The sequence below is a fragment of the Chelatococcus sambhunathii genome (assembly GCF_001418005.1).
In the GTDB taxonomy this organism is placed as follows: Bacteria; Pseudomonadota; Alphaproteobacteria; order Rhizobiales; family Beijerinckiaceae; genus Chelatococcus_A; species Chelatococcus_A sambhunathii.
In genome coordinates this window covers 115,104-226,957 of the sequence record NZ_LIOL01000005.1, presented here as the reverse complement: position 1 = coordinate 226,957, position 111,854 = coordinate 115,104, and the positions used below count along the sequence as shown (strand labels likewise).

The 111,854-nt window shown below is 67.9% G+C and carries 107 protein-coding genes and 2 pseudogenes (2 of these 109 cut by a window edge); 43 read left to right on the top strand and 66 right to left on the bottom strand.

The window, feature by feature from the left end; translation table 11 throughout:
• On the bottom strand, positions 1-1,246 hold the 5' portion of the coding sequence (locus tag ASC46_RS12125; protein WP_055459556.1) for an ABC transporter substrate-binding protein. The gene continues 350 nt to the left of window position 1, outside the view; only the first 1,246 of its 1,596 coding nucleotides appear in the window; it begins with the start codon at positions 1,244-1,246; its stop codon lies beyond the left edge, outside the window.
• A 283-nt stretch (positions 1,247-1,529) separates the two neighbouring features.
• Between ASC46_RS12125 and ASC46_RS12120 the strand changes: the two genes are divergently transcribed.
• Complete coding sequence (locus tag ASC46_RS12120; protein ID WP_055459555.1) at positions 1,530-2,702, top strand: M20 aminoacylase family protein; 1,173 nt, start codon at positions 1,530-1,532, stop codon at positions 2,700-2,702.
• Positions 2,703-2,731: 29 nt separating this feature from the next.
• On the opposite strand, the gene ASC46_RS12115 is transcribed toward ASC46_RS12120, so the two are convergent.
• The 9 genes and pseudogenes from ASC46_RS12115 to ASC46_RS12075 all read right to left on the bottom strand — a co-directional run bounded on the left by ASC46_RS12115 (position 2,732) and on the right by ASC46_RS12075 (position 11,760).
• On the bottom strand, positions 2,732-3,163 hold the full coding sequence (locus ASC46_RS12115; RefSeq protein WP_055459554.1) for a potassium channel family protein: 432 nt from the start codon (positions 3,161-3,163) through the stop codon (positions 2,732-2,734).
• A gap of 283 nt (positions 3,164-3,446) precedes the next feature.
• A complete protein-coding gene (locus ASC46_RS12110) occupies positions 3,447-4,163 on the bottom strand; it encodes a DUF4198 domain-containing protein (protein WP_072249500.1) in 717 nt (238 codons plus the stop codon).
• Between the two features lie 29 nt (positions 4,164-4,192).
• A pseudogene (locus tag ASC46_RS12105) lies at positions 4,193-5,412 on the bottom strand (GTP-binding protein).
• Positions 5,413-5,487: 75 nt separating this feature from the next.
• On the bottom strand, positions 5,488-5,925 hold the full coding sequence (locus ASC46_RS12100) for a MerR family transcriptional regulator (protein ID WP_055459552.1): 438 nt from the start codon (positions 5,923-5,925) through the stop codon (positions 5,488-5,490).
• A gap of 57 nt (positions 5,926-5,982) precedes the next feature.
• Positions 5,983-7,077, bottom strand: coding sequence for a M48 family metallopeptidase (locus tag ASC46_RS12095; RefSeq protein ID WP_245280541.1), 1,095 nt, complete (start codon positions 7,075-7,077; stop codon positions 5,983-5,985).
• An 18-nt stretch (positions 7,078-7,095) separates the two neighbouring features.
• Positions 7,096-7,653 carry a LemA family protein gene (locus tag ASC46_RS12090; RefSeq protein ID WP_055459550.1) on the bottom strand — a complete coding sequence of 186 codons (558 nt, stop codon included), beginning with the start codon at positions 7,651-7,653 and terminating at the stop codon, positions 7,096-7,098.
• Positions 7,654-7,747: 94 nt separating this feature from the next.
• The gene (locus tag ASC46_RS20865) at positions 7,748-9,679 is read right to left on the bottom strand and encodes an adenylate/guanylate cyclase domain-containing protein (RefSeq protein WP_082464817.1); all 1,932 of its coding nucleotides are present in this window, start codon (positions 9,677-9,679) and stop codon (positions 7,748-7,750) included.
• Between the two features lie 111 nt (positions 9,680-9,790).
• Positions 9,791-10,345 (bottom strand): ActR/PrrA/RegA family redox response regulator transcription factor, encoded by a 555-nt coding sequence (locus ASC46_RS12080; RefSeq protein ID WP_055459549.1) that lies wholly within the window; start codon positions 10,343-10,345, stop codon positions 9,791-9,793.
• Positions 10,346-10,449: 104 nt separating this feature from the next.
• Positions 10,450-11,760 carry an ActS/PrrB/RegB family redox-sensitive histidine kinase gene (locus tag ASC46_RS12075; RefSeq protein WP_055459653.1) on the bottom strand — a complete coding sequence of 437 codons (1,311 nt, stop codon included), beginning with the start codon at positions 11,758-11,760 and terminating at the stop codon, positions 10,450-10,452.
• Positions 11,761-12,069: 309 nt separating this feature from the next.
• Here ASC46_RS12075 and ASC46_RS12070 point away from each other — a divergent pair, with 309 nt between their 5' ends.
• The 3 genes from ASC46_RS12070 (at position 12,070) to ASC46_RS12060 (ending at position 15,425) form a co-directional block, all read left to right on the top strand.
• Positions 12,070-13,344 (top strand): polyhydroxyalkanoate depolymerase, encoded by a 1,275-nt coding sequence (locus tag ASC46_RS12070; protein ID WP_055459548.1) that lies wholly within the window; start codon positions 12,070-12,072, stop codon positions 13,342-13,344.
• Positions 13,345-13,409: 65 nt separating this feature from the next.
• Positions 13,410-14,168: a M48 family metallopeptidase gene (locus tag ASC46_RS12065; protein WP_055459547.1), complete on the top strand. Its 759-nt coding sequence runs from the start codon at positions 13,410-13,412 to the stop codon at positions 14,166-14,168.
• Between the two features lie 90 nt (positions 14,169-14,258).
• Positions 14,259-15,425, top strand: a complete 1,167-nt coding sequence (locus ASC46_RS12060) for a multidrug effflux MFS transporter (protein ID WP_055459652.1) — start codon at positions 14,259-14,261, stop codon at positions 15,423-15,425.
• A 5-nt stretch (positions 15,426-15,430) separates the two neighbouring features.
• Here the strand turns inward: ASC46_RS12060 and ASC46_RS12055 are convergent, their stop codons facing one another.
• The gene (locus ASC46_RS12055; RefSeq protein WP_082464822.1) at positions 15,431-17,470 is read right to left on the bottom strand and encodes a transglycosylase domain-containing protein; all 2,040 of its coding nucleotides are present in this window, start codon (positions 17,468-17,470) and stop codon (positions 15,431-15,433) included.
• Between the two features lie 609 nt (positions 17,471-18,079).
• On the opposite strand from ASC46_RS12055, the gene ASC46_RS12050 reads away from it, so the two are divergent.
• A complete protein-coding gene (locus ASC46_RS12050) occupies positions 18,080-19,948 on the top strand; it encodes a potassium/proton antiporter (protein ID WP_055459545.1) in 1,869 nt (622 codons plus the stop codon).
• A gap of 63 nt (positions 19,949-20,011) precedes the next feature.
• On the opposite strand, the gene ASC46_RS12045 is transcribed toward ASC46_RS12050, so the two are convergent.
• Both ASC46_RS12045 and ASC46_RS12040 read right to left on the bottom strand, forming a co-directional pair.
• A complete protein-coding gene (locus ASC46_RS12045; protein ID WP_425349136.1) occupies positions 20,012-21,655 on the bottom strand; it encodes a phosphoenolpyruvate carboxykinase in 1,644 nt (547 codons plus the stop codon).
• A gap of 407 nt (positions 21,656-22,062) precedes the next feature.
• The gene (locus ASC46_RS12040; protein WP_055459543.1) at positions 22,063-22,794 is read right to left on the bottom strand and encodes a HugZ family pyridoxamine 5'-phosphate oxidase; all 732 of its coding nucleotides are present in this window, start codon (positions 22,792-22,794) and stop codon (positions 22,063-22,065) included.
• Between the two features lie 143 nt (positions 22,795-22,937).
• Between ASC46_RS12040 and ASC46_RS12035 the strand changes: the two genes are divergently transcribed.
• The 5 genes from ASC46_RS12035 (at position 22,938) to ASC46_RS12015 (ending at position 26,808) form a co-directional block, all read left to right on the top strand.
• Positions 22,938-23,636 carry a response regulator transcription factor gene (locus ASC46_RS12035; RefSeq protein WP_019403632.1) on the top strand — a complete coding sequence of 233 codons (699 nt, stop codon included), beginning with the start codon at positions 22,938-22,940 and terminating at the stop codon, positions 23,634-23,636.
• 59 nt (positions 23,637-23,695) lie between these two features.
• On the top strand, positions 23,696-25,489 hold the full coding sequence (locus ASC46_RS12030) for a sensor histidine kinase (RefSeq protein ID WP_055459542.1): 1,794 nt from the start codon (positions 23,696-23,698) through the stop codon (positions 25,487-25,489).
• Positions 25,486-25,977, top strand: coding sequence for an HPr kinase/phosphorylase (locus ASC46_RS12025; protein WP_055459541.1), 492 nt, complete (start codon positions 25,486-25,488; stop codon positions 25,975-25,977). Before ASC46_RS12030 ends, ASC46_RS12025 begins: the two co-directional genes overlap by 4 nt.
• A gap of 88 nt (positions 25,978-26,065) precedes the next feature.
• The gene (locus ASC46_RS12020) at positions 26,066-26,467 is read left to right on the top strand and encodes a PTS sugar transporter subunit IIA (RefSeq protein ID WP_026015389.1); all 402 of its coding nucleotides are present in this window, start codon (positions 26,066-26,068) and stop codon (positions 26,465-26,467) included.
• Between the two features lie 14 nt (positions 26,468-26,481).
• A complete protein-coding gene (locus ASC46_RS12015) occupies positions 26,482-26,808 on the top strand; it encodes an HPr family phosphocarrier protein (RefSeq protein WP_055459540.1) in 327 nt (108 codons plus the stop codon).
• A gap of 41 nt (positions 26,809-26,849) precedes the next feature.
• Here ASC46_RS12015 and ASC46_RS12010 read toward each other — a convergent pair whose 3' ends face one another.
• The 28 genes from ASC46_RS12010 to hslV form a co-directional block, all read right to left on the bottom strand.
• Positions 26,850-28,172: a bifunctional folylpolyglutamate synthase/dihydrofolate synthase gene (locus ASC46_RS12010; RefSeq protein WP_055459539.1), complete on the bottom strand. Its 1,323-nt coding sequence runs from the start codon at positions 28,170-28,172 to the stop codon at positions 26,850-26,852.
• Between the two features lie 29 nt (positions 28,173-28,201).
• Positions 28,202-29,107 (bottom strand): acetyl-CoA carboxylase, carboxyltransferase subunit beta, encoded by a 906-nt coding sequence (gene accD / locus ASC46_RS12005; protein ID WP_055459538.1) that lies wholly within the window; start codon positions 29,105-29,107, stop codon positions 28,202-28,204.
• Positions 29,108-29,292: 185 nt separating this feature from the next.
• Positions 29,293-30,129, bottom strand: coding sequence for a tryptophan synthase subunit alpha (trpA, locus tag ASC46_RS12000; protein ID WP_425349128.1), 837 nt, complete (start codon positions 30,127-30,129; stop codon positions 29,293-29,295).
• Entirely contained in the window at positions 30,129-31,304 is a 1,176-nt protein-coding gene (gene trpB, locus ASC46_RS11995; protein ID WP_425349135.1) for a tryptophan synthase subunit beta, read from the bottom strand. Before trpB ends, trpA begins: the two co-directional genes overlap by 1 nt.
• A 206-nt stretch (positions 31,305-31,510) precedes the next feature.
• Positions 31,511-32,161 carry a phosphoribosylanthranilate isomerase gene (locus ASC46_RS11990; RefSeq protein WP_055459536.1) on the bottom strand — a complete coding sequence of 217 codons (651 nt, stop codon included), beginning with the start codon at positions 32,159-32,161 and terminating at the stop codon, positions 31,511-31,513.
• An 89-nt stretch (positions 32,162-32,250) separates the two neighbouring features.
• Positions 32,251-32,580 (bottom strand): LapA family protein, encoded by a 330-nt coding sequence (locus ASC46_RS11985; protein WP_082464816.1) that lies wholly within the window; start codon positions 32,578-32,580, stop codon positions 32,251-32,253.
• Between the two features lie 13 nt (positions 32,581-32,593).
• Positions 32,594-32,923: an integration host factor subunit beta gene (gene ihfB, locus ASC46_RS11980; protein WP_055459534.1), complete on the bottom strand. Its 330-nt coding sequence runs from the start codon at positions 32,921-32,923 to the stop codon at positions 32,594-32,596.
• Between the two features lie 25 nt (positions 32,924-32,948).
• The gene (gene sppA, locus ASC46_RS11975; RefSeq protein ID WP_055459533.1) at positions 32,949-33,917 is read right to left on the bottom strand and encodes a signal peptide peptidase SppA; all 969 of its coding nucleotides are present in this window, start codon (positions 33,915-33,917) and stop codon (positions 32,949-32,951) included.
• A 197-nt stretch (positions 33,918-34,114) separates the two neighbouring features.
• Positions 34,115-35,818 (bottom strand): 30S ribosomal protein S1, encoded by a 1,704-nt coding sequence (rpsA, locus tag ASC46_RS11970; protein WP_055459532.1) that lies wholly within the window; start codon positions 35,816-35,818, stop codon positions 34,115-34,117.
• Between the two features lie 341 nt (positions 35,819-36,159).
• Positions 36,160-36,849 (bottom strand): tRNA (guanine(46)-N(7))-methyltransferase TrmB, encoded by a 690-nt coding sequence (gene trmB, locus ASC46_RS11965; RefSeq protein WP_082464815.1) that lies wholly within the window; start codon positions 36,847-36,849, stop codon positions 36,160-36,162.
• 22 nt (positions 36,850-36,871) lie between these two features.
• Positions 36,872-38,056 (bottom strand): methionine adenosyltransferase, encoded by a 1,185-nt coding sequence (gene metK / locus ASC46_RS11960; RefSeq protein ID WP_055459531.1) that lies wholly within the window; start codon positions 38,054-38,056, stop codon positions 36,872-36,874.
• 193 nt (positions 38,057-38,249) lie between these two features.
• Complete coding sequence (locus ASC46_RS11955) at positions 38,250-38,684, bottom strand: helix-turn-helix domain-containing protein (protein ID WP_055459530.1); 435 nt, start codon at positions 38,682-38,684, stop codon at positions 38,250-38,252.
• The gene (lnt, locus tag ASC46_RS11950; RefSeq protein WP_055459529.1) at positions 38,681-40,336 is read right to left on the bottom strand and encodes an apolipoprotein N-acyltransferase; all 1,656 of its coding nucleotides are present in this window, start codon (positions 40,334-40,336) and stop codon (positions 38,681-38,683) included. The genes ASC46_RS11955 and lnt overlap by 4 nt, the downstream gene beginning before the upstream one ends.
• Complete coding sequence (locus tag ASC46_RS11945) at positions 40,333-41,463, bottom strand: hemolysin family protein (RefSeq protein ID WP_055459528.1); 1,131 nt, start codon at positions 41,461-41,463, stop codon at positions 40,333-40,335. Before ASC46_RS11945 ends, lnt begins: the two co-directional genes overlap by 4 nt.
• Before the next feature lie 103 nt (positions 41,464-41,566).
• Positions 41,567-42,058: an rRNA maturation RNase YbeY gene (ybeY, locus tag ASC46_RS11940; protein WP_186438011.1), complete on the bottom strand. Its 492-nt coding sequence runs from the start codon at positions 42,056-42,058 to the stop codon at positions 41,567-41,569.
• A 2-nt stretch (positions 42,059-42,060) separates the two neighbouring features.
• The gene (locus tag ASC46_RS11935; protein WP_096335371.1) at positions 42,061-43,071 is read right to left on the bottom strand and encodes a PhoH family protein; all 1,011 of its coding nucleotides are present in this window, start codon (positions 43,069-43,071) and stop codon (positions 42,061-42,063) included.
• Positions 43,072-43,122: 51 nt separating this feature from the next.
• Complete coding sequence (gene miaB, locus ASC46_RS11930) at positions 43,123-44,493, bottom strand: tRNA (N6-isopentenyl adenosine(37)-C2)-methylthiotransferase MiaB (protein WP_055459526.1); 1,371 nt, start codon at positions 44,491-44,493, stop codon at positions 43,123-43,125.
• Between the two features lie 142 nt (positions 44,494-44,635).
• On the bottom strand, positions 44,636-45,433 hold the full coding sequence (olsA, locus tag ASC46_RS11925; RefSeq protein ID WP_055459525.1) for a lyso-ornithine lipid O-acyltransferase: 798 nt from the start codon (positions 45,431-45,433) through the stop codon (positions 44,636-44,638).
• A 7-nt stretch (positions 45,434-45,440) separates the two neighbouring features.
• A complete protein-coding gene (locus ASC46_RS11920) occupies positions 45,441-45,815 on the bottom strand; it encodes a Fur family transcriptional regulator (RefSeq protein WP_245280536.1) in 375 nt (124 codons plus the stop codon).
• 148 nt (positions 45,816-45,963) lie between these two features.
• Positions 45,964-46,464: a ribosomal protein S18-alanine N-acetyltransferase gene (gene rimI, locus ASC46_RS11915; RefSeq protein WP_055459524.1), complete on the bottom strand. Its 501-nt coding sequence runs from the start codon at positions 46,462-46,464 to the stop codon at positions 45,964-45,966.
• Between the two features lie 24 nt (positions 46,465-46,488).
• Complete coding sequence (tsaB, locus tag ASC46_RS11910; RefSeq protein ID WP_019403607.1) at positions 46,489-47,166, bottom strand: tRNA (adenosine(37)-N6)-threonylcarbamoyltransferase complex dimerization subunit type 1 TsaB; 678 nt, start codon at positions 47,164-47,166, stop codon at positions 46,489-46,491.
• 95 nt (positions 47,167-47,261) lie between these two features.
• Positions 47,262-47,822, bottom strand: a complete 561-nt coding sequence (locus tag ASC46_RS11905; protein ID WP_055459523.1) for a NifU family protein — start codon at positions 47,820-47,822, stop codon at positions 47,262-47,264.
• Positions 47,823-47,967: 145 nt separating this feature from the next.
• The gene (locus tag ASC46_RS11900) at positions 47,968-48,465 is read right to left on the bottom strand and encodes a universal stress protein (RefSeq protein WP_055459522.1); all 498 of its coding nucleotides are present in this window, start codon (positions 48,463-48,465) and stop codon (positions 47,968-47,970) included.
• Positions 48,466-48,524: 59 nt separating this feature from the next.
• Positions 48,525-49,574 carry a tryptophan--tRNA ligase gene (gene trpS, locus ASC46_RS11895; RefSeq protein WP_055459521.1) on the bottom strand — a complete coding sequence of 350 codons (1,050 nt, stop codon included), beginning with the start codon at positions 49,572-49,574 and terminating at the stop codon, positions 48,525-48,527.
• Positions 49,575-49,645: 71 nt separating this feature from the next.
• Positions 49,646-51,196, bottom strand: a complete 1,551-nt coding sequence (gene murJ, locus ASC46_RS11890; RefSeq protein WP_055459520.1) for a murein biosynthesis integral membrane protein MurJ — start codon at positions 51,194-51,196, stop codon at positions 49,646-49,648.
• A 39-nt stretch (positions 51,197-51,235) separates the two neighbouring features.
• Positions 51,236-52,543: an ATP-dependent protease ATPase subunit HslU gene (gene hslU / locus ASC46_RS11885; protein WP_019403602.1), complete on the bottom strand. Its 1,308-nt coding sequence runs from the start codon at positions 52,541-52,543 to the stop codon at positions 51,236-51,238.
• Positions 52,540-53,052 (bottom strand): GNAT family N-acetyltransferase, encoded by a 513-nt coding sequence (locus tag ASC46_RS11880; RefSeq protein WP_055459519.1) that lies wholly within the window; start codon positions 53,050-53,052, stop codon positions 52,540-52,542. The genes hslU and ASC46_RS11880 overlap by 4 nt, the downstream gene beginning before the upstream one ends.
• A 3-nt stretch (positions 53,053-53,055) precedes the next feature.
• Positions 53,056-53,622, bottom strand: coding sequence for an ATP-dependent protease subunit HslV (gene hslV, locus ASC46_RS11875; protein ID WP_019403600.1), 567 nt, complete (start codon positions 53,620-53,622; stop codon positions 53,056-53,058).
• 223 nt (positions 53,623-53,845) lie between these two features.
• Here hslV and hisB point away from each other — a divergent pair, with 223 nt between their 5' ends.
• Genes hisB through coaA form a run of 7 tightly spaced genes read left to right on the top strand, consistent with a single transcriptional unit; the run spans position 53,846 to position 58,456 of the window.
• Entirely contained in the window at positions 53,846-54,433 is a 588-nt protein-coding gene (hisB, locus tag ASC46_RS11870; RefSeq protein ID WP_055459518.1) for an imidazoleglycerol-phosphate dehydratase HisB, read from the top strand.
• Between the two features lie 8 nt (positions 54,434-54,441).
• On the top strand, positions 54,442-54,936 hold the full coding sequence (locus tag ASC46_RS11865; RefSeq protein WP_055459517.1) for a DUF2628 domain-containing protein: 495 nt from the start codon (positions 54,442-54,444) through the stop codon (positions 54,934-54,936).
• Positions 54,933-55,595, top strand: a complete 663-nt coding sequence (gene hisH / locus ASC46_RS11860) for an imidazole glycerol phosphate synthase subunit HisH (RefSeq protein ID WP_055459516.1) — start codon at positions 54,933-54,935, stop codon at positions 55,593-55,595. Before ASC46_RS11865 ends, hisH begins: the two co-directional genes overlap by 4 nt.
• On the top strand, positions 55,583-56,332 hold the full coding sequence (hisA, locus tag ASC46_RS11855) for a 1-(5-phosphoribosyl)-5-[(5-phosphoribosylamino)methylideneamino]imidazole-4-carboxamide isomerase (RefSeq protein ID WP_210165995.1): 750 nt from the start codon (positions 55,583-55,585) through the stop codon (positions 56,330-56,332). Before hisH ends, hisA begins: the two co-directional genes overlap by 13 nt.
• Positions 56,332-57,096 (top strand): imidazole glycerol phosphate synthase subunit HisF, encoded by a 765-nt coding sequence (gene hisF / locus ASC46_RS11850; protein ID WP_055459515.1) that lies wholly within the window; start codon positions 56,332-56,334, stop codon positions 57,094-57,096. The genes hisA and hisF overlap by 1 nt, the downstream gene beginning before the upstream one ends.
• Positions 57,097-57,110: 14 nt before the next feature.
• The gene (locus ASC46_RS11845) at positions 57,111-57,449 is read left to right on the top strand and encodes a phosphoribosyl-ATP diphosphatase (RefSeq protein WP_055459514.1); all 339 of its coding nucleotides are present in this window, start codon (positions 57,111-57,113) and stop codon (positions 57,447-57,449) included.
• A gap of 32 nt (positions 57,450-57,481) precedes the next feature.
• Positions 57,482-58,456, top strand: coding sequence for a type I pantothenate kinase (gene coaA, locus ASC46_RS11840; protein WP_055459646.1), 975 nt, complete (start codon positions 57,482-57,484; stop codon positions 58,454-58,456).
• Between the two features lie 120 nt (positions 58,457-58,576).
• Here the strand turns inward: coaA and ASC46_RS11835 are convergent, their stop codons facing one another.
• From ASC46_RS11835 to ASC46_RS11815, 5 genes are all read right to left on the bottom strand, one after another.
• Entirely contained in the window at positions 58,577-59,581 is a 1,005-nt protein-coding gene (locus tag ASC46_RS11835) for an adenosine kinase (protein WP_055459513.1), read from the bottom strand.
• Positions 59,582-59,640: 59 nt separating this feature from the next.
• The gene (locus ASC46_RS11830) at positions 59,641-60,021 is read right to left on the bottom strand and encodes a helix-turn-helix domain-containing protein (protein WP_055459512.1); all 381 of its coding nucleotides are present in this window, start codon (positions 60,019-60,021) and stop codon (positions 59,641-59,643) included.
• Complete coding sequence (locus tag ASC46_RS11825) at positions 60,018-60,608, bottom strand: Smr/MutS family protein (protein WP_055459511.1); 591 nt, start codon at positions 60,606-60,608, stop codon at positions 60,018-60,020. Before ASC46_RS11825 ends, ASC46_RS11830 begins: the two co-directional genes overlap by 4 nt.
• Positions 60,605-61,729 carry a murein transglycosylase A gene (gene mltA, locus ASC46_RS11820; protein ID WP_072249492.1) on the bottom strand — a complete coding sequence of 375 codons (1,125 nt, stop codon included), beginning with the start codon at positions 61,727-61,729 and terminating at the stop codon, positions 60,605-60,607. Before mltA ends, ASC46_RS11825 begins: the two co-directional genes overlap by 4 nt.
• 143 nt (positions 61,730-61,872) lie before the next feature.
• Positions 61,873-62,589 carry a Tim44/TimA family putative adaptor protein gene (locus ASC46_RS11815; protein ID WP_055459510.1) on the bottom strand — a complete coding sequence of 239 codons (717 nt, stop codon included), beginning with the start codon at positions 62,587-62,589 and terminating at the stop codon, positions 61,873-61,875.
• A 341-nt stretch (positions 62,590-62,930) separates the two neighbouring features.
• Between ASC46_RS11815 and secB the strand changes: the two genes are divergently transcribed.
• Positions 62,931-63,416, top strand: coding sequence for a protein-export chaperone SecB (secB, locus tag ASC46_RS11810; protein WP_055459509.1), 486 nt, complete (start codon positions 62,931-62,933; stop codon positions 63,414-63,416).
• A gap of 50 nt (positions 63,417-63,466) precedes the next feature.
• On the opposite strand, the gene dnaQ is transcribed toward secB, so the two are convergent.
• Genes dnaQ through ASC46_RS11785 form a run of 5 tightly spaced genes read right to left on the bottom strand, consistent with a single transcriptional unit; the run spans position 63,467 to position 67,153 of the window.
• On the bottom strand, positions 63,467-64,192 hold the full coding sequence (dnaQ, locus tag ASC46_RS11805; protein WP_055459508.1) for a DNA polymerase III subunit epsilon: 726 nt from the start codon (positions 64,190-64,192) through the stop codon (positions 63,467-63,469).
• Positions 64,186-64,821, bottom strand: coding sequence for a dephospho-CoA kinase (gene coaE / locus ASC46_RS11800; RefSeq protein ID WP_276199477.1), 636 nt, complete (start codon positions 64,819-64,821; stop codon positions 64,186-64,188). Before coaE ends, dnaQ begins: the two co-directional genes overlap by 7 nt.
• Positions 64,806-65,663 carry a shikimate dehydrogenase gene (locus ASC46_RS11795; RefSeq protein ID WP_055459507.1) on the bottom strand — a complete coding sequence of 286 codons (858 nt, stop codon included), beginning with the start codon at positions 65,661-65,663 and terminating at the stop codon, positions 64,806-64,808. Before ASC46_RS11795 ends, coaE begins: the two co-directional genes overlap by 16 nt.
• Positions 65,660-66,304: a Maf family protein gene (locus ASC46_RS11790; protein WP_055459506.1), complete on the bottom strand. Its 645-nt coding sequence runs from the start codon at positions 66,302-66,304 to the stop codon at positions 65,660-65,662. Before ASC46_RS11790 ends, ASC46_RS11795 begins: the two co-directional genes overlap by 4 nt.
• 18 nt (positions 66,305-66,322) lie before the next feature.
• Positions 66,323-67,153 (bottom strand): pyruvate, water dikinase regulatory protein, encoded by an 831-nt coding sequence (locus ASC46_RS11785; RefSeq protein ID WP_055459505.1) that lies wholly within the window; start codon positions 67,151-67,153, stop codon positions 66,323-66,325.
• A gap of 445 nt (positions 67,154-67,598) precedes the next feature.
• Between ASC46_RS11785 and hemE the strand changes: the two genes are divergently transcribed.
• The 3 genes from hemE to rho all read left to right on the top strand — a co-directional run bounded on the left by hemE (position 67,599) and on the right by rho (position 70,589).
• The gene (gene hemE / locus ASC46_RS11780; RefSeq protein WP_096335366.1) at positions 67,599-68,639 is read left to right on the top strand and encodes a uroporphyrinogen decarboxylase; all 1,041 of its coding nucleotides are present in this window, start codon (positions 67,599-67,601) and stop codon (positions 68,637-68,639) included.
• Positions 68,640-68,679: 40 nt separating this feature from the next.
• Complete coding sequence (gene hemJ / locus ASC46_RS11775; protein ID WP_055459503.1) at positions 68,680-69,108, top strand: protoporphyrinogen oxidase HemJ; 429 nt, start codon at positions 68,680-68,682, stop codon at positions 69,106-69,108.
• 215 nt (positions 69,109-69,323) lie between these two features.
• Positions 69,324-70,589, top strand: coding sequence for a transcription termination factor Rho (rho, locus tag ASC46_RS11770; RefSeq protein ID WP_055459502.1), 1,266 nt, complete (start codon positions 69,324-69,326; stop codon positions 70,587-70,589).
• A 34-nt stretch (positions 70,590-70,623) separates the two neighbouring features.
• On the opposite strand, the gene ASC46_RS11765 is transcribed toward rho, so the two are convergent.
• Positions 70,624-72,636, bottom strand: a complete 2,013-nt coding sequence (locus ASC46_RS11765) for a thioredoxin domain-containing protein (RefSeq protein ID WP_055459501.1) — start codon at positions 72,634-72,636, stop codon at positions 70,624-70,626.
• 131 nt (positions 72,637-72,767) lie between these two features.
• On the opposite strand from ASC46_RS11765, the gene mnmE reads away from it, so the two are divergent.
• From mnmE to ASC46_RS11740, 5 genes are all read left to right on the top strand, one after another.
• A complete protein-coding gene (gene mnmE, locus ASC46_RS11760) occupies positions 72,768-74,105 on the top strand; it encodes a tRNA uridine-5-carboxymethylaminomethyl(34) synthesis GTPase MnmE (protein WP_055459500.1) in 1,338 nt (445 codons plus the stop codon).
• A gap of 46 nt (positions 74,106-74,151) precedes the next feature.
• Entirely contained in the window at positions 74,152-76,020 is a 1,869-nt protein-coding gene (mnmG, locus tag ASC46_RS11755; RefSeq protein WP_055459499.1) for a tRNA uridine-5-carboxymethylaminomethyl(34) synthesis enzyme MnmG, read from the top strand.
• A gap of 18 nt (positions 76,021-76,038) precedes the next feature.
• The gene (gene rsmG / locus ASC46_RS11750) at positions 76,039-76,698 is read left to right on the top strand and encodes a 16S rRNA (guanine(527)-N(7))-methyltransferase RsmG (protein ID WP_055459498.1); all 660 of its coding nucleotides are present in this window, start codon (positions 76,039-76,041) and stop codon (positions 76,696-76,698) included.
• Positions 76,691-77,533 (top strand): ParA family protein, encoded by an 843-nt coding sequence (locus tag ASC46_RS11745; protein ID WP_055459497.1) that lies wholly within the window; start codon positions 76,691-76,693, stop codon positions 77,531-77,533. Before rsmG ends, ASC46_RS11745 begins: the two co-directional genes overlap by 8 nt.
• Positions 77,534-77,639: 106 nt before the next feature.
• Entirely contained in the window at positions 77,640-78,524 is an 885-nt protein-coding gene (locus tag ASC46_RS11740; RefSeq protein WP_055459496.1) for a ParB/RepB/Spo0J family partition protein, read from the top strand.
• A 6-nt stretch (positions 78,525-78,530) separates the two neighbouring features.
• Here ASC46_RS11740 and holA read toward each other — a convergent pair whose 3' ends face one another.
• From holA to leuS, 3 genes are read right to left on the bottom strand one after another with little or no spacing between them, the layout of a single operon-like run.
• On the bottom strand, positions 78,531-79,559 hold the full coding sequence (holA, locus tag ASC46_RS11735) for a DNA polymerase III subunit delta (protein ID WP_055459495.1): 1,029 nt from the start codon (positions 79,557-79,559) through the stop codon (positions 78,531-78,533).
• An 18-nt stretch (positions 79,560-79,577) separates the two neighbouring features.
• Positions 79,578-80,132: an LPS assembly lipoprotein LptE gene (gene lptE, locus ASC46_RS11730; protein WP_082464812.1), complete on the bottom strand. Its 555-nt coding sequence runs from the start codon at positions 80,130-80,132 to the stop codon at positions 79,578-79,580.
• A complete protein-coding gene (gene leuS, locus ASC46_RS11725) occupies positions 80,119-82,752 on the bottom strand; it encodes a leucine--tRNA ligase (RefSeq protein WP_055459642.1) in 2,634 nt (877 codons plus the stop codon). Before leuS ends, lptE begins: the two co-directional genes overlap by 14 nt.
• Before the next feature lie 232 nt (positions 82,753-82,984).
• Between leuS and ASC46_RS11720 the strand changes: the two genes are divergently transcribed.
• Complete coding sequence (locus ASC46_RS11720; protein ID WP_055459641.1) at positions 82,985-83,662, top strand: YggS family pyridoxal phosphate-dependent enzyme; 678 nt, start codon at positions 82,985-82,987, stop codon at positions 83,660-83,662.
• Between the two features lie 230 nt (positions 83,663-83,892).
• Here ASC46_RS11720 and ASC46_RS11715 read toward each other — a convergent pair whose 3' ends face one another.
• Complete coding sequence (locus tag ASC46_RS11715; RefSeq protein WP_055459494.1) at positions 83,893-84,564, bottom strand: HAD family hydrolase; 672 nt, start codon at positions 84,562-84,564, stop codon at positions 83,893-83,895.
• Complete coding sequence (locus ASC46_RS11710) at positions 84,561-85,133, bottom strand: L,D-transpeptidase family protein (RefSeq protein ID WP_055459493.1); 573 nt, start codon at positions 85,131-85,133, stop codon at positions 84,561-84,563. The genes ASC46_RS11715 and ASC46_RS11710 overlap by 4 nt, the downstream gene beginning before the upstream one ends.
• Positions 85,134-85,278: 145 nt before the next feature.
• Here ASC46_RS11710 and ASC46_RS11705 point away from each other — a divergent pair, with 145 nt between their 5' ends.
• From ASC46_RS11705 to ASC46_RS11680, 6 genes are all read left to right on the top strand, one after another.
• Positions 85,279-85,965 (top strand): response regulator transcription factor, encoded by a 687-nt coding sequence (locus tag ASC46_RS11705; protein WP_055459492.1) that lies wholly within the window; start codon positions 85,279-85,281, stop codon positions 85,963-85,965.
• 28 nt (positions 85,966-85,993) lie between these two features.
• Positions 85,994-86,455, top strand: coding sequence for a cyclic nucleotide-binding domain-containing protein (locus tag ASC46_RS11700; RefSeq protein WP_055459491.1), 462 nt, complete (start codon positions 85,994-85,996; stop codon positions 86,453-86,455).
• A 183-nt stretch (positions 86,456-86,638) separates the two neighbouring features.
• Complete coding sequence (locus tag ASC46_RS11695; protein WP_055459490.1) at positions 86,639-87,532, top strand: dihydrodipicolinate synthase family protein; 894 nt, start codon at positions 86,639-86,641, stop codon at positions 87,530-87,532.
• Between the two features lie 111 nt (positions 87,533-87,643).
• Positions 87,644-88,636: a sialic acid TRAP transporter substrate-binding protein SiaP gene (locus tag ASC46_RS11690; protein WP_055459489.1), complete on the top strand. Its 993-nt coding sequence runs from the start codon at positions 87,644-87,646 to the stop codon at positions 88,634-88,636.
• 67 nt (positions 88,637-88,703) lie between these two features.
• A complete protein-coding gene (locus tag ASC46_RS11685) occupies positions 88,704-89,201 on the top strand; it encodes a TRAP transporter small permease (RefSeq protein ID WP_055459488.1) in 498 nt (165 codons plus the stop codon).
• Complete coding sequence (locus ASC46_RS11680; RefSeq protein ID WP_055459487.1) at positions 89,198-90,484, top strand: TRAP transporter large permease; 1,287 nt, start codon at positions 89,198-89,200, stop codon at positions 90,482-90,484. The genes ASC46_RS11685 and ASC46_RS11680 overlap by 4 nt, the downstream gene beginning before the upstream one ends.
• Positions 90,485-90,496: 12 nt before the next feature.
• On the opposite strand, the gene ASC46_RS11675 is transcribed toward ASC46_RS11680, so the two are convergent.
• The gene (locus ASC46_RS11675) at positions 90,497-90,952 is read right to left on the bottom strand and encodes a cupin domain-containing protein (protein WP_055459486.1); all 456 of its coding nucleotides are present in this window, start codon (positions 90,950-90,952) and stop codon (positions 90,497-90,499) included.
• Positions 90,952-91,719, bottom strand: coding sequence for a hydroxyacylglutathione hydrolase (gene gloB, locus ASC46_RS11670; protein WP_096335365.1), 768 nt, complete (start codon positions 91,717-91,719; stop codon positions 90,952-90,954). Before gloB ends, ASC46_RS11675 begins: the two co-directional genes overlap by 1 nt.
• A 165-nt stretch (positions 91,720-91,884) precedes the next feature.
• Here gloB and ASC46_RS11665 point away from each other — a divergent pair, with 165 nt between their 5' ends.
• The 3 genes from ASC46_RS11665 to ASC46_RS11655 all read left to right on the top strand — a co-directional run bounded on the left by ASC46_RS11665 (position 91,885) and on the right by ASC46_RS11655 (position 95,359).
• A complete protein-coding gene (locus ASC46_RS11665; RefSeq protein WP_055459485.1) occupies positions 91,885-92,676 on the top strand; it encodes a class I SAM-dependent methyltransferase in 792 nt (263 codons plus the stop codon).
• A gap of 178 nt (positions 92,677-92,854) precedes the next feature.
• The gene (locus ASC46_RS11660) at positions 92,855-93,808 is read left to right on the top strand and encodes an acetyl-CoA carboxylase carboxyltransferase subunit alpha (protein ID WP_055459639.1); all 954 of its coding nucleotides are present in this window, start codon (positions 92,855-92,857) and stop codon (positions 93,806-93,808) included.
• A gap of 123 nt (positions 93,809-93,931) precedes the next feature.
• Positions 93,932-95,359 (top strand): L,D-transpeptidase family protein, encoded by a 1,428-nt coding sequence (locus ASC46_RS11655; protein WP_055459484.1) that lies wholly within the window; start codon positions 93,932-93,934, stop codon positions 95,357-95,359.
• A 66-nt stretch (positions 95,360-95,425) separates the two neighbouring features.
• On the opposite strand, the gene ASC46_RS11650 is transcribed toward ASC46_RS11655, so the two are convergent.
• From ASC46_RS11650 to secA, 3 genes are all read right to left on the bottom strand, one after another.
• A complete protein-coding gene (locus ASC46_RS11650; RefSeq protein ID WP_055459483.1) occupies positions 95,426-97,219 on the bottom strand; it encodes an SLC13 family permease in 1,794 nt (597 codons plus the stop codon).
• 98 nt (positions 97,220-97,317) lie between these two features.
• Positions 97,318-98,451 carry an AI-2E family transporter gene (locus ASC46_RS11645; RefSeq protein ID WP_055459482.1) on the bottom strand — a complete coding sequence of 378 codons (1,134 nt, stop codon included), beginning with the start codon at positions 98,449-98,451 and terminating at the stop codon, positions 97,318-97,320.
• A gap of 105 nt (positions 98,452-98,556) precedes the next feature.
• On the bottom strand, positions 98,557-101,334 hold the full coding sequence (secA, locus tag ASC46_RS11640) for a preprotein translocase subunit SecA (protein WP_055459481.1): 2,778 nt from the start codon (positions 101,332-101,334) through the stop codon (positions 98,557-98,559).
• A gap of 377 nt (positions 101,335-101,711) precedes the next feature.
• Here secA and ASC46_RS11635 point away from each other — a divergent pair, with 377 nt between their 5' ends.
• From ASC46_RS11635 to mutT, 3 genes are all read left to right on the top strand, one after another.
• Positions 101,712-102,635 (top strand): peptidylprolyl isomerase, encoded by a 924-nt coding sequence (locus ASC46_RS11635; RefSeq protein ID WP_245280535.1) that lies wholly within the window; start codon positions 101,712-101,714, stop codon positions 102,633-102,635.
• A gap of 103 nt (positions 102,636-102,738) precedes the next feature.
• Positions 102,739-103,980, top strand: coding sequence for a bifunctional glutamate N-acetyltransferase/amino-acid acetyltransferase ArgJ (gene argJ / locus ASC46_RS11630; RefSeq protein WP_055459480.1), 1,242 nt, complete (start codon positions 102,739-102,741; stop codon positions 103,978-103,980).
• A gap of 8 nt (positions 103,981-103,988) precedes the next feature.
• Positions 103,989-104,387: an 8-oxo-dGTP diphosphatase MutT gene (mutT, locus tag ASC46_RS11625; protein WP_055459479.1), complete on the top strand. Its 399-nt coding sequence runs from the start codon at positions 103,989-103,991 to the stop codon at positions 104,385-104,387.
• 721 nt (positions 104,388-105,108) lie between these two features.
• Here mutT and ASC46_RS11620 read toward each other — a convergent pair.
• The 3 genes from ASC46_RS11620 to ASC46_RS11610 all read right to left on the bottom strand — a co-directional run bounded on the left by ASC46_RS11620 (position 105,109) and on the right by ASC46_RS11610 (position 107,753).
• Positions 105,109-105,573: an acyl-CoA thioesterase gene (locus ASC46_RS11620; RefSeq protein WP_055459478.1), complete on the bottom strand. Its 465-nt coding sequence runs from the start codon at positions 105,571-105,573 to the stop codon at positions 105,109-105,111.
• Complete coding sequence (locus ASC46_RS11615) at positions 105,570-106,727, bottom strand: iron-containing alcohol dehydrogenase (RefSeq protein WP_055459477.1); 1,158 nt, start codon at positions 106,725-106,727, stop codon at positions 105,570-105,572. Before ASC46_RS11615 ends, ASC46_RS11620 begins: the two co-directional genes overlap by 4 nt.
• 120 nt (positions 106,728-106,847) lie before the next feature.
• Entirely contained in the window at positions 106,848-107,753 is a 906-nt protein-coding gene (locus ASC46_RS11610; protein WP_055459476.1) for a class I SAM-dependent methyltransferase, read from the bottom strand.
• 72 nt (positions 107,754-107,825) lie between these two features.
• Between ASC46_RS11610 and ASC46_RS11605 the strand changes: the two are divergent.
• The 4 genes and pseudogenes from ASC46_RS11605 to guaD all read left to right on the top strand — a co-directional run bounded on the left by ASC46_RS11605 (position 107,826) and on the right by guaD (position 110,811).
• A pseudogene (locus ASC46_RS11605) lies at positions 107,826-108,601 on the top strand (ComF family protein).
• Positions 108,602-108,658: 57 nt separating this feature from the next.
• The gene (grxC, locus tag ASC46_RS11600) at positions 108,659-108,916 is read left to right on the top strand and encodes a glutaredoxin 3 (RefSeq protein ID WP_055459475.1); all 258 of its coding nucleotides are present in this window, start codon (positions 108,659-108,661) and stop codon (positions 108,914-108,916) included.
• Positions 108,917-108,949: 33 nt separating this feature from the next.
• A complete protein-coding gene (locus tag ASC46_RS11595) occupies positions 108,950-109,417 on the top strand; it encodes a DUF1178 family protein (protein ID WP_055459474.1) in 468 nt (155 codons plus the stop codon).
• Positions 109,418-109,494: 77 nt separating this feature from the next.
• Positions 109,495-110,811 carry a guanine deaminase gene (gene guaD, locus ASC46_RS11590; protein WP_055459637.1) on the top strand — a complete coding sequence of 439 codons (1,317 nt, stop codon included), beginning with the start codon at positions 109,495-109,497 and terminating at the stop codon, positions 110,809-110,811.
• Here the strand turns inward: guaD and ASC46_RS11585 are convergent, their stop codons facing one another.
• Positions 110,812-111,854: the 3' portion of an NAD(P)H-dependent flavin oxidoreductase gene (locus ASC46_RS11585; protein WP_055459473.1), read on the bottom strand. 16 nt of this gene lie beyond the right edge of the window; the window shows 1,043 of its 1,059 coding nt (coding positions 17-1,059); the start codon falls outside the window, past its right edge — the gene reads right to left on this strand; the stop codon is at positions 110,812-110,814. It abuts the gene before it with no gap.

Genomic DNA, 111,854 nt, shown 5'->3' with positions numbered 1-111,854 from the left:
CGCCGGCGGCGAGCACCTTGGCGAAGTACTTGGCCTTGGGCTGGGCGTTGAGGTTCACCTTGATGCCGACGCGTGCCAGCATGCCGACCACCGCCTGGCAGATCCGCTCGTCGTTGACGTAGCGGTCGTTCGGGCAGTCCATACCGACCTCGAAGCCCTCGCCGTAGCCGGCCTCCGCAAGAAGCTTCTTGGCCCCTTCGGGATCGGCTGCAGGTCGCTTGAAGTCCTCCGACAGGTCGAACAGCAGCGGCGAGATCATCAGCGCGCTCGGCGTCGCGGCGCCGCGCATGACCTTGTCCTTGATGACCTCGATGTCGATGGCCTTGTACACGGCCTCGCGCACGCGCTTGTCCTTGAAGGGGTTCTTGCCCTTCACGTTGGAATAGAGGAGTTCGTCGCGATACTGGTCGAAGCCGAGGAAGATGGTGCGCAGTTCCGGCCCCTGCATGACCGAGGCGTTGGCGCTCGCATTGACACGGTCCACGTCCTGCAGCGGCACGGGGTCGATCCAGTCCACCTCGCCGGAGAGAAGGGCGGCGACGCGCGTCGCATCGGAGGCGATCGGCGTGAAGATGGCCTCGGTCAGATTGTGCTGCGGCTTGTCCCACCAGGCCGGGTTGGGTTTCCAGACGGTCTTGACCCCGGGCTGGTGGCTCTCGACCACGAAGGGACCGGTGCCGTTGGCGTTGAGCGCCGCATAGCTCGGCGTGGTCGCGGCAGCGGGGGTCGGCTTGCCGGCGTTGTTCGCCTCCGACCACTCCTTGTCCATGATGTACCAGGTATCCCACTCGTAGTGCAGGATCGGGTTGGGGGCCGGCAGTTCCACGTCGACCGTGTAGTCGTCCACCTTGACGAACTTGGCCTCGGGCGGGATGCGGGTCTTGAGGTCGGACCCGTCGGCACGCACGCGGTCGGCCGAGAACAGCACGTCGTCGGCATTGAAGGCGTTGCCGTTGTGGAATTTCACGCCCTGGCGCAGGTAGAAGCGCCAGCGCTTGCCATCGTCCAGGACCTCCCAGCGTTCGGCGAGGCCCGGAATGATCTTGAGCTCGGGATCGCGTTTGGTGAGGCCCTCGTAGGCCGCGGCATGCATGCCAAGGGTGAAGGTCTCGTTGAGCGTATAAGGATCGAGCGACTTGTAGTCGCCCTGAAAGGCGAAGCGCAGCGTCTTGGCCTGCAGCGGCGCACCGGCCAGCAACAGGCCGGCGAAGGACGCCACGGCAGCCCCCCTGACGAATTTCAGCATGATGGTCCTCTCTGGCACGACCCGTCTTGGCGCGGGTCAAGGCTCGATCTGGGTGGCGGACGCGCCGCCGGCCGTTTCATTCGGCTCTGATGCGAACAATAGACAGTGTCACCTGCAACGGTCTAGTGGCCATTCGGTGCCGTGTCGGACTGCGCATGCGCGCACCGGGCCCTGCGGCCCCGGCCCATGCGCGCTGCGCGGTTGACCTTGCCGGACGGCTTCGTTTTGCTGAGCAAAGCGCGCCCGACCGGGCGCGAGCCAGCCACGAGGGGCCGTTTTTCCCATGCCGAACACCGACCGCATCGCCGCGCTCAAGGACGAGATCACCGCCTGGCGCCGCGATTTTCACAGCAATCCCGAGCTGCTCTACGACGTGCACCGCACCGCCGGCATCGTCGCCGAGAAGCTTGCGTCCTTCGGCTGTGACGAGGTCGTGACCGGTATCGGCCGAACCGGTGTTGTCGGTGTCATCCGCGGGCGCAGGAGCGGCTCGGGCAAGGTCATCGGCCTCAGGGCCGACATGGACGCGTTGCCGATCGAGGAAGAGACGAACCTGCCCTATCGCTCGAAAGTGTCCGGCAAGATGCATGCCTGCGGCCACGACGGCCATACCGCCATGCTGCTCGGCGCGGCGCGCTATCTCGCCGAGACGCGCGACTTCGACGGCACCGTGGTCCTCCTCTTTCAGCCCGCCGAGGAAGGCGGCGGCGGCGCGCGGGCCATGATCGAGGACGGGGTGATGGACCGCTTCGGCGTGCAGGAGGTCTATGGCATGCACAACATGCCGGGACTTCCCGTGGGCTCCTTCGCGCTGCGACCCGGCCCGCTGATGGCGGCGGCGGACCGCTTCCGCATCCGCGTCGAGGGCAAGGGCGGCCATGCCGCCAAGCCCAACGAGACCATCGACACCCTCCTCGTTTCGACCCATATCGTCACGGCCCTGCAGTCGATCGTCTCGCGCAACGCCGACCCGCTCGAATCGGCGGTCGTCTCGGTCACCGCCTTCAAAGCGGGCGAGGCCTTCAACGTCATCCCGCAGACGGCCGAGCTCATGGGCACCGTGCGCACGCTGACGCCGGAGCTGCGCGACCTGTGCGAGACGCGGCTGAAGGAGATCGTCACCACCATCGCGCGGGCCTTCGGCGCCACGGCGACGATCGAGTACGAGCGGGGCTATCCGGTCACGCGCAACCATGCGGCGCAGACGCAATTCGCCGCGGGCATCGCCGCCAAAGTGGCCGCGGGTGCAGGCGCGGTGGACCTTGAGGTGCCGCCGACCATGGGCGCGGAGGACTTCTCCTTCATGCTCGAAGCGCGCCCCGGCGCCTTCATCTTCATGGGCAATGGCGATTCGGCGGGCCTGCACCACCCCGCCTACGACTTCAATGACGAGGCCATCCCCGTCGGCGTCGGCTACTGGGCGACGCTGGTCGAGACGGCAATGCCCGCAAACTGAAGAAACGGGCGCGGCACCTATGCCGCGCCCTAAGCCTTCTCCAGGCCGAGCCGGCGGGCTGCACGCTGCAGCGCGCCGAAGATGAGCGCTGTCGACCAGCCGAAGAGGAGCACGCCGTTCGCCGCCGCCATCGGGCCGAGAAGGCGCCATCCCTCGTCGGGCAGGAGGTCGCCGTAGCCGAGCGTCGTATAATTGACGAAGGCGAAGTAGAAATCATTGCCGCTCGCGGGAGCCGCCCCGATGAGGACATAGACGAGGGCCCACAGCGCCACCTCGGCCATGTGCGTCAGCGTCAGCAGGCCGCCGGTGGTACCCATGACGACGGCGAGCGTCAGCCGGCGATGGCGCCGGTGACCGAGACCGAGCCGGTCAAGCCAATGGACCAGCGCCACCGAGACGAGGGCGTGCAGGCCGACGTTGATCATGCTGACCGACAGGCCGACCGCGATATTCGCCATCATGCCGCTGTCCCCCGGGGATCCGACCGCCCGGTCAGGGCGGCCCGAACCGCTATAGCGGCCCGGATGCGGGACCGGAAGGGGGCGATCGACGCCCTGATCCTCCCCCGCACGGGGGCGGTGGCGCTGCGCAGCAGCGACGGAGGGGGCCGCGGCTCAGATTGTGAACACCATTCCCGTCTTGACCCCACCCGTCTCGCGCCTACGGCGCGATCCACCCTCCCCCAAAGGGGAGGGATCAATTCGCTCCTCATATGCGATTGACCTGATCGCCGCCCTGCCCGGCCTACTCGACGTGCGGCAGCATGAAAGACAGGGTGGCGAACAGGCCCTTGCGGTCGACGTCGGCATCGCCCGGCATCGGCTCGGAGGCGGAGACGGCGATGACGTTGAGGCCGTCGTTGCGCACCACGACGACCACCTTGCCCTCGGCGTCCGTCGTCATCGGCGCGCCGTGGCTCTCGTTGACGTAGTCGGCCATGACGCCCACGCCCGCCAGCGGCTTGCCGTCCTTCAGCACCTGAACGGGCAGGTCGTCGCCCGGCTTCAGCGTCATCGGATCGGCGAGCGGCACGATCTCGAGCGGCAGGCCCTGCGATGCGAGCGGGCCGCCGATGCCGGCGAGGACCGTCGTGTTGTATTTGAGCGAATGGCTGGCGCTCTCGGCATCCGGCACGTCGCGGCGCCCCTTGTTGACCCACTTGCCCTCCCTGGTCTTCGCCCAGAAGCCGCCGTCGAAGACGACGGTGACGACGGCCGCCTCCTCGGCCGGGGCGATGACGACGTTCCTCTCGCGCCGGGCGATCTTCACGGGTGCCGAGGCGCCCGCGGCCGTCCGGGCCGCGACCGCCCTGACCTTGGCAGGATCGTAGGCATCGTCGGAGCCGCCATGGCCGTAGACAATGGCGAGTTCGCCGGTCCGCTGGGCAATCCAGATGCCGTGCGCCTGGGCGAGCGAGGGAAGGGCGAGCGCAAGCGCCGCCGCGAGAGATAGAAGACGCATGAAATGCTCCCAAAAGAAGAAGAAGGGCGTCACGCCGCCATGGCGCGGCGCCAGGTGGGGAAGGGATCGGCCAGGCCGGCGAAATCGGCGGGGTTGAAGCGCAGGGCATCCGGGCTGCCGACGAGACATTCGTCGAGCGCGGCGCGGATGGTCGCCTCGTCGAGGCTGGCGCCGATGAAGACGAGCTCCTGCCGGCGGTCGCCCCACACGCGGTGCCAGTGGCGGGCGATGAGCCCCTTCCAGCTCTCGTGGTGCGGCCATTGCGCGCGCGGGACCGCGGCCCACCAGAAGCCGACCGCCTCCGTGCGGCAGATGGCGCCGGCGAGGCTCATCTCGCCCACCCAGTCCGGCCGCGTCGCCAGCCAGAAATGGCCCTTGGCACGGATGAGGCCCGGCCAGGTGCGGGCGAGAAAGGCGCTGAACTTTTCGGGATGGAACGGCCGTCGCGCCCGGTAGACGAAGCTCGTAATGCCGTATTCCTCGGTCTCCGGCACATGGTCGGCACGGCCGAAGAGCTCCTTGTACCAGAGCGGATGGCGGGCGGCCTCCTCCTCGTCGAAGAGGCCGGTGTCGAGGATGGCCTCCGGCTCGACGCGGCAGAAATGCGTCTCGATCAGCCGGGCCGTCGGATTGAGCGCCTTGACGATGGTGCGGGCGCTCTCGCGCTGCCCGGGCGTCGCATCGCCGACCTTGTTGAGGACGATCACGTCGGCGAACTCGATCTGGTCGACGAGCAGGTCAACGAGCGTGCGCTCGTCCTCCTCGCCGGCGGTCTCGCCGCGGTCGCTGAGAAAATCGCGGCTGCCGTAGTCCCGGGTCAGGTTCACCGCATCGACGACGGTGACCATGGTGTCGAGCCGGGCAACGTCCGACAGCGAGCGGTTCTCGCCATCGCGGAAGGAGAAGGTCGCCGCGATCGGCAGCGGCTCGGCAATGCCGGTGCCCTCGATGACCAGATAGTCGAAGCGCCCCGCCTCGGCGAGGCGGCGCACCTCCTCGAGCAGTCGTCGCGCAGCGTGCAGCAGATGCAGCCGTTGGGCATCTCCACGAGGCGCTCGCCCGTGCGCGCCAGGTCGGCGTCGCCGGCACGCACGAGGTCGGCATCGATGTTCACCTCGCTCATGTCGTTGACGATGACGGCCATGCGCCGCCCGTCGCGGTTGTTGAGCAGGTGATTGAGCAGCGTCGTCTTGCCGGCACCGAGGAAGCCCGAGAGGACGGTGACCGGAAGACGTCCGTCGACGGTCATGGCAATCTCCAGAATGTAACGTTGTAACGTTACATATCGAAGCTGCCGGACAATGGCAAGAGGGGCCGCAGCCCGTCAGGCCGGTGAGCGATGGTCCTCGTGCAGGCACTGGCCGTGGTCGGCCAGAATCTCGATGACGCGGCAATCGGCGATGGTGCCGTCGCCGCAATGGTCGAGCATGCGGGCGATCTCGTCGCGCAGGGCCACGAGCTGGGCGATGCGCCGCTCGACATCCTTGAGATGCGCACGGGCGATGGCGTCGGCGCCCGAACAGGAGGCTGCCGGGTCGGCCGCCATGGCGATGAGATCGCGGATCGCGTCGACGGAAAAGCCGAGGTCACGGGCGTGCCGGATGAAGCGCAGGCGCCGCACCGCCGTGCCGTCATAGCGCCGCTGCCGGCCCTCGGTGCGCGGCGGCGGCAGCAGGAGGCCGATCTTCTCGTAATAGCGGATGGTCTCGATATTGACGCCCGTCGCCTGCGACAGGGCACCGATCGACAGGTCCTCGGGCATCGTCGTCTCCATACCTGTAAACGCTACAGATATGGACGGACCAGGCGGCCCGCAAGCTCAGCCCCACGGGCCATGCGGCGGCGCCGTGCCGGAGGGAGATGGGTCGGCGTCTGGCCGCCCTGTGATGTGAGGTACTGTCTCGGCCGGCTCGGGCCGCCGGCCGCCGGCAAAGCGCACGAGGGCATCGATACGATCCTCGATGGAGGGATGCGTCGCGAAGAGGTCCGCAAAGCCCGAGCGCGGGTTGTCGACGCACATCTCCATGAGGCCGGACGGCACGTTCGCCAATTCCCCGCGGCCCGAGATCTTGAGCAGCGCCCCGATCATGGCATCCGGGTTCTTGGTGAGCTCCACCGCCCCCGCATCGGCGAGATATTCGCGCGAGCGCGACAGCGCAAAGCGGATGAGGATCGACAGGAACCACGAGAGGAGGATGAGGACGACGGCGATGAGGATGGCGATGGCCGCCGCCCCGCCGCCGCCCTTGCGGCCGCCCGACGATGAAGAGGAGGACGGCCGGGACGACCCGCCGCGCCACGAGCCGCGCCACGACATGCGCGTCAGGCCGCGGAACATGAGCTCCCCGAAGAAGGAGACGACCCCCGCGATGACGACGGCGATGACCATCAGGCGCACGTCGCCGTTGCGGATATGGGTGAGCTCGTGCGCGAGCACGGCCTCCATCTCGGCATCGGTCAGCGCGCCCATGAGCCCGCGCGTCACGGTGACGGCATATTGCTCCTCGTTGAGCCCGGTGGCGAAGGCGTTGAGCGCCTCGCTCTCCATGACGCTGAGGCGCGGCATGGGCAGGCCGCGCGAGATGCATAGGTTCTCGAGCAGGTTGTAGAGCTTCGGCTCCTCCTCGCGCGTCACCCTGTGCGAGCCGGTCAGAAGCGCGATCATGCCCTGGTGGAACTTCCAGGCGACGGCGAGCCACAGTCCCGTGCCGAGGGTGACCCACGGAAAGGCGGTGAGGAGACCGCCGAACGCACCGCGCAGATAGCCGTCGAGCGTGTCGTCCCGCGTCATCGCCTCGGCAATGAGCGCCCCGGCATAGGTCAGCACATAGACGAGCAGGAACAGCCCGGCGAGCAGCAATCCCGAGCGGATGCGGTTGTTGCGGATGTGGCTGTAGAGGCCGAAGGCGGGCAGCATGCCCGGCCCCCCTCGTCAGAACTTGACCTGCGGGGCGATGTCGAGCTGCTGGCGCGCCGTTTCGCCCACGTCGAAGAACTCGCGCTGGGTGAAGCCGAAGCTCGCGGCGAACAGCACGGCCGGGAAGGCCTGGATGGCAGCGTTGTATTCCGACACGGCATTGTTGAAGAAGCGCCGCGCCGCCGCGAGCTTGTTCTCGATGTCGGAGAGATCGACCTGCAGCTGCTGGAAATTGCTGTTGGCCTTGAGGTCGGGATAGGCCTCGGCGAGGGCGATGAGGCGCCCGAGTGCGCCGCTCAGGGCCTGCTCGGCCGCCGCCTGCTGGGCCGGGCCGTGCGCGCCGAGCGCGGCATTGCGGGCCTGCACGACGGCGTCGAGCGTGCCGCGCTCGTGGGCGGCATAGCCCTTCACGGTCTCGACGAGGTTGGGGATGAGATCGTGCCGCTGCTTCAGCTGGACGTCGATGTCGGCAAAGGCCTGGTTGACCCGCTGACGCAGCGACACGAGGCCGTTGTAGACCATGATCGCATAAAGCACCGCCACGACGACGATGCCGAGAATCGCCCATTCCATCGCAAGACCCTCCTCTGCGCCGCGGCCGGCCGCAGCGGGGCGACGATGCCACGCGCGCAGACGCGCGAAAAGACCGCGTGCGGCATGAGATCATTCAGTCCCGGGCGGCGGGCCGGCGGAAGGTCTCCACCTGCGAGCGGCTGCCGTCGGCGAAGACGAGTTGCACGGAAACGGTGCGCGTGTCGTCGGGGACGATGAGATAGGGCCGCACGTTCGCCGGCACCGCATAAGGATTGCTCTCGTCGCAGGGCGGCAATGGCAGCACGGTCTCCAGCGGACCGCCGTCGATGCCCATCACCGCCCTCTGCAGAGCGCAGCGGTAGCTGACGAGGTGGGTATAGTAGACGAGCGTCGGCCCGTCGGCGCGGAAGGCGATCCAGGCGCCCGGGGTCTGCCTGAGCGCGTCGCGCTGGCCGGCGACGAGCGCCGCATGCGGGTCGAAGTCGATGACGAAGGGCCCGACCGGCCGGCCGGCCGCATCGTCGTACATGACGTAGACGGAGGTCTTCTCCTGGTCGGCCGGCAGGGGAAAGCTCGTCAGCGGCGCCGGCTTGCCGGTGCGCGGGTCGAGGACCTGGCTCGTGCCCGTTACGCGGAATTCGCCCGTGTCGCCAATGCGGTAGCTGATGGCCGTCGCAGGCTCGGGCATGGACAGCGCGGCATGCCAGCCGGCGTTCGAGCGCGTGAAGGAGGCGACCGGCCGCGTCGTGCCGGTGGCGAAGAAGGCCTCCGTCTCGCCCCGGCGCCGGCGCGCATCGTCGAGCCACTCGGCCAGCACCGACTGGTCGAGGAAGAAGGGCGGCAGCCGCCCCTCCTCGTCCGCGGCGAGGAAGCGCTCGAGCGCCTCGAATTCCAGCCGCCGGTCGGTCAGCGTGCGGGTGCCGAGGCGCCCTTCGCCATATTCGCCGGCGAGCAGGTAGAAGGTCGGAGCGAAATCGGGATGGGCGGCGGCGAAGGCCTCGACCTTCGTCCGCCGCTCGGCCCCCTCGAACTGCAAGGCATGGACGAGGGCGGCCGCGCGCGTCGCGCGACGCGCGAGAAGCTCGCCGAAAACCTCCCGCGCGCCGGCCCGCCCCTCCCCTGCGCGCAGCAGCGCCGCAAGGCGCAGGAGGGGATCGATCTGCTCGCCGCCGAGGCGGGCGAGGGCGAGATAGGCACGGCGTGCCTCGGGTGTGTCGCCGCGCGCTTCATAGAGTCGGGCGTTATGGTAGAGTTCGGCGGCGGTCGAGGCGTCGGGCACGATGCCGCCGCGCCGGGCAAGGGCGGCGAAGGCGGCGGCCGGGTCCTGCTCGTCGGGCCCCGCGGCGCCGGTGGCATGGCCGGACGGCGGCGTGCCTGCGGTCGGCGGGGTTGTCGAGGGCGCCCGGCCGGTCAGCGCGCCGGCGGCCCACAGGACGACCGCGACGGCGACAACCACGGCCGCAGCAAGCGCCATCAGCATCGGGGCGCCGGGCCGCGGCAGGGCCGCGAAAAGGCCCCCCAAAGCGCGCCTGTCGGCGACCTCCGCGACCTGCTGCGGCCAAGCGACGACGAAGGCGTGCACGGGCTGCGGAATGTTCTTCACCTCACGCGCGCCGATGTCGCGGAAGGGCACGGAAATCTTGTTCGCCACCGTCTCGTGCACCGAGCGCGAGACGCAGATGCCGCCGGGCTCGGCGAGGCTCTCGAGGCGCGCGGCGATGTTGACGCCGTCACCCAGCATGTCGCCATCCCGCTCGACCACGTCGCCGATGCTGATGCCGATGCGGAACTGCAGCCGCCGATTGGCGGGCAGGCACAGGTTGCGGGTGCGCAGCGATTCCTGGATGTCGATGGCGCAGCGCGTCGCTTCCACTGCGCTGTCGAAGGCGCACATCACCGAATCGCCGGCTGTGTTGAAGATGCGCCCACCGTGCCGGCCGACGAATTCGTCGAACACTTCGCGATAGGCGGCGAGCCGCTGCAGTGTCTCCTCCTCCGCCTCGGCGACGAGCCGCGAATAGCCGGCCACGTCGGCGGCGAGAATGGCGGCGATTCTGCGCTTCATGCCCGAAGGCTCCGGTCCGGCGATGAGCAAGAACTAGAGCAGGCCCCGACCACCATCCGTGCCGAAACGCACATCCCGGCGCGCATCGCCGCCCTCCTGCTCGCAACCGGCTCAGCGCGGCGCGCGCTTGGCGAGGATCCGCTGCAGGGTCCGCCGGTGCATGTTGAGCCGGCGCGCCGTCTCGGAGACGTTGCGGCCGCACAATTCGTAGACCCGCTGGATGTGCTCCCAGCGCACCCGATCCGCCGACATCGGGTTTTCGGGCGGAGCGGCGCGAACCCCGCCACGCGCCATCAGGGCGGCGTGGATCTCGTCCGCATCGGCCGGCTTGGCGAGATAGTCGTAGGCGCCGAGCTTCACGGCCGAGACGGCAGTGGCGATATTGCCGTAACCGGTCAGCATGATACCGCGGGCGTCGGGCCGGCGCTCCTTGAGGCGCGTGACGACATCGAGGCCGTTGCCGTCGCCGAGCCGCATGTCGATCACCGCGAAGGCCGGCGGATCCTCGTCGATGGCAGCGAGCCCCTCGGCCACCGACTCGGCGGTCCGCACGGAATAACCGCGGCTCTCCATGGCGCGCGCCAAGCGCGTCAGGAATGGCCGATCGTCGTCGACTATGAGGAGACTCTGGTCGGAACCGGGCTCGCTCGCACTCACCTGCATCATCAACCTCGCTTTGACAGCTGCGCGCGTGCGCGCCAGCTGCACATTTCGACCTCCCGACCCTATAGATAGGACGTTTCGCCTTCCTGTCACGAAAAACCGTGCCGTCAGGCCGCCACACTGGTGCGTTCGAAGGCCGCGCGCGGCCAGGAGACCGTCACGACGGCGCCCTGGGCCGGTGCGGCTGCATTGCGGAAGGCAAGCGTCGCGCCCGAGCGCTCGAGCAGCGTCTTGGCGATGAAAAGGCCGAGGCCGAGGCCCGAGGCCTCGCCGCCGGCCCGCCGGCCGACGCCACGGGTGGTGACGTATGGTTCCCCGAGGCGCAGCAGCACCTCCGGGGCAAAGCCGGCCCCGTCGTCGGCCACGGTGATGGCTACGGTCTCCGCGTCCCAATGGGCACGGATGTCGACCCTGGAACGGGCGAAATCGAGCGCGTTGTCGACGAGATTGCCGAGCCCGTAGAGCATGCCGGGATTGCGGCGGCAGACCGGCTCCGGCGGCTCGCCCGACAAGGACACCGAGATCGGCACGCCGAAGGGCCGCTGCGGCCCGGCCACTTCCTCGATGAGGTGGTGCAGGGTCAGGCTTTCCAGCGGGCTCGCGTCCTCCGTGCCGAGGGAGGTGAGCTTGCCGAGGATGCCGCGGCAGCGCTCCACCTGCTCGCGCAGCAGCGCGATGTCCTCGCCCATGGCGCTCTCGGGGGAGGCCTGCCGGCTGAGCTCCTTGGCGACGAGCGCGATGGTGGCGAGCGGCGTGCCGAGCTCGTGGGCGGCGGCGGCCGCAAGACCGTCGAGCTGCGATAGGTGCTGCTCACGCGCCAGAACCAGCTCGGTCGCGCTCAGCGCGTCGGCGAGCTGGCGAGCCTCCTCAGCGACACGCCAGGCATAGATGCCCGTGAAGCTCAGCCCGAGGAAAATCGCGGCCCAGATACCGGCAGTATAGAGAAAGGGCAGCTGGAACACCTCACCGGGCTGCCAGGGAAGCGGCTGATGCAGGAAGGCGAGTCCGGTGGCGCAGGCCATGGCGAGGAGCCCGAGCGCCAGGGTCCGCCAAGGCGGCAGCGCCGTCGCCGAGATGAGGACCGGCGCGAGGAACAGCAGCGAGAACGGGTTGTCCAGCCCGCCCGTCAGATAGAGCAGCGCCGCAAGCTGCAGGATGTCATAGCCGAGCAGCACCGATGCCGCGCCATCGCCAAGGCGGTGGCTGACCGGATAGCGGATGCGCAGGGCGATGTTGAGCCAAGCCGAGACGGCGATGACGAGGAAGCACAGGCCGAACGGCAGGGGAAAACCGAGGCCGAAGTGAACGCCGGCTACCGCCGTGCTCTGGCCGATGACGGCTAGCCAGCGCAGGCGCACCAGCGTGTCGAGCCGCAGCTGCTGCGCGTGTCGGAAGTCGACGAAGGCTTTGTCGGCCATCGGCATGTCCTGCCCTCCTCGCTGCCATCCCTGCGCGCGGCATGAAACGGGCATCGAACCCTGCCCCGGGCCTACCAAGCACGCTGCGCGCGCGTGCACAATGATCGCCTCGTATTCCCATGTGCGTTGCAATAGGCGACAGGCATTCTTTCCGATGGATCAAAGCTGTCCCTTGGACGATTGTTTAATAGGTTGTTGATAACTTAAAGGTTTGAATCGATCCAAATCGGCGATACAGTCGAGGCGATATTGCACTGCAGCATCGCATGTGATTCGCTGCAGCGCGCAAACGAATCTAAGGAGGTGGGAATGAATCTCGCCTACTACTGGTACGAGGCGGCGCATGCGGCGGTCGGTCCCGCCCGGCTCCTGTCCGGCGCGACCCAGGCCGTCTTCTCCGACCCTGCCAACCCCTTGACGAACACTCCCTACGGGCGCTCGGTCTCGGCGGCCTGCGAATTGTTCGAACGGTCGACGCGCCGCTACGGCAAGCCCGAGTTCGGCTTCACGACCACTGCCGTCGGCGGGCAGCGCGCCCGTGTGCGCGAGCGCATCGTCTGGCAGCGACCGTTCTGCAATCTCGTCCATTTCGACCGGTCGATGCCGGGAGGTACCCCGAACCAGCCGAAGATGCTCGTGGTGGCGCCCATGTCGGGTCACTATGCGACGCTGCTGCGCGGAACGGTCGAGACCTTCCTGCCGACGCACGAGGTCTACATCACCGATTGGGCGGACGCGCGCATGATCCCGCTGTCCGAGGGCCGGTTCGACCTCGACGATTACATCGACTACGTCATCTCCATGCTGCATGTGCTCGGCCCGGACGTGCATGTCCTCGCCGTCTGTCAGCCGGCGGTGCCGGTGATCGCCGCCATCGCGCGCATGGAAGCGCAGAATGACCCGTTCGTGCCCCGCTCGATGACGCTGATGGGCGGTCCGATCGACACGCGCCGCTCACCGACGGCCGTGAACAAGCTCGCCGAGGAGCGCGGCACCGAGTGGTTCCGCCGCAACTGCATCTTCCGCGTGCCGTTCCCGAACCCGGGCTTCATGCGCTCGGTCTACCCCGGCTTCCTGCAGCTCTCGGGCTTCATGGCCATGAACCTCGACCGGCACATCTCGGCCCATCTCGAGATGTTCAACCACCTCGTCGAGGGCGACGGCGATTCGGCCGACAAGCACCGGGACTTCTACGACGAATATCTCGCCGTCATGGACCTCACGGCGGAGTTCTACCTGCAGACGGTCGACACGGTCTTCGTCCGCCAGGCCCTGCCGAAAGGCGAGATGATGCACCGCGACAAGCCGGTCGACCTCACCGCCATCCGCCGCGTCGCGCTGATGACGGTGGAGGGCGAGAAGGACGACATCTCGGGTGTCGGGCAGACTGAGGCGGCACACGACCTGTGCGTCAACATCCCGGTGGAGATGCGGGTCCATCACCTGCAGAAGAGCGTCGGACACTACGGCGTGTTCAACGGCTCGCGCTTCCGCGCCGAGATCGCGCCGCGCATCGCCGATTTCATCGCCACGATCGAAGCGATGCACGGCAAGAGGAAGCCGCGGCGCGTCGCAGCCGAGTGAGCGGACGGGCCACGGCCCTCCGCATTTCTGGTGACGGGTTCCGGCCGAATCGCCATCATCCGCTCATGCGAAGCCTCTTCCGGCGCATCAAGCCTCCCGACGATCGCACCGGCGATCCGGACCATATCCTCGTCCGCCATGCGGGCGAGGACTACCGGGTCACGGTGAAGCGGCGCGCCGGCGCGCGGCGGATCACGCTGCGCGTCTCGGGAGCGACCGGCGAGGCCATCCTCACCCTGCCGGAGCGCACGCCACTCACACGCGCCCGGCAATTCGCCGACGCCCACGGCGGCTGGCTGGCGACGCGACTCGAGCGGGTGCCGGAGCGCGTGCCCCTGCTGCCCGGCGCGCTGGTGCCGCTACGCGGCGAGCTGCACCGCATCGTCCACCTTGCGGGACAGCGCTCGCCCGCCGCGGCGGGACGCGACGGCGACGGGGCGGCCATCATCAGCGTCGGCGGCGAGGCGGCGCACGTGCCGCGGCGGCTGCGCGATTTCCTCGTGCGCGAGGCCGAGCGCGACCTGCGGGCAGCGGTCGAGCGGCACGCGAACACCCTCGGCCGCAAGGCGAGCGCCGTCACCATCCGCGACACGACGAGCCGCTGGGGCTCATGCAGCGCCGCGGGGCGCCTCAACTTCTCCTGGCGGCTTATCCTCGCGCCGCCCTTCGTGCTCGATTATCTCGCCGCGCACGAGGTGGCGCATCTCAAGGAGATGAACCATTCCGTGCGCTTCTGGCGGCTGACGAAGGCATTGTGCCCGCGTACGGACGAGGCCGAGGCCTGGCTCAAGCGCCATGGCACCGCCCTCCATCGCTACGGCTGAAGGCTCGACAGGCGCCCGCGACGCCTAGAGGATGATGCCTTCACTCCCGGCTGGCCGGTTCCCATGCGCCTTTCACCCGACACCCTCGCGATGACCGCGACGCTTGCCCTGCTGACCGCGCTCGGGCCACTGTCGACGGACATGTACCTGCCCTCGCTGCCCGCCATTGCCGCCTTCTTCAATACCGGCGCGGCCGACGTGCAGATGACCTTGTCCGCCTTCCTCTTCGGCTTCGCGGCCGGCCAGTTCGTGCACGGGCCGCTGTCCGACCATTACGGCCGCCGGCCGGTGCTGCTCGCCGGACTCGGTCTCTTCGCCGCAGCGACCGCAGCCTGCGCACTGGCTCCCTCGATCGAATGGCTGACAGCTGCGCGCTTCGCCCAGGCGCTCGGCGCCTCGGGGCCGATCGTGCTCGCCCGCGCGGTCGTGCGCGATCTCTACGAGGGGCCGCGGGCGGGACGCGAACTCTCCCGCATGGGCACGATCATGGGCCTCGTGCCAGCGCTCGCTCCTGCCCTCGGCGGCGTCCTGCAGGCGCACTACGGCTGGCGGGCGAGCTTCGTCGTCGCCCTCGCCTGCGGTCTCGTTCTCGCCGCCGTCGTGGCCGCAGCCTTGCCCGAGACCCTGCGGCGCCGCCCCGAAGGGCAGCTGTCGCTGGCCCGCATCGGCGGCGAATTCCGCATCGTCATCGCGAGCCGGCTCTACCGCGTCTACGTCGGCCTCGCCGCCCTGACCTATGCCGGGCTGTTCAGCTTCATCTCCGGCTCGTCCTTCGTGCTGCAGAATCTCTATGGCCTCGGCGAGATCGCCTTCGGCCTGTCCTTCGGCACCGTGGTGATCGGCTATATCAGCGGCACGGTGCTGGCCCAGCGGCTCGTCGGCCGACACGGGCTCGACGGCACCATCGCCCTCGGCACGGCCTGCCTCGCCGCCGGCGGCCTCGTGATGCTGGCGTTCGCGCTCGCTGGCGTCGCCTCGGTCTTTGCCGTGGTCCTGCCCATGGCCGTCTACACCTTCGGCGTCGGCCTCGTTATGCCGCAGACAGCAGCGTCAGCCATGATGCCCTTTCCGGAGCGGGCAGGTGCGGCCTCCTCCCTGCTCGGCATCTGCCAGATGACATTTGCGGCCCTCATCGGGCTCTATGTCGGCCACGTCGTGGCCGACTCCGCCGTGCCACTCGCGGCGACCATCGCGATGATCGGGGTCGGGGCCCTTGCCCTCTTCACGGGTAGCCGGCACATCCGCGCCGGGGCCTGATCGCCTCACCCGCCGAAGAGCATCTCCAGCAGACCGCGCTGACGCTGTGGCGCAGCAGCCTGGGCAGGCGGGCTGCCGACGGTCGCCGGCGGAGGAGCACCGGCATAGCCACCATCAGCGACGAGCGCTTCGTCGTCGGCGGGCGGCAGGCGGTTGAACGGCCCGCCGGGCAGCGGCACCGGAGATTGGCCCTTCAGGGCCGCGGTCATGTAGGTCTTCCAGATCTCGGCGGGCAAGTTTGCGCCCGAGGCCTTCTTCGTCGGCTTGCTGTCGTCGTTGCCGAGCCAAACGCCGGTGACGAGGCTGCCAGTATAGCCGAGGAACCAGGCGTCACGGTATTCCTGGCTGGTGCCGGTCTTGCCGGCGGCCTCCCAGCCCGCGATCTCGGCACGGCGGCCGGTGCCCGTCAGCAGGGTCTGGCGCAGCATCATGTTCATGTCCGCCACGTGCTGCTGTTCGATGACGCGGCCGAGGTCGGTCGGCGTGCGCTGGAACAGCACCTTGCCGTCCGGCGTCTTCACCTCGCGGATGAGATAGGGGATGACGCCGGTGCCGCCGTTGGCGAAGGCGGCATAGGCGGCGACGAGCTCGATGGGCCGCACCTCGGAGGTGCCGAGCGACAGCGACAGGTTGGGCTGCAGCGGCGAGGTGATGCCGAGCCGCTGCGCCGTGCGCACCACCGCCTTGGGCCCCATCTCGGCGATGAGCTGCGCCGTGACCGTGTTGATCGACCGCGCCAGTGCCGTCGTCAGCGTCACGGGGCCGGCATATTTGCGGCTCGCATTCTCGGGGCGCCAGCCGTTGAGGTTGACCGGCCCGTCCTCGCGCACCGTGTCCGGCGTCAGCCCGTTCTCGAGCGCGGCGAGATAGACGAAGGGCTTGAAGGAGGAGCCCGGCTGGCGCATCGCCACGGTCGCGCGGTTGAACTGGCTCTGGCCGTAGTTGCGACCGCCGACAAGGGCGCGGATGCCGCCGTCGGTGGCGAGCGAGACGAGGGCCCCCTGGCCGACACCGTACTTGCCGCCCTGCTTGTCGAGCGCCTCGACGAGCGCTCTCTCGGCCGCGCGCTGCATGCCGACATCGATGGTCGTCTCGACCACGACGTCCTGCTGGACGGGACCAATGAAGTCTTCCAGCACATCCATGACGTAATCGGCGGCATAGTTGGCCGAGCCGGCGCCGCGCGGCTTGATGGCCGTGGCCGGCTCCATCAGCGCGCTCTTGGCCGCGGCCTCGGTGATGAAGCCCTCGTCCGCCATGGCCGAGAGCACGAGCTGGGCTCGCTTCTCGGCCCCGTCCGGGTTGCGGTTGGGGGCAAGGCGCGACGGGGCCTGGACGAGGCCGGCCAGCATCGCCGCCTCGGACAGGGACACCTCGCGGGCCGACTTGCCGAAATAGCGCAGAGCCGCCGCCTCGACGCCGTAGGAGCCGGCACCGAAATAGACCCGGTTGAGATAGAGCTCCAGGATCTCGTTCTTGGTGAACTTCTGCTCCAGCCACAGCGCCAGGATCGCCTCCTGGATCTTGCGCGAGATCGTGCGGTCCTGGGTGAGGAAGAGATTCTTGGCGAGCTGTTGCGTCAGCGTGGAACCGCCTTGGGTGACGCCGCGCGAGGTCACGTTGCGCAACATGGCGCGCGTGATGCCGAGCGGATCGACGCCGAAATGGTCGTAGAAGCGCCGGTCCTCGATGGCGATGAAGGCCTTCGGCAAATAGGGCGGCAGTTCGGAAAGCTTCACCTCGCGCCCGCCCATGTCGCCGCGGTTGGCGATCAGTGTTCCGTCGGAAGCGGCAATGGCGACGTTCGGCGGACGCTTCGGCACCGTCAGCTGGTCGATGGGCGGCAGCTGCGCGAAATGATAGGCGACGACGCCCGCAACGGCGATGCCGCACCAGATGGCGAGCACGACGCAGCTGCGCACGACCCAGCCGAGGAACGAGCGCCGCCGGCGGCCGCCGCCGCGACGCGCCCCGCCCGAGCCACTACCCCCGCTGCCGCGCCCGCCGCTCTTGCGGAAGCGGTGACCCGCCGCATGCCTCGCCATCACGTCATCCTCGTGGAAAAGGTCGTCCTCGGGAAGGCCCTCCCCCAGGTTGCCGCCGGGAGCCTCCGTGCGGGCAGGTGCCGCCGAGAACGCTGGCTCGCGCCGCTCCTGCGGACGGTCCGGCGACGGGCGGGCCGTGCGGCGCGGCGCGCCGATGGCGATACCAGTGGGCCGGTCGTCCGGCGACAGGCGCAGGTCGAACCCGTCATTGACGGTACCGGGCCGCGTCTGACCCTGCGAACCGGGCATGGGCCGCCGATCGTGCCATTGGTTGAACGCCATGTCTCTCCGTTTGCACGAGCCGCAACGCGCGGCCACTTGCAGGGCAGCGTCTCAACCAAGCTATAAATGTGGCGGATTAAGGGGCGGTTACCCCGGCGTCGCCCGGGGACCGCTGGAGTGCGGCACGGCCGCAACACCCGCAGAACAATACGGCCTGCCGTGCCGTCCTGCGCGATTTTGCCTGAATTCCGGCTTTACGGGCTGTCATATGAAAGAGCGATTCGGCATTCGCCGGATTCTGGTTCAACCTCAGGTAACATTCCTTCTTCCGCCGGCTGGCGCGATTTCGCTCCGGGCGGCAGCAATGGCGCCCGCTCCGAAAGACGCATGACCAGCATCGTCGTTCTCAACTCTCTGCTTCTGTTCGGCGCGGGCCTGGTCGTCGTGGGCATCGCTTCGAGCCTCGTCGCCTCGCGCTTCGGCGCGCCGCTGCTGCTCGTCTTCCTCGCCATCGGCATGCTGGCGGGCGAGAACGGCATCGGCGGCATTCACTTCAGCGACTACCGCGCCACCTATCTCGTCGGCTCGCTGTCGCTCGCCATCATCCTCTTCGACGGCGGGTTGCGCACGCGTTTCGCCGGCATCCGCGGGGCCGTCGCGCCGGCAGCGCTGCTGGCCACGGCCGGGGTCGTCATCACGGCGGGGCTGACCGGGCTCGTCGCCATGCTGGTGCTCGACCTGCGGCCGATCGAGGCGCTGCTCGTCGGCTCGGTGGTCGCCTCGACGGATGCGGCTGCGGTCTTCTTCCTGCTGCGTGCCGGCGGCCTGCAGCTGAAACGACGGGTCAACGCGACGCTGGAGGTCGAATCGGCGACCAACGATCCGGCCGCCGTTTTCCTCGTCGTCCTTCTGGTGCAGCTCATCGGCGCGGACGGCACCTCGTCCGTGGCCGACCTCGTCGATCTCCTGCTGCGTCAGGGCATTGTCGGTGCGGCGGCGGGGATCGCGGGCGGCTTCGCCATCACCTTCGTGCTCAACCGCGTCACCTTTCCCTCGGGCCTGCACCCCTTGCTCGTCGTCGCCAGCGCCGTCGCGATCTATGCGATGACGTCGCTCGCCAGCGGGTCGGGATTTCTCGCCGTCTACCTCGCCGGAATCATCGTGGGCAACCGGCCCGTCAGGGCCTTCGCCTCGATCCTGAGCTTCCACAACGCGGCGACCTGGCTGTGCCAGATCGTCATGTTCCTGATGCTCGGCCTGCTCGTGACGCCCGCCGATCTTCTCGGGCATGCCGTGCCGGCGCTGGCGATCGCACTCTTCCTCATCTTCATCGGACGCCCCGTGGCGGTCTGGCTTTGTCTGACGCCCTTCCGCTTCCCGGTGCGCGAGAAGCTCTTCATCTCCTGGGTCGGCCTGCGCGGGGCCGTTTCGATCTTCCTTGCCGCCATCCCCATGTTGTCGCAGCTGCCGCAGGCTGAGGTCTATTTCAACGTCGCCTTCTTCGTCGTGCTGGTCTCATTGCTTCTGCAGGGCTGGACCGTGACCCGCGCGGCGCAGAGCACCGGCGTGGCGCTCGCCGACCCGGCGCCGGAGGTGAGCCGCGTCGAGATCGACCTGCCGGGCCAGCTCGACTACGAGATGGTTGGCTATCCCGTGCTCGCCGACAGCCCGGTGATGGACCGGGGCGGGCTGCCGCCCTGGGCGCGCGCGGTGCTCATCGTGCGGCGCAACGCCGTCCTCACCCCGGAGGAGGCCGGGGTGCTGCGCGTCGGCGACTACGGCTATTTCCTGGCACCGCCGCAGCGCGTCAACCGGCTCGACCGCCTGTTCGCCCCCTTCGAGGGCCACCAGGGGCGGGCCTCGGCCGGCGTGTTCAGCTTCGGTCCGGAGATCAGGCTGGGTGAGCTTGCGCAAACCTACGGCATCGCAGTCGACGAGGACATCAGCGACCAGACGGTTGGCAGCCTGTTCAGCGACACCTTCGAGGAGGGGGTGCGCGAGGGCGACCGCATCGCGCTCGGCCCGGTGACGCTCGTCGCCCGCGGCGTCGACGACGGCGTCGCCCATACGATCTCGCTCATCCTCGACAGCGAGGATGCGGATGTGGCCGCCGTTGTACCGACGACGCGGGTGGAGCGCCTGATGGCCGGGACGCTTGCGCGCCTCGCCCCGCTGCAGGTCCGCCTCACCGGAATCGCCGGCCGTCTCGCGCACCGGCTGCGAGCCGCTCTCTCGAAGCGCGACGAGCGCCTCTGACGGGCCCGCTTTAGGGCGCCGCCCGGAGGCGCGGGCGCGTCTCGCGCACCGGCAAGCCGTTGATCAGGCCGCGATCGACAGATCGGGGCCGGCCGAACGCACGTCGGCGTCGACGTGATCCTCGAACTTCTTGAAATTGTCCCGGAACATGCCGACGAGGCGCTTCGCCATCTCGGCGAACTCGGCCTTGCTGGCCCAGGTCTTCACCGGATAGAGGATGTGCGGCTCGACACCGGGCACTGACGTCGGCACGGCGAAGCCGAAATAGGGATCCTGCCGGAAGTCGGCCCGGTTCAGCGAGCCGTCGAGCGCCGCCGTCAGGAGCCGCCTTGTGACGCGGATCGGCATGCGCCGGCCGACGCCGTACTTGCCGCCCGTCCAGCCGGTGTTGACGAGCCAGCAATCGACCCCGTGCTTGGCGATGAGGTCGCGCAGCAGATTGCCGTAGACCGAGGGGTGGCGCGGCATGAACGGCGCGCCGAAGCAGGTCGAGAAGGTGGCCTCAGGATCCTTCACGCCCTTCTCCGTGCCGGCGACCTTCGCCGTGTAGCCGGAGAGGAAGTGATACATGGCCTGGGCCGGCGTCAGCTTGGCGATGGGCGGCAGGATGCCGAAGGCGTCGCAGGTGAGCATGACGATATTCTTCGGCATGCCAGCGCGGCCCGTTGCGCTCGCATTCGGGATGAAGTCGAGCGGATAGGCGCAGCGCGTGTTCTCGGTCTTCGAGCCGTCGTCGAAATCCGGCGCGCGCGTCAGCGGATCGAGCGCGACGTTCTCGAGGATGGTGCCGAAGCGCTCGGTGGTCGCGTAGATCTCGGGCTCGGCCTCGCGCGACAGGCGGATGGTCTTGGCATAGCAGCCGCCCTCGAAATTGAAGACGCCGCCGGCGCTCCAGCCGTGCTCGTCGTCGCCGATGAGCGTGCGCGAGGGATCGGCCGACAGCGTCGTCTTGCCGGTGCCGGACAGGCCGAAGAAGACCGCGACATCGCCGCGCTCGCCGGCATTGGCGGAGCAGTGCATCGGCATCACGCCCTTTCCGGGCAGGGCGTAGTTGAGGAAGGTGAAGACCGACTTCTTCATCTCGCCGGCATAGGACGTGCCGCCGATGAGGACGATGCCGCGCGAGAAATCACAGGCGATCACGGTCTGCGAGCGCACGCCGTGGCGCGCGGGATCGGCCCGGAAGGACGGCAGGTCGACGATGGTGAGCTGCGGCGCGAAGCGGGCGAGCTCACTCTCGTCGGGGCGGATCAGGAGGTTGCGGATGAAGAGCGAGTGCCACGCATATTCCGTGAAGACACGGGCATTGACGCGATAGGCCGGGTCGGCCCCGCCGTAGAGATCCTGCGCAAAGAGTTCCTTGCCCTCGGCATGGGCGAGGAAATCGGCGAGCAGCGTGTCGAACTGATCCGGCGTGATGGCGCCGTTGTTGTCCCACCAGACCTCATCGCGCGTCGCATCGTCCTTGACGATGAACTTGTCCTTCGGGCTGCGGCCGGTATGGACGCCGGTCTCAGCCGCGAGCGCGCCGCCCCTGGCGAGCACCGCCTCGCCGCGCTTGAGCGCTTCTTCGTAGAGGCGCGGGGCCTCGAAATTCCAGAAAACGCGCTTGAGCCGTTTGAAGCCGAAGCTCTCGGCGCCGCATGCGCCGTTGAATACGCCGACGTTGTCCACGAATGACCTCCTTGCGCCCCCGCCGCCACGCATGATGGACCTCAAGGCCGCGAGGCCTCCACGTCCGCGCACCGCAGCCGCCGGAACCATCGATGCCCGGCATATGGCAGACTTTCAAGTGCGGGGACAGGCTGCTCGTTCCATCGAATCGATTGAAGGGAATTGCTTCCTTGCCGGCAACGGTGCGCGGCCGCGAAGCGTGACCGGGAAGATCCGGCCCTCCCTTCTCGCGGCGCCGCGGCGTTGAAGCACAATCGCACCCGCCGTCATGCCCGCGCTCGTCGCGGGCATCCACGCGGTAGAACGTTCTACAACGTCAAAGGCGTGGATGGCCGGGTCAAGCCCGGCCGAGACCGTGGAAAGGTCTGCGCTGCATTGCCGACGCCGTCAGCCACTCGGGCTAAAGCCGGACAGGCCGGCCGGCGGTATCTGTCGCAGCGTCAGCGCCGGCGCGCCTCGGCGGCGAGATCCTTCAGCACCTGCCGCAGTTCGCCCGGTGCCCCGATCGGGGCCGGGAAGTCCAATCTCCCGGTCAGATCGCCGCAGACGAGATCGAGGCCGCGCCGGTCGATGCCGCTCGCGCGCCAGTTTCCCTCGGGCAGGCCGAGCAGCTTCGTCGCATAGAGGGCGAGGGCATCGGCATGATCCTCGTTCATATGCGCGACGGCGCCGGCCTCGTTCTCGACGAGGTGCTCCGCGCCGGCCAGGTCATCGACGAGATCCTGCGGCGCAAGGTCGACGATGCGGCCGAAGCCGGCGACGAGATGGGCTCCGGTGATCTCGATGCGGTAGAAGGCGAAATCCTTGAAGCCGGCATAGCCGGCCGACAGGGGATGGCGGGCGAGAAAGCGGCGCTTCAGAGCCTCGTCGTCGCTCGCGACGGCGCGGCCGGCGAGGGTGATGCGCGGATGGGCGCTCGGATCCCCTGCGCCAACCTGCGTCAGGAGCAGCGACACGCGCGCATCGCGGGCGATGTTCTGCGTGTGCAGGGCGAGCGTCGAGATGAGGGTGACGGGCGTGCCGTCGATGGCCGTCGCGACATTGACGAGGGACGTGTAGGGCGCGCCGTCGGCGGCGAGCGTCCCCAGGGCGCCGAAGCGGGCGCGGCGCAGCAGGTGGGCGGCGGCGGAGCGGGGATCGAACGCGGCAGTTGAATCGGCGGCGGCGGACATCAATATTGTCTCCGGTAAAGGGGCGGACATGGCGTTATGCGCCCGAAAGCTGTAGGATCACCCGGCAGTCATCGTCATATTTCGGCCGTCCTCGTCCCGCAGGAGGCTCGGCTTCACTGATGCCTGCGAACGAGCGAGCCAGTATGCCGACAATCGCCCTCGTCGACGACGACCGCAATATCCTGACCTCCGTTTCCATCGCACTGGAAGCCGAGGGGTACCGCATACAGACGTATACGGACGGTGCGTCGGCCCTGGACGGCCTCAAGGCCAACCCGCCGGATCTCGCCATCCTCGACATCAAGATGCCGCGCATGGACGGCATGGAGCTGCTGCGCCGCCTGCGCCAGAAGACGGACATGCCCGTGATCTTCCTCACCTCCAAGGACGAGGAGATCGACGAGTTGTTCGGGCTCAAGATGGGCGCCGACGACTTCATCCGCAAACCCTTCTCGCAGCGCCTCCTCGTGGAGCGCGTTAAGGCCGTGCTGCGGCGCGTGAGCCCGCGCGAGCAGGGGACGGTTCGCGAGAGCGACGCGAAGGTGCTGGAGCGGGGCCTCCTCAAGATGGATCCGGAGCGCCATACCTGCACGTGGAAGAACGATCCCGTCACGCTGACGGTGACCGAGTTCCTCATCCTGCAGGCGCTGGCGCAGCGCCCCGGCGTCGTGAAGAGCCGCAACGCGCTGATGGACGCGGCCTATGACGACCAGGTCTATGTCGACGACCGCACCATCGACAGCCACATCAAGCGCCTGCGCAAGAAGTTCAAGGCCGTCGACAACAGCTTCGACATGATCGAGACGCTGTACGGGGTGGGCTACCGATTCAAGGAAACCTGACGGCAGATGGGCACGAGAGTCGCCGGCCACTGGCCGGCGCGATGCGGTCGCGAGGAAGAATGACCGCCGAACCATTCGACGAGACGCGGACAGCGGCCGACGGTGCCGAGGCGGGTACACGGGTGCCGGCCCGTGCCGGCCTTGCCCGCCGGGTGAGCCGCGTCGGCCAGGCGGTCGTCACGCGCCTGTCGTCGAGCCTGACGCGGCGCATCGTCGTCCTGAACCTCGCCGGGCTCGTCGCCCTCTTCCTCGGCTTCCTCTATCTCAACCAGTTCCGCGCCGGCCTCATCGACGCGCGCGTGCAGAGCCTGCTCACCCAGGGCGAGATTATCGCCGGCGCCATTGCCGCCTCGGCGACGGTCGAGACCGACACGATCACCATCGATCCCGACAAGCTGCTTCAGCTTCAGGCGGGCGAGAGCTCGGGCCTGCAGGAGGATTTCTCGCCGCTCGAGTTCTCCATCAATCCCGAGCGTGTGGCGCCGCTGCTGCGCCGGTTGGTGACGCCCACGCGCACGCGCGCGCGCATCTACGACCGGGAGGGCTACCTTCTGCTCGATTCGCGCAATCTCTATTCGCGCGGTGACATCCTCAGCTTCGACCTGCCTCCGATCTCGCAGGATGAGCCGACGTTCCTCGAAAGCGGCTGGAAGTGGCTGAAGCGCCTCTTCGGCCGATCGGGCACGCCCTTCGCCGACGACATCACGGCAACGAGCGGCAAATCCCTGCCCGAGGTGCAGAAGGCGCTGACCGGCCTGCCGGGCAGCGTCGTGCGGGTCAACACCCGCGGCGAGACGACCGTATCCGTCGCCGTGCCCATCCAGCGTTTCCGCACCGTGCGCGGGGCGCTCGTCCTCTCCACCCAGGGTGGCGATATCGACACCATCATCGCCGCCGAGCGCTGGGCGCTGCTCCGGGTCTTCGCGGTCGCGGCCGCCGTCATGCTCGTGCTGTCGGTGCTGCTCGCCGGCACCATCGCCGGCCCAATGCGCCGTCTCGCCGAGGCCGCGGAGCGGGTGCGCCGAGGCATCAAGTCGCGGCAGGAGATTCCGGACTTCACCGACCGCTCGGACGAGATCGGGCATCTCTCGGGCGCCCTGCGCGACATGACGCGGGCGCTCTACAACCGCATCGAGGCCATCGAGACATTCGCGGCGGACGTGGCACACGAGCTCAAGAACCCGCTCACCTCGCTGCGCAGCGCCGTCGAGACGCTGCCGCTCGCCCGCAACGAGGAGTCGCGCAAGCGACTGCTCGCCGTCATCCAGCACGACGTCAAACGGCTCGACCGCCTGATCAGCGACATCTCGGACGCCTCGCGGCTCGACGCCGAACTCGCCCGCGCCGAGGCCGAGCCGGTCGACCTGCGCCGGCTGCTGGAGGCCGTGGTGACGGTGGCCAACGAAGTGCGCGGCGCCGAATCGGCCCCGATCCGCCTCGTGATCAAGGACAGCCCGCAGCGCGACGCCTATCTCGTCATGGGTCACGACAGCCGGCTCGGCCAGGTCGTCAACAACCTCATCGACAACGCGCGCTCCTTCTCGCCGCCGGGCCACGAAGTACGCGTGACGATGCAGCGCATCCGCGGCGAGATCGACATCACCGTCGACGACGACGGGCCGGGCATTCCGCCCCATGCCCTGGAACGCATCTTCGAGCGCTTCTACACCGACCGGCCGGAACAGGGCTTCGGCCAGAACTCGGGCCTCGGCCTGTCCATCTCCCGTCAGATCGTCGAAGCGCACCGGGGCCGTATCTGGGGCGAAAACCGAATGGCACCCGCCGCCGGCGCGGAGCCGCAATGCCTTGGCGCCCGCTTCGTGGTACGCTTGCCGGCTGCCGTGCGTTCATGACCGCCGCTGCCGCCCCGGCCCCGCCTGCGACAATCCATGCCGGCTGCGTCCTCGTGGACGAGGCGGGCATCCTTATCCGCGGGGCGTCGGGGAGCGGCAAGTCGCGGCTGGCGCTCGCCCTCGTCGCCGGAGCGCAGGCGAGCGGGCGCTTCGCCTGCCTCGTCAGCGACGACCGCTGCCGCGTGAGCGCCTGCAACGGTCGGCTCGTCGCCCGTGCCCCGATGGCTCTTGCGGGCCTCCTCGAGGTGCGCGGCCTCGGAATCGTCACCATGGAGGCCGAGGGCGCGGCGGTCGTGCGCCTCGTGGTCGATTGCGACATCGAGCCACCGGAACGATACCCGCAATTCACAGACCGGACGGTGACCGTCGAGGGTATCACCTTGCCGCGAATGCGGGTTCTTGGTGGCGACGCAGGCGTGACGGCCGCCATAATCCTTGGCATGCTGGCGCGATTCGAGCGTCCGATGCTGCACCTTTTGTCTGAATGATGACCAAATGGTCGCAGGCACTTGCACTTGCCGCCGCAATGCACAAAATGGGCGCTTCCTTTTGGGTGGCGGGGCCACGGGTTCTTGAATGATCGGTCTTGTGCTGGTGACCCACGGCTGCCTGGCGACGGAATTTCGCGCCGCGCTGGAGCACGTGGTTGGCCCTCAGAAACAGTTCGAAACCATCACCATCGGTCCGGATGATGACATGGAGAGCCGCCGCAGGGACATTCTGGCGGCGGTAGGCCAGGTCGACACGGGCGAAGGGGTGGTCGTGCTCACCGACATGTTCGGCGGCACCCCCTCGAATCTCGCGATCTCGGTGATGAACGGGCGCAAGGTCGAGGTGGTGGCGGGCATCAACCTGCCCATGCTCATCAAGCTTGCCAGCGTGCGCGACGAGAAGCCGCTGGAAGATGCCGTGCTGCAGGCGCAGGAAGCGGGCCGCAAATATATCAACGTGGCGAGCCGGGTGCTCGCCGGCAAGTGACGGCGGTTGTCGCAATGGACATCGACACCTTCGACAACGACGACTGCCCCCCGGCGCCGGTGCCGGACGGCGCGCTGGCGCGCGAATTGCCGATCATCAACCGCAAGGGTCTGCATGCCCGTGCCTCGGCCAAATTCGTGCAGACCGTCGAGCGTTTCGGCGCCGACGTCACGGTGACCCGCTGCGGCGAAACCGTTGGCGGGCGTTCGATCATGGGTCTCCTGACCCTTGCCGCCGCGCAGGGCACCAGCATCACCGTGACGGCCAGGGGCGAGGATGCGCAGGCCTGCCTCGACGCCATCACAACCCTGCTCGCCGAGCGCTTCGGCGAGGACGAGTAGCCGCGCCCGCTCGGCCGCCGGGGGACGTTCGCGATCCGAGCCTATTGCGGAAGGGTGCCGTTGGCCGCCAGCACGTCCCCGGCGAGATAGAGCGAGCCCGTCACGAGAATGCGCGGCGGGCGTTCCCGCTCCGTCGCCCTCAACCCCGCGAGCGCCGCCTCGACGCTGTCGCTGGCCCGCGCCTGCAGGCCGACGGAGCGGGCGATACCCGCGACCTCCTCGGCCGGGCGGGCGGCGAGCTGCGAGGGGATCGGCACGGCGATGAGTTCCTGAGCGAGGCCCACGAAAGGCTTCAGGAAGCCGTCGGCGTCCTTGGTGCCGAGCATACCGACGATCATGACGAGCGGGGCGGGATGCCGCTCCTCGAGTTCCGCGAAGGCGGCGGCGAGCGCGCGGCCTCCGTCCGGATTGTGGCCGCCGTCGAGCCACAGCTCCGCCCCGTCCGGGGCAAGATCGACGAGGCTGCCCTGGCGCAGACGCTGCATGCGGGCGGGCCATTCGGCGCGGCTCATGCCGGCCTCGAAGGCCTCCGCCGGCAGGCGCCCATAACCGGCCGCCCGCAGGGTGGCGAGCGCCGTTCCCGCGTTGACGAGTTGGTGACGGCCGGCGAGCCGCGGCAGGGGCAGGTCGATGAGCCCCTGCTCGTCCTGGTAGACGAGGCGCCCGCGCTCCTCGTGCACATGAAAGTCCTGTCCGCCGACGAGGATCGAGCGGGCGCCGACGCGCTCCGCCGCCGCTTCGAGGACGGCCGTGGGCTCCGGCTCCTGCGGCGCGATGATCGCAGGTGCGCCGCGCTTGAAGATGCCGGCCTTCTCCGCGGCGATGCGCATGACGTTGTCGCCGAGATAATCGGCATGGTCGAGCGAGACCGGCGTCACGACACAGGCTTGCGGCGTCTCGACGACGTTGGTGGCATCGAGGCGTCCGCCGAGCCCGACCTCGAGCAGCAGCACGTCGGCCGGCGTCTCGGCGAAGAGCAACATGGCCGCTGCCGTCGTGATCTCGAACACCGTGATCGGAGCACCACCATTGGCGTCCTCGCAGCGCTCGAGAGCCGCGACGAGCCGGTCCTCGCCGACGAAGCGGCCACCGCCGGGACGGCCGAGCCGGATGCGCTCGTGGAAGCGCACGAGATGCGGCGAGGTGTAGACGTGAACGACGAGCCCGGCCGCCTCCAGAACCGCTCGCATGAAGGCGATTGTCGAGCCCTTGCCGTTGGTCCCGGCCACGTGGATGACCGGCGGCAGCTGGCGCTGGGGGGCACCGAGGCGCGTCAGCAGCCGCTCGATGCGGCCGAGGGACAGATCGATCGTCTTGGGATGCAGCGCGAGAAAGCGCGCGAGCATGGCATCGGACGATTCCATGGCGGTCCCCGGCCGTCTGGGGCTGATCGTTATTCCGCGGCGGCGTCGAGCGCCTGCATATCCGCAGGAGGCGCGACGACGGCGGGCTTGTCCTGCTTCATCAGCAGGCGGCACAGCCTGGCGACGGTCGCCTTCACGTCCCGGCGGTGAACGACCATGTCGACCATGCCGTGCTCCCGGAGATATTCCGAGCGCTGGAAGCCTTCCGGCAGCTTCTCGCGGATCGTCTGCTCGATGACGCGCGGACCCGCGAAGCCGATGAGGGCGCCCGGCTCGGCGATGTGCACGTCGCCCAGCATGGCGTAGGAGGCGGTGACGCCGCCGGTCGTCGGGTTGGTCAGCACCACGATATAGGGCAGACGGGCCTCGTTGAGCTTGCGCACCGCCACCGTCGTGCGCGGCATCTGCATGAGCGAGAGGATGCCCTCCTGCATGCGCGCACCGCCCGAGGAGACGAAGAGCACGAAGGGCGTGCGGCGGGCGAGCGCGGTTTCCATGCCGGTGATGATCGCCTCGCCTGCGGCCATGCCGAGCGAGCCACCCATGAACTCGAAATCCTGTACCGCCGCGGTGATGGTCGCACCCTCGACCTCGCCCACGCCAACCTGGACGGCATCCTGCATGCCGGTCTTGGCGCGGGCGTCGCGCAGGCGGTCGACATAGCGCTTCTCGTCGCGGAACTTGAGCGGGTCGATCGGCACCTCTGGCAGGGCGATCTCTTCCCACGCGCCGCCGTCGAAGAAGGAGACGAGGCGCGCCTTGGCGCCCATGCGCAGGTGATAATCGGAGCCCGGGATGACGAAGAGGTTGGCCTCGACGTCCTTGTGGAAGACCATCTGCCCCGTTTCGGGGCACTTGATCCAGAGATTTTCCGGCACCTCACGCTTGAACAGCGTCTTGATCTTGGGCCGTACGACGTCCGAAATCCAGTTCACGGGGGCAACCTCTGGTGTCCCGGCGTGGACCCGCCACGCCCGAATGGGTCACGGAACCTGGCCGCAACCCTGATATACCGTCACGCGGCCTTCACATAGACCTTCGCGAGGCTTTTCGCTAGGTGCGACGGTGTTGCAAAGGTGGCGCCTCTCCCTCATCCGGGGAACGGGAGAGGGCCTCGTCCTCACGCCGCCGTTGCCTTGGCGGCCGAGCGCACGCCGGCGGCGAGCTCGCCCACCAGCGCCTCCACGGCTGCGAGCGTCCCTGCCGTCGCCCGCCCCTCGCCGTCGAGCGAGGCGCGCACGGCCTCGACGAGGGCGGAGCCGACCACGACGCCGTCGGCGCCGCGGGCGATGGCCGCCGCGTGCTCGCCGGTCTTGACGCCGAAACCGACGACGACCGGCAGGTTCGTATGGGCCTTGATGCGCGCCACCGACTGCGCCACGGCGCCGAAATCCGGCGTCGCGCTGCCGGTGATGCCGGTGATCGAAACGTAGTAGACGAAGCCCGAAGTGTTGGCGAGCACAGCCGGCAGGCGCGCGTCGTCCGTTGTCGGCGTGGCGAGACGGATGAAGGACAGCCCCGCCTTTAGCGCCGGGACGCAGAGCTCGTCGTCCTCCTCCGGCGGCAGGTCGACCACGATGAGGCCGTCGACGCCGGCTTCACGCGCATCCTTCAGAAAGCGCTCGACGCCATAGATGTAGATGGGATTGTAATAGCCCATCAGGATGACAGGCGTGTCCGCCTCGCCCGCGCGGAGGGCGCGCACCATGTCGAGGGTCTTCTTAAGCGTCTGGCCGCCCTTCAGCGCCCGCTGCGAGGAGAGCTGGATGGCCGGGCCATCCGCCATCGGATCGGTGAAGGGCATGCCGATCTCGATGAGATCGGCGCCGGCGCGGGGCAACGCCTTCAGGATTGCGAGCGAGGTGTCGGCATCCGGATCACCGGCCGTGACGAAGGTCACGAGCGCCGCGCGGCCCTCGGCGCGGCAGGCGGCAAAGCGCCGGTCGATGCGGCTCATCAGAACTGTCCTCCAAGGATGTCGGCGACCTGCGGCACGTCCTTGTCGCCGCGGCCGGAGAGATTGACGACCATGATGTGGTCCTGAGGCTTTTGCGGCGCGAGCTCGACCACCTTGGCCAGCGCATGGGCCGGCTCGAGGGCAGGGATGATGCCCTCGAGCTTGGACAGGAGCATGAAGGCCTCGAGCGCCTCCTTGTCCGTCGCGGAGATGTAGGTGACGCGGCCGGTCTCGTGCAGGAAGGCGTGCTCGGGGCCGATGCCCGGATAGTCGAGCCCGGCCGAGATGGAGTGAGCCTCGGCGATCTGGCCGTCGTCGTCCATCAGCAGATAGGTGCGGTTGCCGTGCAGCACGCCCGGCCGCCCGCCGGTGAGCGAGGCCGCGTGCTGGCCGCTCGCAAGGCCGTGGCCGGCCGCCTCGACGCCGTAGATCTCGACATCCTTGTCATCGAGGAAGGGATAGAACAGGCCCATAGCATTGGAGCCGCCGCCGATGCAGGCGACGAGCGAATCGGGCAGCCGCCCCTCGGCCGCAAGTATCTGCTCGCGCGTTTCCTTGCCGATGACGGCCTGGAAGTCGCGCACCATGCCGGGATAGGGATGGGGGCCCGCCACCGTGCCGATGCAGTAATAAGTGGTGGCGACATTCGTCACCCAGTCGCGCAGCGCCTCATTCATGGCGTCCTTGAGGGTGCGCGAGCCGGACTGGACGGGCACCACAGTGGCCCCGAGCATCTGCATGCGGAAGACATTGGGCTTCTGCCGCTCGACGTCGACGGCGCCCATGTAGATGACGCATTCGAGGCCGAAGCGCGCGCACAGCGTCGCCGTCGCGACGCCGTGCTGGCCCGCGCCGGTCTCGGCGATGATGCGCTTCTTGCCCATGCGGCGGGCCAGCAGGATCTGGCCGAGCACGTTGTTGACCTTGTGCGAGCCCGTGTGGTTGAGCTCCTCGCGCTTGAGATAGATCTTCGCGCCCTTGCCGCCGGCACCTTCACGCAGGCGCTCCGTCAGGCGCTCCGCATAATAGAGCGGGCTCGGCCGACCGACATAATGGGCGAGATAGCCGTCCATCTCTGCCTGGAAGGCGGGATCGTCCTTGGCCGCGGCATAGGCCTTCTCGACCTCGAGGATGACGGGCATCAGCGTCTCGGCGACGAAGCGGCCGCCGAACATGCCGAAATGGCCGCGCTCATCGGGCCCCGAGCGGTAGGAGTTGAGCGGTTGCACAGTCACGCGACCTTCATCCTTCTCAAGCGGCGGAGCCTCGGCCCGCGCCTCGTCCATTCTCTGTTCGTGCGACAGCGGGAACCGGCTCGCCGCCGAGGTCTCCCGTTGCATAAGCCAAAGCGGCCGGCAGGGCCACCGTGACCGTGACGCCTTCACGCCCGCGCCGCGGCGACAAAGGCAGCGATTCTACCAGCGTCCTTCTCGCCCGGCGCGCTCTCCACCCCGGAGGACACGTCGACGCCGACGAAACCTGGAACATCCGTCAGCCGCGCGACGGCTGTGCCCACATTGTCGGGATCGAGCCCGCCCGAGAGCATGAAGGGCCGCCCCCCGGCCCCAGCCGCGAGGATATCCCAGTCGAACGCGATGCCGTTGCCGCCGGGCAGCACGGCCCCCTTCGGCGGCTTGGCATCGAACAGCAGGCGGTCGACGACCGCCGCATAGGGAGCGTGGCGAGCGAGGTCTGCCGGCTCGCTGACGCCGATCGCCTTCATCACCTGCGTGCCGGCGAGCCGCCGGATGGCGGCCGCGCGCTCGGGCGTTTCCTTGCCGTGGAGCTGGAACCAGTCGGGCTTCAGGCGATCGCGGATGGCGGCGATCGCCGCGTCGTCGGCATCGACGGTGAGCGCGACGATCTCGGCGCGGCCGCGCACGAACCCGGCGAGGGTGACAGCCTCGGCGAGCGAGACATTGCGCGGGCTCTTGGGAAAGAAGACGAAGCCGACCATGTCGGCGCCCGCCGCCAGCGCCGCAGCGACGGCCTCGGCGCTTCTCAACCCGCAGATCTTGACGATGGTGGACATGACGCCTGCAAGTGGCACGACGGCACCGGCTTGTCCATCGGGTACCCCCGGTGACGCAACAGCGAAGCCGGCTGAAATGCTTCAGCGGCTCACGCCTTCGGCAGCGCGGCCCGCCCGGTGGTGCCGCGCAGTTGTTCGGCCTCGCTGCGCCATCGGTCCGCCTCGCGGCGATAGCGCTTCTCCGCCTTGCGGTGCTTGCCCTGGGCGAGCCAGGCGGCAATGCCGCCGACGAGGACGCCGAGTATCACCGCAGCGAAGATCACGATAAAGAATGGCACCGTCACGGCAAGAGCCGGCTCTGTGCGCGAGAAGGGATCAAAGGACAGCTGGACCGGCGCGCGGTTGGCCACCGCCAGGAGCACGATGACGACCGCGACTGGCGCCAGCACCAGAAACTTGACGAAGCGCTTCAACGTCACGGCTCCACTTCCCTCACGCGCTCACGCTCACGGCGGCCTTCCTGCCCGCCGCCGGGGCGGCGGCGCTGCCGTTGAGGCGCAGGCGCATCTCCTTGCCGGTCTTGAAGACGGGAATCATCTTCGATGCAACATCGACCGTCTCGCCCGTGCGCGGGTTGCGGCCAACGCGCGCATTGCGCTGCTTGACCGAAAAGGCGCCGAACCCGCGCAGCTCGACCCGATCGCCTCGCGCGAGCGCGCGAGTAATCTCCTCGAGGATCGCATTGACGATATTCTCGACATCGCGCTGGTAGAGGTGCGGATTCTGCTCGGCGATCCGCAACACGAGCTCGGACTTGATCATATCCCCCGCCTATCTCTTTGAAATTTCAATTATTTTGAAGCGAAGGGTGCCAGACGGCGAGGAGACCGTCAAGCCGTCCCGCTTCTTCGCGCAGCGCAGCCGCCCGCAGCGCACCGGCCAGGTCGTCATAACCGGCGAAAGCTGCCGCGCGGCCGAGGAGCGACCAGAACGACAGGCCGAGCCGCTCGCTCTCGGCCTTCCATTCCCGGACCGGCAGATCGCTGGCGAGCTTCTTCTCCTTCTCGAGCCATGCCACCGCCTGGCGCTGGCCGCCGAGTTCGTCGACGAGACCAAGTTCCTTCGCCTGGCGACCGGTGAAGACACGCCCGTCGGATACCTGGTCGAGCGCGGGGCCGGAGAGGGAGCGACGCTGGCCGACAAGGCCCTTGAACCAGGCGAAGGAATCGCGAACGACGCTCTCGAGCGCGGCGCGCGCCTCCGGCGAAGTGGGCTCGAACCCGTTCGGCGCCGCCTTGAGCGGGCTCGACTTCACTTCCTCCACCTTCACTCCGAGGGTGTCGAGCAGGCCGGCGAGGTTGGGATACTGGATCAGGACACCGATGGAGCCGACGAGCGAGGTATCGCGCGAGACGATGCGCTCGGCCGCAAGGGCGGTGATATAGCCGCCGGAGGCGGCGAGGCCGTCGACGAGCGCGACCGTCGGCTTCTCCGCGGCGAGCTCGCGCAGCGCCGTATAGATCGCCTCGGCGCCGGAGGTGGTGCCGCCGGGGCTGTCGACGCGCACCAGCACGGCGCGCACCGAGCGGGCGTCCTTGACTCGCCTGATGAGGTCGAGCGTGCGCTGGTCGCCACTGATGAAGCCGCCGATGCGGATGGCGGCGATCTGGTCACCCGTGACCACCGAACCCGCGCCGAACCGCGCACCGAGCGCGACCACGACGGCGATGAGGGCGAAGACGGCAAGGACACGCCAGAACGAGAGCTTGCGCCTCAGGCGCCGGCGGTCTGCCATGATGTCGGCATCGTATGTCATTGGCGAAGCTCGGCTCTTCACCTCGGCTGGTCGGGACGCCGTGGACACTAGCCCCGGGCCCCGTCACGGGCAAGGCGGGGCGGTGACAAAAAGCAGGCAAAGCAAAACCCGCCCGGAGGCCGGGCGGGTCGCTTGCGAGGATCACCTGCAGATCGTGCTGCGGGGCAGCATGGCCGTCCCGCAACGAAGATCGCGGCTTACTTCTTCTCGTTGGCGCGCTTGAGGGCGGCGCCGAGGATGTCGCCGAGCGAGGCGCCCGAGTCGGTCGAACCGTACTGGGCGATCGCCTCCTTCTCCTCCGCGACCTCGAGGGCCTTGATGGAGAGCTGGATGCGGCGGGCCTTGCGGTCGAACTGCACGACGCGGGCATCGACCTTCTCGCCCGGGGCGAAGCGCTCGGGGCGCTGCTCGGAGCGGTCCCGCGCGAGCTCGGCGCGGCGGATGAAGGCGGTCATGTCGGTGTCGACGATCTTCACCTCGATGCCGGAATCCTTCACCTCGACCACCTCGCAGGTGACGACGGCGCCCTTCTTGACATCGCCGGCATCGGCGAAGGGGTCGCCCTCGAGCTGCTTGATGCCGAGCGAGATGCGCTCCTTCTCGACGTCGACGTCGAGAACGACGGCACGCACCACGTCGCCCTTCTTGAACTCCTCGATGACCTGCTCGCCGGGACGGTTCCAGTCGAGATCCGACAGGTGGACCATGCCGTCGACGTCGCCGTCGAGACCGATGAAGAGGCCGAATTCGGTCTTGTTCTTGACCTCGCCCTCGACGACGGAACCGATCGGGAACTTCTCGGCGAAGGCATCCCACGGGTTCTGCAGGGTCTGCTTGAGGCCGAGCGAGATGCGGCGCTTGACCGGATCGACCTCGAGAATCTGCACCTCGACCTCCTGGGAGGTCGACACGATCTTGCCGGGGTGGACGTTCTTCTTCGTCCAGCTCATCTCGGAGACGTGGATGAGGCCCTCGATGCCCGGCTCGAGCTCGACGAACGCACCGTAGTCGGTGATGTTCGTCACGCGGCCCTTGAAGCGGGCGTTGACCGGGTAGCGGCCGGCGATGCCTTCCCACGGATCGGCCAGCAGCTGCTTGATGCCGAGCGAGATGCGGTGCGTCTCGTGGTTGATCTTGATGATCTTGACCTTGACGGTCTGGCCGATCGAGACGACGTCGGTCGGGTGGTTGACGCGCCGCCACGCCATGTCGGTGACGTGCAGCAGGCCGTCGATGCCGCCGAGGTCGACGAAGGCGCCGTACTCGGTGATGTTCTTGACCACACCCTCGACGACCTGCCCCTCCTCGAGGTTGGCCACGAGCTCGGAACGGGCCTCGGCGCGCGTCTCCTCGAGCACCGTGCGGCGCGAGACGACGATGTTGCCGCGGCGGCGGTCCATCTTGAGGATCTGGAACGGCTGCGGCACGCCCATGAGCGGCGTGACGTCGCGCACCGGACGGATGTCGACCTGCGAACGCGGCAGGAAGGCCACGGCACCGTCGAGGTCGACGGTATAGCCGCCCTTGACCTGGTTGAAGATGATGCCTGTGACCTTCTCATTGTCCTCGAAGGCCTTCTCGAGCTTGACCCAGCTCTCTTCCCGGCGCGCCTTGTCGCGCGAGATGACGGCTTCACCGAGCGCATTCTCGATGCGCTCCAGGTAAACCTCGACCTCGTCACCCACCTCGAGCGACTGGTCCCGACCCGGACCGACGAATTCCTTGAGAGCAACGCGGCCTTCGGTCTTCAGGCCGATATCAATGACGGCGACGTCCTTCTCGATGGCGACGACGCGGCCCTTGACGACGGAACCCTCGACGGGCTCGGCATGCGAGAAGGACTCTTCGAGAAGCGCCGCGAAATCTTCACGGGACGGGGCCTGGTGAGCGGATACGGACATTCGGTCTCCTAACGCCGATCAAGGCGGACAACGCCGGCGGCTGGTGTTGCATCACGCCCCCTGTCGCCGGCCGCACGGAATACGCACGTATTCCATGCGGTAGTGGCCGCCCGCCTGCACCATGCGGCCCGGCGGCCGTGCCGGCGTCTTGAACCGGCGACGGAGAGCGTCTGATCAATGTCGGGGAGCGGGGGTCTTGCGGCACGGAGCCCATCTCGCACGAAGCTAATGGCAAACTCCGCCGCACACAGGATGCAGCGCCCCACCGAACGGTGGTGTCATAACGAAAACGCGGCTTTTCCACAAGCGGAAACGGCCGAGCGACGGGGAAAAGGAACCCGTCAGCGCCGCACGAAGGTGAGATACATCGGCAGGCGCCCTTCCCGCAGCGCCTTGGCCTCGTAGCGCGTGCCGGGCCAGCCCGTCCAGGGCCGGCGCCAGTCGTCCGCTCGTTCGGCCCGCCAGGCGAAGAGGCCGCTGCGGTCGATCCGCGCCAGCGCCCAGGCGGCATAGTCGTCGATGTCGGTGGCGAAGCGCAGCTCGGCGCCCGGCCGCATGACGCGCGCGAGCGCGGCGAGGGTTTCCTCGCCGATGAAGCGCCGCTTGCGGTGGCGGCGCTTCGGCCAGGGGTCGGGATAGAGCACGAAGACGCGCCCGATAGAGGCCTCGGGCAGACGCGGCAGGACGAGGGTCGCATCATCGTCCCAGACACGCAGGTTGGCGATGGCGTGCTCCTCGACGCCGGCAAGGAGCTTCGCCATGCCATTGACGAAGGGCTCGCAGCCAATGAAGCCGATGTCCGGGTTCTCGCGGGCGCGGGCGAGAAGGTGCTCGCCGCCGCCGAAGCCGATCTCGAGCCAGACCTCACGGACCGGATGCGGGAACAGGCCCGCGGGGGCGAGCTTATCCGTGCCCGCCGGCAGGCGCAGCCGCGGCAACACCTCCGCCAGCAGGCGGGCGTGGTTGTCGCGCAGCTTGTGGCCCTTGCGGCGCCCGAAGAAGGCGCCGCCCCTGTCCTGCTCCGCGATCACGCGTGTCGTCCGGATACCTGCCTCAGCCGAGCGCGGCGCGGATGGCGCCGGCGAGATCGGTGCGCTCCCAGGAGAAGCCACCGTCCGCCTCGGGAGCGCGGCCGAAATGACCGTAGGCCGAGGTGCGGGCGTAGATCGGCCGGTTGAGGCCGAGGTGCTGGCGGATGCCGCGCGGCGACAGGTCCATCACGTCCATGAGCACGCGCTCGAGCCGTGCCTCCTCGACCTCGCCGGTGCCGTGCAGGTCGACATAGAGCGACAGGGGCCTGGAGACGCCGATGGCGTAGGAGAGCTGGATGGTGCAGCGCTGGGCGAGGCCCGCCGCCACCACGTTCTTGGCGAGGTAGCGCGCGGCATAGGCGGCCGAGCGGTCGACCTTGGTCGGGTCCTTGCCCGAGAAGGCACCGCCCCCGTGCGGCGCCGCCCCGCCGTAGGTGTCGACGATGATCTTGCGCCCGGTCAGGCCGCAGTCGCCATCCGGACCGCCAATCACGAACTTGCCCGTCGGGTTGACGTGCCAGACGGTCTTGTCGTCGACCCAGCCTGCGGGCAGCGACTTGCGCACATAGGGCTCCACGATCGCGCGGATGTCGTGCGAGGTCAGCTCCTTGCCGGCATGGCTCTCGATGTGCTGGGTCGAGACCACGATCTGGGTGACGCCGACCGGCTTGCCGTCGGCGTAGCGCACCGTCACCTGGCTCTTGGCGTCGGGACCGAGCAGGCCGGTCTCGCCGGACTTGCGCGCGGCGGTCAGCGTCTTGAGGATCTCGTGAGCGTAGTAGATCGGGGCGGGCATCAGCTCGGGCGTCTCGCGGCAGGCGTAGCCGAACATGATGCCCTGGTCGCCGGCGCCCTCGTCCTTGTTGCCGGAAGCATCGACGCCCTGCGCGATGTGCGCCGACTGGGCATGGAGGTGTACCTCGACCTTGGCCGTCTCCCAGTGGAAGCCTTCCTGCTCGTAGCCGATGTCCTTGATGGCAAGGCGGGCGAGGTGGGCGAGATAGTCGTTCGTGATGTCGGACGGGCCGCGCACCTCGCCGGCGATGACGACGCGGTTGGTGGTCGCCAGCGTCTCGCAGGCGACGCGCGCCTCCGGCATGGCGCCGAGATAGGCGTCGACAATCGTGTCCGAGATCCGGTCGCAGACCTTGTCAGGATGGCCTTCCGAAACGGATTCGCTGGTGAAGAGATAGTCCGAACGCGCCACGTTCCCGATCCTTTCGTCACACGCCAAGGCCCGTCTCCGAGCTCCAGGAAAGAGACCGTGTTACAGACCGGATTGCATCGCAGTCCGGTCGGAACGGGCTCTGGCCCAAAGGCGAGGTGTTGTGACAGCCCGGACGCACAGGGTCAAGATGGAATGACGGACGGGTTCGATAGAGCGAACGAAACGGACGGCGTCAGGCGTCCTCGCCTTCCGTATCGGCGAGAGCGACGACGAGGTCGACGATGCGCCGGCGCACCTTCGCGTCCTTGATGCGGATGAAGGCCTTGGTGAGCTGCACGCCCTCGCTCGTCGACAGGAAGTCGGACACATAGCTCGAGGATGGCGCCTCGGCGAAGCCACCGCCGATGACGCCGTCCGCCGCCGGCGCGCCGTCAAAGAAAAACTCTACCGGCACGCCGAGCACCTTGGCGATCTGCTGGAGGCGGCTCGCGCCGATGCGGTTCGTGCCCTTTTCGTACTTCTGCACCTGCTGGAAAGTCAGGCCGAGGGATTCGCCAAGCTTTTCCTGGCTCATGCCGACGAACATGCGTCGCATGCGCACGCGACTGCCGACGTGCTTGTCGATCGGATTGGGGACTTTCTTGACGCTCGCAGGCGCTGTTCTCATGGTCTTCCCGTCCGTTCGTCGCGGCCCACCCGGCCATGTCGCCGTGCGGTCATCGCGCCGGCGGCTACACTCAAGGTGAAGAACCAGAATACCACATCCCCGAGCCGGGCATAAATCGTCGGTGACAGCGCTTCAGGCAAGGGGGCATCGAGAATCCCCTCCGTCCCCAGCGGCAGCGAGGCGATGACCCGGCCGTAGCCGTCGGCGACCGCCGAGATGCCGGTGTTGGCCGCCCGCACGAGAGGAATACCTTCCTCAATGCTGCGTAGCCGGGCTTGCGCCATGTGCTGGTAGGGGCCGGGCGTCTCACCGAACCAGGCATCGTTCGTGACATTGATCAGAACGCCGGGACGCGTGCCGTCCTGCGGCACCACCGCGCCCGGAAAGATCGCCTCGTAGCAGATGAGCGCCGCCACCGGCGGCAGGCCCGGCACCGGCAGGACGGTTCGCTCGCGCCCGGCCTCGAAGCCGCCCGGCGCATGCACGAACTGGCGCAGGCCCAGACGGCGCAGCAGCCCGTCCAGCGGCAGGTATTCGCCGAAGGGGACAAGGTGAACCTTGTCGTAGATGCCGGTGATGCGGCCTTCGTCGTCGACGACCTGGACCGCATTGAAGAAGCGCAGGCTCGTCTCGCCGGGGAGCGGCTCCATCGCCCGCGCGGCGCCCGTGACGAGCACAGCCCCGGGCGGCAGAAGCGCCGCGATGGCGCCAAGGGCATCGGGGTCGCGCGCGAGAAGGAATGGAAAGGCGCTTTCGGGCCAGACGAGATGGGTGACGCCATCCATGCCCCGAGCCGCACCGGCAGGCGCGACGCCGTCACCCTGCACGGCGGGCCCGTTGTCGCTGAGCGCAAGATAGCGGTTGAGGATCGCCTCCCGGTTCTCGGGACGGAACTTGGCATCCTGCGGCAGGTTTGGCTGCATGATGCGCAACGCAACGCCCGGCACGGTCGGTGAGGGGCTTCCGGGCAGCCGCCACAATCCGTAGCCGGCCATGGCGGCGAGGACGAGCAGGCCGGCGACCGTCGGCCCCGCACGACGCCAGTGCCCGCCGTCGTCGGCGAGGGTCGCCGGTGCCGCGAGAATCGCCGCCGCAAGCACCGTCAGGCCGTAGAGCCCGACGAGGGACGCCACCTGCGCCAGGTGCAGCTGCTGGCCGAGGGCCATGCCGAGGCTGTTCCAGGGAAAGCCCGTGAGGATGTGGCCGCGCAGCCATTCGGCAACGGCAAGGCCCGTGGCGAGGGCGAGGATGCGCGCCGGGCCGGGAGACCAGATGAGCCGGGCGAGGCCGAAGCCGAGAGCATAGAAGAAGGCGAGCCCCGCGGGCAGGCCGACGACGCCGAGCGGCAACGCCCAGGCGAACTCGTCCGCCTCCACCAGGAAGGCGGCGCCGAGCCACCACAGGCCGGCGAGAAAATAGCCGAAGCCGAACCACCAGCCGGTCGCCGCGGCCGCCAGCACGGTGCGCATCGGCGTGCGCCCACCCGCCCCGTCAATGAGCCAGACGGCGAGCGGCAGGCTGACGGCGAGCACGGGCCAGAGCCCGAAAGGCGGCATGGCGAGGGCGGCGAGCCCCCCCGCGGCGAAGGCCGTCAGGCGCCGTCGCCATCCCCAGGACAGGACGACGCCGCGCGCGAAGCCGGCGAGCGTCAAGCGGCGGCTCCCGGCTTCTGGTCCTCCAGCGCATCCCGCGCCGCAGTCACGTTGTCTTCCGTCACGGGCGCAGGCGCCTCTTCCGCCCCGCCCTCGGCCCTGCGGGCCGCGCGGCGCACCAGGGCCGGCTCGGTCCTGACCTTGTGGATGCGGATCTTTTTCAGGCGGCGCGGATCGGCATCGAGAATCTCGAATTCGAGGCCTTCGGGCCCCGGCACAAGCTCGCCGCGTACCGGCACGCGGCCGGCGAGGGTGACGATGAGGCCGCCGAGCGTATCGACCTCCTCGGCGATATCAGCGTCGGCGAGTTCGACGCCGAGAGCCTCCGAGACGTCCTCGAGGCTGGCGCGCGCATCGATGATCCAGCGTTCGTCGCCGTCGGCGACGATCTGCGAGGCCTCCTCGTCGTCGTGCTCGTCCTCGATGTCGCCCACGATCATCTCAACGATGTCCTCCATCGAGACGAGGCCATCGGTGCCACCATATTCGTCGATGACGAGGGCCATATGCGTGCGCGTCGTCTGCATCTTCACGAGCAGGTCCATGGCCGGCATGGACGGCGGCACGAAGAGCACCGGGCGCAGGATGCTGGCGCGCGAGAGCGGGGCCTCGAGGTCGACGCCGAGTCGCACGGCCTGGGCCTGCACCTCCACCGGCGCATCGCCACGGCCGCGGCCGACATTCCGGCGCAGGCGCTCGCGACCCGCCGTCTCAGCTCGCGCGGCGATATAGTCGACGAAATCACGGATGTGCACCATGCCGAGCGGCTCGTCGAGATTCTCGCCGTAGACGGGAATGCGCGAATGGCCGGCCGTGCGGAAGAGGTGCAGCACGCTCGCGAGGGTCGCGGAAGCCTGCACGGCGACGATGTCGGCGCGCGGCACCATCACGTCGTTGACACGCAACTCGCGCAGCGACAGGACGTTCTTGAGCAGGGAACGCTCGATCGGCGTGAATTCTCCGCCGGGCAGGTTGGTGTCGAGCGCATCCGCGAGATCCTCGCGGATCGAGGGGCCGGCCTTCAGTCTGAGGCCCGTGAGTAGCCGCTCTATCCAGCTTTCATGCTCTCCATCCCGCCCCTGTGGAGCGGGCCTCGCTTCCTCGCTCGAACTTCGATCCTCGCTCATCGTCCTTCTTGGCTCCAGGAGCATGTACGCCAAGGGCCGCGGCCCCGTCGCAGGCGCTTCATGCACAAACAACGACTTTGGGGCGGAACGGGCCCGCCACCCTTCACTCGCCCAAGGCCGCACCGGCGTAAGGATCGGCGATGCCGAGCCCCGCCAGAATGCGGATTTCGAGACCTTCCATCTCCTCGGCCTCGCCATCGGTCTCATGATCATAACCGAGAAGATGCAGCATCCCATGCACGACGAGATGGGAAAGGTGGTCGGCCAGCGTCTTGCCCTCCTCGTCCGCCTCCCGCCGCGTCGTCTCGTAGGCGATGATGACATCGCCGATATGGGGTGCCGAGGCCAGTTGTTGAGGGGGGCAGGCGGGGAAGGACAGGACGTTCGTCGCCTTGTCCTTGCCGCGCCAGCGGGCGTTGAGCGCGCGCACGGTCTTGTCGTCCGCAAGGACGACGCTCACCTCGGCGCCCGGCGCGACCGGACGCCCGCCGGCATCGAGCGTCGCCTGCGCCGCACGTGCCACGAGCGCATCCGCGCCGGCCAACTCGTCCCAGCCCTCGCTTTCGACGGCGATGTCGATATGGGCGCCGTTCACGCTCAGATCCCCCGGCCGACCTCGTCATAAGCCTTGACGATGCGCCGCACGAGCTCGTGCCGTACGACATCCGCCTCCTTGAAGGTGATGCGGCCGATACCTTCGACGCCGTCGAGGATACGCACCGCCTCGACGAGGCCCGACACTTGCCCGGGCGGCAGGTCGATCTGCGAAGGGTCGCCCGTGACGATCATGCGGGAGCCCTCGCCGAGGCGGGTCAGGAACATCTTCATCTGCATTGACGTGCAATTCTGCGCCTCGTCGAGCAGGATCGCAGCATTGGTGAGCGTACGCCCGCGCATGAAGGCGAGCGGCGCGATCTCGATGACGCCGGTGGACAGGCCGCGCTCGACATGGCGCGCCTCCATGAAGTCGTAGAGCGCATCGTAGACCGGCCTGAGGTACGGATCGACCTTCTCGCGCATGTCGCCGGGCAGGAAGCCAAGGCGCTCACCTGCCTCCACTGCCGGGCGCGACAGGACGAGCCGCTCGACGACGCCCTGCTCGAGGAGCGAGACGGCATGGCCGACGGCGAGCCAGGTCTTGCCGGTGCCGGCCGGCCCCTCGGCGAAGACGAGCTCGCAGCGCCGCAGCAGGCGCAGATAGGCGTCCTGCGCCGCGTTCCGCGCCCTGACGGCGCCGCGCTTGCGGGTCGCAATCTGCTCGAAGGTCGAGCGCTGCTGTGCCTCATCCGCCGGCGGGAAGAGCGAGCCCTGGCGGGCGCTCTCGGCGATGGCGCCGTCGACGTCGCCGAGGGAGACGATCTCGCCGGCGCGCGCCCGCTCGTAGAGGCTCTGCAGCACGCGGCGCGCCTGCTCGGCCGCCTCGCTCGTGCCGCGGATGACGATGTGGTTGCCGTTGGCGTTGGCGAGCACGCCGAGACGTCGCTCGAGATGGGCAAGGTTCTGGTCGTACTGGCCGGCGACGACGCTGGCGAGTCGGTTGTCTTCGAAGGCGATCTTGATCTCCGGGGCATCGCGGCCGCCGCCAAAGGCCTGCGACCTGTCCTTCACCTGACGCTGCGGCAGACCATCGTCTGGCTTCAAGCTCGTTCTCCTCGCGTCCTAGGCTGCGCTCGCCCTCTCCTCGGGCGGGCCGGCGGCGAGCCGGCCGAACAGGCTGTTGGGGGCCGTCCCGACGATCTCGACCGGGACGATGTCGCCGACGGTGAGGCCCTCGGTCTCGAGCTGCACCGCCTGCAGATAGGGCGACTTGCCGGCGAGCTGGCCGGCATGGCGCCCGGGCCGCTCGATGAGGACATCGACCGTGCGCCCGACGGTCGCGGCGTTGAACGCGCGCCGGTCCTCGTCGAGAGCGGCCTGCAGGCGCGCGAGCCGCTCGGCCTTGACGGGCTCGGGCACCTGCCCCTCCATCTCCGCCGCCGGCGTGCCGGGGCGCGGGCTGTACTTGAAGGAATAGGCGCTGGCGAAGCCGATGTCGGCGACGAGGCGCATGGTGGCCTCGAAATCCGCGTCGCTCTCGCCGGGAAAGCCCACAATAAAATCGGACGACAGCGCGATGTCCGGCCGTGCCTTGCGCACGGCGTCGATGATGCGCCGGTACTCGTCGCCGGTGTGGCGGCGATTCATGGCGGCAAGGATTGCGTCGGATCCTGCCTGCACCGGCAGGTGGAGATAGGGCATCAGCGCCGGCAGGTCGCGATGGGCGGCGATCAGCGTCTCGTCCATGTCACGCGGATGGCTCGTGGTGTAGCGGAGGCGGGCCAGCCCCGGCACCTCGGCCAGGCGTTCGAGCAGCATGCCGAGCGTCCAGTCGCGCCCGTCCGGCCCCTCGCCGTGATAGGCGTTGACGTTCTGGCCGATGACGGTGATCTCGCGTACACCCGCCCCGGCGAGCCGCTCGGCCTCGGCGAGGATCTTGGCGACGGGGCGGGAGACCTCGGCGCCACGCGTGTAGGGAACGACGCAAAAGGTGCAGAACTTGTCGCAACCCTCCTGCACGGTGAGGAAGGCCGAGACGCCACGGGCGCGGATCTTCTCCCGTGCGGGGGCCGGCAGATGGTCGAACTTTTCCTCGGCCGGGAATTCCGTGTCGACGACGCCGGGGCGCGCGCTCGCCTCGGCGAGAAGCTCGGGCAGGCGATGATAGCTCTGCGGCCCGACCACGAGGTCGACGACGGGCGCGCGGCGCACAATCTCGCCACCCTCGGCCTGGGCCACGCAGCCGGCGACGACGACCTGCGTCTGGCGCCCCTCGGTCGCTCGCTCCTTCTTCATCTCGCGCAGGCGGCCGAGCTCCGAATAGACCTTTTCGGCGGCCTTTTCGCGGATGTGGCAGGTATTGAGGATGACCAGATCGGCGTCCTCCGCCGTTCGGGCCTCCACATAGCCCTTGGCTGCCAGGGCGTCCGCCATGCGCTCCGCATCGTAGACGTTCATCTGACAGCCGTAGGATTTGACGAAAACCTTCTTCACGTGTCTGCCTGTCACCCGCTTTCGACTCAAGGCTCCGGGCCGACCGGCCCGTCCCTCTGTTTAAGGCTTCTCGCCTCCGGAGAGAATAGGCAAGGCAAGATTGGCCCCGGCAGACGGCGGATGAATGACGTGACCCGCGGCCTCAGGGGCCGCTTGCCCGCGCCGCCCGCGCCGCCGCGCGCACCACGTCCTCGGCCGCTTTCGTCGCCGCCTTGCGGTCCGTGCCGCCGTTGAAGGCGATGGGCTCACCCCAGGTGATGCGCACGTCGAACGGCGCTCCGGAGACGACCGCGGCAAGATGCGGCGCCAGCTCCATGTCCCCGTGCCAGGCAATGGCGGGCCGCTCGTTGCGGCCGAGCGGCAGGCCGTGGCGGCCGACATAGGTGATGGCAAGAGGCCGTAGCACGATCTCGGACGCAGGCGCCTCGGCATCGGTCACGGCGTCGCGCGCGGCCCCCACGAGGGCGGAGCGGAAGGGCAGGATCCGCAAGCCGTCGCCCGTGGTGCCCTCCGCGAAGAGCACCATGGCATCGCCCCGGCGCAGTCTGTGCGCCACCTCGACATTGGTTGCCGCCGTCGCCTTGCGGCGCGTGCGGTCGATGAAGACCGTGCGCTGCAGCCGGGCGAGCAGGCCGACGACCGGCCAGCCGTTCACCTCGGCCTTGGCGATGAAGGAGAGCGGCGTCAGCGTCGAGATGACGGGAATATCGAGCCACGAGATGTGGTTGGCGAGGATGAGGGCCGCCTCGCGGCCGTTGGGTGGCCGGCCCGCCACCTTGATGCGGATGCCGAGAACGCGGCAGATGAAGCGGTGGTAGACGAGGGGGATGAGGCGCGCCGCCCGGCTGTCGAGCCTGACCGCGAGCGCCTGCAGCGGAATGCCGACGAGCGTCGCCGGCACGATGAGCGACAGGCGCAGAATGCCCCGCAGCGACAGCATGGCCGGTTCAGTCCGCCTCGTCCTCGAGCGGCACGGCATAGAGCTCGAGCCGATGGTGCACCAGGCGGTAGCCGAGGCGCCGCGCGATCTCGGCCTGGAGCCGCTCGATCTCTTCGGAGTGGAACTCGATGACGTCGCCGGTATTCATGTCGATGAGGTGGTCGTGGTGCTCCTTCGGCGCGCGCTCGTAGCGCGCGCGGCCGTCGCCAAACTGGTGGCGCTCGATGATGCCCTTGTCCTCGAAGAGCTTGACAGTGCGGTAGACGGTGGACAGCGAAATGCGCTCGTCCACGGCCGCGGCACGGCGGTGCAGCTCGACGACGTCGGGATGGTCGTCGGCATCGCCGAGCACCTTGGCGATCACGCGGCGCGGCCCGGTCATGCGCATCCCGCGGGCGACGCAGGCGCGTTCGATGACGTTGCCTTGCAGTCTGCGCTTCACCCCCGCCAAACGGCCCGCCTCCCTTTCCTGATCATCCCGCTCTTATAGGAAGCCGGAAGACGCGCGTCCATGCCGGCCGGACTACGGCTCACGGCAGGTCGCGCGCCATGACGAGGGCCGTCGCCGTGCTGCCGTCCCCCTTGCGATAATAGCCGTCGCGCCGGCCGACCTCCTCGAAACCGAAGCGCCGATAGAGCGCCAGTGCCGGACCATTCTCGGCCTCGACCTCGAGGAAGATGCGCCGAGCGCCGCGCCCAGCGAGCGAGCCGAGGTGATGGGCGAGGAGATGGCGGGCAAGCCCCCGGCCCCGCCGCGCCTCGGCGACGGCGATGGTCAGGATCTCCGCGTCGTCGGCGGCCACGCGCGACAGAGCAAAGCCGTCGAGGGCCCGGCTGTCCGCCGCAAGGACGCCCTCCGCCACGTTGCTGCCTGCGGCGATGAGCCGTTCGAACTCGCTCGCCTCCCAGCCGCGGGCAAAGGAGGTGGCGTGGATCGCCGCGACCGCGGCCGCGTCGGCAGGCGACAGTGGCCTGACGAAGGCTGCGGGAAAGGAGGATGAAGCACGGCCCAGCCAGCGGTCGAGAATCATGGCGCGCCGATTATCACCGATGGCTCAACGCCGGGGAATGCGCATGTGTTCCTGCGGCTTGGCATCGGGGGCGCGCAGGTAGACGGGCTTGGGCAAGGCCGTCGCCGGGTCGGCGGCCATGCCGAGCCGCGCCACCCAGGCGATGTGCGGCGCGATCTCGGCATCGGCGATCTTGGCGTCGACACCCAGATTGCGCAACTCGTGACCGAGGATCGCCGCGCCGGAGCCGGCGATGGTCATGGGGCCCGAGCCGATGACGCGGGCAGCATCGCGCACCGAGACATGACGGGCCGGGACGATGGTGCGCCCGCCGGCAGCGATGCACTGGAAGTAGAGATGGCCATGGCGCGCATCGATGGCCGCAGCGTTGAGGCGGTTGCCGCCAGCCGCGACCAGCGGCGCGAGGAAGGCCGACAAGGTGGTGACACCGACGACCGGGACGCCGGCGGCAAGGCCGATGGCCCGGGCCGCCGAGATGCCGACACGCAGGCCCGTGAAGCTGCCGGGGCCCACGGTGACCGCGACCCGATCGAGCGTTTCGAAGCCGCCCGGCACGGCCGCCATGACGCGCTCGACGAGCGGCAGCAGTGCCTCGGCATGGCCGCGCGCCAGCACCATGGTTTCTTCTGCAAGGACGGTGCTGCCGTCGAGAACGCAGGCGGAACAGGCGCCGAGCGCCGTGTCGATGCCGAGAACGCGCAAACTGAAGTCTCCCTCGCTGGCACGTCCTCTAGATCGCCGCGCGCGGCGCTGGCAACCGTTTTTAGTGGTCGGGCCCCGAGCTTGGCCTCAAGCCTTCACACGGCCTCGACCTCGCGCACGTCGGGCAGGAAGTGCTGCAGGAGATTCTGGATGCCGTGCTTGAGCGTCGCCGTCGAGGAGGGGCAGCCCGAGCAGGAGCCTTTCATCGCGAGATAGACCACGCCGTTGCGATAGCCGCGGAAGGTGATGTCGCCGCCGTCGCCTGCCACAGCAGGGCGCACGCGCGTCTCGAGCAGTTCCTTGATGGTCTCGACGGTGGCGGCATCCTCCTCGGCGAAGAACTCGTCCGCCTCGTCCGTATCGACGCCGGCATCCTCGCGCAGGAGCGGCGCGCCCGACATGAAATGCTCCATGATGGCGCCGAGGATGGCCGGCTTCAGGTGCTGCCACTCGCCGCCCGTCTTGGTCACTGTGATGAAGTCGTGGCCGAAGAAGACGGCAGCCACGCCATCGATGGCGAACAGTCGCTCGGCCAGCGGCGAGCGCGAGGCGTCCTCGCCCGAGCGCAGGTCGAGCGTACCCTCGGGCAGGACGGTGCGTCCAGGCAGGAACTTGAGGGTCGCCGGATTCGGCGTGGCTTCGGTCTGGATGAACATTCAGATCTCTCCTCACGCGACCGGGTCAAGAACCGGCGGTGACAATGCAGCGGCTGTTGGCTCATTCCTTAGAACCGTTCCAACAGACAATACACCCTTCAATGTGGCGGTTCTTTTGTCCGGCGCAAGGTTCGGCGCGGGTCGCTCAGGCGAGCGCGTCGATTTCCTCGTCGGTGAGATGGCCCGGCACGATGGCGACGGGGATGGGGAAACTCGCCGCCGCCTTGCCCGCCATCATCGAGACGAGCGGCCCGGGCCCTTCCGAGCCGGTACCCGCAGCAAGCACGAGGAGGGCAATGTCCTCGTCCTCCTCGATATGACGGACGATCTCCTCGGACTTGTTGCCGACGAGGACGACACGCTCGGGCTCGAGGCCGGCGATGTCGCGCACACGGGCGCTCGCCGCGTCGAGGAATTCGTTCGCCTCTTCCACGGCCTCGGCCTGCATGAGCTCGCCCACGCCGAGCCAGTGTTGGTATTCCCCCGGCGGAACCACACTAAGCAGCGTTACCGATACGCCGGTGCGCGCCGCCCGGCGGGCGGCGAAATAGATGGCCCGGTCGCACTCGGGCGTGTCGTCCACCACCACCAGGAACTTGGCGCGATGGCCTGCTTCATAGGATCGCCGCCGCTTTCCGGTCATCGACCACCGCCTCGTGTCCGCCGCTTGTGCCCCGATGCTGCCAAGCGGCGCAGCGCGGATCAACTGTTACGCGCGGAACGAATGAAGCCGACGATGTCATAGACGGCATCAAGCGTCTCGCGCGCGATGACGCGCGCCCGCTCCGCCCCCTTGCCGAGCACAGCGTCGATATGGCCGGGATCGGCGACCAGGCGCTTCATCTCGGCGCCGATGGGCCCCATCTTCTCCACGGCAAGGTCGACCAGCGCGCCCTTGAAGGAGGAGAACTGGGCGCCTCCGAACTCGCGCAGCACCTGCGATTTCTCCACACCCTTGAGGGCGGCGAAGATGCCGACGAGATTCGCCGCCTCGGGCCGGCTCTGGAGCCCGGCCTCCTCGCTCGGCAGCGGTTCCGGATCGGTCTTGGCCTTGCGGATTTTCTGGGCGATGGCGTCGGCATCGTCGGTCAGGTTGATGCGCGAATAGTCGGAGGGGTCCGACTTCGACATCTTCTTGGAACCGTCGCGCAGCGACATGATACGCATTGCCGGCCCCTGGATCAGCGGCTCGGTGAGCGGGAAGAAGGCGTCGCCGTGGCCGTTCTCGGCGATGGCCGCGGCATAATCGTTGTTGAACTTCTGAGCGACGTCGCGCGTCAGCTCGAGATGCTGTTTCTGGTCCTCGCCGACAGGCACGTGCGTGGCCCGATAGGCGAGGATGTCGGCAGCCATCAGGGTCGGATAGGCATAGAGCCCGACGGAGGCATTCTCGCGGTCCTTGCCGGCCTTCTCCTTGAACTGCGTCATGCGGTTCAGCCAGCCGATGCGGGCGATGCAGTTGAAGATCCAGGCGAGTTCGGCGTGCTCGGCCACCTGGCTCTGGTTGAACACGATGTGCCGCTCGGCATCGATGCCCGCCGCGAGGAAGGCCGCCGTCACCTCGCGGATCTGCCGGCGCAGTTCCTTCGGATCCTGCGGCACGGTGATGGCGTGCATGTCCACGACGCAATAGATGCAGTCGTATCTTTCCTGCAGCGGCACGAAGCGCGAGATGGCGCCGAGATAATTGCCGAGATGGAGATTGCCCGTCGGCTGTACCCCGGAAAACACCCGTTCCTTGAAAACCGCCATTGCCTGCTCCCCTGACACGAGGCGCGGCCTTATCGCAATGGCGGACGGTTTCCGCAAGATGCGGCGAGCGCTCAATGGCGCAGGAGCCGGCGCGGGTCGACTCGCAAGGCAACGCACAGGACGCCGTAAAGCGCGAGGCCGGCGAGGCAGATGGCGGCAAGGAGAGCAAGGCTCACGAGACCGTTCCGACCGGGCGTCAGGCTGCCCGCCCCCCATGCCGCGAGTCCGGCCACCGCCACCCCCATGACGACACTCGCCAGCCCGAGCCTCAGGATGCGTCCGGCGTCGAGGGCCGCTGCAGCCTGTCGCACGGCGGGGGAGAGAAGGAGTAGTGCCGCATTCGCGATGAGTCCGGCAGACATCGCGAGCGCGACGCCGGTGGCGCCGGACAGACCTTTCAGGATCAAGCCTGCCAGAAGGGTGGCAGCGATACTGCCGAGCGTCGCCATGACCGGCACGCGCATGTCGCCCTCGGCAAAGGCCGCCTGCATGAAGACGCGCGCCAGCGCTGCCGCCGGCAGGCCGACGGCAAGTGCTTTCAAGGCAATGGCGGTCATGGCCGCGTCGTGTGCGGAAAAGGCGCCGCGGACGAACAGCACCGCTGCCATCGGCTCGGCGAGCACGAGGAAGGCGGCAGCAGCCGGCAGGGACAGGGCGAGCGCCGCCTCGCCGGCACGGGCGGCCACGGCATGCCGCGCGTCTGCGCCGGCCGCGCGGGCGGCGATCTCGGGCAGGACGACCATGCCTGCCGCGAGCGACACAAAGGAGAGCGGCAACTGGAACAGCCGCTCTGCATAGTAGAACCAGGACACGGCCGAGGGTATGGCCGAGGCGAGTTGCGTCGCCGCCACCGCCATGAGCTGCGGCGCGGCACTGGCCATGAGGGCCGGGCCACCCAGGGCGAAGAGCCGCCGCATGTCGGGACTCCAGTGCGGCCGGGCAAGACCCGGCCATACCCCGCGGCTGGCCGCCATCGCGGCGACGAGTTGTAGAAGCCCGGAGAGGCCGACGCCGAGCGCGAGCCAGGTCGCCGCGGACCGCTCGTCAAGGGCAAGACCCGAAAGGATGGCCAGGAAGGCGAGGAGCACGACATTGGCCGCGAGCGCGATCGCGGCGACAGCCGAGAAGCGCCGCTCAGCCGACAGGAAGGCCGTCAGCAGCGCGGCGATGAGCGAAAAGCCGATGAAGGGCGCGGAAAGCCGCAGGTAGGACGCGGCCAGCGGCAGGCGCTCGTCCCCGCCGGCATAGCCCGCCGCCAGCGTCAGGACGACGAGCGGGGCGAGCAGAGTGACGAGCGCGACGATCCCGAAGCCGAGAAGGGCTGTCGCAGCGATCGATTCGGCCGCGAAACGTCTCGCGGCGACTGGACTTCGCTCCGCGCCGATGCGCAGGAGGAGGGGCACGAAGGCGCCGTTCAGCCCGCCGTCGGCGAGGACGCGGCGCACGAGATTGGGCAGGCGGAAGGCAACGAGGAAGGCATCGGCCACCGGGCCGGCGCCGATGACGGCGGCGATGGCGACGTCGCGAACGAAGCCGAGGATGCGCGAGCCGGCCGCGCCGAGCCCGACGAGAAGCCCCGCGCGGGGCAGCGGGGAGGCCGTTTCGGCCGCGGGCGCGCTCACCGCCGCTGCCCGCGACAAATCGATTCGGCGCCGGACCGATCAGAGGATGAAGCGGCTGAGGTCGGCATTCTGGGCGAGTTCCCCGACCTCGCGTCGCACGTAGTCGCCATCGACCGTCACCGTCTCGCCGCCGCGATCGGGCGCCGTGAACGAGATTTCGTCGAGTACGCGCTCGATAACGGTCTGCAGCCGGCGGGCGCCGATGTTCTCGACGGTGCGGTTGACCTCGACGGCGATATGGGCGAGCGCGTCGATGGCGTCGTCGGTGAAGGCGAGCGTCACGCCCTCCGTCGCCATCATGGCGACCGCCTGCTTGACGAGGCTCGCCTCCGTCTCCGTCAGGATGCGGCGGAAGTCGGCCTCGTCGAGCGACGACAGTTCGACGCGGATGGGCAGGCGGCCCTGCAGCTCGGGCAGCAGGTCCGAAGGCTTCGCCACATGGAAGGCGCCGGAGGCGATGAAGAGGATGTGGTCGGTCTTCACCGCCCCGTGCTTGGTCGAGACCGTGGTACCCTCGATGAGCGGCAGGAGGTCGCGCTGCACGCCCTCGCGCGAGACGTCGGCCCCGCCGCGGCCCTCGCGGGCGCAGATCTTGTCGATCTCGTCGAGGAAGACGATGCCGTTGTTCTCGACCTCGCGGATGGCCTCCTGCACGATCTGGTCCTGGTCGATGAGCTTGTCGCTCTCCTCCGCCACCAGCGGCTCGTAGGCGTCGCGCACGCTCATGCGGCGCGGCTTGGCGCGCGTCCCGAAGCCCTTGCCGAAGATGTCGCCGAGCGAGATGGCGCCGACTGAGGCGCCGGGCATGCCGGGCAATTCGAACATGGGCAGCCCGCTCGCCTGCGTCTGCAGCTCGACCTCGACCTCCTTGTCGTCGAGTTCGCCGGCGCGCAGCTTGCGGCGGAAGGAATCGCGCGTCGCCTGGCTCGCGGTGGCGCCGACGAGCGCATCGAGCACCCGCTCCTCGGCGGCGAGCTGGGCCTTCGCCTCCACGTCCTTGCGCCGCGCCTCCTTGACGAGGGAGATGCCGACCTCGAGGAGGTCGCGCACGATCTGCTCGACGTCGCGGCCGACATAGCCGACCTCGGTGAACTTCGTCGCCTCGACCTTGAGGAAAGGCGCATTGGCGAGCCGCGCGAGACGGCGGGAGATCTCCGTCTTGCCGCAGCCGGTCGGGCCGATCATGAGGATGTTCTTGGGCAGGACTTCCTCGCGCAGCGGCCCCTCGAGCTGCTGGCGCCGCCAGCGGTTGCGCAGGGCGATGGCGACGGCGCGCTTGGCCTCCTTCTGCCCGACGATGTAGCGGTCGAGCTCGGAAACGATCTCGCGGGGGGAGAAGTTGGTCATTGCTGTCCTCGTTGCGCCGCACCGTCGCGCACCATGAGAAGCACGCGGCCGAAGGGCGTATCTCTTTCCTCGAGCGGCCGGAAGCCGGCCTTTTCATAGGCCCGGATGGCCCGGGCGTTCGTTGGATTCGGATCCGTCACGATCCGCGGCACGCCTGCCCTCTCCAGCATCTCGCAGAAGCTGCGGATGAAGGCCGTGCCGTGGCCGAGGCCCACCATGTCGGCCTCGCCGATGAACTGGTCGATGCCGCGCGCCCCCGCCGGCTGGTCGGCATAGGGGTGGTCCGGCTCGGCATGCACCACGTAGCTCTGGAGGAAGCCGATCGGCCGCCCGGCATGGGCGACGATGAAGGCCTCCATGGCCGGGTCGGCCAGATCGGACCGGATGCCTTCGAGCTCGCTCTCGACCTCGCCCCACCAGGCCGCGACATGCGGCGTCGCGATCCAGCGTCCGAGGAGGCCGAGATCCGCCTCCGTCACCGGCTCAAAGGAGTAGGGGGACGCGGACATGCCTCAGGCGTTCTCCAGGGTCTCGATGACGAGGTTGCCGTTGGTGTAGACGCAGATGTCCGCAGCGATGGCGAGCGAGCGGCGCACGATGTCCTCGGCATCGTGGGTGCTGTCGGCGAGCGCCCGTGCCGCCGCGAGCGCATAATTGCCGCCGGAGCCGATCGCCATGATGGAGGTGCCGTGGATCGCCTCCGGCTCCAGCACGTCGCCGGTGCCCGAGAGGAGGAGGCCGATGTTCTTGTCGGCCACCAGCATCATCGCCTCGAGGCGGCGCAGGTAGCGGTCGGTGCGCCAGTCCTTGGCGAGCTCGACGCAGGCGCGCATGAGCTGGCCGGGGAACTGGTCGAGCTTGGCCTCCAGCCGCTCGAACAGCGTGAAGGCGTCCGCCGTCGCGCCGGCGAAGCCGCCGATGACCGCGCCCTTGGCGAGGCGGCGCACCTTGCGGGCGTTGCCCTTGATCACCGTCTGGCCGAGGCTCACCTGGCCGTCGCCGCCGATCACGGTGCGCCCGTCCTTACGGACCATGAGGATGGTCGTCGCGTGAAACTGCCCGTCCGCCGCTGTCTGCATCAAGCTCACCATTCCCTCGCACCGGTATCCGACCTGCCGGCGACCGGTCGATCATCCTGCAACATCGCCTTCATGTAGGCGTTTTTCGCCCGTCGGCCAACGCCGCCCGCAACAGAAGGGCCGGTGACGGGCGGGCGCGACGAAGCGCAGGGTGGCGCCGGGCGGCGTCGCTTGCTAGAAGGCGCGTGCGCCGCGACAGCGGCTCTGACGGAGATGAGAACCCATGCGCACCGCCAGCGTGTCACGCCGCACGAGCGAGACGGACGTTTCGGTGAAGCTCGCCCTCGACGGCGCGGGCAAGGCCGAGATCGCGACCGGGGTCGGCTTTCTCGACCACATGCTCGATCTCCTGGCCCGCCATGCGCTCTTCGACCTCACCGTCTCCGTCACCGGCGACACGCATATCGACGACCACCACACGGTGGAGGACAGCGCCATCGCGCTGGGCCAGGCCTTCGTGCAGGCCCTCGGCGACAAGCGCGGCATCGCGCGCTATGCCGACGTCCACCTGCCCATGGACGAGACGCTGACACGCGTCGCGCTCGACATCTCGGGCCGGCCCTTTCTCGTCTTCCGCACGGCCTTTGCCCGCGACAAGATCGGCACCTTCGACACGGAGCTGGTGCGCGAGTGGTTCCAGGCTTTCGCCATGAATGCGGGCATCACATTGCACGTCGAGACGCTCTACGGCGACAACCAGCACCATATTGCGGAGAGCTGCTTCAAGGGCCTCGCCCGCGCGCTGCGCCGCGCCGTGGCTCTCGATCCGCGCGAGGAGGGCCGCGTACCCTCGACCAAGGGATCCCTGTAGAGGACGCCATGGCGGTCTATACCCTGCACCTGCCGGCGGGCGCGCAACCGGGCGATGCCCGCGCGCTCGACGAGGCCGTCATCGTCAAGGACGGCATCGCCTGGTGGGCGCTGATCTTCCCGCTCGTCTGGTTCCTCTGGAACCGTCTGTGGCTCGGCGCGCTCGCGGCCCTCGGGGCGTCCGTGCTCGTGGCCGCCGCCGGGCGGGTCTTCAACCTGTCGCAGGGGGTGACGACGCTGCTCGGCATCCTCCTTGCCGTGCTCCTCGCGCTCGAGGCCAATGCCTTCCGGCGCCGGGCGCTGGAACGACGCGGCCTCGCCGCCGTCGACGCGGTCGTCGCCGACGATCTCGAAAGCGCCGAGGTGCGCGCCTTCGCCCGCTGGCTGTCACGGGAAGCGCCGGCGCCGGCCCCGCGCGGCCCCATCGCCGCGCCCGCCATGCCGGCCCCGGCGCGCGAGGCGCCGGTCATCGGCCTCTTCCCCGAAACGGAGCGCCGGCCATGAGCGCAGCGCCGACCATCGCCATCATCGACTACGGCTCCGGCAACCTGCATTCGGCGCACAAGGCCTTCGAGCGCGCGGCCCGCGAGGCCGGCAGCGACGCGCGCGTGAGCGTCACCAGCGACCCCGACGCGGTGCGCCGGGCCGAGCGCATCGTGCTGCCCGGCGTCGGCGCCTTCGCCGACTGCCGCCGCGGGCTCAATGCGGTGCCGGGCATGGTGGAGGCCCTCGAGGAGACGGTGCGCGGCCGCGGCCGGCCCTTCCTCGGCATCTGCGTCGGCATGCAGCTTCTCGCCACGCGCGGCCTCGAATACGAGACGACGCCGGGCCTCGATTGGATCGGCGGCGATGTCGCGGCCATCACGCCGGCCGACACCGCGCTCAAGATCCCGCACATGGGCTGGAACACGCTCGACGTGCGGCGCGCCCATCCGCTCCTCGCCGGGATCCCGACGGGGGCGGACGGCTGGCACGCCTATTTCGTGCATTCCTACGCGCTCACGCCGGCGGATGCCGACGATCTCGTCGCAGTGACCGACTACGGCGGGCCGGTGACGGCGGCCGTCGCCAGCGACAATATCGCCGGCACGCAGTTTCACCCGGAGAAGAGCCAGAAGCTCGGTCTCGCCCTCATCAAGAACTTCATCGGTTGGCGCCCGTGATCCTGTTTCCCGCTATCGATCTCAAGGAAGGCCGGTGCGTGCGCCTCGTCCAGGGCGACATGGACAAGGCCACCGTGTTCAACGACGACCCCGCCGACCAGGCGGCGCGCTTCGCGGAGCAGGGCTTCGAATGGCTGCACGTGGTCGACCTCGACGGGGCCTTCGCCGGCCGGCCGATGAACGCCGCCGCGGTCGACGCCATCCTCGCCCGCATCGCGCTGCCGGTGCAACTCGGCGGCGGCATCCGTGACCTGCGCACCGTCGAGGGCTGGCTCGAGAAGGGCGTCCGCCGCGTCATCATCGGCACCGCGGCCGTGCGCGATCCCGATTTCGTGCGCGAGGCGGCGCGGCGCCATCCGGGCGGCGTCGCCGTCGGCATCGACGCGCGTGACGGGCGCGTCGCCGTCGAGGGCTGGGCCCAGACCTCGGAAATGACGGCGGAGGACCTCGGCCGCCGCTTCGAGGACGCGGGCGTCACGGCCATCATCTATACCGACATCGCTCGCGACGGCATCCTCACGGGCCTCAACATCGAGGCGACGCTGCGCCTCGCCGAGGCGGTGTCGATCCCCGTGATCGCCTCGGGCGGGCTCGCCTCGATCGAGGACGTGCGCCGGCTGCTGCAGCCCGACTGCCAGAAGATCGCCGGCGCCATCAGCGGCCGGGCCCTCTACGACGGGCGTCTCGACCCGGCGGAGGCCATGGCGCTCATCCGCACCAGCCGCGGCGCCGCCTGATGCTCAAGATCCGCGTCATCCCCTGCCTCGACGTCAAGGACGGCCGCGTCGTCAAGGGCGTGAAGTTCCTCGACCTGCGTGATGCCGGCGATCCCGTCGAATGGGCCATCGCCTATGACGCGGCGGGCGCGGACGAACTGTGCTTCCTCGACATCACCGCGAGCCACGAGGATCGCGGCATCCTGCTCGACGTCGTGCAGCGCACGGCGGAGGCCTGCTTCATGCCGCTCACCGTCGGCGGCGGCGTGCGCACGGTGGACGATATCCGGGCACTCCTGCTCGCCGGTGCCGACAAGGTGTCGATCAACACGGCGGCGGTGAAGAATCGCGATTTCGTGAAGGAAGCGGCCGAGAAGTTCGGCGACCAGTGCATCGTCGTGGCCATCGACGCCAAGGCCGTCGGGCCGGGCCGGTGGGAGATCTTCACCCACGGCGGCCGCAATGCGACAGGCATCGAGGCCATCGCCTTTGCGCGCGAGGTGGTCTCGCTCGGGGCCGGCGAGTTGCTCGTCACCTCCATGGACAAGGACGGCACGCGCTCCGGCTATGACCTTGCGCTGATGCGCGCCATTGCCGATGCCGTCTCCGTCCCCGTCATCGCCTCGGGCGGCGTCGGCACGCTCGACGACCTCGTGGCCGGCGTGCGCGAGGGCCATGCGAGCGCGGTGCTCGCGGCCTCGATCTTCCATTTCGGCCAGCACAGCGTCGGCGAGGCCAAGCGCCACATGGCTGCGGCCGGCCTGCCCATGCGCCTCGACACCTGAGCCGGAGGCCAGCCATGAGCGGCACTTTCTCGAGCGGCACTTTTTCTCTCGACGACCTCGCACGGATCGTGGCCGAGCGCGCCAAGGCGAGCCCGGATGAATCCTATACCGCCAGGCTCGTCGCGGACGGCCAAGGGCGGGCGGCCAAGAAGTTCGGCGAAGAGGCCGTCGAGGCGGTGATCGCCGCCGTCGCGGGCGACAAAAAGCAGCTCATCGCCGAGGCGGCCGACGTGCTCTATCATCTGATGGTCGTACTTCATGCCGGCGGCGTGCCGTTGCAGGATGTCATGCAGGAACTGGAGCGCCGCACCGCACAATCGGGCCTTGCGGAGAAGGCGTCCCGGCAGAAGTAGGAATGGCCGGCCCCGCCGGACGGGAGACGCATATGGACAAGCCCGTGCCTGGCCTCGTGCCGCTGGAAGACAACATCTCGCCCTACCGCACCTTCTCGCGCGAGGAATGGGCGAAGCTGCGCGCCGACACGCCGCTGACGCTCACCGCCGAGGAGGTGGTGCGCCTGCAGTCGCTGAACGATCCGATCTCGCTCGCCGAAGTCGCCGCCATCTATCTGCCGCTGTCGCGCCTGCTCTCGCTCTATGTAGCTGCAACGCAAGGGCTTTTCCGGGCGACCCAGCGCTTCCTCCTCGCCGAGGAGGACGGCAAGGTGCCCTATATCATCGGCATCGCCGGCTCGGTGGCCGCGGGCAAGTCGACGACCGCACGCGTGCTGAAGGCGCTTCTGGCGCGCTGGCCGAACACGCCGAAGGTCGACCTCGTGACGACGGACGGCTTCCTCCTGCCGAATGCCGAGCTCACGCGCCTCAACCTCATGGAGCGCAAGGGCTTTCCCGAGAGCTACGACACGCAGGCGCTGCTGCATTTTCTGGCCGACATCAAGGCCGGCAAGCGCAACGTCTCCGCCCCCGTCTATTCGCACCTCGTCTATGACGTCGTGCCCGGCGAGACGGTGACGGTCGACCGGCCGGACATCCTCATCGTCGAGGGCCTCAACGTGCTGCAGCCGGCTCGCATGCCGCGCGACGGCAAGGCCATTCCCTTCGTGTCCGACTATTTCGACTTCTCGATCTATGTCGATGCGGAGGAGGCGCTGCTGCACAGCTGGTACGTGCGGCGCTTCATGCGCCTGCGCGAGACGGCCTTCCGCGACCCGAAGTCCTATTTCCGCAAATATGCCGACGTGACCGAGGAAGAGGCGCTCGCCACCGCCGAGCGGCTCTGGTCGCGCATCAACCTCGTCAACCTGCGCGAGAACATCGTGCCGACGCGCCAGCGTTCCAGCCTCATCCTGCGCAAGGGCGAGGACCATCGCATCGAGGAAGTGGCGCTGCGACGGCTGTGAGCGCCGGGCAAATGACTGCCGGCCGACGGTGTTTCACGTGAATCATGCCGGCACGCTTCTGGTCAAAAGGCATAGATGCCCGCGTCGAGTGCGGGCATCAAGGCCGGATTCGACTGGCCTTCACTCCACCGGCAAGCCGTTGTCGATCGCCATGTCCCTGAGACTCCTCTGCGGGCGGGCGCCGAGGTGCTGGATGACCTCGGCCGCAGCGAGGGCGCCGAGGCGGGCACAGGTGCGGTGGTCGTAGTGGCGGGCGAGGCCGAACAGGAAGCCCGCGGCGAAGAGATCGCCCGCGCCGGTGGTATCGACGAGCCGGTCGATGGGGAAGGCCGGCACCGACGCCGTCTCCTCCCGCTCGACGACGAGGCAGCCCTTTTCCGAGCGGGTGACGACGCCGAGCGCGCCCTCGCGGCGGAAGGCGGCGACGGCCGTGTCGAAATCTGCCGTCTGATAGAGGCTCTTCAATTCGTGCTCGTTTGCGAAGACGATGTCGACCTTGCCATCGCGCACCAGCGCCAGGAACTCGTCCCGGTAGCGGTCGACGCAGAAAGAATCGGACAGGGTGATGGCGACGCGGCCACCGGCGCCGTGGGCAATGTCGGCCGCCTTGACGAAGGCCTCCTTGGCCGCCGGCGGATCCCAGAGATAGCCTTCCAGATAGACGATGCCGGAGGCTTCCACCGTATCGCGGTCGATATCGGCCGGGGTGAGGTTCTGGCAGGCGCCGAGATAGGTGTTCATGGTGCGCTCGCCGTCCGGCGTCACCAGGATCATGCTGCGCGCCGTCGCCGGGCCGTTGGCCGCGGGCGCCGTCGGGAAGTGGATGCCGAGCGCGCGGATGTCGTGCGTGAAGCGCCCGCCGAGCTCGTCCGTCTTCACCTTGCCGATGAAGGCGCCGTGCCCCCCGAAGGAGGCGAGCCCCGCCACCGTGTTCGCCGCGCAGCCACCCGAGATCACCACGGCCGGGCCCATGGCCTCGTACAGGGCTTGCGCCCGCGCCTCGTCGATCAGGATCATCGCGCCCTTGTGCACGCTCTGGCTGACGAGAAAGGCCTCGTCAGTATGGGCGATGATGTCGACGATGGCGTTGCCGATGCCGAGCACGTCGTAGCGATGATGGAACATGGGAGCCTTTCGGGAAGAACCGGGAACCGGCTCCGCTTTGCCCGCTCCTCCGCGGGCGGTCAAGCGGCAGGGCCGGACCTGCGCTTGCGGGCCGCATCGAGAATGGCATCGAGGGAGGCGATCTCCTCCTCGCTCAACTGGGCGATCTCGCCGGCGAGGCGGTTGGCGAAGGCGGTCGCCTGCGGCGACAGGCCGGCGGTGTCGATGACCGAGCGCGGCGCCGAGAGTTCGGCGAGCCGCTGCAATTCGTCCGCCTCGTCCCAGATCACGTTGAAATACTGGATGATGGCCTGCAGCAGCGGCCAACTCGGCCGGCCCCGCTTGCCGTGCTCGAGCGCCGAGAGATAGGCGCTGGAGACGCCGAGCGCATCGGCCATGTCCTTCAACGTCAGCCCGCGCTCGGCCCGCATCGCCCGCACACGCTCGCCGAAGGGCGTCACAGCGTGCCTCCCGCGCTCTTGCGGCGGCGCAGGCGCACGTAGAGGGCGCCGGCGCCCCCATGAGTGCGGCCGGCCTCCTCGAAGCCGAGCACGACGACGCGCAGATCGGGCAGCGACAGCCATTGCGGCACCAGGCGCCGCAGCACGCCGCGCTCGCCGCCGAAAAGATCGGCGGAATGAGCCTCGGTACCGCCCTTGCCGGTGACGACGATGACGAGCTGGCTGCCGCGCGCCTGTTCCCGCAGCAAAAAAGCCCGCAGGGCGGCGTGCGCCTCGCTCTGGCGCAGGCCGTGCAGGTCGATCTTGGCATCGACGGCGCGCGTGCCGCGGTTGAGCGCTTGGCGCAGGCGCCGCTCCAGCGGCGCAAGCGGCAGGGTTTTCGTCTTGAGGCCACGGCCCGTCGTCCCGGTATCGGCGGTGCGCAGGGCCATCGTCGCCGTCGCCGCCTCCTCGGGCGGTGCAGGTGGCGGCTTCGGCGCCTCCGGCGGCGGCAGGGCGCGGCCGGGCAGGGGCTTCACGTCCCTCAGAACGTGGCGCCACAGGGTCAACTCGGCCTCGTCCAGCTCGCGCCGGCGCCGACGGCTCATGGCTTGCGCTCCCGGCCGGCGGGCAGGCTTCCCTTCGGCAGCAGCACGACGAAGGCGGAGGGCGCGTGGCGAACGATGCCGGAAGCTTCGCCGGCCGCGGGCCCGCTGCCGAAGAAAATGTCGGCCCGGGCCGGGCCGCGGATGGCGGTGCCCGTGTCCTGCGCGATGAAGAGACGGCGCAGCGGACGCAGGGCCTCGCTGCCGGGCTCGGGCAATTCCGCCTCCACCCAGACGGGCAGGCCGTAGGGCCAGAGCGTGCGGTCGACGGCGAGGCTGCGGCCGGGAATGAGCTGCGTCATGCCGGCGCCGAGCGGCCCCTCGGCCGGATCGAGCTCGTCCGCCCGGCGGAAGAAGATGTAGGACCGGTTCTCGCGCATCAGACGCCGGCCGGCCTCGGGATTGGCCCTAAGCCAGGCGATGAGGGCCGGCGCCGTCATCTGTTCAGGCGGAATACCGGTCTCGGCGACGACGAGCTTGCCGAGCGACGCATAGGGATGACCGTTGCGGCCGGCATAGGCGACGCGCACGACGTCTTCTGCGCCCGGCCCGATGCGCACCCGCGCCGATCCCTGGACATGGACGAAGAAGGCATCGATCCAGTCGAGATAGACGAGCGGGCGCGCCTGCGCCCCGAGCGCCCCGTCCTCGATGGCGGCACGGTCATGGTAGGGAGCGAGCCCGTCCGGCGTGCGGCGTGCGGCTGTGAATCCGGCGAGATGGGCAGGGACGTCACGGTCGCCAAGAGGCACGAGATCGTCCGGCAGGGCAAGCAGCGGCGTCGCGAAGCTGGCCGATGGTTTCAGCGAACCTTGTACCTCCGGCTCGAAATAGCCGGTGAGAAAACCGTCCCCGGCCTGCGGCACGACACGGTAGGGCACGAAATGAGCCTCGAAGAAGGCTCGCGCCTCGACATCACCAGCCTCAGGCGGCAGGCGCCGGGCCGCGGCGCAGGCCGGTACGAGGCCATCGGCCGGAAAGCCGGTGGCGCGCCGGGCGGCGGCGGTATCGACCATGACGGCGCAGGAGCGACGGAAGGCGGCGAGTGCCATTGCCTGAGCGTCGCTGCGCCAGCCGGTCAGGTCTGCGTAGCTGCGCTCGACAAGGCGCGCGCCAGCGAACACGTTCGGCTCGGCGGCAGCGTCGCACGCCGATGCTGCAAGTGCCGCAAGGATCGGGAGCGATCGCCGGACGATAACGCAAGCGATCCGGGAAGCCACGCGCCTCCCGGACGGAGGAAAACCATTCGCTGCCTGTCGCCCGGGGCTCATTGCCCGGATTCGGTCGCCACGAGCAGCCAGTTGGGGTCGCGTGCCCCGAGGGTGCGCGAAAAGGTCCAGACATCCACCACGTCGGCCACGGTTTCCGGATCGCCGTCGATGACCTTGCCGTCCTTGTCGCGCGTCGCCGTGATCAGCTTGGACAGGAAGCGCACCGTGATCTGGGCGGCCTTGCCACGCACCTCCACCTGCTCAACCTTGGCGTCATCGATCGAGACGAAGGTGGTCTCCACCTTCTCGCCGCGTGCCTCGCGATCGGTGATGGCCTTCTCGAAGCCCTCGAAGACGTCCCGCGACAGCAGGCCCTTGAGCGCCTTGCGGTCGCCGGCGGCGAAGCTGGTCACGATCATCTCATAGGCAAGGCGCGCGCCTTCCAGGAAACTGCGGGCGTCGAACTGCGGCTCGACGGCGGCGATGGCATCGAAGCCGCGCGCGGTGGGCGAGCCCTGCTCTGCCACACCGGCCCAGCGGTCCGGCCGCGCCTGGGCGCCGACCTCGGCCATCGCCCCCCGATCGTTGGCGGCGCCCGGAAGGCGCACGACATTGTCCTCACCCGGCTGCTTCGCCTGCTCACGGCGTGCGAAGGGATCCTGCGGCGGTCTTTCGTTGCCGGTGCGCTGACCGAGGACGGAGCGCAGCCGCCAGATGACGAACACGGCCAGGGCGAGAAAGACGATCGTCGTGATGTCGAAGGTGTCCTGCATGGCCTCTCTGTCGTCTCAAGCCCGGGGGCAGCCCCGTTGTCTGCCCGTCTGTCCAGCGTTGGCGCGGAAATGATAACCACCTTCGCATATGGGGGCGAGCGCTCGTAACATCCACCCCGCGTGCGGACAAGTCCGCGGTCGCCCGCGCGAGTTGCCTTGTTTGCCAAATGCTTCCGTGGTAGCCCGCACGGGCTCAACAAAACGGTCGTCCTGACGCAGAGTGCGAGCATTCCGGTTCTTTTCCGCCGGGGTCGTCCCTTCGGGCGGTCCACGGAGGGCCCGGCTACTGTGAACCGATCACGACCCCGAGACAATCATCATTCCTCCCGGAGGAGTTCGACATGACCGACAACCCGACCAACGGCGCAGCGAACGCCGATACGACGCCATCGCTGAACGCCCTTGCCCAGTTCATCAAGGACCTGTCCTTCGAGAACCCGAACGCCCCGCGCTCCCTCGCCCCGCAGCAGCAGAGCCCCGAGATCTCGATCCAGGTCAATGTCGGCGCCAATCAGCTCTCCGACACCGATTTCGAGGTCACGCTCGCCCTCGAGGGCAAGGCGCAGATCGGCCAGGACGTGCTCTTCGCCTTTGAGCTCTCCTACGGCGGCGTCTTCCGCGTGCGCAACATCCCAAAGGATCAGCTGCATCCGGTCGTCATGATCGAATGCCCGCGGCTGCTCTTCCCGTTCGCCCGGCAGATCGTGGCCGATGCGGTGCGCAACGGCGGCTTCCCGCCCCTGTTCATCGATCCGATCGACTTCACCGCGCTCTACCGCCAGAAGCTCGGCGAGCTGCAGGCAGCACAGCAGCAGACCGTGTCGTGACGACCGGCGGCGGCGCGCTCCTCACGCGGCGCGCCGTTCACACGATCTTGCTATTCGGCGCCGGGGCTGATGTATTCGCGCCACAGGGCGCTTTCCCCGAGTTCGGCGATGAAGGCCGTATGAGCCGACCGCTCTGCTTGCGTGATCGAGGGGGGCAGGGCGATGGGCCGCTGAAGCGCTTCATGCGGGCGCCGGGTGGCGGACCGCGTGGACACGGCTAGAGTCGTGACCGTTTCCGTCACGCCGAAGCCAAGGTCGGCCTGCTTGCCCCCGATCAGCTCGATATAGACCTCCGCCAGAATCTCCGCATCGAGCAGCGCGCCGTGCTTGGTGCGGCGTGAATTGTCGATGCCGTAGCGGGCGCACAGAGCGTCGAGGCTGTTGGAAGCGCCGGGATGCTTGCGGCGCGCCATGGACAGCGTATCGATGACGTCCTCCGGAACCACACGCGGAAGACCCACGCGACCGAATTCCATGTCAATGAAGCCGACGTCGAAGGCGGCGTTGTGGATGACGAGCTTCGCATCCGCGATGAAAGCGTGGAACTCCCTCGCGATCGATTCGAAGGTCGGCTTGTCGGCCAGGAACTCGTCCGACAGCCCATGCACCTCGAAGGCACCGCGCGAGACCGGTCGCTGCGGGTTGATGTAAACGTGGTAGTGACGTCCGGTCGGGATGTGGTTGAGAAGCTCGACGCAGCCGATCTCGACGATGCGATCCCCCTTGAGAGCGTCGACTCCGGTCGTTTCCGTATCGAGGACGATCTCCCTCAGCATGCCGTTCCTTCCTGCGATAACGCGCCGCCGGGACGCCCGGCGAGCGCCCTTACGATAGATGCTACCTGAGCCTCTGCTGCAGCGAGGCCGCGGCTGGTATCCACGAGAAAATGCGCCCGCCGGCGCTTTTCGGCGTCCGGCATCTGTTTCACGTGAATCATCGCGAAGCGCTCTTCCGTCATGCCGGGTCGGGCCATGACACGCGCCTTCTGGATATCCGGATCAGCCGTGACCACGAGTACGGCATCGCAGCGTCCGTCGCCGCCCGTCTCGAAGAGGAGGGGGATGTCGAGCACGGCGAGCGATGCCCCGGTCCGCCGGCAGGAGGCGAGAAACCGCTCCTCCTCGCGCCGCACCAGCGGATGCACGATGGCTTCCAGCCGACGCAGCGCTTCCGGCTTGCCAAGCACCGCCGCGCCGAGCTTCTGACGGTCGACACCTTCGTCGCCGGTTGTGCCCGGAAAGGCCGCCTCGATGAGACCGGCAGCTTCGCCACGATAGAGCCGGTGCACGGCAGCATCGGCATCATGCACCGGCACGCCCTGCCGGCGGAACATGGCAGCCGTCGTCGATTTGCCCATGCCGATCGATCCGGTCAGTCCGAGAACGAAGGTCACACTTTCGCCCACTCGATATCCCGTACCAGGATCGCCCGTAGGTCTTCCGTCACGCTGGGCATCCTGCCGAACCAGTGCGCAAAACCCGGCACCGCCTGATGCAGCAGCATGCCGAGACCATCAACCGTTGCAAGGCCACGAGCCCGTGCCGCCGACAGAAGGCCTGTCGTCAGCGGTATATAGACGATGTCGTGCACGACGGCCGTGTCCGGCAACGGCGCAAGATCGATGACGAGCGGCGGTTGGCCGGCCATGCCGAGGGAGGTCGTGTTGACCAGGAGGTTCGTCTCGGACAGGGCTCGATCGAGCCCCTCCCAGCCACAGGACGTCACCGCGGGACCGAAGGCCGCCTCAAGGGCGAGGCTGCGCTCCCTGCTACGGTTGACGAGATGGATGGTCGAAAAGCCGCGCGCGAGAAGCCCATAGACGACGGCGCGGGCGGCACCGCCCGCGCCAAGCACGGTGGCTGTTCCGCCCCGCCTGTCCCAGCCCGGCGCCCGCTCATCGAGATTGGCGAGGAAACCGGCCACGTCCGTATTGTCGGCATGGAGCAAGCCGTTCTCGAACCAGAGCGTGTTGGCAGCGCCCATGGCCCGCGCCGTCTCGCTGGCAACTTCGGCAAGGCCGAGCACTGCTTCTTTGTGCGGCACCGTGACGTTGGCGCCGACATAGCCACGCTCCCGCAGCGAGGCGATGAAACGAGCAAGATTCTCCGGCCTCACGTCCTCGCGGGTATAGTCGCCCGGAAGGTCCAACTCCTTCAACCAGAAACCGTGCACCATCGGCGATCGCGAATGCGCGACCGGGTGGCCGATGATGCAGGCCTTGGGGACGGGACGGGCGGGATCGGTCATCGGGCAAGAACTCCCATCGTGCGCAGCCCCTCGAGAAGGGGCAGCAGCGGCAGGCCGAGAATGGTGAAATGATCGCCGTCTATGCGCTCGAAGAGATGGATGCCGAGCCCTTCGAGCTGATAGCCGCCGACGCTGCCGAGCGCACCGGACCCGGCGAGCGCCACATAAAGCCGGATGAAGGCGTCCGACAACGGCCGCATGGTGAGTCGCGCCTCGGCCAGCGTCGAAAAGACGATTTCGCCGTCGCGGGCGATGGCGCAGGCGCTGCAGAGACGATGGGTGGTGCCGGCGAGACGGGCGATCTGGGAGGCGGCATCGTCCGCGTCGCGCGGCTTGGACAGACGCGAACCGTCGTCTAGAGCAAGCGTCTGATCAGCGCCAAGCACGAGGCGGCCGCGTCGCCGCCGGCTGACCTCGAGAGCCTTTTCACGGGCGAGGAGCACCGCCGTCTCCGACGCAGCGGCATCAGCCGTCAGCTTCTCGGCTTCGACCGCCCGTTCGTCGACCGATGGCGCTTCGATCTCGAGCGCGAGCCCGGCCGCGACGAGCAGATCGCGCCGGGTTGGGCTCGTCGAGGCAAGGACGAGCGGATGGGCATCGAGCCATAAACCCGTTGTGTCGCCCTGCGCTCTGCGTTGCATGTCGCTGTCCCGGCAGGCTCAGATCGCGATGAATTTCATGCGATGGGCCTTGTAGAGATCGATGATGGCGGCGGCCGTTTCCTCGATCGACCGGCGCGTCACGTCGATCATGGGCCATTGGCTGCGGGCGAAGAGACGTCGCGACTGGGCGATCTCTTCGGCGACGCTGTCGCGATCGACATAGGGCGAGGCCTCATCGGCATTGAGGCTGAGCAGGCGATTCTGGCGGATCTGGACGATGCGCTCGGGACTCGCGACGAGGCCGACGATCAGCGGCTTCTTCGCGTTCTGCAGACTTTCAGGCAGCGGAATGCCCGGCACCAAGGGAATGTTGGCGGTCTTGATGCCGCGGTTGGCGAGGTAGATCGACGTCGGCGTCTTCGACGTGCGGCTGACGCCGACGAGCACGACGTCGGCATCCTCGAGGTTGTCAGCCATCTGCCCGTCGTCATGGAGCAGCGTATAGTTCATGGCATCAATACGCTTGAAATATTCGCTGTTAAGCACGTGCTGGGCGCCGGGCCGGGACGCCTGGGCGGCGCCCAGATAGGATTGGAACAGGTTGAGGACCGGCGAGAGCACCGACAGGCACGGGCAGGCGGCCGCGGCGCAAGCCGCTTCCAGCCGCTCGGCGAACTCCGCCTCGACCATCGTGTAGAGGACGACACCGGGCGCGGAGTCGATCTCCTCGATGACCCGCTCGAGCTGGGCACGCGAGCGGATGAGCGGATAGATGTGCTCGATCGCCGAGACTCCTTCATATTGCGCAGCCGCTGCGCGTGCGACAGCGATCAGCGTCTCGCCGGTGGCGTCCGAGACCAGGTGGAGATGAAAGAAGTTGCGACCCAAGGCACGAGCTCCGGCAGGGCAGCGGGGGCGCATCAGATGCAGATGCCCGTCAACGGATCCGTCGACCGATCCTGGGGGCCGGGAGTCGAGGAATGTGGACAAGCACCCTTCGGTGCGCCAACTGCCGTTGGCACTCTGGCGCTTGTCGCTGGCGCGATCAACAGGCCTGCAGCTGTGGGAGGATCGAACGCACGTGATCCCGCCTTTGGGGACGGATCGTGAGCGACGCTGATCGCCCGTGCGTTAACGGATCTGAAAGGTTAATAAACCGTTAAGCTTGCCGCCGACGCCGGCGAGTCGACCGTCCCCGTGCGACCATCGGCAGCGGACGGGAAGGCTGGGGATGGATTGTGGATCCAGGTGAGGCACGCTAATCCGCTGCCCAACAGGAAAAACAGTAAAGATTCCTTTCAATCATTCTTTCTTTCTCTCTGAAGGGTGCACAGTGGAGCCTGCGACGACGAAGCCCCTGCTTCTCAGCGTGATCGACGGCAAGACGAGCGAGCGTCCGCCGGTCTGGCTCATGCGACAGGCAGGCCGCTATCTGCCGGAATACCGGGAGGTGCGCGCCAGGGCCGGCACCTTCCTCGACCTATGCTACAATCCGGATCTTGCCACCGAAGTGACGCTGCAGCCGATTCGGCGCTTCGGCTTCGATGCGGCCATTCTCTTCAGCGACATTCTCGTCATTCCCCACGCGCTCGGGCAGGACGTCACCTTCGCCGAAGGAGAAGGTCCGCGCTTGCGGCCGGTTAACGACAAGGAAGGGCTCGAGGCGCTTGCACCATCCTTCGATGTCGACCGGCTGGCACCCGTTTTGGAAACGGTCAGGCGGGTGCGCACAGCACTGCCGTCCGAGACGGCGCTTCTCGGCTTTTGCGGAGCACCCTGGACGGTCGCGAGTTACATGATTGCCGGCAAGAGCACGCCCGACCAGGCACCGGCACGCCTCCTCGCCTATCAGGACGACGTTTTCTTCGCGGCGCTTGTCGACCGCCTCGTCGATGCCTCCGTCACCTATCTCGTGGCACAGCTCGATGCCGGCGCCGATGCCGTGCAGATCTTCGAGAGCTTCGCCGGGGCCCTGCCGCCGGCGCTGTTCGACCGCTGGTCGCTGGAGCCGATCAGCCGCATTGCCGAGGGCGTTCGCGCGGCACGTCCGCAGGCGCGCATCCTCGTCTTTCCCCGCGGTGCGGCACAGCGGCTCGAGATGCTGGCGCAGTCGGGCATCGCCGATGTCATCGGCCTCGACTGGTCGGTCGATCCGGACTGGGCGCAGGAGCATGTCCAGGCGCATGTCTGCGTGCAGGGCAATCTCGATCCGCTGTCCCTCGTTGCCGGCGGCAGCCAGCTCGATGCAGCTGTCGATCGAATCGTCGCAACCTTCGCGGGCCGGCCTCACATCTTCAATCTCGGGCACGGCATCCTCCCGGAGACGCCCGTTGCCCATGTCGAGCAGATGCTGCGCCGTGTCAGGGGCGTTTGAGACAGGATAAAGCCGGGAGCGGAAGAGCGGGGTTTGGACAATGGCGCTTTACGAATGGATCAAGGCATTGCACATCCTCGCAGTCATTTCGTGGATGGCAGGCATGCTCTATCTGCCGCGGCTATTCGTCTATCATACGGCTGCCACGCCCGGCTCGGAGACGTCCGAGACCTTCAAGGTCATGGAGCGCAGGCTGCTCAAGGCGATCATCAATCCGGCGATGATCGTGACCTGGATCGCCGGCCTCTATCTTGCCTATGAAGGCGGCTGGTTCAGGTCCGGCTGGTTTCACGGCAAGTTCACGCTCGTCATCCTCCTATCGGCCGTGCACGGGGTCCTGGTGCGGCGATTCAAGGACTTTGCGGTGGATCGCAACACGCGTTCCAGCCGCTACTACCGCATCCTCAACGAGACGCCGGCGGTGCTGATGATCGGCATCGTCCTTCTCGTCGTGCTGAAGCCCTTCTGATCCTTTCGATTGGAGGGGGCTTGAGCGGCGCGGGAAAAGGCGCTATTGCATGGTGCCTTCCCAACCATCAGGCTGGCGTCGCTGCAGCTTGTCTGCAACAGCTGCGCGATCCCGAGAGGTGGCCCCCGCTGTGGATGTGCCGCCCGAGCCTGAACTTCCCACCTGTCTTGTCTGCCTTTTCCGGCAATCATAACCATCAAAACAGAGAGTCCCCGATGCGGGAGATCAAACTTCAGTATCTGAAGTCGAAGTCGCCGACCGAATTGCTGGCCTTTGCCGAAGAGCTCGAGGTCGAGAACGCGAGCACGATGCGCAAGCAGGAGCTCATGTTCGCCATCCTGAAGCAGCTGGCGGTGAGCGATACGGAGATCATCGGCGAGGGTGTCGTCGAAGTGCTGCAGGATGGCTTCGGCTTCCTGCGTTCATCCGATTCCAATTACTTGCCTGGACCGGACGATATCTACGTCTCGCCGTCGCAGATTCGCCGCTTCGGCCTGCGCACGGGCGACACTGTCGAGGGTCCCATCCGCAGCCCCAAGGAGGGCGAGCGGTATTTCGCCCTGCTGAAGGTCAATACCATCAATTTCGAGGATCCGGAGAAGATCCGGCACAAGGTTCACTTCGACAACCTGACGCCGCTCTATCCGGACGAGCGCCTGAAGCTCGAGATCGAGGATCCGACGCGCAAGGACTTCTCCTCGCGGATCATCGACATCGTCTCGCCCATCGGCAAGGGCCAGCGCGGCCTCATCGTGGCACCGCCGCGCACCGGCAAGACGGTACTTCTGCAGAATATCGCGAAGTCCATCACCACAAACCATCCCGAGTGCTATCTCATCGTTCTCCTCATCGATGAACGGCCGGAGGAAGTGACTGACATGCAGCGCTCGGTGAAGGGCGAAGTCATCTCCTCGACCTTCGACGAGCCGGCGGCCCGCCACGTGCAGGTCGCGGAAATGGTGATCGAGAAGGCCAAGCGCCTCGTCGAGCACGGGCGCGACGTCGTCATCCTGCTCGATTCGATCACCCGTCTCGGCCGCGCCTACAACACCGTCGTCCCGTCCTCGGGCAAGGTGCTGACCGGTGGTGTCGACGCCAATGCCCTGCAGCGGCCGAAGCGCTTCTTCGGCGCAGCGCGAAACATCGAGGAGGGCGGCTCCCTCACCATCATCGCCACGGCGCTGATCGATACCGGCAGCCGCATGGACGAGGTGATCTTCGAGGAGTTCAAGGGCACCGGGAATTCGGAGATCATTCTCGACCGCAAGGTCTCCGACAAGCGCGTCTTCCCGGCCATCGACATCACCCGCTCCGGCACCCGCAAGGAGGAGCTGCTGGTGCCGTCGGACGTGCTCAAGAAGATGTATGTCCTGCGCCGCATCCTCAATCCGATGGGCACCGTCGATGCCATCGAGTTCCTGCTCGACAAGTTGCGCCAGACCAAGACCAACGCTGATTTCTTCGAATCGATGAATACCTGACGCTCCAGGAACGACGTTTGTACAAGGGGCGGGTTCAGACCCGCCCCTTTTTATCTCCGCGCAGGTCCTGCAGCATTTCCGTCAACCGATTCGGATCCGTGACGGGCAGCGAGCACGTGCCGCCGGAGCAGACAAAGGCTGCGGAGCGGCCGGCAGTGGGTGAAACGCCCGCGGCCATACCGGGGTAACTTGCCGCATCACTCCCGGAGAGATCCACGACCGTTCGATTCGGATACGGAACATCCCGTGCGGCCGTGAGAAGGTCGTCAGCACCAGTTCCGACCACTGCGATGGCGGCTCCGGACAGCCGGAAGTCGAGCGCGTTGAGGGCGGTGGCGTGGGCGAGGGGTGCCCTTGCCGCATGTGCCAGAAGTTGATCGAGGAAGCGGTCGGCCTTGAGCTGATCTGCAGGTTCACCGGAGAGTGCGGCGAGCCGCAGCAGGTTTTCGGCATGCATGCCGTTGGCATTGGGCACGGCGTCGTCGTGCGTCGGTTTGGGGCGCAGAATGATGTCGTCCGCCTCGCTGTCCGACATGGCAAGGATGCCGTCATCGGTGAGGTAGTGCCGTTCGACGAGTTCGGTCCAGGCCTGCGCATCATCCCTGTAGCCGATCTTCCCGGTTGCCTCGTACAAGGCGAGAGCGGCGCGGACCATGGCCGCGTGGTCGCTGGCCATGCCCGGAAAAAGCAGGCGTCCATCCCGCCAGGAGTGGCCGAACCGGCCATTCCGCTGCATCGATTCGGCAATGAAACGGTAGGCACCTTCCGCCGGGGCCAGCCATTGCGGCCGGTGCAGGAGGAGGGCGGCGCGGGCGAGGGCGGCGATCATCAGGCCGTTCCAGTCGGCCAGAATCTTGTCGTCCCGTCCTGGCGGCGTGCGTGCGGCTCGCCGCCTGAGCAGTCTGTCTCGCAGACCGGCGAGCTGCCTTTCCTCGTCCGCTGTCGCGGGTATGCCGCTGAGACGGTTGAGGATGACCTTGCCCTCCCAGTTGCCGCCTGCCGAGACGTCGTAGTGCCGGGAAAAGAGGGGCGCGTCCGGGCCGAGGACGGCCTCGATCTCCTCGGCGGACCATACGTAGAAGCGTCCCTCCTCCCCGTCCGAATCGGCATCGAGGCTGGCGGCGAACCCGCCGCCAGGCAGTGTCATCTCTCGCGTAAGCCAATCGACGATACCTGCGGCTGCTCCCGCAAACAACGGATCGCCCGTGTCCCGCGCCGCGAGAGCATAGAGTTCCAGCAGCTGGGCATTGTCGTAGAGCATCTTCTCGAAATGTGGCACCAGCCATCGCTCATCCACGGCGTAACGGGCGAATCCGCCACCCAGGTGATCGTGGATGCCGCCGCGCGCCATGCGCTCCAGCGTCAGGATGAAAGCTCTTCGGTCCTCCTCGCGGCCGGTGCGTGCCGCATGGCGCCACACTAGCTCGAGCAGGGGCGGATTGGGGAATTTTGGCGCTCCGGGCAAGCCGCCATTTACGGGGTCGATGGCGCGGGCGAGTTTCTCCGCGAGTTGCTCCAGCGTCTCGTGGCCGAAGACCGGTCCCGTCTCGGGCTCCGCCCCAAGCGCTGCGGCGATGGCGCGGCGGTTGTGCTCGACACGCGCCGGCTCCTCGGCCACGAGACGGGCAATCTCGCGCAGGACCGTGACGAAAGCAGGCCGACCGAAGCGGCTCTGCTTGGGGAAATAAGTGCCGCCCCAGAAGGGCTCGCCGTGGGGCGTGAGGAACATGGTCAGCGGCCAGCCTCCTTGCTCGCCGAGCGCATGCAGGGCCGACATGTAGATGAAGTCGATGTCGGGCCGTTCCTCGCTATCGACCTTGATGTTGACGAACAATTCGTTCATGACCTCGGCCGTGGCGGGGTCCTCGAAGCTCTCGTGGGCCATAACATGGCACCAGTGGCAGGCGGCGTATCCGACCGAAAGAAGGATCGGCTTGTTCTCGCTGCGGGCTTGGGCGAGCGCCTCTTCACCCCAGGGCCACCAGTTTACGGGGTTTTCCCTGTGCTGCAGAAGATAGGGACTGGTCTCGTTGGCGAGGCGGTTCATGGATCGTCCTCCTTGTCCCAGCCGCCGAACAGGGGCGCCGGAGATCCTGCATCGGGAAAGCCACGCTGGCAGTATAGCCTCAAGTCAGTCGGCATACGCGCCGGCCCGCAATTCGATTCAATATCGTAACGATGCAGATCAGCCGAAACGACACGATCTTTGCCTTGGCGAGCGGTGCGGGGCGGGCGGGCATTGCCGTGGTGCGCCTTTCCGGTCCGGCGTGTCGATTCGTTCTCGAATTGATGGCCGGCCACGTGCCGAGACCGCGGCGGCTGGAGCTCTGCCGGTTGCGTCATCCTCTCTCGCGAGACCTGCTTGACGAGGCGCTGGTGGCCTTCTTTCCATCCCCGAACAGCTTCACTGGAGAAGACGTTGCCGAACTGCACGTACATGGCGGTCGGGCTGTCATCGGCGCGGTGATCGCGGGCCTGGGAGAAATATCGGGTTGCAGGCTCGCCGGTCCGGGAGAGTTCAGCCGTCGCGCGCTGCTCAACGGCAAGATGGATCTGAGTGCCATCGAGGGCCTCGGCGATCTCATCGATGCCGAAACGGAGATGCAACGCCGACAGGCGATGCGGCAGATGCGGGGCGAATTGCGCGACGCCGTGGAGCGGTGGCGGACGACCCTCATTGAGGCATCGGCCTTCGTCGAGGCGGAACTCGATTTCGCCGATGAGAGCGATGTGCCGGACGGCTTGCGCGAGCGTGCCATGGCATTGCTCGTTTCGGTGGCGGATGAGCTGCGGCGGGAGATTGCGCGTGCCCGCAGTGGCGAGCGGATCCGGAGCGGCCTGACCGTGGTCATCGCGGGTCCGCCGAATGCCGGCAAGTCGACGCTCCTGAACGCGCTGGCGCAGCGCGACGTCGCCATCGTCTCGGACATACCAGGTACAACCAGAGACAGTATCGAGGTGCACTGGGACCTCGCCGGCATACCGGTCACCTTGGTCGACACCGCCGGCCTGCGTGAGAGCCGCGATCCGATCGAGCAGGAGGGCGTGCGGCGTGCCCGCGACCGGGCGCGAAACGCCGACGTCATCCTGTCGCTCCGCGCATTCGATTCGCAGACGGAACATCTTCAGGATGCTCCTGGTGCCGTGATCATTCCGATCCGGACCAAGATCGATCTGGCTACGGGCCGGGGCGTTGGCAGTGACGCGTCGCTCGATGAGCTTGAGCTTTCGGCCGCGACCGGCGAAGGTGTCGAGGCGCTCGTTGCGCGCCTTGAAACCATGGCCAAGAATGTCGTCGCGGACGGTGGTCTGGTGACCCGTGCGAGGCATCGGGAGGCCTTTGCAGGTGCGCTTGCGACGCTGGAGCGGGCGATCTCCGCCGGCCCCGGCCATCCCGGCGAGCTCTTTGCAGAAGACATTCGCCTGGCGATGCGCTATCTCGGGCGTGTCACCGGCAGGGTCGATGTCGAGGATGTTCTCGACCGTCTTTTCGCTGGCTTCTGTATCGGAAAATGAGCCTGTGTTTCACGTGAAACAGGATTGATTGGACCGAGGAATTCGTATGGACCGTTCTTTCGACGTCATCGTGATCGGAGGCGGGCATGCCGGCGTCGAGGCGGCTGCAGCCGCGGCTCGCATGGGGGCGTCAACGGCCCTTGTGACCCATCGCTTCGACACTGTCGGCGCCATGTCGTGCAATCCGGCGATCGGCGGTCTGGGCAAGGGTCATCTGGTGCGCGAAGTGGATGCTCTCGACGGTCTGATGGGACGAGTGGCGGATGCCGGAGGCATCCAGTTCCGCGTTCTCAATCGCCGCAAAGGCCCGGCCGTTCGCGGTCCGCGCACCCAGGCAGATCGCAAGCTCTATGCTCTGACCATGCAAGCCGAGATTCGTGCGACCGCAAACCTTGCCGTCGTCGAGGCAGAAGCGGACGATCTGCTGTTCGATGGCAACCGGGTCAAAGCGGTCGTTCTTGCGTCTGGCGCGATTCTGCGGACAGGTGCCGTGGTCCTGACGACAGGGACCTTCCTGCGAGGCCTCATCCATATCGGCGAGGTGAAGATCCCGGCGGGCCGCCTGGGCGAGGCGCCGTCACATGGACTGTCGAAGGCCTTGGCGCGCTTCGGCTTTCCCCTGGGACGATTGAAGACAGGAACACCGGCCCGCCTGGATGGACGCACCATCGATTGGGCGGGTCTCGACCGACAGGCGGCGGATTCCGAACCGGAGCCCTTCTCAGCCCTCACGGAACGGATCACCAATCCCCAGATCGAATGCGGGATCACCCGCACAACGGCGAGAACCCACGCGATCATTCGGGCCAATCTGCATCGCGCACCCATGTACTCGGGCGAGATCGAAAGTCGAGGTCCGCGCTATTGCCCATCCATCGAGGACAAGGTTGTCCGCTTCGGAGACCGGGAGGGTCATCAGATCTTTCTCGAACCCGAGGGGCTCGAGGATCACACGATCTATCCCAACGGTATCTCCACGTCGCTGCCGGAAGATGTGCAGCGGGCCATGATCGCGACCATACCGGGGCTTGAGCGGGCGGAGATCCTCCGGCCCGGCTATGCCATCGAGTATGATTTCGTCGATCCGCGTGCGCTTTGTCCGACACTTGAGACGAAGGCGGTGCGGGGTCTGTTTCTCGCAGGCCAGATCAACGGTACGACCGGCTATGAGGAGGCTGCGGCACAAGGTCTGCTCGCCGGCCTCAATGCCGCGCGCCATGCCGGCGGGCAGGAAGGTGTGGTCTTTGACCGGGCCGAGAGCTACATGGGCGTTCTCGTCGACGACCTCGTTACCCGCGGGGTGACGGAGCCCTATCGCATGTTCACGTCTCGTGCCGAATATCGGCTGTCGCTGCGGGTGGACAACGCCGACGAGCGGCTGACGGAACGCGGCATTGCCATGGGCTGCGTTGGTGGACGACGCGCTGCGGCCTATCGGGCCAAGCGCGAACGACTCGAAGAGGCACGGGCCCTGCTCGATCGACTGGCGCTTACACCCAACGAGGCGGCCGCGCATGGACTCTCGGTCAATCGCGACGGGCGACGCCGCACGGCCTTCCAGCTGCTCGCCCATCCCGATGTTACCTTTGATCGGCTTGCGGCGATCTGGCCTGAAGTGGCGGCATTTGATCGCCAGACCAGGGACCGAGTAAGCACAGATGCGATCTACTCCGTCTATCTCGACCGACAGGCGTCGGACATTGCATCGTATCGGCGCGATGAATCCGCGACCCTGCCGGACGGACTGGATTTCAACCTGCTCGCGGGGCTCTCGGGGGAGCTTCGCCAAAAGCTGATGACGGTGAGGCCACGGACGCTCGGCCAAGCTGGGCGCATCGAGGGGATGACACCGGCGGCGTTGACGATTCTCGCCGCCGAAGTCGCCCGGTCGCGCCGTGCTGTTGCGGTAGAATGATTCGGATCCGGATCGATCATGCAAAGCAGAATCGCGCTGCGCGATGATCGCGCTGCGGCCCTAGCACTGGGTTTGATTCCGGACACCGCGTTGCCGGCCTTCGACATCTATGTCGATCTTCTGTGCCGCTGGCAGGATGTAAAGAACCTCGTGGGACCGCGGACCCTCCATCATGTCTGGACGCGCCACGTCGCCGATTCCGCACAGTTGCTCCCATTGGCGCCGACGGCGCGAAAATGGATCGACATTGGCACGGGTGCCGGGTTCCCCGGTCTGGTTCTTGCGATCCTGCTGCGGGGCCGCCCCGATTGCGAGATCCATCTGGTCGAGAGCAATAGCCGCAAATGCGCGTTCCTGCGAGCTGTTTCACGTGAAACAGGAGCACATGCTCAGATCCATGCCGGTCGAATCGAGGACATCCTGCCCCGTCTCGGCGAGGCGGACGTGATCACTGCGCGAGCCCTCGCGCCGCTCACGGAACTCCTCGCTCTCGGCAAAGATCTGTTGAGAACCGGCGCGATCGGTATCTTTCCCAAGGGACAAGATTTAGAGGCCGAATTGACGGTCGCCGCTAAATCTTGGAATATCGACTACCACATTGTTCCGAGCGTCACCGATCCTCAGGGACGCATCTGCATCGTCCGTCAGCTGCGGGAGCATGGTTCGGATCATGGCTGATATCAGCTCACCCCTTCATGTGCCGTCCTGCTGCAGCCTGCCGCGGGTGCTGGCCCTCGCCAACCAGAAGGGCGGCGTCGGCAAGACGACGACAGCCATCAATCTCGGCACCGCCCTGGCGGCGATCGGCGAGCGTGTTCTGATCATCGATCTCGACCCGCAGGGCAACGCCTCGACCGGTCTCGGTATCGATCGTAAGAGCCGTCGCGTCTCGACCTATGATGTCATGACGGCAACGGCAACGTTGCAAGCGGCAGCACTTCAAACAGCGGTTCCGGGTCTGGCCGTTGCTCCTAGCACGCTCGATCTGCTCGGCGTCGAGCTCGAGATCGCGGCTCATCGCGACCGAGCGCAGCGCTTGTCGGCCGCCATCAAGGCCTTGCCGCCGGACGAGGATGGCCGGCCCGCCTATAGCTATGTATTGATCGACTGCCCGCCTTCGCTGAACCTGCTGACTATCAATGCCCTGACGGCGGCAGATGCGGTGCTGGTGCCGCTGCAGTGCGAGTTCTTTGCCCTCGAGGGTTTGAGTCAACTGCTCCGAACGGTGGAGCAGGTGCGCTCCGCGCTCAATCCCCGCCTGACGATCCATGGCGTGGTGCTTACCATGTTCGATCCGCGCAACAATCTTTCCGGGCAGGTGGTTGCGGATGTGCGCCAGTTCATGGGATCGAAGGTCTACGAAACCATTATTCCCCGCAACGTCCGCGTCTCCGAGGCGCCGTCGCATGGCAAGCCGGTGCTCCTTTACGACCTCAAATGCGCGGGAGCGCAGGCTTATCTGAAGCTCGCCTCGGAGATCATTCAGCGCGAGAAAACCCTGCGCGCCGCCTAGATCGCAACGAAGCGAGCGGCGCAGGGATCGCGTGTCGTTTCGGTACCGTGTCGGTTGCGTTTCGGTCAGGGTCTGGAGGCGGCACAAGCGATGGTGGAGTTGAAAGATGGTCGATGATCCTGCCCGTTCCCGCCTTGGTCGCGGGCTTGCTGCGCTCATAGGAGAGGTCGGCGAAGATTTTGGCGACGCCGGGCGTGGTCCCCGCGGGCAGCGCGCTGTTCCCATCGAGTTCCTGCGGCCCAACCCCCGCAACCCCCGAAAGGTCTTCGACGATGAAGCGCTGGACGAGCTGGCGAGTTCGATTCGCGAGCGCGGTCTGATCCAGCCGATCGTCGTTCGGGCCGTTCCCAATCTCGTCGACGTCTTCGAGATCGTTGCGGGGGAGCGGCGCTGGCGTGGTGCGCAGCGAGCCGGCCTGCACGAGGTGCCCGTCATCGTCATCGAGGCCGACGACCGTCTGGCTCTCGAAATTGCCATCATCGAGAACGTGCAGCGCGCCGATCTCAATCCGATCGAGGAGGCGATCGGTTACGAGCAGTTGATGGCGGAGTTCCAGTATTCACAGAACGAGCTTGCTCAGGTCATTGGCAAGAGCCGCAGCCATGTCGCTAACACCTTGCGGCTTCTGCGCCTGCCCGACAGCATCAAGAGCAAGCTCAACGACGGCCTGCTCTCGGCCGGCCACGCGCGGGCACTGCTGTCGGTCAGCGATCCGGAGACGATCGCCGAGCGGATCGTTGCCCAGGGTCTCAATGTCCGCGATGTCGAGCGCATTGCGCAAGAAGAAGCGCGCGGCGGAGGCGACGAACAGGGACGCGAGGCGCGGCCGCGCAAGGAGAAGGATCCAGATACACGGGCGCTCGAGCAGGCGCTGGAGGACGTTCTCGGTCTCGCCGTCAGTGTAGAGCACAAGGCGCAGGGTGGCGAGGTGCGCATCCGCTACAAGACGCTAGAGCAGCTGGACGCGCTTTGCCGCCGGTTGCGGGGCTGACCGACCCTATCGCGCAGCGCGTCGGGCCATACCGGCAAGTGCCCACAGCGTCTTGAGCGCATGCTGGGCAGCAAGTTGCGGCTGGCGCCGGGTCATGCCGATGGCCTGACCGAGTTCGACTGCGGCCCGGTTGAGGCCAGCGGTCGCCCACAGGCGCAACTGGCGCTCAATCGCCGCCTTGCGCTTGAAATGCAGGCCGCGGAAGCTGCCGATGGCAACGGCGTGTGAAGACCCGGTATCGACGGCCTGCCGCGCAGCCATGAGCGCGAGTGTATGTCGGAGGGCAAAGCCCAGCAGCACGTCGGCATCCGTGCCCTCGGCCTGCAGTCGTGTGAAGCTGCGGTCGAGCGTGGTGAAATCGCCGAGGAAGGCGGCGTCGATGGCTGCGTCGAAGGCGATGGCCGAGACGTCCCCCACGACGGCGGCCACATCCTCCATGGTGACGACGTCGCGGCCGTGGACATAGGTGAAGAGCTTGTCGAGCTCGGACCGGCTTGCCACTCGGTCGGCGCCGAGCGAGGCGAGCAGCAGTTCGCGGGCATCGGGCTCGACACGCAGGCCGACCTTGCGGCTCATGTCGTCGATCAGTGCCCCGAGGTCGCGGACGCCATCCGCATAGCAGGGCATGGCGGCTGCTGCGGCCGCCTTCTCGCAGAGCTGGCGCAGAGGGGCCGTGCGGGAAAGATCGCCCGCCTCCACGATGACCACGGCATCCTGCGGCGGCGTGTTCAGCACCGGCGTCAGGGCGGGAGCGAGATTACGGCTCCCGGCGCGCAGCCAGATGGCGCGGCGGCCTCCGAAGAGCGGCACCGTATTGGCCTCGTCGGCGAGGCGCAAAGGATCGGACGCGATCTCATCGCCGTCGAGGCGCACCAGCTGGAAAGGATCGTCCGGATCGTCGATGGTTCCGGCCACGAGCCGGCGCACGCGTTCGCCCACGAGGCCACTATCCGGACCATAGACGAGGAAGACGGCCGTCTGCGGCGACGGGTGTCTGATGGCTCTGTCGACATCGCCCGCCTTGATCGCCACCATGTCCCGTCGGCCCGCGTCTCAGCCGCGCGTCGCGAGCGTTGCGGCGATGCGCGTGCTGATCTGGTCGGCGAGCTCCTTGGCGACGCGGATCTCCGCATCGCGCGCCGCGCGTACCGAGGCGAAGCGCTGCGGATTGCGGTCGTAGCTCGCCGAGGCGGTGGCCTTGCCAGTCATCACGGGTTTCTCCTCGCCGATGCGCGTGAGGACGAAATTCGCAGTCGCCTGCAGGTTCGCCGACTGCGCGTTACCGCTCACCGTGTCGACGATCGCCGTACGCACTTGGATGCCCGCCGGCGAGATCTGGAGCCGGTAGCGCGGCTCGAGGGCGCCGTTGCCGCCGGTGAGTTCGTAGACGAGCTCGTTGCGCAGGTAGTGGGCGAGGCGCTCCTGGCCGGGGATATCGGGGATCGATGCGACCTCGATGGTACGCAGGGAATCCTGCACGGATGTGCCGTCCGCCCGCTCGGCATAGAGCGGGCGAAGGCAGCCGGCAAGCCCGAGGGCCAGCGTGACAATGGCGGCAAGGCGCAGCCCGGCGCCGGCGCGGCGGGCGAGACGATCAGGCGACGACATTGACGATCCTCTGCGGGACGACGATGATTTTGCGGACGGGCCGGCCCTCGGTGGCGCGCTGGACGGCTTCGAGCGCGAGCGCCGCGGCCTCGACGGTCGCGTTGTCGGCATCGCGCGGTACCGTTACGTCGGCGCGCTTCTTGCCGTTGACCTGCACGGGCAGGGTGATGACGTCCTCGACGAGGAGAGCCTTGTCCGCCTTGGGCCAATGCGTCTCGGCGACGAGCGTCTCGAAGCCGAGCACCTTCCAGCACTCCTCCGCCAGATGCGGCATCATCGGCGCCACGAGCTGCACGAGGATCGAGGCTGCCTCGCGCAGCGCAAAACGCATGTCCGCGGCTGGCGGCTCGCCGTCGCGAATGCCGTTCAGGGCGGCCTGCAGCGCGTTCGACAATTCGTAGACCTGGGCGACACAGCGGTTGAAGCGCAGCTTGAGGACGTCGTCCTCGACGGTCGCCAGGGCCCGGTGGGCCGCCTTGCGCAGGATGAGGGAGGCCTCGTCCAGCGTCGTCTCGGCCGACCCGTCGGTCGCATCGGTGACAGCCACCACCTCGCCGATCAGGCGCCACAGGCGCTGCACGAAGCGGTGGGCGCCCTGCACGCCTTCCTCCGTCCAGATCACGTCGCGCTCGGGCGGCGAATCGGAAAGCATGAACCAGCGGGCCGTGTCGGCACCATAGGTGCCGATGATCTCGTCCGGATCGATGGTGTTCTTCTTGGACTTCGACATCTTCTCGATGCTGCCGATGCTGATCGGCTCACCGGTGCTGACGTGGAAGGCCTTGCGGGCGCCGCCGTCGCTCTCGATGCGCACCTCGGCCGGCTGTACCCAGGCACCACTCGCGTCGCGGTAGGTCTCGTGGACCACCATGCCCTGGGTGAAGAGGCCGGCGAAGGGCTCGTCGAGCCCGACGTGGCCGGTCGCCTTCATGGCCCGTGTGAAGAAGCGGGAGTAGAGGAGGTGCAGGATGGCGTGCTCGATGCCGCCGATATACTGGTCCACCGGCAGCCAGCGGTCGACGACCTCGCGGTTCGTCGGCTGGCTCGTGAGGTGCGGATCGGTGAAGCGCGCGTAGTACCAGGACGAATCGACGAAAGTGTCCATTGTGTCCGTCTCGCGACGGGCGGGCTTGGCGCAGCGCGGGCAGGCGACGTGCTTCCAGGTCGGATGCCGGTCGAGCGGGTTGCCGGGCTTGTCGAAGTCGATGTCCTCCGGCAGCACCACCGGCAGCTGGTCGTCCGGCACCGGCACCGCGCCGCAGTCGTCGCAGTGGATGATCGGGATCGGGCAGCCCCAGTAGCGTTGGCGCGAGATGCCCCAGTCGCGCAGGCGGAAGTTGATGCGCCGCTCGCCGACCGGCCGGCCGTCGCGCATCTCGGTCTCGAGCCGGCGGGCGACCTCTTCCTTCGCCGCGGCGATGGTCATGCCATCGAGGAAGCGCGAGTTTATCAGCGTTCCCTCGCCGTCATAGGCGGTGTCGGTGACGGTGAAGGCGGCCGGTTCCGCGTCCGGCGGGCAGACGACGGGGGTGACGCCGAGGCCGTAGGCATTGACGAAGTCGAGGTCGCGCTGGTCGTGTGCCGGGCAGCCGAAGATGGCGCCGGTGCCGTAGTCCATCAGGATGAAATTGGCGACATAGACCGGCAGTTTCCAGTCCGGATCGAAGGGATGGACGGCGCGGATACCGGTATCGAAGCCCTTCTTTTCGGCCTTCTCGATCAGTTCCGCGGCCGTACCGGTGCGCTTGCACTCCTCGATGAAGGTGGCGAGCTGCGGATTGATCTTTGCTGCAGCGGTGGCGAGCGGATGGTCGGGCGCTACCGCCATGAAGCGTGCGCCGAAGAGCGTGTCCGGACGGGTGGTGTAGATCTCGAGCTCGCTCTCGCCGTTCGGCGTCGTCGCCGCATCGAGCGCGAAGCGCACGAGGAGGCCCTCGGAGCGGCCGATCCAGTTCTTCTGCATCAGCCGCACCTTCTCCGGCCAGCGCTCCAGCCGGTCGAGGGAGGCGAGGAGGTCATCCGCGAAGGCGGTGATCCTGAAGAACCACTGGGTCAATTCGCGCTGCTCGACGAGCGCGCCCGAGCGCCAGCCGCGGCCGTCGATCACCTGCTCGTTGGCGAGCACGGTCTGGTCGACGGGATCCCAGTTGACCTTGGCCGTCTTGCGGTCGACGAGGCCAGCCGCGAGGAAGTCGAGGAACATCTTCTGCTGGTGCCGGTAGTAGGAGGGATCACACGTGGCGATCTCCCGGCTCCAGTCGAGCGACAGGCCCATGGACTTCAGCTGGCCGCGCATGGTGGCGATGTTGGCGTAGGTCCATTCCTTGGGATGGACCTTGTTGGCCATGGCGGCATTCTCGGCCGGCATGCCGAAGGCGTCCCAGCCCATGGGGTGGAGAACGTTGTAGCCCTTGGCGCGCATGAAGCGGGCGACGACGTCACCCATCGTGTAGTTGCGCACGTGGCCCATGTGGATGCGCCCCGACGGATAGGGGAACATCTCGAGGACATAGTACGTGTCGCGCGGGTCGTCGTTGCGCGTATGGAAGATGCCGCGCTCTTCCCAGACGGCCTGCCACTTGGGTTCGGCCTCCTTGGGGTTGTATCGTTCCACCGTCATGGTCTCGGTCAAGTCGGAATGCTCGCGAAATAGCCCGGTCGCAGTCAATGCGGCGGGCCGGTGAGGCGGCACGACAACGCGGCCTGCCGCGCCGCGGCGCGGACACCCATTGCATCGTTGCTGCCGGGCGGACTAGGACACGAATGCCGTTTGCGGTCAACGCCCGGCGCCGCTTTCGCGGTGTCGTGACGCGCCCGCGGCGGCCGAAGAGGTCACAAGGAGGGTGAGCACCGTGGACGACAGGGCGCAGCTGGCTGCCGAGCGACTGAGGGCCGTCACGGAATCGATCGCGCGCACGGCGCGCGAAGAAGGGCGCGATCCCGCCTCCGTGACGCTGATCGCGGTGTCGAAGACCTTCACGGCGGAGGCCATCGAGCCGGTGCTCGCAGCCGGCCATCGCGTCTTCGGCGAGAACCGCGTGCAGGAGGCGAAGACGAAATGGCCCGCGCTCAAGGAGCTCTATCGGGATGTCGAGTTGCACCTCATCGGACCGCTGCAGTCGAACAAGGCGCACGACGCCGTCATGCTCTTCGACGTGATCCATTCCCTCGACCGGCCCTCGCTCGCCGAGGCGCTGAAGCGGGAGATGGACAAGACGGGTCGCCGGCCGCGGCTCTTCGTGCAGGTCAACACCGGCGAGGAGGCGCAGAAGTCTGGCGTCGCGCCGGGCGAGGCCGACGCCTTCATCGCGCAGTGCCGCGACGTCTGGAACCTGCCCGTGGTCGGGCTCATGTGCATCCCGCCGGCGGACGAGCCGCCGTCGCCGCATTTCGCCCTGCTCGCCAAGATCGCATCGCGCAACGGGCTCTCCGACCTGTCGATGGGCATGAGCGCCGATTTCGAGCAGGCGGTGATGCTGGGCGCGACCCACGTGCGCGTCGGCAGCGCCATTTTCGGGGCGCGTCATTAGCTCTTGCGGGAGGCCTGGGAACGGCTCCTGGATGCCTCTCAGTCGTCCTGGCCGGGGTTTGTCCCAGCCATCCATGCCTTGCCGCCTCATGCGATCGAAGCGGCGTGGATGCCCGCGACGGGCGCGGGCATGACGGCAGGAGGCGTTGCGCTTCACCGCCCGCAGTTCGGGCCGTGTGAATCGGTCTTCACGGCTCTACCAGCGAGGATCAGGGGCGTTTTCGCTTATCCTCAGGGGCTGCCGCCGAGCCGCGCGTCCAGAACCTCCATCAGCCGCGGGTCGGTAAAGTCGGCGATGGCGAGGCTCGCGCCGGCGGCCTCGAGCGCCTCGGCGCAGAGGGTAGTCATCAGACCGACCACGAAAAGCCCGGCCGCGTGGGCGGATTGCACGCCGGAGGCCGAATCCTCGAAGGCGAGGGAGCGCGTGGCGTCGGCGCGCAGGAGGTCGAGCCCCATGCGGTAGGGCAGGGGATCGGGCTTGGGCCGCGGCAGTTCGTCGCCGATGACGATCGCTTCGAAGCGACGCCCGAGGCCGATGGCGCCGAGCATCATCTCCGCATTGGCGCGCGGCGCATTGGTGACGACGGCGCAGCCGATCGATCGCCTCTCCGCCAGCGCCAGGAAGTCGAGAAGGCCGCGCGCGGGCTGCAACTGGCTCTCGGCCATGGTGCGGAAGGCGGCTTCCTTGGCGTCGGCGAGGCGGATGTGCTCGCTCTCGGGCAGGTCCGGGAACATGTCGCGCATGATCGCGGCATTGGCGCGGCCCTGCACCTCCCGCGCATAGGCCTCCGGCGTGATGCTGCGGCCAAAGCCAGCGAGCATGGCGTTGAAGGCCTCGAAATGCAGGTGGTCGGTTTCGGTCAAGGTGCCGTCGAGGTCGAAGAGAAAGGCGGAGCGGCTCATCGTTTCTGCTTTCGGGGAGGGCATGACCGGCGTGGATCGTTGCCGATCACAAGAAGGGTCCTGGGGCCTAGGCGCGGCAGGAGCCGGTCGAGGTCGGCCCGCCGCAGGGCGACGCAGCCCGCCGTCGGCGCAAAGCCGGGCCGGGCAAGATGCATGAAGATGGCGCTGCCGCGGCCGGGGCGGATGGGGCCGCGGTTGTAGCGGATGTCGAGCACGCGGTCATAAACGTCGTCCTCGCGCCACATGCGCTCGTGGCTCGCCGGATAGGGAAGGCGCACCGGGCGGTTGTAGCGCCGATCGCCGGGCGCGTCGCACCAGCCGTCGTCCGGGCGCGTCCTGCGCGCGGGGAGGCCGGAGCGCGGGCGGGCGCCCTTGTCGGTCCGAAGATAGAGAGCGCCGAGGGCAAAGCGGCCGAGCGGGGTCGCGCCGTCGCCTTCGCGCTTCAAGCGCGCAACGCCGCCCTTGCCGAGCGCGCAAGGCAGCACGACATGTCCTGCGACAACAAGCCCGCGCGAGGCAGCGAGCGGACGTGGAAGGACCCTGACGGTGCGAAGGAAGGTTCGTTTCATCACAAGCCGGTGCATCAACCTCGCCTACTTGTTGCCCGGCGCGGATCGCTTAGTCTAGGACTTCCTCGCCCGGACGCGTCCCTGCGCCGCCGGGCTCACCGGCCAGCGCCAGCGCCGGCATCTCCTGCCCAACAATGGAAGGACCATGCCTCACGCCCGCCATCTGCTCATCGTGGACGACGAGGAAGACCTGCGCGAGACGCTGAGCGAGCAGCTCGCGCTGACCGACGAGTTCACACTCTCCACCGCCGCATCCGGCGCCGAGGCACTCGATGTGGTGAAGGAGAACAACATCGATCTCGTCATCATGGACGTCGGCCTGCCCGACATGGACGGGCGCGACGCCGTCAAGCGCATGCGCGAGGGTGGCTTCCGCAGTCCGGTGATCATGCTGACCGGCCATGCGACCGACAGCGACACGGTGCTCGGTCTCGATGCCGGCGCCAATGATTATGTCGCCAAGCCGTTCCGCTTCGCAGTGCTGCTGGCACGCATCCGCGCCCAGCTTCGCCAGTACGAGGCGAGCGAGGATGCGGTCTTCTCCATCGGGCCCTATACGTTCCGCCCGAGCGCCAAGCTCCTGGTCAGCGAGCGTGGCTCGAAGCTCAAGCTCACGGAGAAGGAGACGGCGATCCTGCGCTTCCTCTATCGTGCCGGGCAGAAGGTGGTAACGCGCGAGGTGCTGCTGGCCGAGGTCTGGGGCTACAACGCCAATGTCACGACCCACACGCTCGAGACGCATATCTACCGCCTCAGGCAGAAGATCGAGCAGGATCCGTCCAACGCGCGCATTCTCGTGACCGAGCAGGGCGGCTACAAACTGATACCGTGATGATCGGAGCGCGGACAGGCGGCCAGACATGGGACTGAATGAGGACATCGCGGCGCTCGAGGCGGTGCCGACCTTCGCCGGGGTCGAGCGCGAGGCGCTGCGGCTCATCGCCTTTGCGGCCGAATCGCGGATCCTGAGGGCCGGTGACGTCCTCTTCCGCCGCGGCGAGCCCGCTGATGGCGGTTATCTGGTGCGATCGGGCGCGATCGCGCTCGATGCGCGCGACGACGGCTCGCCAACGGATCACGTGGTCGGGCCGGGCGTGCTCATCGGCGAACTCGCACTCTTTGCCGAAACAAAGCGGCCGGCGACGGCCATCGCTCGCGAACCGTCCTCCGTGACGAAACTGCCGCGCAGCGTCCTGCGGCGCGTGCTGGTCGAGTTCCCTGACGTGGCCGTCCATTTGCGCGCCATTTTCGCCGAACGGCTGAACGGCATCGCGGCTGATCTCGCTGCCGTGCGGCGCTCCCTCCTGTCCATCGAGCGCTAGTTTTCTCGCCGATCCCCGGCGCCTCCTTCTTCAATATTTCGATGCGGTGAGCCGCCTGAGGTCTGCAGGGGTGGCGGGCGCGCTTGGCGCGGCGCTTGCGCTGTTTCGCGAACGCGCTAACATGTCAGGAAGAACACAAAAGCTGTCCCTGACGATCGCCGGGACGATCCTTGGGAGATCCACGTGAGCGAGGCGCGACGTTTCGGCCTGTCCGCAGCCCTGGTTTCGCCGTTCGACGAGCGGGGCAGGCCCGATCTCGCGCGACTCGTCGGCCAGGCCCGTGCCGTCCTCGCGGAGGGCTGCGACAGCATCACGCTGTTCGGTACGACCGGCGAAGGCTTCTCCATCCCGCTGCGAGAGCGCGCCACCATGCTCGGCGCCGTGGCGGGTGCCGGCATTTCGCTCGATAAGGTCTACGCGGGCGTGTCGGCGACGACCGTGGCCGAGGCCGCCGAACAGGCGGAGCTTGCCCTGTCGGCCGGTGTGCGGGGCCTGCTGGTGGCGCCGCCCTTCTATCTCAAGGGGGTCGACGAAGAGGGACTCTTCGGCTGGTTCAGCGACTTTTTCGGACGCCTCGGCGGCGCGGCGCGCGGCATCATCCTCTACCATATTCCCGGCCAGACGGCGGTGCCCCTGTCGAGCAGCCTGGTGCGGCGCCTGCGCGATGCCTTCAGCGGCGTCATCGCCGGCATCAAGGATTCCTCTGGCGACTGGGCGACGACCGAACGCTTTCTCGCCGATCACGGCGACATCGCCATTCTCGTCGGCGACGAGCGGCTGCTGGCGCGCGCGGTGCGCCATGGCGCCGAGGGCAGTATCTGCGGCCTCGCCAACATCACCCCGGCGCTGCTGCGGCCCCTCGTCCACGAAGGCCGCGACGACCGCCGCGTCAATGCGCTCGTCGAAGCCATCGTGAGCCTGCCGGTGCTGCCGGCGGTTAAGGCCCTTGTCGCCCACCGGCGGGGCGACAAGGGTTATTGTCATGTGCGCCCGCCGCTCGTGCCGCTTGCCGCGGCGGATCGGGAGAAGCTCGTTGCCACCTTCGAGGCCATCACCGGCGAGCCGGCTGGCGCCTGAGATCATCCCGCAGCGGCCTGTCGCCGCTATGGGGCACGGATCGCCCGGCCGCCATCGGCCTGGTCAAGAACGACGGCAAAGCCGCGCCCTGATCCAATGGGAGGACAAACGATGCACGGTGTCAGCAGACGGACGTTTCTCGCGGGCAGTGCGGCGCTCGGGGCCGGCGTATTCATGCCGGCCATCGCCAAGGCCCAGGCCACGGTGATCCGCTGGGGCGAGATGCTGCCCCAGTCACACCCGCAGGTGCAGATGATCGACCGCATCGCGGCCGAGGTGAAGGAGAAATCCGGCGGGCGCATCGACATCCAGAGCTTCCCCAACGGCCAGCTCGGATCGGGCAAGGACATGATGGATGCGGTCGTCTCCGGCGCCCTCGCCTTCACGACGGACGGCGCCGCGGCTCTCGGCGCGCTGCTGCCGCAGCTCTCCGTGATCGAGGCGCCCTACCTGTGGCGCGATGCCGCCCACATGACGAAGGCCGGCTCCTCGCCCATCTTCGCCAAGATGAACGAGGAGCTCGTCCGCCGGCGCGGCCTGCGCATGCTCGCCATCACCTATTACGGCAAGCGCCATCTGACGACGGGCAACAAGGAGGTGCGCTCGGCGGCCGACATGGCCGGCTTCAAGCTGCGCGTGCCGCCGGTCGATACCTTCCGCGCCATGGCCGAGGCCTGGGGGGCGCGCGCGACGCCGATCAACTTCAACGAACTCTACCTCGCCCTGAGCCAGGGGGCGGTCGACGGGCAGGAGAACCCGCTGCCGACGATTCACAGCGCCAAGCTCGCCGAGGTGCAGAAATATCTCGTCCTGACCGGCCACATCATCACGCCGCGGCTCGTCATCGCCAACGAGGCGGCCCTGAAGGGGCTTTCGGCCGAGGACCGCGCGATTCTCGACGCGGCCATCGCCAACGGGGCCCAGTGGCAGGATGCCGAGCTTTCGCGTCAGGAGGGCGAGCTCATCGGCACGCTGAAGACAGCGGGCATGACCATCATCGAGCCCGACGTGGAGAGCTTCCGCAAGCCTGTGCTGGAGCAACTGCCGCCGAAGTTCGAGGAGAAATGGGGCAAGGGAACCTGGGACGCGCTCGCTGCGCTCTGACGTTTCGCCAATCCTCTCCCTTAGCGGGGTCTCCGGCGGGGGACCCCGACCCGACTTCGGAGCTGCCATGCTGCGCCTTGCCGGGCTTTTCGCTGACCGGGCGGTTGCCGCTGCTGCGGTCCTGCTTCTCCTTGCCCTCCTCGCCTGCGTCTTCCTCGGTGTGGTGTTCAGGCTGGTGAACCAGCCGCTCGCCTGGTCCGACGAGATGGCGCAATATCTGATGGTCTGGACCGCCTTCGTCGGCTGGATCCTGGCCGCGCGGCGGCGCAGCCATATCCGCATCATGGTGGTCATCGACAAGCTGCCGACGCCCCTGCGCCGGGCGGCCGAGGTGCTGATCCAGCTCGCGGTCGCTGTGCTCGGCGTGGTGCTCCTGTCGCGCAGCTTCGGGCTGGTCGAGCGCAACTTCGACGTGGAGTGGGTCAGCTTGCCGCTCTCGGCCGCGCTCGTCTACGTGCCGATGCCCGTTGCCGGTGTCGCCATTACGGCACAGGCGCTGATCGAGATCGCAGAAGTGCTCGCCGGGGCCCGCCGGCGGGATTTCGAGGCGGGGGCCGCGCCATGACCGCCGCGATGGCCGAGATCCTCATCGTCTGGTTCGCCGCGCTGCTGCTTGGCCTGCCGCTGTTCGCCTCCATGGGGCTCGCAGCCTTCGCCTTCGTCGTCATCAACGGCATGCCGGTCGACATTGTGCCGCAGAAGATCGCCCAGGCGGCCAATTCCTTCCCCATTCTCGCCGCGCCGCTGTTCATCCTGATGGGCAACATCATGAACTCGGCGGGCATCACCGACCGGATTTTCACGTTCGCCCGCGCCTGCGTGGGCTGGCTGCGCGGCGGCCTGTGCCACGCCAATATCCTCGCGAGCGTGATCTTCGCCGGCATGTCCGGCTCCGCCGTGGCGGATGCGGGCGGCGTGGGCTCGCTCGAGATCAAGGCGATGCGCCAGGAGGGCTACGATCCGGAGACCGCCGCGGCCATCACGGCCGCCTCGGCGACCATCGGGCCGATCATTCCGCCGTCTCTGCCGATGGTCATCTACGGTGTCAGTGCCGACGTCTCCATCGGCGGGCTGTTCCTCGCGGGGGTCATTCCAGGCCTGCTGATGGCGCTCGCGCTCTCCGCCATGGTTACGGTGGTGGCCACGCGGCGCGCCATGCCGCGCCATCCCTTCGAGGGGGTGAAGGCCCTTGCCGTCGCCTATCGGCGGGCGCACTGGGCGCTGATGACGCCAGTCATTCTCTTTGGCGGCATGATGAGCGGCATCATGACACCGACCGAGGCGGCGGCCGTCGCCTCCGTCTATGCACTCTTTCTCGGGCTCGTTGTCTACCGCGACTTCGACCTGCGACAATTGCCACGTATCATCGTCGACACGGTTGAGACGACCGGGATCGTGCTGGCGCTCGTCATGACGGCAGCGGCGCTCGCCTGGTGCCTGTCGATCTCGCGCATCCCGCAGACGCTCGGGCCGCTGATCATCGAGGCCGTGGGCGACCCACTCGTCTTCCTTTTCGTCGTCAACCTGCTGCTGCTCCTTGTCGGCTGCGTGATGGAGGCGCTGGCGGCGATGCTCATCCTCATCCCTATCCTGGTGCCGATTGCAGGGCAGTTCGGCATCGATCCCTTGCAGTTCGGTCTTATTTTCGTGCTCAACTTGATGATCGGCACGATCACGCCCCCCGTCGGTGTCGTTCTCTTCGTTACGGCACGGATTGCCAATATCCGCTTCGAGGCCATGTCGCGGGCCATCGTGCCGTGGATGCTGCCGCTCGCCGCCGTGCTCCTCGCTGCCACCTTCTGGCCGCCGCTGACGACCTGGCTGCCGGCGCTCGTGCTGACGCGGTGAGGCCTCGCCGCCTCAGCGTGGGGCCGGCCGCCAGCCGGCCGGTGCCATCTCGAAGCCGTCGAAGGTGAAGCCCGGCGCCACCGTGCAGCCGACGAGGGTGAAGGCGCCGAGGCTCGTTGCCGTCTGCCACCAGCCCGCCGGCACGACGCATTGCGGCCGCTCGCCCGCCGCAAGATCCGCGCCGAGGCGGTGGGCCTCGGTCTCGTGCCCATCGGGCGACACGGTCAGCACCAGCGGCGCGCCGCAATACCAGTGCCAGACCTCGGCGGCGTCGACGCGGTGCCAGTGGGATGTGCCGCCGGGGCCCAGCAGATAGTAGATCAGTGTCGAAGCGGCGCGCCCGCCCTCCACCGGTTGCGGGTCGCGATAGGTCTCCCGGAACCAGCCGCCCTCCGGGTGGGGCTTAAGATCGAGCAGGCGGACGATGGCCTCCGCCGTAAGCGCTTCCCGTCCGTTCGTCGGCAGCATCAGAACCGGTCCTTCCAGGCGCGGAGCGCGGCGAAGACCTCCGCAGCCGGCCGGCCGGCGAGGTTGACGGCGGCGGCGAGGGCCTGCTCGCGCGCGCGCAGGAAGGGATTGGTCGCCTTCTCCTCGCCGAGGAGGGACGGGACCGTCAATTCGCCCCGTGCCCGTCTCGCCTCGATGTCGGCGGCGCGTTTGGCGAGCGCGGCATTGTCCGGATCGGCGGCAAGCGCGAAGTGCGCGTTCGCGAGCGTATATTCGTGGCCGCAGTAGAGGCGGGTGTCGTCCGGCAGGGCGGCGAGCTTCTCGAGGGTCGCCCACATGTCCGCCGGCGTGCCCTCGAACAGGCGCCCGCAGCCGAGCGCGAACAGCGTGTCGCCGGCAAAGAGGGCCCGCTCGCGTGCGAACCAATAGGCGATATGGCCGAGGGTATGACCGGGCGTGGCGATGACCTCGCCCCGGAGAGCGCCGACCTCGACGACGTCGCCTTCCGCAACCCGCCGGTCGATGTCGCGAATGGCGGCCGCTTCCGCCGCGGGCCCAATGACAGTGGCGCCCGTCTCCCGCTTGAGGCCGGGAATGCCCTCGACGTGGTCGGGATGCTTGTGGGTGACGAGGATGTGCGTCAGACGCCATCCGGTTTCGGCGAGGGCTCGGCGCACCGCGGCCTCCTCCGGGGCGTCGATGGCGGCGCAGGCGCCGCTCGCCGCATCGCGCACGAGGACGCCGATATTGTCGCTGCGGCAGGGAAAGACATGGATGTCGGCTGGCACGATGGTTCTCCTTGGCTTCCGGCCTGCGGGGCGACCCCACGTTCCAGGCGACCTTACAGACTCTGTCCCGCGAGGCGAATCACGGCATCGGTTCTCTCGCGAGACGCGGTCATCTTGCAACCGGCGGTTCCCATCCCGATGATCAGAGGAGAAGGAGGAACTCCCTTGGCGGTCGATGTGGTCGATCTGAGGCATTTCTACGCGAGCCCGCTCGGCGTCGTGGCCCGGCGCCTCGTGCTGCGCGCGGTCGAAGGGCTGTGGAAGGACCTTTCCGGCCAGCGGCTCCTCGGCATCGGCTATGCGACGCCCTATCTCACCGTCCTCAAGGCCGGCAGTGAGCGCACGCTCGCCTTCATGCCGGCGGCGCAGGGCGTGGTGAACTGGCCATCCGCCGGGCCGTCCGCCTCGGCTCTCGTCGAGCCGACCATGCTGCCCCTGCCGGATGCCTGCATCGACCGGGTGCTCGTCGTGCACGCCCTGGAGACGAGCGAGGCGCCGGACGAACTGATGAGCGAGGTGTGGCGTGTGCTGAGCCCGGGCGGCCGGGTCCTTCTCGTCGCGCCCAACCGGCGCGGACTGTGGGCACGCATGGACACGACGCCCTTCGGCCAGGGCCAGCCCTACAGCCGCTCGCAGCTCAACGGGCTCATGCGCCGCACGCTCTTCTCGCCGGAGAACTGGCTGGAGGCGCTCTACGTGCCGCCGTTGCAGCGCCAGCTCTTCCTGCGCTCGGCCGTGGCCTGGGAAAGGGCGGGGGCTGGCCTGTCTCTTCCCTTCGCCGGCGTGCACGTCATCGAGGCGGTCAAGCAACTGCATCGGCCCGTCGCAGTGCGGGCGATGCGGCGCGCGGCGCGGCTGCGTCCCGTGCTGGTGCCGGCCCAGGGGGCTCTGTCCCCGCGCTTCGTGGCGGGTGACGACATGTCGCCGCCGGCCGGGCGGCAGCCGGGCCCTTCCTGAAACACCCATGTTCGAGGACGCGTCGCTCCCCGCCCGGGCCGGCTTCATACCGACTTCGTCTTGACTTGGCGCCAGCCAGTCGCCAAGGTCCGCCCGCGCCGACCCTGCGGGGGTCCTCCGCGGCCAGACGCCGTGGATGGGCCACCCGAAGATGGACAACCCCGGCGCCCCATATCGCATGCGAAGCTATCTGGATTTCGAAAAGCCCGTCGCCGAGCTTGAGGCCAAGGTCGAGGAACTGCGTGCCATGGCCGAAGGCGGCAGCGCTGTGGCCATCGGCGACGAGATCGCTCGCCTCGAGGCCAAGGCGGACAAGGCCCTCGCCGATCTCTACGCCAATCTGACGCCGTGGCAGAAGACGCTCGTGGCGCGCCATCCGCAGCGCCCGCATTTCATCGACTATTGCGCCGCGCTGATCGCGGATTTCACGCCGCTCGCCGGCGATCGCAAGTTCGGCGAGGACGAGGCCATCCTCGGCGGCTTCGGCCGTTTTCGCGGCGAGAGCGTCTGCGTCATCGGCCAGGAGAAGGGTGCCAGCACGGAGGCGCGCCTGCGCCACAATTTCGGCATGGCCAAGCCCGAGGGTTACCGCAAGGCGGTGCGGCTGATGGACATGGCGGACAGGTTCGGCATCCCGGTCATCAGCTTCGTCGATACGGCCGGCGCCTATCCAGGCATCGGCGCGGAGGAGCGCGGCCAGGCCGAGGCCATTGCCCGCTCGACCGAGGCCTGCCTTGCGCTCGGCGTGCCGAATGTTTCCGTCATCATCGGCGAGGGCGGCTCGGGCGGCGCCATTGCACTTGCCACGGCCAACCGCGTGCTCATGCTCGAGCACGCAATCTATTCGGTGATCTCGCCGGAGGGCGCGGCCTCGATTCTGTGGCGCGATTCCTCGCGCGCCCAGGACGCCGCGACCAGCATGAAGATCACCGCACAAGATCTCTTACGCTTTTCGGTCATCGATGGCATTATCCCGGAGCCGTCGGGGGGAGCGCATCGCGATCCGGCGGCAGCCATGAACGCTGCGGGCGATGCGATCGCAGCGGCTTTTCAGGATCTGGCCGGGCTTTCGCCCGACGAGATCCGGTCCTTGCGTGCTGACAAGTTCCTGGCCATCGGGCGCCAGCTTTAACAATCCGTTAACCGCGCCGGTGTGTGGCGGGCACCGGTAAGGTTCGAGTAACGCTAACGGGTTTAAAGCTCAATGGTGCCGGTGTGCCCAGCGCCCGGCATCAGGGAAGCGAGAGGTTGCGTTATGCTCAAGCGATTGCTGCTGGTCTCGACGATGGCTCTTGCGGTGGCAGCCTGTGAGGACGACGCCACCTACTCGCGCAGCGTGCGTGCCTCCCAGCCCGTTCCGAGCAAGACGCTCTCCCTCATGGAGCAGAAGGACATGTCGCGGTACGCGCCGGTCCTGATCCGCTCCTACAAGAAGGAATCGGAGCTTGAAGTCTGGAAGCAGACCAAATCCGGCAAATACGCGTTACTGAAGACGTTTCCCATCTGCCGCTGGTCGGGCCAGCTCGGTCCGAAGAAACGCGAGGGCGACCGGCAGGCGCCGGAAGGCTTCTATGCCATCACGCCAGCCCAGCTCAATCCGAACTCGAGCTATTATCTCTCGTTCAACATGGGCTATCCCAACGCCTACGATCGCGCCTACGGTCGCACGGGTGCCCATCTCATGGTCCACGGTGCCTGCTCATCGGCCGGCTGTTATTCGATGACCGACGAGCAGATCGCCGAGGTCTATGCCATCGTGCGCGAGGCTTTCGCCGGCGGACAGAAGGCGGTGCAGATGCAGGCGATGCCGTTCCGCATGACGGCGGAGAATCTCGCCAAGCATCGCTACGACCCGAACATGGCCTTCTGGCGCAACCTGAAGGAAGGTGCGGATCACTTCGAGGTGACGAAGCAGGAACCGCAGGTTGCCGTCTGCGGCAAGCGCTACGTCTTCAACGCCAGGCCGGCCGATGGCCAGCGCCTCGATCCCTCCGCGGCCTGCCCGCCGCTCAATGTCGACGAGGACATCGCCGTGGCCGTGGCGCAGAAGCAGCGCGCCGACGAAGCGAAGGTCGCCGATCTCGTCAACAGCGGCACCAAGGCCATCAAGCTGGTCTATGCCGATGGAGGCCAGCACGAATCCTTCCGCCGCCGGACGGCAGCCGTTGCCGAAAGCAACGTTGGCGTCTTCGCCCAGTCCAGCCGGCCGGAGTTCGAAGTCAGCCGGCCTGATGCGCTGGAAAGCGGGCCGCAGGTCGTGGAGCTCGACAGCAGCGGCCGGGAACGGCCGGTCGAGACCTCCAAGCCAGTCCAGATCGCGACATCGCTCCCTGCTGGGCCCGTAGCAGCGCCGGCTTCGGCCGCCCCTGCTGCGATGCCGGTCGTCACGGCCCCTGCGCCACAGGCGCAACCTGTCGTCGCCTCGGCGTCGAGCGGGCGGCCGCTCGTCGATCGCATCCTTTCCTTCGGTGGTCTTTTCGGCTCCAAGGACGAGCCGCAGGCCGAGACCGCGGCGATGCCGGCACCGGCCGAGGCGCCGCTGCCGCCGCGCCGTCGCGGCGCCGATGCCTCTTCGGGGGCCGCCAACAAGAAGGATCGGCAGGCTGTGCTGCCGCCCGTAATGCATGGCGCCCAGGCGGCCCTGCCCTCGCGTCTGTCGGCCCATTGGGAACAGACCAACTGACTTTTCCGCCCGATCCGAATCGGGAGAGAAGCGGCCGTCTCCGACGGCCGCTTTCGTTTTGCGGCGTTACAGCGGCCAAACGACGAGGATGACAGGGATCGACACGCTCACCATCAGGATCTCGAGCGGAAGGCCGAGACGCCAGTAATCGCCGAAGGAATAGCCGCCGGGACCCATGATAAGCGTGTTGTTCTTGTGGCCGATGGGTGTGAGGAAGGCGAGCGAGGCGGCGACGACCGTCGCCATCAGGAAGGCGTCGGGATTGACCGACAACGTCCGTGCCGTCTCGATGGCCACAGGGCCCGCGATGACCATGGTCGCGACATTGTTCAGCATGTCCGACAGGATGACGGTGACGAGCATCAGGCCGACGAGGGCGACCACGGGCGAGTGGCCCTGGGTCACAGCGACGATCAGGTTGGCGACGAGAGCCGTGCCGCCGACGCTCTCGAAGGCGGCGCTGAGCGGCAGGAGGGCGGCGAGCATAACGACGACCGGCCAGTCTACCTGGTCGTAGACCTCGCGCGGCGTCACGAGGCCCGTGGCGGCATAGCCGACGACGGCGATGGCGATGGCGGTGGTGAAGGAGATGAAGCTGGTGCTTGCCGCGATGATCGCCCCGATGAACAGGCCGAGCGCGACCACGACGCGCCAAGTACGCGCCGCCTGAACGCTCGTTTCGCTGAGCGGCATGGTGCCGAGCCAGTTGACGACATGGGCGAGCGCGGCCTGAGGCCCGGTCAGCAGCAGCATGTCGCCCGGCTCGATGATGCGCGAGCTGATCCGTTCGCGGAAGGTGCGTCCCTGCCGGGAGATGCCGAGCAGAGTCACGCCGAAGCGCGAGCGCAGGCGGAAGGCCTCGGCCGATCGCCAGGCAATGCGGGAATCGGCCCGCACCACGGTCTCGACCAGGGCCGGTTCGCCGGCGCGGGCGGCATCCTCCGCCTCCGGCGCATCGACCGAGATATCGTCCTTGGCCTGCTCGAGCGCGAGGGCCTTGATGAAGGCGGCGACCGCGTCGGCCGAGCCTTCGACCTCGAAGAGATCGCCTTCGCGGATGGTGGCGAAGCGGGCACGCCCGGGTAGGCGCCGCCCGTCGCGGATCAGGCCCAGGATGACGACGTCGGCCGCCTCGCTCTCGTCGTCGAGCTGGGCTACAAGGCGCCCGATGGCCGGCGATTGGGGCGAGACCGCAAGCTCGACGACGAAGTCGTCGATGCGGGCCGGCTCTGGCACCTGCCGACCTGCCTTAGCACGGGGAATGAGGCGCCAGCCGCCGAAGGCGATGAAGAGAATGCCGGTAATGGCACAGACGAGCCCGACGGGAGCGAAGTCGAACATCCTGTAGGGCGCCCCCAGCGCATCCTGACGGAAGGTGGATGCGACGATGTTCGGCGGGGTACCGATGAGCGTGACGAGGCCGCCGAGGATCGTGGCGAAGGCGAGCGGCATCAACGTCAGCCGCGGCGAGCGGCCGGCCTTGCGGGCGGTATTGATATCGATCGGCATCAACAGCGCCAGCGCCGCGACATTGTTGATGAAGGCCGACAGGGCGGCGCCCACACCGCCGATGACAGCGATATGAACAGCGATGGGGCGACCGGGCCGGACGATCCGCCGGGCGATGATGGAGAGGGCGCCGCTGTTCTCGAGCGCACGCGAGGCGATGAGCACGAGCGCGACGACGATCACGGCCGGATGGGCGAAGCCGCTGAAGGCATCCTTTTCCGGCACGACGCCGACGATCACTCCGATGAGAAGACCCGCCATGGCGACGAGGTCGTGTCGGATGCGCCCCCAGAGCAGCAGGGCAAGAACGCTGCCCATAAGGGCGAAGAGGATCATCTGCGGTTGCGTCATGCAGCCTCACGGATGCGGCAAGACTGGCGGGCGCCAGTCTCAGTCGGATGGCGGATCCGGTTGGTGATAGTGGCCGGCCGGAGGGGCCGCGCGCAAGATCAGCCCGGCAGGCTCACCTCATCCTTGGGGAAAACGTGCTCGAGGACCACGACCGCGACGATGAGGATCGGCACCGCCAGGAACGCACCGATGGGCCCCCAGATCCATGTCCAGAAGGCTACGGCAAGAAAGATGATGAACGGGTTCAGCGTGAGGCGGCGGCCGACGATGCTCGGCGTGATGAACTGGCCCTCGAGTGTTGTCAGCGCGAGGAAGACGACCGGTGGCAGAACCGCCATGCCGAGCGTCTCGAAGGATACGAGGCCGACGGCGAAGATCGTTAGCGTCGTGAGGACCGCGCCGATATAGGGGACGAAGTTCAGCATGAAGGCGAGCAGACCCCACAACGCGGGGCTGGGCAGGCCGATGAGCCACATGGCGATGCCGGTTGCGATGCCAAGTCCAGCGTTGATCATCGTGACGGTGCCGAGATAGCGGCCGAGGGCCCGCTCGATATCCGAGACGATCTGCAGCGCCATAAGGCGTGCCTCGCGCGTCATGAAGCCAACGACGAGCCGGCGCTTCATCTGAGCCCGCCCGGCGAGGAAGAAGACGAGGGTGCCGGCGAAGAGAAGGAACTGCGCCACGGCTGGTGTTGCTGCGGCGAGCACCGTCTCCAGAAGCGAAGTCTCGCTCACCTGAACGTCGATCACGCCGCCCCGGCCGACATCGGACAGGCCGCGTTCGATGCGCCGCAGGAAGCCCATGGGTTCGCGCAGGGCCTGAAAGCGCTCCTCGAGGATTCCGCCGAGTTCCGGCGCGCGCTCGACCCACATGTTGACCTGATCGGAGAAGGTGAGCGCCAGAAGATAAAGGGCCGCGACGAAGATCGACACGAGACCGATGGAGCCGAGGAAGGGTGGAACGCCCCGGCGCGCCATGTGCTCCACCAGGGGGCCGACGATGCTGCCGACGATGATCGCGGCGCAGACGGGTGCTGTGACCGCCCGTGTCGCCATCAGTACCGCGCCGAAGGTCATCACGAAGATGCCGATCACCGCAAGGCGCGCGATCGTCTTCCAAAACAGTTCCTCGTCGACGGGCGTCGTCCCGGCCGGATCGGTGACAGGCGCATCCCGACGGTGGGACAATGCAGGCCAGCGCAGCCGACGCCTGTAGTTTCGCAGATCCATGGCGACCGCCCGTTTCCGCCCGCACGCCACCGCGCGATGGCTGTGCGAAGCAACGTGCCGCCGGCCATATTGTTCCGCGCATCCGCTGCCGCCTCGGCGGGCGGGTCAGGCGAAGGCTCCGTGGCAGTGCTTATACTTCTTGCCTGATCCGCAGGGGCAGGGGTCGTTGCGCCCGACCTTGCCCCAGGTCGCGGGATCGTTCGGATCGCGCGCTGCCTGTGCGCCCGTTTCGTTCGCGATCGGGGCCAGTGCGAGCGCCAGCTCGTCCTCGCCCGTGAGCGGGTCGAGGTGGTGCGCCTGCATGGGCGGTAGCTGCGCCTCGGTCGGGGGTTGGAACATCACTTCGACGCGCATGAGCTGGGCCGTCACGTGCTCGCGCAGATGGTCGATGAGGCCGTCAAAGAGCTGGAATGCCTCGGCCTTGTATTCGTTGAGCGGATCGCGCTGGGCGAGGCCACGCCAGCCGATGACCTGCCGGAGGTGATCGAGGGTGACGAGATGCTCGCGCCAGAGATGGTCGAGGGTCTGCAGCAACACCTGCTTCTCGACATAGGTCATGACCTCGGGCGTATTCTTCTCGAGTCGGGCCGCATAGGCCTCGTTCGCGGCTTTCAGCAGGCGCTCGCGCATCTCCTCGTCGGCAATGCCCTCCTCCTTCGCCCAGTCGGCGACGGGAATATCGAGGTTGAGGATCCGACCGACGCTTTCCTCCAATCCGGCGACGTCCCACTGCTCGGGATAGGCACCCTCGGGGATATGCTTGGCGACGATGTCGTCTATGACCGTCTGGCGCATGTCGTCGATGGTTTCACGCACCGACGCGGCTGCCATGAACTCCCGACGTTGCTCGAAGACGACCTTGCGCTGGTCGTTCATGACGTTGTCGTACTTCAGGATATTCTTGCGAATGTCGTAGTTGCGCGCTTCGACCTTGCCCTGCGCCTTCTCGATGGCCTTGTTGATCCACGGATGGATGATGGCCTCGTCCTCCTTCAGCCCGAGTCTCTGAAGCATGCCGTCCATGCGGTCGGAGCCGAAGATGCGCATCAGGTCGTCCTGAAGCGACAGGTAGAACTTGGAGCGGCCGGGATCGCCCTGGCGACCGGAGCGGCCGCGCAGCTGGTTGTCGATGCGCCGGCTCTCGTGGCGCTCGGTGCCGAGCACGTAGAGGCCACCGGCCTCGAGCGCGCGCTGCTTGAACTGGGCAACCTCAATGCGGATCGCCTCTTCCTTCGCCCGGCGCTCCTCGCCCTCGGGCATTTCACCGAGCTCGTGGGCGATGCGCATGTCGGCATTGCCGCCGAGCTGGATGTCCGTGCCGCGGCCGGCCATGTTGGTGGCGATGGTGATGGCGCCCGGCACGCCGGCCTGGGCGACGATGAAGGCCTCCTGCTCGTGGAAGCGCGCGTTGAGCACGGCGAAATGCTTGGACGGCTTGCCCGAGCGGGCCGCCTCGAACAACGGTTTCAGGGCATCCTCCCGGCCGAAGTCGATCTGCTTGAAGCCGCTGCGGGAGAGCGCTCCCGCGAGCTGCTCCGACTTCTCGATGGAGGTCGTGCCGACGAGGATCGGCTGGCCCTTCGCGGAGGCAGCCTCGATCTCGCGGATGATCGCCTTGTACTTCTCCTCGGCGGTCCGATAGACCTCGTCGTCCTCGTCGAGGCGCTGCACGGGCAGGTTGGTCGGAATCTCGACCACCTCGAGCCGATAGATGTCGGCGAACTCGTCGGCCTCGGTCGCCGCAGTACCGGTCATGCCGGCGAGCTTGTCGTAGAGGCGGAAATAGTTCTGGAAGGTGATGGACGCGAGCGTCTGGTTCTCCGGCTGAATCTGCACGCGCTCCTTGGCCTCGAGCGCCTGGTGCAGGCCTTCCGAATAGCGCCGCCCCGGCATCATGCGGCCGGTGAACTCGTCGATGATGACCACCTCGCCGTTGCGGACGATGTAGTCCTTGTCGCGTTGGAAGAGCGTGTGGGCGCGCAGCGCTTGGTTGACGTGGTGGACGATGGTCGCGTTGTTCGCCTCGTACAGTGAGCCCTCCTTGAGGATGCCCGCCTCCTCGAGGAGCTGCTCGATGTGCTCGTTGCCCTTCTCCGTGAGGGAGACGGCGCGCTGCTTCTCGTCGACCTCGTAGTCTTCTTTGACGAGCTTCGGGATCACCGCGTCGATGGCATTGTAGAGCTCGGAGCGGTCGTCGAGCGGTCCCGAGATGATGAGCGGCGTTCGCGCCTCGTCGATGAGGATCGAGTCGACCTCGTCGACGATGGCGAAGTTGTGCCCGCGCTGCACCATCTGCGCGAAATCATACTTCATGTTGTCGCGCAGGTAGTCGAAACCGTATTCGTTGTTCGTGCCGTACGTGATGTCGCAGGCGTAGGCGGCCTTGCGCTCACCGTCATCGAGCCCGTGGACGATGATGCCGACGGTGAGGCCCAGGAAGCGATAGACGCGGCCCATCCATTCGGCGTCGCGGCGGGCGAGATAGTCGTTGACGGTGACGACGTGCACGCCCTTGCCGGAGAGCGCGTTGAGATAGGTCGGCAGGGTGGCGACGAGCGTCTTGCCCTCACCGGTACGCATCTCGGCGATGCCGCTCTCGTGCAGCACCATGCCGCCGAGGAGCTGGACGTCGAAGTGGCGCTGGCCGAGCACGCGCTTGGCCGCCTCGCGCACGGTGGCGAAGGCGGGCACCAGAAGGTCGTCGAGGCTGCGCCCGGCCGCGACCTGGCGCCTGAACTCCTCGGTGCGGGCGCGCAGCGCCTCGTCGCTCAGCGCCGCAAGCTCGGGCTCGAGCGCGTTGATGGCCGCAACCTTCGGCTTGTACGCCTTGAGACGGCGATCGTTGGCCGAGCCGAAGATTTTTTTTGCGAGAGCGCCGAACATCGATGGCCTTTCCGGACGGTACAGATCTTGCGGTACTATCTTGCGCGCGGGTCATGCGCCCGAGGAGCCGCCGAGCGGGCGGAACTCCTATCGTCGCGCGACAATTACCCGGCGCGGGCGCGCCGGTCCAGCACAAGCTCTGAAGGTTGCGCGTCGCTGGTCCGCCGGGATGCCGTCGGGCGGGCGAGACCCTCGCGCCACATGGGATCGAGCCACCGCAATGTCAACGCTTTCAACAGCGGGAGGGGCGCGTCCCGGACGATTTGTCCCTTGCAAAGCGCCGACGCTTCGGCCACTCATGCCGACCATGATGCCGGCCGGCCCAGCGCGAGCGGCCCGTCGGCCCATGTCCCATGCTGCTCGCGCCGGACCGATCCATGAAACGATTTCGCCCGCATGCCCTCGTCCTGCTGACCGGTGCCGCTTTCCTCGCAGGTGCGGCGGCCACGGCCCAGACGTCGGCGCCGGCGCAGCCGGCACCCGCGCAGAGCCAGGCAGCGGATGAGGCGAAGGTGCTCGCCCGTGTCGACGGCGAGCCCATCACCGCCCTCGATCTCGAGATCGCGGCGCAGGATCTCGGCGACCGGCTGCCGGCCATGGCCGACGCCCAGCGGCAGGACTATCTCATCGGCTATGTTATCGACCTCAGGCTCGGCGCCAAGGCCGCAAGGGCCGCGAAGGTCGATGCCGCGCCCGACTTCGAGCGTCGCTTGGCCTATTACCGCGACAAGGTGCTGCTCGACGAATACCTGCAGAGGCAGGTCGAGCAGGCCGTCACGCCGGAGGCCGCCAAGGCGCTCTACGACGAGACGATGAAGAACCTGAAGCCGGAGGACGAGGTGCGTGCCCGGCATATCCTCGTCGAGAACGAGGAAGATGCCAAGAAGGTCGTCGCACGCATCGAGGCGGGCGAGGACTTCGCCAAGGTCGCCGGCGAGATGTCGAAGGATCCCGGCTCGGCCAGGGAGGGCGGCGATCTCGGCTATTTCACGAAGGACCGGATGGTGAAGGAATTCGCCGAGGCCGCCTTCGCGCTCGCGCCCGGCAAGGTCTCGGCACCGGTCAAGTCGCAGTTCGGCTGGCACGTCATCAAGGTCGAGGACAAGCGCGAGAAGCCGCTGCCGACCTTCGACGAGGTCAAGGAGCAGGTCGAGGCCTATCTCGCCCGCAAGGCGCAGCAGGACCTCATCCTCGCCCTGCGCAAGGACGCCAAGATCGAGCGCCTCGACAAGGCCGACGGTGCAAAGCCCGGCGAGAAACCGGCCGAGGGCGCGACGCCCGCCGAGCCGAAGAAGAACTGAGCAGGAACCGAGGCACCTTCCTCGCGGGCCGGCCCGTCCGGGCCCGGCGCGCGAGGTTCCGCCGCCCGAGAGGGCACCGCACAAGGGCATCCCGAGGCATCCGATGTCCACTACCGTCTCCCCGCTTGCTCCGAAATCCGTGCCTGACATGCCCGCCGTCGAGGGCGTGCGCTTCGCGACCGCCGCGGCCGGCATCCGCTACAAGAACCGCACCGATGTGCTGATGGCGGTGTTCGACGAGGGTACGACGGCGGCGGGCGTCTTCACCCGCTCCAAATGCCCGTCGGCCGCGGTCGACTGGTGCCGGGAGCACCTGGCTGCCGGTACGGCGCGGGCCCTCGTAGTCAATTCCGGCAATGCCAATGCCTTCACCGGCATGAAAGGGCGCGACGCGGTGGCTCTGACGGCGAAGATCGCCGCCGCTGCCGCCGGTTGCCGTCCGGAGGAGGTGTTTCTCGCCTCCACCGGTGTCATCGGCGAACCGCTCGATGCGACGAAGTTCGAGGGCGTGCTGGCCGACTGCGTGAAACGTGCCGCGGGCGGGCCGTGGATCGAGGCGGCCTGCGCCATCATGACCACGGACACCTTTCCGAAGGTGGCGACGCGCACGGTCAATCTCGGTGGCGTGCCGGTGACCATCAACGGCATCGCCAAGGGGGCGGGCATGATCGCGCCGGATATGGCGACCATGCTGTCCTTCGTCGTCACCGATGCACCGATCGCCGCGCCCGTCCTGCAGCGCCTCCTGGCGCGCGGTGTCGAAGGCACCTTCAACGCGGTGACGGTGGACGGTGACACCTCGACCTCCGACACCTTGATGCTGTTCGCCACCGGCGCGGCGGCGAAGCGCGGCGCGCCCCGCATCAACGAGGCAGGTGATCGCAGGCTCGCCGCCTTCCGCAAGGCGCTCGGCGAGCTCCTGCTCGATCTCGCCCAGCAGGTGGCGCGGGACGGCGAGGGCGCGCGCAAGTTCGTCGCCGTCACCGTCGAGGGGGCGGTCAGCGCCGCCTCGGCCCGGCGCATCGCCTTCTCAATCGCCAATTCGCCGCTGGTGAAGACGGCGGTGGCCGGCGAGGACGCCAACTGGGGCCGTATCGTCATGGCCGTGGGCAAGGCCGGCGAGCCGGCCGAGCGCGATAGGCTCGCCATCTTCTTCGGCAACATCCGCGTGGCGCATGAAGGGGCGCGCGATCCCGCCTATGACGAGGCCGCCACCTCCGCCTACATGCAGGGCGAGGAGATCGCCATCCGGGTCGATCTCGGCCTCGGCCGCGGCAAGGCGACGGTGTGGACCTGCGACCTGACGAAGGACTATGTCGCCATCAACGGCGACTACCGCTCGTGAGGCGGGGCATGAAGCTCGTCCTCGTCGCCGCCTGCGCCCTTCTCGACGTGGACGGGCGCGTGCTCATCGCCCAGCGGCCCGAGGGCAAGCAACTCGCCGGCCTGTGGGAGTTCCCCGGCGGCAAGGTGGAGCCCGGCGAGCGGCCGGAGGAGACGCTGATCCGCGAGCTTCACGAGGAACTCGGCATCACCGTCGCGGAGCCGTGCCTCGCCCCGCTCACCTTCGCGAGCCACGCCTACGAGAGCTTTCATCTCCTGATGCCGCTCTACGTCTGCCGGCGCTGGGAGGGCACGCCCATGTCGCGCGAGGGGCAGGCGCTCAAATGGGTGATGCCGAACCGCTTGCGCGACTACCCCATGCCCCCGGCCGACGAACCGCTGATCCCGCATCTGATTGCGCTAATGTGAGCGCGCTTAGATTTGCCGGCTATAGTTTTCGGCGATGTGTCTCAAAAGCTACAAGCGGATTTTGGATTATCCAATCTATCCACAATCTGCACATTTTGCTTTTTGCGAGCGAATGCGTTGAGGGCTCTGCGCAAAAATGCGCTTCTAATCCAACACCCTAGCCGCGTTCTTATGAACGAAAGCGCTCAATCGAAGTGCAACCAGCCTACCAAGGTATTGCGATGAGAACTTTCCCAGAACGGGAAAGTCGAGCGGAACCTTGACAGGTTTCCGAGTCGATCTGATTATTATCAGAGCGATTCCATATCGCGAAAAGGGAAGGCTCGCTCCGCTGCAACGGAGCGAGCCTTGAATGAAGCGGCCCTGTTGGGGCAACTTGATGTGATCACGTACGCACACTGCGTGTGTTCGCGTTCGCTGTCAACCCCCTATGGGCCTCATATAAGGACAGGCTATATGACGGCACGTAGGCCCAGTTATAAGTTAACGTTTGAAGACGCAGTTCAAATCCATCTGCGAATTCAGGCAGGTGAATTGCAAAGTCGAATCGCCGCTGATTACGACGTCAATGGCGGTCGGATTTCTGAAGTAAATACCGGCAAGTTGCATCCTGGAAGTGCCGATGTTGCGCGACAGCGCTACGGCAGTCACCGTGCAGCCTGAACATTAGAAAGGATGGGCGGCTATTGCCGCCCATCCGCGTCTAAATGTTAGTCGCTGTTTAATGGCTGGCTAATTTCTGCAGCGCCATCCTGATCTTGTCCGAGATTTCCACAGGCCTCTGGCTGTCTCGTTCCACATAGACATGGACGAAGTGGCCGCGCGCCACGGCCTCGTCCGCGCCGGCGCGGAACACGGCGACGTCGTAAGTGACGGACGAGCGGCCGAGGCGGGAGACCGCGAGTCCGACCTCGAGCGTGTCAGGATAGGCGGTGCTCGCGAAATAGGTGAGGCCGGTTTCCGCGACGAGGAAGACGTGCGGGCTCGTGGCGATGTCGATGAGGCCGTTCTCGATGAGGAAGCGGTTCACCGCCGTGTCGAGATAGCCGTAGTAGACCACGTTGTTGACGTGGCCGTAGGCGTCGTTGTCGTGCCAGCGCGTCTCGATGGGGTGGAAGTGGCGATAGGCCGCGCGGCCGGGCCGCGTCCGCCGGGCCTTGGCCGGCGCGGGCGGATAATGGTTCACCAGGCGGCCTCGTAGATGGAGAGGGCGTCGGCCTCGCTGAGGGGACGCGGGTTGTTGACGAGCAGGCGGGTCTGCTTCATCGCGTCATGCGCCAGCCGGGCGAGATCCTCCCGCGGGATGCCGACGTCGCGCAGGCGTTGGGCGAGGCCGACCTCCTCGCACAGGTGCGTGAGTGCCTCGACGAAGGCCTCGGCCCGCCGTGCCACGGGCACCTCGGCGAGCCAGGGAAAGGCGCATGGGGCGATCTCGGCATAGGCGCGGCCGCAGGTCTCGGCGTTGAAGCGCAGCACGTGCGGCAGCACCAGCGCATTCGAGAGGCCGTGCGGCACATGGTAATGGCCGCCGACCGGATAGGCGAGGGCGTGCACGGCTGCGACCGGCGAATTGGCAAAGGCCTGGCCGGCGAACATGGCGCCGAGCAGCATGTTGGCGCGCGCCTCCACATGCGTGCCCTCGCGCACGGCCGAGCGGATGTCGCCGCCGAGGAGCCTCAGCGCCTCCTTGGCGAGCAGGCGCGAGACGGGATTGTTGTTGGCGCTCGCCGAGGTATAGGCCTCGATGGCGTGCACCATGGCATCGATCCCCGTCGCCGCCGTCACGTGATGCGGCAGCGCATAGGTGAGCTCCGGGTCGAGCAGGGCGATGTCCGGCAGGAGGACGGGCGAGACGACGCCCTTCTTCTCCGCTTCGCCGGTGGTGACGATGGAGATCGGCGTCACCTCGGAGCCAGTGCCCGCCGTCGTCGGTACCAGCATCAGCGGCAGGCGCGGCCCCCTGACCTGGCCGACGCCGTAGATCGAGGAGAGCTCCTCCTCGCCGCGGGCGAGCAGCGCCACGAGTTTGGCGACGTCCATGGACGAGCCGCCGCCGAAGCCGATGACCCCTTGCACCCCTTCGCGCCGCGCCTGTTCGGCCGCAGCGAGCACCACCTTCTCGGGCGGGTCGGCCATCACACCGTCGAAGATGGTCACGGCGATGCCCGCCGCCGCCAGGGACGCGAGCGCACCTTCGTGCAGCTTCGCGTCGACGATGCCTCGGTCGGTGACGAGAATGACGCGCGCGCCGAGCTGGTCGCGGACGATGTCGCCGATCTGGGCAATGCTGCCGGCCCCGAAGACGACCGTTTTCGCCGTGCTGAAGGTGAAGGGGTGCATCGCCTCCTCCCGTCCCGGGCGGGAACTCGTTCCGAAGCCGGTTTCCTGGGAATGAGACGTGAGCCGCCGGCCGTTGGCAAGACCCTTGCTGCTAGACATATGCGCCGCTTCACGGGGAGCTCAGTCGTCCTTGCCTTCTCCGGGCGGCTCCAGCCCCTTGAGCGCGTCGGCGAGGCGCATCTTCGCCGAGCCGGGCCGCAGCGGCTTCTGCTGGCTCTCGTGAGGCGCCCAGCCCGATAGCCAGACGATGTCGAAGGTCGCCGGGATGCGCCCGTCAGCCATGGCGAAACGCTCGGCATAGATGGCAGCGGCGCGCATCAGGGTCGCCCGCCGCAGGGGCGTGCGACGCCGCTCGGCCAGCGTATTGGTGAGGCCCATGGCCCGGAGGTCGCGCATCAGCGCGAAAGCGTTGTCGTAGCGCACGGTGAGCGTGTCGACATCCGTCACCGGTAGGGCAAGGCCGGCACGCTGCAGGAGCGCGCCGACATCGCGCAAATCGGCGAAGGGGGCGACGCGCGGACTGACGCCGCCCTCGATCTCCGCCTCGGCCGTCGCGAAGGCGGCGCGCAGCTCGCTCAGCGTGCCGCCGCCGAACAGGCAGCCGATGAACAGCCCGTCGTCGACGAGGCAGCGGCGGATCTGTGCGAGCGTGCCGGGCAGGTCGTTGACGCCGTGCAGCGCAAGCAGCGAGACGACGAGGTCGAAGCTCTTCGGCGCGAAGGGGACGAGTTCCTCGTCCGCCACCACCGCGGCCGCGCCGGAGAGGGCGGGGCGGGAAAGATACAAAACCGGGGCGGCGCGCAGGACGTGCTCGACCTGGCCGCTTGCCGCGAGCGTCGCGACGGCGCCGCAGTGCGGGGAGCCGAGGTCGAGGGCGCGCGAAAAGCTGCGCTTGACGGCCGCGAGCCGTTCGGCAAGCTCGTCGCAGACCTGCGCCAGCAGGAAATCGGCATAGCCGAGGCGCTCGGCGCGCGTCAGGCGCAGCCGCTGCTGCCGGCGGTCGAAGATCTGGGGGGGCTTTGTCATGGCGCGTGATCCGTTGCGGCCTTATGGGCCGTTGTGCCGGCAAGGTCAAAGCTTTCCGCCGGCCGTTCGTCCATGAGCCAGATCGCTGGCTCGCCCCTCGCGGTCCGCCTGCGGCGCTCCGTCCGGCGGGTCGGGACGATGCTGGCGGACCTCCTCTATCCGCCGCGCTGTGTCGCCTGCGGGGCGGCGACGGCCGAGGCGCACGCGCTCTGTTCCCGCTGCTGGGGCGGCCTCGCCTTCATCGAGCGGCCGTTCTGCGAGCGGCTCGGCACGCCCTTCGCCGTGGACATTGGCGGCCCGCTCCTGTCGCCGGCGGCCATTGCCGACCCGCCCGTCTTCGGCCGGGCGCGGGCGGTCGCCCGGTTCGACGGCGCGGCGCGTGAGATGGTGCACCGGCTGAAATACGGCGACCGGATGGACCTCGCCGAAGCCATGGGCCGCATGATGGTGCGGCGGGTGGCGAGATCCTGGCCGGGGCAGAGGTTCTTCTGCCCGTGCCGCTGCACCGCACGCGGCTCTTCTCGCGACGGTTCAACCAGGCGGCGGCGCTCGCCCGCGTGGTCTCCCACCACGCCGGCGTGCCGTGGGAGGCCGAGGCGCTGCGCCGCGTCAAGCGTACGCGGCCGCAGGCGGGCCTCACGCGGCCGCAGCGGGCGGGCAACCTGCAGGGCGCCTTCGCGGTGCCGCCGGAGCGGCGCGTGGCGGTCGAAGGCCGGTCGGTGGTCCTCGTCGACGACGTGCTGACCACGGGGGCCACGGCCAATGCGGCGAGCCGCGCGCTGCTGCGTGCCGGAGCGCGGCGGGTCGACGTGCTCGCCTTCGCGCGAGTTGTCGTCGGCGGGGAATGACCCCTATATGACAGGAAAGGCGCCGCGGGCCGGCGCGCGTGAAGGTAAGGCAGGAGTATGGCTCCCATCGTCATCTATACCAAGTCCTGGTGTCCCTATTGCAGCGCCGCCAAAGATCTGCTGCAGCGCAAGGGGCTGCCGTTCGAGGAGATCGAGATCACCGGCCGCAGCGAGCTGCGCGAGGAGATGATCGAGCGGGCGGACGGGCGCACCACCGTGCCGCAGATCTTCATCGGCGAGCAGCATATCGGCGGCTGCGACGACCTCTATGCGCTCGACGCCCGCGGCGGGCTCGACCCGCTACTCGTGGCGTGAAGCGCGCGGTCCGGACGCCGGAGTGAGCGTGAAATGATCCGCTACGACCTCGTCTGCGACAAGGACCATGCCTTCGACAGCTGGTTCCCCGACAGCGCGGCCTACGAGAAGCTTCTCGCCGGCGGGTTTGTCGCCTGCCCGCACTGCGGCTCCACGAAGGTGGCGAAGGCGATCATGGCGCCGGCTGTGAAGCGCACCGACAAGGGCCGGACGGCGCCTCCGCCGGCCCCGGCGGCCGGCCCGCCCGGCCCGGCGCCCGTTGCGCTCCTGTCGGAAAAGGAGCAGCAGATGCGCGCGTTCCTGCGCGCGGTGCGCCGTCACGTCGTGGAGAACGCCGAGAACGTCGGCGAACGCTTCCCCGACGAGGCCCGGCGCATCCATGCGGGCGAGACGGAGGAGCGCGCCATCTACGGCGATGCCTCGCTCGAGGAAGTGCGTTCCCTTCACGAGGAGGGTATCGAGGTGCTGCCGCTGCCGCGCCTGCCCGAAGAAGGCAACTGATCCGCCCCCGTGAACGGCTTTGACGCCGGTAGCGGCCGGCGTCAATCTGATCGGCACGAACAATGGAGCTTCCGGCCATGGCCGATCCCGCCTGGCGCGCCGTGCGCGGTCGCGTCCTCACTTTCCTTGCGCCGCCGCTCGGGGCGGCGGACGGGGCGAGCTATCGCTATCTCGCCGATGGCCTGGTGCTGGCGCGGGACGGCCGCATTGCAGCCGTCGGCGAGGCGAGCCCGCTTCTCGCGACGCTGCCGGCCGATACGCCGGTCGATCATTACCCGGACGGGCTCGTCCTGCCCGGGTTCATCGATCCGCACATCCATTTCCCGCAGACGCAGGTCATCGCCTCCTACGGTGCGCAACTGCTCGAATGGCTTCAGAAATACACTTTCGTCGAGGAGCAGCGTTTCGCCGATGCCGCGCATGCGGCCGAGCAGGCGGCGTTCTTCTTCGACGAACTCGCCCGCAACGGCACGACGACGGCGCTCGCCTTCTGCTCGGTGCATCCCGTTTCAGCGGACGCCTATTTCACCGAGGCCGAGCGGCGCGGCATGGGCATGCTCGGCGGCAAGGTGATGATGGATCGCAATGCGCCGCCGGCGCTCACGGATACGGCGCAAAGCGGATATGACGAGACGAAGGTGCTGATCGAGCGCTGGCATGGGCGCGGCCGCCAGCGCGTCGCCATCACGCCGCGCTTCGCTATCACCTCGACGCCGGAGCAGCTCGCGGCCGCCGGGACGCTGAAGCGGGAGCACCCCGATCTTCTCGTGCAGACGCATCTGTCGGAGAACCGCGCCGAGATCGAGACGGTGCGCCTGCTCTTTCCCGAGGCCGCCGGCTATCTCGACGTCTACGATCGTTTCGGTCTCACCGGTGAGCGCAGCCTCTTCGGCCACTGCATCCATCTCACCGAGGCCGAGCGGCGGCGCATGGCCGAGACCGGCTCGGTCGCCGTCTTCTGCCCGACATCCAACCTCTTCATCGGCAGCGGCCTCTTCGACATGGGACAGGCGCGCGAGGCGCCGGCCATGCGGGTCGCGGTGGCGACCGATGTCGGTGGCGGCACGAGCTTCTCCATGCTGCGCACCCTCGCCGAGGGCTACAAGGTACAGCAGCTCCTCGGCCGCAACTGGAGCGCGCTGGAAGCCTTCCACCTCGCGACCGCCGGCAATGCGGCGGCACTCGGCCTCGCCGGCGAGATCGGCACGCTGGAGCCAGGGGCCTTCGCCGATCTGGTGGTGCTCGATGCACACGCGACGCCGGTGATGGCGAACCGCATGGCCCGCATCGACGGCAACCTCGAGCAGGAGCTGTTCGTGCTCATGACGCTTGGCGACGATCGGGCCGTCCGCGCCACCTATGCAGCCGGCCGGCTCATCCACGCCGCGTCCTGATCAGGCCTTGCGGCTGGAGAGCCTCGCGATGGCCTCGGCTGTCTCGGCGGCCAGCCGGGCCATGAGCTCCGCCGCGCCCTGGCGGCGGGCGAGGCGCACGCCCTGGCCCGCCCAGAGCGAGAGGTATTCGGAGCGCCCCGCCTTGGCGGCGGCGGTGCGCATCGGCCGTGTCAGGGCGTTCTGCAGCGGGAAGGGGAGGATCGCACCCTTGGCGTCGATCGTCTCCATGAACCGGTTGGCGATGCCGCGGGCCGGCCGGCCAGAGAAGGCGCGGGTCACCCTTGTGGCATCCTCCTTCGCCGAGAGAATGGCCTCGCGATAGGCCTCGGGGATCCCGGCCTCGGCGCAGGTCAGGAAGGCGGTTCCCATCTGCACGGCGCTGGCCCCGAGCGCCAGGGCCGCCGCGATGCCGCGCCCGTCCATGATGCCGCCGGAGGCGACGACAGGGATCGACACTGCGTCGGCCACCTGCGGTACGAGCGCCATGGTGCCGATCATGGCGCGCTCGAAAGGCGCGGCGAAGGTGCCGCGATGGCCGCCGGCCTCGCTGCCCTGGGCGACGACGATATCGGCGCCGGCGGCCTCAACGGCCAGAGCCTCCTCGACAGTCGTCGCCGTCGCCGCAAAGAGCATGCCCTTCGCCTTGACGGCCGCCACAACATCCGCGCCGGGCAGGCCAAAGGTGACGCTGAAGAGACCCGCGCCGCTTTCCAGCACCGCCTCCACCTGCTCGGCAAAGGTCTTGCCGGGAGCGTTCGGCATCGCGGGCGCGGGCAGCGCCAGTTCCTCACAGAAGGGAGCGACGGCGGCAACCGCTGCTTCCGCCTCGGCTGGGGTCTGCGGCGCAGGCAGGGGCGCGAACAGGTTGATGCCGAAGGGACGCGTCGTCGCCGCACGCACGGCGGCGGCCGCATCGAGGATTTGCTGCGGCGACAGATAGGCGGCGCCGATCGTGCCGAGGCCGCCGGCCTCGCTTACTGCCGCGACGAGGGCGGGCGTGTCGCCGCCGCCCGCCATCGGGGCCTGGATGACAGGGTGCGGGA

Excerpts from the sequence above, each read along its gene's own strand:
- ASC46_RS12120 (WP_055459555.1), top strand. The coding sequence starts at position 1,530 with ATGCCGAACACCGACCGCATCGCCGCGCTCAAGGACGAGATCACCGCC.
- ASC46_RS12115 (WP_055459554.1), bottom strand. The coding sequence starts at position 3,163 with ATGATGGCGAATATCGCGGTCGGCCTGTCGGTCAGCATGATCAACGTC.
- ASC46_RS12110 (WP_072249500.1), bottom strand. The coding sequence starts at position 4,163 with ATGCGTCTTCTATCTCTCGCGGCGGCGCTTGCGCTCGCCCTTCCCTCG.
- ASC46_RS12100 (WP_055459552.1), bottom strand. The coding sequence starts at position 5,925 with ATGCCCGAGGACCTGTCGATCGGTGCCCTGTCGCAGGCGACGGGCGTC.
- ASC46_RS12090 (WP_055459550.1), bottom strand. The coding sequence starts at position 7,653 with ATGGAATGGGCGATTCTCGGCATCGTCGTCGTGGCGGTGCTTTATGCG.
- ASC46_RS20865 (WP_082464817.1), bottom strand. The coding sequence starts at position 9,679 with ATGAAGCGCAGAATCGCCGCCATTCTCGCCGCCGACGTGGCCGGCTAT.
- ASC46_RS12080 (WP_055459549.1), bottom strand. The coding sequence starts at position 10,345 with ATGATGCAGGTGAGTGCGAGCGAGCCCGGTTCCGACCAGAGTCTCCTC.
- ASC46_RS12075 (WP_055459653.1), bottom strand. The coding sequence starts at position 11,760 with ATGGCCGACAAAGCCTTCGTCGACTTCCGACACGCGCAGCAGCTGCGG.
- ASC46_RS12070 (WP_055459548.1), top strand. The coding sequence starts at position 12,070 with ATGAATCTCGCCTACTACTGGTACGAGGCGGCGCATGCGGCGGTCGGT.
- ASC46_RS12065 (WP_055459547.1), top strand. The coding sequence starts at position 13,410 with ATGCGAAGCCTCTTCCGGCGCATCAAGCCTCCCGACGATCGCACCGGC.
- ASC46_RS12060 (WP_055459652.1), top strand. The coding sequence starts at position 14,259 with ATGACCGCGACGCTTGCCCTGCTGACCGCGCTCGGGCCACTGTCGACG.
- ASC46_RS12055 (WP_082464822.1), bottom strand. The coding sequence starts at position 17,470 with ATGGCGAGGCATGCGGCGGGTCACCGCTTCCGCAAGAGCGGCGGGCGC.
- ASC46_RS12050 (WP_055459545.1), top strand. The coding sequence starts at position 18,080 with ATGACCAGCATCGTCGTTCTCAACTCTCTGCTTCTGTTCGGCGCGGGC.
- ASC46_RS12045 (WP_425349136.1), bottom strand. The coding sequence starts at position 21,655 with ATGCGTGGCGGCGGGGGCGCAAGGAGGTCATTCGTGGACAACGTCGGC.
- ASC46_RS12040 (WP_055459543.1), bottom strand. The coding sequence starts at position 22,794 with ATGTCCGCCGCCGCCGATTCAACTGCCGCGTTCGATCCCCGCTCCGCC.
- ASC46_RS12035 (WP_019403632.1), top strand. The coding sequence starts at position 22,938 with ATGCCGACAATCGCCCTCGTCGACGACGACCGCAATATCCTGACCTCC.
- ASC46_RS12030 (WP_055459542.1), top strand. The coding sequence starts at position 23,696 with ATGACCGCCGAACCATTCGACGAGACGCGGACAGCGGCCGACGGTGCC.
- ASC46_RS12025 (WP_055459541.1), top strand. The coding sequence starts at position 25,486 with ATGACCGCCGCTGCCGCCCCGGCCCCGCCTGCGACAATCCATGCCGGC.
- ASC46_RS12020 (WP_026015389.1), top strand. The coding sequence starts at position 26,066 with ATGATCGGTCTTGTGCTGGTGACCCACGGCTGCCTGGCGACGGAATTT.
- ASC46_RS12015 (WP_055459540.1), top strand. The coding sequence starts at position 26,482 with ATGGACATCGACACCTTCGACAACGACGACTGCCCCCCGGCGCCGGTG.
- ASC46_RS12010 (WP_055459539.1), bottom strand. The coding sequence starts at position 28,172 with ATGGAATCGTCCGATGCCATGCTCGCGCGCTTTCTCGCGCTGCATCCC.
- trpA (WP_425349128.1), bottom strand. The coding sequence starts at position 30,129 with ATGAGCCGCATCGACCGGCGCTTTGCCGCCTGCCGCGCCGAGGGCCGC.
- trpB (WP_425349135.1), bottom strand. The coding sequence starts at position 31,304 with ATGTTCGGCGGCCGCTTCGTCGCCGAGACGCTGATGCCCGTCATCCTC.
- ASC46_RS11990 (WP_055459536.1), bottom strand. The coding sequence starts at position 32,161 with ATGTCCACCATCGTCAAGATCTGCGGGTTGAGAAGCGCCGAGGCCGTC.
- ihfB (WP_055459534.1), bottom strand. The coding sequence starts at position 32,923 with ATGATCAAGTCCGAGCTCGTGTTGCGGATCGCCGAGCAGAATCCGCAC.
- sppA (WP_055459533.1), bottom strand. The coding sequence starts at position 33,917 with ATGACATACGATGCCGACATCATGGCAGACCGCCGGCGCCTGAGGCGC.
- rpsA (WP_055459532.1), bottom strand. The coding sequence starts at position 35,818 with ATGTCCGTATCCGCTCACCAGGCCCCGTCCCGTGAAGATTTCGCGGCG.
- ASC46_RS11955 (WP_055459530.1), bottom strand. The coding sequence starts at position 38,684 with ATGAGAACAGCGCCTGCGAGCGTCAAGAAAGTCCCCAATCCGATCGAC.
- ASC46_RS11945 (WP_055459528.1), bottom strand. The coding sequence starts at position 41,463 with ATGAGCGAGGATCGAAGTTCGAGCGAGGAAGCGAGGCCCGCTCCACAG.
- olsA (WP_055459525.1), bottom strand. The coding sequence starts at position 45,433 with ATGCTGTCGCTGCGGGGCATTCTGCGCCTGTCGCTCATCGTGCCGGCG.
- ASC46_RS11920 (WP_245280536.1), bottom strand. The coding sequence starts at position 45,815 with ATGACCGGGCCGCGCCGCGTGATCGCCAAGGTGCTCGGCGATGCCGAC.
- rimI (WP_055459524.1), bottom strand. The coding sequence starts at position 46,464 with ATGATTCTCGACCGCTGGCTGGGCCGTGCTTCATCCTCCTTTCCCGCA.
- ASC46_RS11905 (WP_055459523.1), bottom strand. The coding sequence starts at position 47,822 with ATGTTCATCCAGACCGAAGCCACGCCGAATCCGGCGACCCTCAAGTTC.
- ASC46_RS11900 (WP_055459522.1), bottom strand. The coding sequence starts at position 48,465 with ATGACCGGAAAGCGGCGGCGATCCTATGAAGCAGGCCATCGCGCCAAG.
- trpS (WP_055459521.1), bottom strand. The coding sequence starts at position 49,574 with ATGGCGGTTTTCAAGGAACGGGTGTTTTCCGGGGTACAGCCGACGGGC.
- hslU (WP_019403602.1), bottom strand. The coding sequence starts at position 52,543 with ATGACCAACTTCTCCCCCCGCGAGATCGTTTCCGAGCTCGACCGCTAC.
- ASC46_RS11880 (WP_055459519.1), bottom strand. The coding sequence starts at position 53,052 with ATGTCCGCGTCCCCCTACTCCTTTGAGCCGGTGACGGAGGCGGATCTC.
- hslV (WP_019403600.1), bottom strand. The coding sequence starts at position 53,622 with ATGCAGACAGCGGCGGACGGGCAGTTTCACGCGACGACCATCCTCATG.
- hisB (WP_055459518.1), top strand. The coding sequence starts at position 53,846 with ATGCGCACCGCCAGCGTGTCACGCCGCACGAGCGAGACGGACGTTTCG.
- ASC46_RS11865 (WP_055459517.1), top strand. The coding sequence starts at position 54,442 with ATGGCGGTCTATACCCTGCACCTGCCGGCGGGCGCGCAACCGGGCGAT.
- hisH (WP_055459516.1), top strand. The coding sequence starts at position 54,933 with ATGAGCGCAGCGCCGACCATCGCCATCATCGACTACGGCTCCGGCAAC.
- hisF (WP_055459515.1), top strand. The coding sequence starts at position 56,332 with ATGCTCAAGATCCGCGTCATCCCCTGCCTCGACGTCAAGGACGGCCGC.
- ASC46_RS11845 (WP_055459514.1), top strand. The coding sequence starts at position 57,111 with ATGAGCGGCACTTTCTCGAGCGGCACTTTTTCTCTCGACGACCTCGCA.
- coaA (WP_055459646.1), top strand. The coding sequence starts at position 57,482 with ATGGACAAGCCCGTGCCTGGCCTCGTGCCGCTGGAAGACAACATCTCG.
- ASC46_RS11835 (WP_055459513.1), bottom strand. The coding sequence starts at position 59,581 with ATGTTCCATCATCGCTACGACGTGCTCGGCATCGGCAACGCCATCGTC.
- ASC46_RS11825 (WP_055459511.1), bottom strand. The coding sequence starts at position 60,608 with ATGAGCCGTCGGCGCCGGCGCGAGCTGGACGAGGCCGAGTTGACCCTG.
- ASC46_RS11815 (WP_055459510.1), bottom strand. The coding sequence starts at position 62,589 with ATGCAGGACACCTTCGACATCACGACGATCGTCTTTCTCGCCCTGGCC.
- secB (WP_055459509.1), top strand. The coding sequence starts at position 62,931 with ATGACCGACAACCCGACCAACGGCGCAGCGAACGCCGATACGACGCCA.
- dnaQ (WP_055459508.1), bottom strand. The coding sequence starts at position 64,192 with ATGCTGAGGGAGATCGTCCTCGATACGGAAACGACCGGAGTCGACGCT.
- ASC46_RS11795 (WP_055459507.1), bottom strand. The coding sequence starts at position 65,663 with ATGACCGATCCCGCCCGTCCCGTCCCCAAGGCCTGCATCATCGGCCAC.
- ASC46_RS11790 (WP_055459506.1), bottom strand. The coding sequence starts at position 66,304 with ATGCAACGCAGAGCGCAGGGCGACACAACGGGTTTATGGCTCGATGCC.
- hemJ (WP_055459503.1), top strand. The coding sequence starts at position 68,680 with ATGGCGCTTTACGAATGGATCAAGGCATTGCACATCCTCGCAGTCATT.
- rho (WP_055459502.1), top strand. The coding sequence starts at position 69,324 with ATGCGGGAGATCAAACTTCAGTATCTGAAGTCGAAGTCGCCGACCGAA.
- ASC46_RS11765 (WP_055459501.1), bottom strand. The coding sequence starts at position 72,636 with ATGAACCGCCTCGCCAACGAGACCAGTCCCTATCTTCTGCAGCACAGG.
- mnmE (WP_055459500.1), top strand. The coding sequence starts at position 72,768 with ATGCAGATCAGCCGAAACGACACGATCTTTGCCTTGGCGAGCGGTGCG.
- mnmG (WP_055459499.1), top strand. The coding sequence starts at position 74,152 with ATGGACCGTTCTTTCGACGTCATCGTGATCGGAGGCGGGCATGCCGGC.
- rsmG (WP_055459498.1), top strand. The coding sequence starts at position 76,039 with ATGCAAAGCAGAATCGCGCTGCGCGATGATCGCGCTGCGGCCCTAGCA.
- ASC46_RS11745 (WP_055459497.1), top strand. The coding sequence starts at position 76,691 with ATGGCTGATATCAGCTCACCCCTTCATGTGCCGTCCTGCTGCAGCCTG.
- ASC46_RS11740 (WP_055459496.1), top strand. The coding sequence starts at position 77,640 with ATGGTCGATGATCCTGCCCGTTCCCGCCTTGGTCGCGGGCTTGCTGCG.
- holA (WP_055459495.1), bottom strand. The coding sequence starts at position 79,559 with ATGGTGGCGATCAAGGCGGGCGATGTCGACAGAGCCATCAGACACCCG.
- lptE (WP_082464812.1), bottom strand. The coding sequence starts at position 80,132 with ATGTCGTCGCCTGATCGTCTCGCCCGCCGCGCCGGCGCCGGGCTGCGC.
- leuS (WP_055459642.1), bottom strand. The coding sequence starts at position 82,752 with ATGACGGTGGAACGATACAACCCCAAGGAGGCCGAACCCAAGTGGCAG.
- ASC46_RS11715 (WP_055459494.1), bottom strand. The coding sequence starts at position 84,564 with ATGAGCCGCTCCGCCTTTCTCTTCGACCTCGACGGCACCTTGACCGAA.
- ASC46_RS11710 (WP_055459493.1), bottom strand. The coding sequence starts at position 85,133 with ATGAAACGAACCTTCCTTCGCACCGTCAGGGTCCTTCCACGTCCGCTC.
- ASC46_RS11705 (WP_055459492.1), top strand. The coding sequence starts at position 85,279 with ATGCCTCACGCCCGCCATCTGCTCATCGTGGACGACGAGGAAGACCTG.
- ASC46_RS11700 (WP_055459491.1), top strand. The coding sequence starts at position 85,994 with ATGGGACTGAATGAGGACATCGCGGCGCTCGAGGCGGTGCCGACCTTC.
- ASC46_RS11690 (WP_055459489.1), top strand. The coding sequence starts at position 87,644 with ATGCACGGTGTCAGCAGACGGACGTTTCTCGCGGGCAGTGCGGCGCTC.
- ASC46_RS11685 (WP_055459488.1), top strand. The coding sequence starts at position 88,704 with ATGCTGCGCCTTGCCGGGCTTTTCGCTGACCGGGCGGTTGCCGCTGCT.
- ASC46_RS11680 (WP_055459487.1), top strand. The coding sequence starts at position 89,198 with ATGACCGCCGCGATGGCCGAGATCCTCATCGTCTGGTTCGCCGCGCTG.
- ASC46_RS11675 (WP_055459486.1), bottom strand. The coding sequence starts at position 90,952 with ATGCTGCCGACGAACGGACGGGAAGCGCTTACGGCGGAGGCCATCGTC.
- ASC46_RS11660 (WP_055459639.1), top strand. The coding sequence starts at position 92,855 with ATGCGAAGCTATCTGGATTTCGAAAAGCCCGTCGCCGAGCTTGAGGCC.
- ASC46_RS11655 (WP_055459484.1), top strand. The coding sequence starts at position 93,932 with ATGCTCAAGCGATTGCTGCTGGTCTCGACGATGGCTCTTGCGGTGGCA.
- ASC46_RS11650 (WP_055459483.1), bottom strand. The coding sequence starts at position 97,219 with ATGACGCAACCGCAGATGATCCTCTTCGCCCTTATGGGCAGCGTTCTT.
- ASC46_RS11645 (WP_055459482.1), bottom strand. The coding sequence starts at position 98,451 with ATGGATCTGCGAAACTACAGGCGTCGGCTGCGCTGGCCTGCATTGTCC.
- secA (WP_055459481.1), bottom strand. The coding sequence starts at position 101,334 with ATGTTCGGCGCTCTCGCAAAAAAAATCTTCGGCTCGGCCAACGATCGC.
- ASC46_RS11635 (WP_245280535.1), top strand. The coding sequence starts at position 101,712 with ATGAAACGATTTCGCCCGCATGCCCTCGTCCTGCTGACCGGTGCCGCT.
- argJ (WP_055459480.1), top strand. The coding sequence starts at position 102,739 with ATGTCCACTACCGTCTCCCCGCTTGCTCCGAAATCCGTGCCTGACATG.
- mutT (WP_055459479.1), top strand. The coding sequence starts at position 103,989 with ATGAAGCTCGTCCTCGTCGCCGCCTGCGCCCTTCTCGACGTGGACGGG.
- ASC46_RS11615 (WP_055459477.1), bottom strand. The coding sequence starts at position 106,727 with ATGCACCCCTTCACCTTCAGCACGGCGAAAACGGTCGTCTTCGGGGCC.
- ASC46_RS11610 (WP_055459476.1), bottom strand. The coding sequence starts at position 107,753 with ATGACAAAGCCCCCCCAGATCTTCGACCGCCGGCAGCAGCGGCTGCGC.
- grxC (WP_055459475.1), top strand. The coding sequence starts at position 108,659 with ATGGCTCCCATCGTCATCTATACCAAGTCCTGGTGTCCCTATTGCAGC.
- ASC46_RS11595 (WP_055459474.1), top strand. The coding sequence starts at position 108,950 with ATGATCCGCTACGACCTCGTCTGCGACAAGGACCATGCCTTCGACAGC.
- guaD (WP_055459637.1), top strand. The coding sequence starts at position 109,495 with ATGGCCGATCCCGCCTGGCGCGCCGTGCGCGGTCGCGTCCTCACTTTC.